This window comes from Corynebacterium sp. 401_CJEI (genome assembly GCF_001076435.1).
Lineage (GTDB): Bacteria > Actinomycetota > Actinomycetes > Mycobacteriales > Mycobacteriaceae > Corynebacterium > Corynebacterium jeikeium_D.
In genome coordinates, this window is the sequence record NZ_JVIP01000026.1 from 1 (window position 1) to 89,524 (window position 89,524).

Consider the following 89,524-nt stretch of genomic DNA (forward strand, 5'->3'; position numbering starts at 1 on the left):
TACACCGTGGTTGTGCACACCCCAGCCTGCGCGGCAATCTCGGCAACACTATATGAGCCGGCCATAAGCATCTCGTAGATCACGCGATGCTTATGCATCATCGAGACCTTCGGGTAGTGCGATTGGTGCTGGATCTCAATTCCGGCTTGTCGCGCCCACCGCCTGACAGTTGGTGAGGGTATCCCTAACTCACGTCCAACTGCGCTTGCTGATGCCCCGTTGGCGATGTGTTGAAGCGCAATCGGTTTGATGGCACTGTATTTCGTTCGGCGGGTTTGCTTCACTACTTCTCCTGGTCGAAAGTGGTGATGCATTCACCGCCTGAACCTACCAGGCCATTTTTGTCATAAACGTAGTCAGTAACTCGCATCGCCCCACCGCCGCCAGCCATAAACGCAGCCACTAACTCGCGTTGGGGTTAAATAATAAAAACCGCCTCCCGCCACATCCGAAAAGAAATCGGAAAATAGCAGGAAGCGGTTAATTTCACGGCACAAGCGCGGCAAAAGCAGCGCTAGCACGGCGCAAGCGCAGCGCAGAATCAGCACAGCGCCGAAAGGGGAATTAGCCCTCCAGCTTGTTGAAAGCCTTAGCCATACCGGACTTCTTGTTAGCCGCAGTGTTGCGGTGGAAGACGCCCTTGGTGACAGCCTTGTCCAGCTTGCGGGAAGCAACGCGCAGCTGAGCCTCAGCAGCAGCCTTGTCGCCAGCCTCAACAGCAGCCTGGAACTTGCGGATCTCGGTGCGGACTGCAGAGCGGATAGCCTGGTTACGCAGGCGAGCCTTCTCGTTGGTCTTGTTGCGCTTGATCTGGGACTTGATGTTTGCCATCGTGAATACCTCTTGTATCCGTAGTAGTTGGAATTGCTACCGTCCGCCACCAAGAAAAGTCCTGATCACAGTGCAAATTTCGGGTCGAACCTCTGCTGGTCAAACTAATTAACCAGCGAGTTAAAACCACCCACTGCGCTTATACGACGATGAAAACGCGAACCCAAGGTCCTGCCCGCGCTCGCCGAAAAGGAACGCAACGGTAAACAACTTGCAGAATCTTAGCAAACAGCGCTGCCTAATACCAGCCGCTGCCTAATTCCAGCTTCGGCTAATTCCAGCCATAGTCACCGCGAAGTCGGGCGGCGATGAGCTCGAAGCGCCTGCGGGGCATCATTGCGCCTGCGCGGCGAATGCCCGATTCCGGGATGAGCAAGATGCGGTCCATGCGAACCCACGATGGCTTGGGGTCTTCATTCCAGAATCCGCTGCCAATAAATAGCCACTCCGGGTGCTCACTGTGCTCGGTGCGGGTGGAGATGAGCATGCCCAGAAGATACTGGTCGTGGCGACCAACCACGACCACAGCGCGCTCACGCAAAGCGGCATTTTCACCTTCGAGCTGCAGCGGAATCCATACCACTTCGCCGGGGTCGGCCTGACCATCCATGTCGGGACTGTAGACGATTGTACGGGCCAGCTCCGCGGTCGGACGCGCGATGGTCACCGAATCTCGCAGTCGAAGTAGGGCCTCCTTGGACTCGTCGGAAAGCGAGGTGTCCTGGGCGAGTCCTAGCTGCATGTTGAGCTTAAACAGCGCCTCGTCGAGTGTGTCGGGGCCACGGAACCACTCGGTACCGGCGAAAAGACGCGCGCTGATGCGATTACGCAGGCGGCGTGGCCAGCTTTCGCGTTCATTTTGATCGGTGGACGAAGTGGAGCTCATGGAATCTAAGTCTAGAGGTTTAGTGCGGAGGGAATCGATAGGTAAGATTGTGCGTGATTGTATTTAAGCCCGGCTGGTCGGTTTTCGAGGCCGGCGCATATGGGTCGGCCAACGCCGCGCCCCAATGCCCATAACGTCTTTATTTTTCGGAGTAGACCCAACGTGACCAAGAATTTTGCGGAGCAGACTTTTACGGACCCCTCACGGATTCGAAATTTCTGCATTATTGCGCACATTGACCACGGTAAGTCCACCCTGGCGGACCGAATTCTGCAGCTCTCGGGCGTTGTTGAAGCACGCGATATGCGCGATCAGTACCTCGACAACATGGATATTGAGCGCGAACGAGGCATCACCATTAAGGCTCAGAACGTGCGCCTGCCGTGGGTTCCGCGCACAGGTAAGCACGCGGGCGAAGAGATTGTCCTGCACCTGATTGATACGCCTGGTCACGTTGACTTCACCTACGAAGTCTCGCGTGCGCTAGAGGCGTGTGAAGGCGCAATTCTGCTTGTCGACGCTGCTCAGGGCATCGAAGCGCAGACGCTGGCCAACCTCTACCTGGCCATGGAAAATGACCTGGAGATCATTCCGGTTCTGAACAAGATTGACCTGCCGGCCGCGGATCCGGATAAGTACGCGGAGGAAATCGCGCACATCATCGGCTGTGAGCCGGAGGATGTCATGCGTGTGTCGGGCAAGACCGGTGAGGGCGTTGCGGAAATGCTCGACCGAGTCTGTGAGCTCGTCCCGGCACCGGTCGGCGACCCGGAGGCACCTGCCCGTGCGCTGATTTTTGACTCGGTCTACGACACCTACCGCGGTGTGGTCACGTACATCCGTGTTGTTGATGGGCAGCTCAAGCCGCGTGAAGTCATTCAGATGATGTCCACCGGCACCAAGCACGAGCTGCTGGAAATCGGCATTGTCTCGCCGCAGCCGAAGAAATGTAAGGGCCTTGGCGTCGGCGAGGTCGGTTACCTCATCACCGGTGTGAAGGACGTTCGTCAGTCCAAGGTCGGTGACACCGTCACGCTGAACGCCACACCGGCGGAGGAGCCGCTGGAAGGCTACGCAGAGCCAAAGCCGATGGTCTACTCCGGTCTGTTCCCAATCTCTCAGCAGGACTATCCTGACCTGCGTGATGCGTTGGAAAAGCTCCAGCTTAACGACGCTTCGTTGACATTCGAACCTGAGACTTCGGTGGCCCTCGGATTCGGTTTCCGCGGGGGCTTCCTGGGCCTATTGCACATGGAGATCACCCGCGCCCGACTGGAGCGCGAATTCGACCTGGATCTCATTTCGACGGCGCCGAACGTTGTCTACCGCGTGGTCACTGAGGATGGCACCGAGGTCACTGTTCACAATCCGAGTGACTGGCCGGAGGGGAAGCTCCGCGAGATTTACGAGCCGATGGTTAAGTGCACCATCGTCGTGCCAAGCGAGTTCGTTGGCCCCACCATGGAGCTGTGCCAGCAGAAGCGCGGTGAGATGGGTGGTATGGACTACCTGTCTGAGGACCGCGTGGAACTGCGCTACAAGATGCCGCTGGGCGAGATTATCTTCGACTTCTTCGACATGCTGAAGTCCCGCACCAGGGGTTATGCTTCGCTGAACTACGAAGATGCCGGCGAGCAGATTGCCGACCTGGTCAAGGTGGACATCCTCCTGCAGGGCGAGGCCGTCGATGCATTCTCCGCTATCGTCCACCGCGATAACGCGCAGTGGTACGGCAACAAGATGACCAAGAAGCTGCGCGAGCTAATTCCTCGCCAGCAGTTCGAAGTCCCAGTTCAGGCTGCAATCGGTTCGAAGATTATCGCCCGCGAGAACATCCGTGCACTGCGCAAGGACGTCCTTGCTAAGTGCTACGGCGGTGACATCTCCCGTAAGCGCAAGCTGTTGGAGAAGCAGAAGGCCGGTAAGAAGCGCATGAAGAACATCGGTTCGGTCTCGGTGCCGCAGGAGGCATTCGTGGCTGCGCTGTCCACTGACGAGGGCGGTAAGTAAAGGGGAAACTGCATGCCACGGAAGCGGAAGAAACTGGTCGAAGATTTCGAAGAGCTGCTTGAAGCCGGTGACATGGATGCGCTGAAGGCCGTCTATGACACTTGCGCTCTCGACGCGGTTTTCGGATACAGCAAGGACACTGCACTAGCGCTCCGTGGCAGCCCGCCAGAGCTCATGCGCTGGCTGATCGACCAGGGGATCAACGTCAACACTGAGAACCGCTTCGGTAAGACCGCGCTGGCAGAGCATGCGAATCGGGGCGACATCGAGAGGATGAAGCTCCTGCTCGAATGCGGTGCGGACACTGAAGCCGGTAAGTATCCTCCGCTTTTCATGGCAGCGAAGAGCCATCAGCCCAAGGCGATTGCGTTGCTGTTGGAAAATGGCGCTGACCTCCATAGAGAGAACCGTCTCGGTCACAGCCGCACAGCGTTCAAAGAGGCAATCGCTACCGCCGATACCGATGCAGTCCGGCGAGTCCTAGAGAGTATCGAGGTTCTCCTGGACGCCGGTTCGGTCATCGACGACGAAGTCCGCGAAGAGTTCACTAAGTTTGGCCGCCGCTACAACCGCATGTCCGACAAGGCGCGCGACGAGTACCAGCCGGTCATGGATCGTCTCTACGAACGCATCGGTGCGGAACGTCCGGACGTGATTACGCCTCACGACGGCCACAGCGACATCATTGTCCCCGAAGACAAGTCGACCAATGGCCAGTTTAAATACCTCTGGAATTACCTTGTACCTGGTGGCGGTACAGCCGCGACTGTGCAGGGCGAAGTTATTCGCATCGTCGGTCGGCTCGGGTACGAGGCCCTGGAGATGGGCTACGTCAACTGGGACGAAGACTTTGTCCAGATGACCGACTTCTGGTTGGAGACGGTTGGGGCTGCCGAGGAAGCGATGACCGTCGTGAAGCAGCGCAAAGCCGGGGAGGCGGACATTGATGCGTTGACTGAAGCGGCAGTCGCGTGGGTTGCAGACCACCCGCAGCCGATTACGTTGGGCGAGGTCCCGTATCGGCGCTAGCCCCCAATTGGGTGACTAAAAAACTGTTAATGGCAAGCCCTACATAAATCGGCGGTGCCAGCCGTATCTTTGATGGGTGGAATCTGTCTACCTAACAGCAATACTGTTTTCGATTATCGGCGGACTCGGTGCTTCGTTGCTTCGGCTGCCGCCGCTGATTGGTTTCCTTGGGGCCGGTTTTGCCGTTCATGCAATGGGGCTTGAGGAAATCCCGTTTATTGATTCGCTGGCCGAGCTTGGTGTTACCACCTTGCTGTTCACTATTGGTCTGAAGCTGAATCCGAAGGATATCGTGGCGCCGCGAGTGGTCTTTTCGGGGCTGGGGCACGCGCTTTTGAACACGGTAGTTTTTGCCGTGCTGTTCGGTGTCGCGAGTTTCCTGCCGCTGCGTGAGCTCACGGGGCTGTCGGTGACCTCACTGATTTACATCGGCATCGCAACCTCGTTTTCCTCGACAGTGTTTGTGATGAGCCACCTGGAGGAGCAGAACCGCGGTGCTTCGGCCATCGGACGCATCGCGATTGGTGTGCTCATTCTGCAGGACATCATTGCGGTTGGTGTGCTGGTGGCATCGTCGGGTAAGACCCCGGAGCTGTGGGCGCTGGCTCTACCACTGTTGTTCTTCATCCGTCCGCTGGCGGCGCGTCTTCCCAACCGCATGTTCCGCACTGAGCTGCTGGTTCTCACCGGTATCGGCATCGCAGTGGCCGCGTACTCGGCTTTCGAGCTGGCAGGGCTGTCCGGCTCGCTGGGCTCCTTGGTTGCCGGTATTCTGCTGTCCTCGCACCCAATTTCTGACCGTCTGTCGGAAGCTCTGATTAGTATCCGCGAGCTGCTGCTGGTCGCGTTCTTTATCCAAATTGGCCTCGGCGGTCTGCCAAGTGCTGGCGGCTACGTTATCGCCGCGATTATGGTCCTGTTCCTGGTGTTCAAGGTCACTATCTTCATCGGGATCCTCAAGCGCACCGGACTGTCCCTGCGCACTAGCGCGTTGGCGGGCCTGACGCTGAGTAACTACTCGGAGTTCGGTCTCATTGTCATGGCTGCGGCGACGCAACAGGACATTCTGCCCGATGAGTGGACCTCGATCATGGCGGTCGCCGTGGCGGGTAGCTTCATTGCCAGCTCGCTGATGGTCCCGCATGAGGACAAGCTGGTCAGCTTCCTGCAGAAGTTCGTCCCAGAAACCCCAGAGGACCGCCTGGTCCCAGAAGAGGCAACGGTCATTATTGATAACGCTGATGCCCTCATCATGGGTATGGGGCGCGTCGGCGTCGGTGTCTACGGCAGGTTGGTTAATGAGTACGGCATGAACGTCTTCGGCGTTGACTTCGATGAGGATCGCATCGAAGAGCTGCGTGAGCAGGGCTACCAGGTTATCTCGGGTGATGTGACAGACCCAGAGCTGTGGCACCACATCGAGTTGGAGAAGAAACCAGCGCTGTACGTGTTGGCGCTGTCTGAGCACGCTGAGACCTACGCGATGATTCAGAACATCCGTAAGCAGGACACCGAAGCCGTGGTTGCTACCACCACTAAGGTGCAGAGGTTTAAGGATCAGCTTCTCAACGTTGGTGCCGACATGGCCGTCTACCTTTATGACGGTGCTGGCGAGGAGCTTGCCGACCGCGCAGTGGAAACACTTAAGCAGCGTTCGTAGCCGGATCCGTGACCCCGTGATGGGCTAGCAGGGCTGCCGCGGCTAACCGCACTTTCAGATAAGCCTAAGCTGGAACTATGACTGATTTATATCTCGTGCGGCACGGCGAAACTGAGTGGTCGCGCACTGGACAGCACACATCGGTAACTGATCTTCCTCTGACTGACAACGGTCGGGAAGAAGCCGAGGCCCTGAACGGCTGGCTGGATCCGAAGGACTTTGGGCTAGTGCTGGCATCACCCCGCCAGCGTGCCCAAGAGACCGCTCGATTGGCAGGATTCCACGACTTCGAAGTCGAAGAGGATCTCGCGGAATGGTTCTACGGCGACTACGAGGGGATTACCTCGAAGGAAGTGCAGAAGACTGTTCCCGACTGGCAGATTTGGACTCACGGTGTGCCCAATGGCGAAACCGCGGAAGAAGTCCGCAAGCGCGTTGAACGTGTAGTCAAAAGGGTTCGTGAATCGGGTGAAGACAAGGCGATTCTATTCGCCCACGGTCACTCGCTGCGTGCGCTCACTACGGCCTGGTTGGAACTGCCCATTGAACTTGGCCAGTCCTTCCCATTGAATACTGCGTCCCTGTCAGTGCTTGGTCGCTACCATGACCGGCCTGCGGTTCTGCGCTGGAACCTCTCGCGGGGGCTGTAGCGGCGTTGTGGCCAGTGTCTCGGTGAATTCGCCGACACCGTTCAAGCTCTGTAGTGGGCGCCCGTGAATCACAATTCCGGTGCCTTCGATATCGGGGAGACCACCACGGCGGTGTTGTTACGGCGCGCGCCGAACCCTTCACCAGGTTTTGGTGCATATTCGCAGGATAGGACCCAATTGCACGCTCGCCGCTCACGTCGACTCTCCTTTGTTTACTTGTCTCTTTTAGTTAACTTCTTTTCCCGACCAGCTGTCGTATACAAGTAAGCAGTGCGACGTTAGGGGACTCGGTGAGTCCAGCCCTCCGTGCCGTATTTGGTGTCAATAAGATGCTGCGCCGCAGCGAAGTCCTCGTCGGAAAGCGATGCCTCGGTGGCACCGTAGCGGTTGATGAATGTCTGCTTCATCGTGTCAATGACTTCCGCGCGGCTGGCGCCAGTCTGACGGCGGAGCGGATCGACGCGCTTCTTCGCGCTGCGCAGGCCCTTATCGGCAATCTTGGCCTTGCCAATGCGCAGAACCTCCATCATTTTGTCGGCATCGATGTCATAACTCATGGTGACGTGGTGAAGCACTGTCGAACCACGGCGCTTCTGTGCGGCACCACCAATCTTGCCGCCATCGGAGGTGATGTCATTGATGGGGACGCACCACGCATTGACGCCGAGCTGCGCGAGCGCGGCGATGACCCAGCGGTCGAGGAACTCATAGGATTCGACGTAGCTGAGGCCGGCGACCAGCTTCTCCGGAACATAGATCGAGTAGGTGACGCAGTTGCCACCCTCCATGAACATCGCGCCACCGCCGGAGAGACGACGCACCACTTGCACATCGTGCTTCTCTACGCCCTCGGGTTCGAGTTCATTAACATAGGACTGGTAGGAACCGATGACGGTGGCACGATCATCCCAATCCCAGAAGCGCAGAGTTGGTCCGCGCTGTCCGGAATTGACTTGGTCAAGGAGGAGTTCGTCGAGAGCAACATTCATCACCGTCGGCAGGACTCCCGGCTGCAAAACCTCCCACTCCAAATCAGTGAAGTCGACAGCCTGTGTCAGTGCACGTCGAACGACCTGCGCAATGATGTGGGTATCAAAACCGTGCAGTCGCACCTCGCGACCAGACTGATCCTCAAAATCCTTCAGCGCCGCATCGAGGCGAACCTGTAAACGCTCCGTATGGTCTCCCGCAGGTGCACCGAGCAGAGCGTCATTAATAATGTCGTAGGCTTCATCGGGCTCGAGGAAAAAATCGCCCGAAATGCTTATCGACGAAATCGTGTCACCGGTGGTCTCACAATCGGCAACAACCAATTTGCCGCCGGGAACCTTCATTTCTGAGTGGAACTTCTGCGGGTGCGTCATAGGATTCGATGGTACTCGCGCCGAGCGTTACGATGTCCCCCGTGTTTACGTCATCAACCTGCTAGTTCTCACCGCATTGGGTTGGTCGCTGGCGAGCCGTCGTAAAGCGAGTATCGGCCTTGCCGGGCTGATTCTGATCCCGGCGATTGCAGCGTTCGGCACCGCCATCTGGAAGATGATTAGCGGTGAGCCGCCAGAGCCACTAACGCTGTCGGTGACGGCAATTATCGCGATGGTCATCAACCTGGTCTGTGCGATTTTGCTGATGAACCTGCGCAAGGCCGACAGTGCGCTCATGCGCGGCGCGTGGTTGGCGGCGCGTAACGACGTCCTGGCGAACCTGCTCATTCTCGCCGCCGGAGTGGTCACCATTTTCTGGTTCAGCGCATGGCCGGACATCGTCGTGGGACTTGTCATCGGCGTCATTAATCTCACGGCAGCGAAGGAAGTTTACGAGCAGGCGCGTGCCGAAGACCCCGAGCTGGAGATGGATGATGACGACTAGCGCTGACTAGTCCGGGGGTGGGAGCGAAGGTTGGGAAGGGGCCGGGGAGGGCCGGGGCCTACTTCCACATATCCTTCTGCCACTGCGGCTTATGGGCGTAGGTGAACTCGTAGTATTCCTTGTTCTTCAGCTCACTGGCTGCGGCCTGGTCAATGACAACCGTGGCCCGTGGGTGCAGCTGCAATACGGACGCAGGCATCGACGCGCTCAGTGGGCCCTCGATGGATGCGGCAATAGCGTGCGCCTTTGCGGTGCCGGTGGCCAGCAGCAGGAGGTGCCCCGCACGTGAAATGGTGCCAAGCCCCTGGGTGACCACGTGGTACGGCACATCGTCCGCGGAGTCGAAGAAGCGGGCGTTATCCAGCACGGTCTGCGGGTGCAGCGTCTTAATGCGAGTCAGAGAGCCAAAAGAGCTGGCGGGCTCGTTAAAACCAACATGCCCATTGGTGCCGATGCCCAGCAACTGAATGTCAATGCCGCCGGCCTCGATAATCTTTCGCTCGTAATCCTCGCAGGCCGCGCCGATATCGTCCGCGAGGCCATCGGGAATATGGACCCTCGCCGGGTCAACATCCACGTGATCGGAAAACTCATTGTGAATCACGTGGTAGTAGCTCTGCTCATGCTCGATGGGCAGTCCCACGTATTCGTCGAGTGCGAAGAAACTGCAGTCCTTAAAAGTGACTTCACCAGCCCGATGGCGACGAATCAGTTCCCGATACGTCGCAAGCGGAGTCGATCCTGTCGCTACACCGAGGTTTCCACCTTTGTTGGCGTAGTGAGCGAGGTAGTCCGAAGCGATGCTCGCGACTTCGGCCTCAGAATCGACGATGATGATTTCCATGGTGGAACACTCCTGAAAACGAGGGCTCGTGGCAGAAATTGCAAAAGGTGCGAGACAGAGTACCAGTGACTCCACAACGCTAAGCGCTATAGCCCTATTCAGATGAGGTTAATCTGCCACGGGGTGAGACCTGTAATTGAGCCCTGTTTTTCCTGCGTAGGCTACTTCACCCAGAAGTTGCCGTCTTCATCCTTGTAGATGATGTCGCCAGCGTGAGCGACCTGGGTGTCGTTAACCTGAAGCTCAACCAAATCCAGCGTTTCGACGATTGGTTCAATGTAGACGCCACCGTTAAACCAAACCTTGAAAGCATCTGCTGAAGTCGAAGAACCGGAGAAACGGTGTTCTTCATACTTGTGCACTGGTGCAAAGGGGCAACCAATAGCCTGTGCGACAGCTGGAGAGGCAGCAACAGCGCCCAGCACAGTAGCGGCACCGATGGCGACAGCGGCGATAGAGCGAGAGAATTTCATGGTTAATTCCTTCCCGAGTCGGGGATATGACGGAGTTATGGAGATGCCGAAGTGTGCACTGTCAGCTGCTGTTGCTGTGGGCTAGACTGAGCCTTCTTTTTCAATGACAAGCATGCGCGCCTCGCCCTGCGGGTGCGCGACATGTTCGTCGCCGGCTTCTGCGAAACAGATAGTGCCAGGCGTTAATGTGCGTACGCATTCCTCTCCCGCATCGCGGTAGTGCATATCGACGGCTCCGTCGACAACCACAAAGACCTCTTCGCCATCATTGATGTGCCACTTGTATGGCTGATCGCTCCAGTGGAGCCGAACGCTTGTGGCTCCAGTCATAGTGACCACATCCAGTGCGCCCCACGGGCGATCAGCGGTGAAGTCTGCGGCTTCGATGAATTTCATGAGGCAATTCTATGCCGATTCAGTCCCGGATGGGAAGGCCGGGCTGAACGGCTGCTTCCCTGTATTTACCGCCACTCGGCAGTTGCCGGGTCAATGCCTTCCTTACGGGCCTGAGCTTCAATCAGCTCCAGCAGGTAGCCAGCATTGCCGCGGTAGTACCGATCAAACCGGGAATCAGCGACGTACATGCGAGCCAACAGAATCTGCTTTTCTCGACCAGCCTCGTAGAAGCGAGTAATAGAGGCCAAGTGACGGTCAACTAGCTCGGCCGCCTCAGCGGAACCGGGCTCGACGTGGCGCTCGGCGGCGTCGGCAAGCGCATCGGCAAAATCCTTAGCCTCTGCTTCAAGCTCGGCCCAGTCGCTGTCCTTCATCTTTTCCTGAGCCTGCTGAGACTGCTCCCACTCAGTGGTGTCGCCCCAGCGCTCCTCAGCTTCGGCTTCTAGATTCTGCCAGTCGCGGCCCAAGAGCTCCGCTTTCGTCTTTGCTTTCATGGTATTTCCTTCCTCAATCAGTTTGTCCAAGGACTGCACCATGTGGTGCAGGTCAGCGATCTTCTCGGTGAGAACAGTTCGCTGTGCGAGTAAACGATCTTTCCGACTTCTCGGGGAGGAATCGCCGTGGATGAACTCCTCGATAGTCTTCAACGGCACACCGGCGGCGCGGTAGACCAGAATCTCCAGCGCGGTGTCGATGTCCTCATCGGTGTAGAGGCGGTAATCGGACCACGTGCGATACTGCGGGCTGAGTAGTCCGATGGCATCCCAATGCCTCAGCGTGCGCGTGGTAACGCCCAGGAGCTCGGCTGCCTCGCCGATGGTGTACTCGTTGTCGTTGTTGCTCACGGGAATCATCTTTCTGTTTGACGCCGCGTCAAGGTCAAGACCTGACGCCGAAATCCGTCGAGGAAGTTAGCTGGGGCAGCCGCAGGGGAGGGAGCGGGGCCGGGGTCCGCCAATCTTCGAGGCTCTACCGCAAGAGCCGAAGCCGATTGATTGCCGCTGCGACCTCCTGGACGCGAGGCTCGGCCAGATGACCAGAGTTGGTGAACTCAGCTGTCACATCGAAGAGTGAATGACAAAAGTTGTCGTACTCGCGCTGGATTAGGTCGGTGAGGTCAGTACGCCCATCGAGCTGCTTTACGACGGCGCCCAGAATCCGGGCAATTGCTTCTGTTTGGGAGGAGTCCATCAATTGGCTGACAGCGCGCAAATCAAGATTGTCCTTGCCCACCTGAATCAGCTCTAGACCACGAGCACGCGGTGGCTTAGGTGGTTTCGCACCGCCACCGCGCCCACCGCGACCGCCGCCGCGGCCGCCATGCCCACCACGGCCACCACCGGCGGGGAAGTCAGCCTGCAGAAAACGCTCACCGATCTGCGCAAAAGCAGGCGAAGGCTCGGCCGGAGTAGCCGATTCGCGGAGCTCACGGGCGCGCTTGGTGACGTCGTAAGGCGTGTACGCATCCATAGCAATCACGGTGTCCGCGACATCGATGAATGCACCAGAACCACCAGCGACGATGACCGTGGAGATTCCGTGGTTTTCCCAGAGCTCGCGGACCCGTGCGACCAGTGGAGTAATCGGCTCGCGGTCATCGGGGATGAGGCGGCGCATGCGCTCATCGCGAATCATAAAGTTGGTCGCGGAGGTGTCCTCATCGATGAGCAGCACTCGCGCACCGGAACCTAGCGCCTCCATCAGGCCCGCAGCTTGCGACGTCGACCCCGATGCATTCGCGGTGGAAAATCGAGTCGTGTCATCACCGGAGGGAAGGCCGTTGATAAACGGCGAGATATCCACACCAGTGATGGCTCGGCCGTCCTCGGCACGCAGCGCAACCGCAGTCTCGTCGGCGACTACAAACTCGCGGCCATCGCCAGCGACATGGTTATAAACACCCGTGACCAGGGAAGACAACAACGTGGACTTGCCGTGATAACCGCCACCAACAATCAACGTCACGCCCCGCGGAATACCCATGCCGTGCACGGTTTTGCCCGACGGCAGCTGAAAACTGTGCTGCAGCGATTCCGGCGAGGTAAACGCAGTCGCGCCGGGCTTCGGAAGCTGGCTATTGCCCGCCTGACGAGGCAACACCGCACTGTCTGCCACAAACCCAATCAGGTCCGCGTCCGCCACTGCACGGCGCAAAAAGAGCTGGTCATACTCCAATTCCGCGGCTGCCTCGAGCGCATCGATGGGTGCGTTCACGATGGCGTCGTCAAGCGCGTCAAACAGATCCTCACAGATCAAGCGCGCCGCCTCACGCCCGAGAATGCGTCGGCCGCGGGCGGGCAGTTGGATTTCTAGGCTGATCTGTAGGGCATCGCCATGCTTATCGACGTCGTGCGCATCCGCACGGAGCTCAGCGACAGCTGCTCGGCGCAAGACCTGCTGACCTGGAGAATCAATGAATAGCCCGCGACCATACTTCTTCAAAGCGCGCACGAGACGGCGGTTCAGCAAATCGAGCTCCGCCGTGCTTAACCTGCCGGGCTGTGACCGGGAGGCGCCGCGATAGTCCAGTACGGACAGCGGAATATGGACGCGTGCCCGTGATGCCGGGGCATAGGGGTCGGATTGGACCTTGTCGATAAACAGCGTCGCGTCCAGATCCGGCAGGTCGTGGGAGCCACGCAAAGATTTGTATGCACCGTAGCTCTTGCCATCGAGGTTGGAGAGACGCCGATAAAGGTCAGCGGGCATATTTCTACTTTCGTTGAAGATGTTAGATGTTCTTCCCGCGAGTGTAATGGCAGAAGGGGCAAGCGCGTTTCGTGCTTCGACTGGCCTGAGCAGACAGTCGCGTGCGTCAGCGCCGTTGCTGCGGACAGGTAGCGTGAAAGGTATGACGGATAGCTCGGTAGCTGACAAACCTGTAGGGGACAACCCAGAGTCGGTGCAAAAACACGCCAGCACCAACGCCAAGCGCTATGTTTGGGCGCACGGCCTGCAGAATATTGGCGATCAAATCGTCGCGGCAAAGACGTTGTTGCCATGGTTGCTGCATTCGGCTGGCGCGCCGGGCTTCTTCATCGCCATGCTTGTGCCAGTGCGTGAGTCCGGCTCTATGCTGCCGCAGGCTGCGCTGACACCGTGGGTGAAATCTCGCCCGCGCCGCACGACCGTCTGGATTGCCGGGGCGTTGGGGCAAGCGGTCGCTGCAGCGCTGATTGGTCTGGCGGCGTTGTTCCTGGAAGGTACCGCGCTCGGTGTTGCTGTAATCCTCGCACTTGCAGGCTTTGCGACGGCCCGAGCACTGTGCTCGATGGCCTCCAAGGATGTTCAAGGACGCACGATTCCGAAGGGGCAGCGCGGGCAGATCAGCGGCCGAGCTGCGATGTTGGGCGGTGTCGCCGCAATTATTGTTGGTGCGGTGTTGTGGATCATCCGCGATAACGTCACCAAACCGATCGTGGCGGGGCTCATCTTTGCTGCAGCTCTGTCATGGGTGGCAGCGGTTTTGATTTTCCGCGGAATTGTCGAGCCCACCAATGAAGATGACAAGGAAGAGCCGAATAAAACCTGGTGGCAGGACACCTGGCGGCTATTTGCGGAGGATAAGAACTTCCGTGACTTCGTGATTGTCCGTAGCTTGTTGCTGGTCACAGCACTATCTACGTCGTTCATCGTGACCTTGAGTGCGCAGGTGGGTGCTGATCTGGAAGCTTCAGACGGTAGCGGCGGGGGAGTGAACGCAAACGTCGGCATCTTCATGCTCGCTGCGGGTTTCGCTTCTCTGATTGGTGGAAAAGTCGCCGGAATCTGGTCGGATAAATCCTCAAAGAAGGTCCTGACCTACTCTTCGCTCGTCGGCTCGATCGTGCTTTTCCTGCTGGTCGCAAGTGCGCACTGGCTTTCCACCAGCGCCAATGCCTGGATTTTCCCACTCGGTTTCTTCGCAATGTCCGTCGTTCACGCCGGTGTTCGTGTGGCTCGTTCGACCTATGTTGTTGACATGGCAGAAGGCGACAAGCGCACCGAGTACGTCGGAGCGGCCAACACCATCATGGGTGTTGTCCTGCTCATCGTCGGTGCGCTGTCGGGTGTTATCGCTAGCTTCGGCCCTGCGGCGGCTCTAATCTTCCTGGCGCTGATGGGACTGGTTGGTGTCGCTATGTCCAGCAGGCTGAAGGAAGTCTCGGCTCCGCGCAGGGCAGTTCTTTAGTTCGTTAGAACTCTACGACCATCTTGCCGGTGTTGCCTCCGCTAAACAGCTCGAGGAATGCAGCTGGCATGTTCTCGATACCGTGGCGAGTGGTGACATCGTAAGCGACCTTACCGCTGACGACCAGCGGAGCCATTCGCTCCTGGAATTCACCTGCCAGGTGCAGGTACTTGCCCAATACGAAGCCGCGCAACGTAATGCACTTGCCAATGGCCAGAGCTAGGTTGCGTGGTCCGGTCGGAGCTCCGGTGTTGTTGTACTGGGAGATTGCGCCACACATAGCGACACGGCCAAAGGTGCGCATCGCGCCGATGGCTGCCTCCAGGTGGTCTCCACCAACGTTGTCGAAGTAGAAGTCAATGCCCTCTGGTGCCGCCTTTGCTAGCTGCTCTGCAACCGGGCCGTCGTTGTAGTTAAAAGCGGCATCAAAGCCGAGTTCGAGCAGGCGCTTAACCTTCTCGTCCGAGCCGGCGGAGCCAATGACGCGGGAAGCGCCCATCTGCTTGGCGAACTGACCAGCAGCCGAGCCAACTGCGCCAGCAGCGCCAGAGATAAAGACGACGTCGCCTTCCTTCATCTCTCCGACGGCACTCAGACCAACGTAAGCAGTAAGGCCAGTAAGACCAAGGATGCCCAGGTAGGCAGCAGCTGGAGCAACGTTGAGGTCAACCGGAGTTGCTTCGGAATCGGCAATAACAGCGTTGGTCTGCCAGCCGTAAGAGTGGCGGACAGCGTCGCCAACCTGGAACTTATCCGACTTGGACGCAAGGACGGTGCCTACAGCACCGCCAGTCATTGGCTGGTCGAGCTGGAATGGTGGGATGTACGACTTGGTGTCGTTCATGCGGCCGCGCATATAGGGATCAACGGTAGCGACCGAGTTGGCTACCAAAATGTCGCCGTCGTTAAGCTCAGGCAAATCGACGGTCTCGAGGCGGAAATTCTCGTCAGTTGGCAGGCCGGACGGACGAGACGCTAAAACCCATTGCTGAGTGGTGGTGGGCAGTTCGGCTGTGGACGAAGCATTAACCGAAGTCACTATTATTCTCCTGTCGTGTATTCCTGGATTAATTGTCGGTTTAATTGTTGACTCGCAGGTTACGCCTCTTGTACCCAGGAATCGAGGCGCTCAATAAGAACGCTCAGGTCCGCTAGCAAAGGCATGTCGGGCAGTCGTTCGGCAATCACGTTGCGGACGCTTGTGTACCACCACAGTTGCTGGCTCGGAGTAGACCGAAAGCGGTCCCACAGAGCGTGACCATCGCGGTCTAAATCCTCCAGAGTCTGGCTGAGATTGTGGAACTTATCCGCAGCGGCCACGATGAGGGACTCCTCGCTGCCATGAGAAAGCTGCTCCAGGTAGGCATCGGCACGCTCCTGCCACGAGGGCAGGGAAGAGTCTTTGGTGACGCCCTCGACGATCTCAACCACGCGAGGCCCGAACTCATCTTCCATCTCGGCACGTGAGTAGTTTTCCGGCACGTCTTCCAAAATGTCGTGGAAGAGGGCTGCCAACAGCACGTCTTCGTCGTTAGTCACGCTCGCCGCAATCAACATCACTGACATCGGATGGCTGATATAGGGAAGGCCAGAGCCCTTTCGGTAGTGCCCATCGTGTGCGCGGGAAGCAGTTGCGATGCCGCGCATGAGCCTGCTGCTGGGGCGTGCTGAAGCAAAGGTGTCAGCGTTTTGCATGGGTATCCCGACCTTTCGTTGATGCTTGAAAAATAGCAGCGTCTAAGCTTGAACATCATGAACGTCGCAGAAGTAGATCCGCTCATCGAGTCGATGTACCGGTGGTCCGATGTCAGTGGTGTCCTGCTCATGGGCATCATCGGTGGCACCATCGCCCGGCAACGAGGCTACGACATCATCGGGTTCTTCTTTATTGCGCTGTTCTCCGCACTGGGGGGCGGCATGATTCGCGATGTTCTGATTAACCAGGGCACCGTCGCCGCAATGAGCCAGCCGGAGTACCTAATCCTGGCGTTTACTGGTGCGCTCATTGCGCGATTTTTCTATTTCAAAGGAAAGACCTGGGAATACGTTCAGGTCCACGGTGACGCTGTGGTCTCGGGACTCTGGGCAGCTACGGGAACGGTCAAAGGCGTCACGTATGGTCTGCCCATTCTGCCGTGCATCATGATGGGCGTTTTCACCGCCACTGGTGGTTCCATGATCCGCGACATTGTGACCGGGCGAGTACCCGCTGTTTTCGGCGGCAACCAGCCCACGGTCATCCCGGCCGTGGCTTGCGCGGTCATTGTCATCGGAGGCCACCATTTGGGATTTATGGCCGTGTCCATGGTCATTGGTCCTATCGTCAGCATCCTGCTTTCGCTGCTGGGGTACTGGGGTAATTGGCGAGTGTCGGCACACTCGGAGTGGGCGCCACTGAACGACACCGCGGCGCAGATTGCGGTCCTCGCACGTCGAGCAGAGGGCAAGAGCCGCGAGGTTGGTCGACGTTTCGAGCCCGCACGCCTCCGCAGCTGGCGTCACCGACAGATGGAAAAAGCGCTGCAGCGTCGCATTCAGGCTGAGGTTGATAGGGGAGTGTCGCGTTCCGACGCCGAGGCCAACGCGGAGGAATTCCTGGAGGAGTTCAATGCGGACTTCCCAGCGGATCTGCACATGCCGACGGCGCAGCAGGAGACAGTGCAGGATGACAGCGACGAATCCGATTTCGGTGTGGACCTATCCGGTGATTCCTATGATGACTACGGAGAAGATACGGCACTGCGGCAGCGGGAATACCGGGAGATGTTGGATCAAATTCTTGCGGACGATGAGGCGACCGATTTACTCGTCGCAAAGCTGATGAAGAAATACGAGCAGCGGGATTAGAGGAGCGGCAGAGACATGGCATCGACGAGTACTGCAAGCAGGCATTTTGGGTACATTATTAAGGAACACACCGTTGAGGTGCCCTGGGATCCTTTTACCGAAGCTGCGAATGCCGCGACATTTGAGCTTTTCGCCAGGGAAATCTATGCGCCAGGAAATGAGGATGCGCCGGCAATTGTCTATTTGCAGGGCGGCCCGGGATTTCCGGCACCGCGTCCGGTAGGTGCCAGCGGAGTAATCGGTGAGGCGCTGAAGGAATTCCGCGTCATCCTGCTGGATCAGCGCGGCACTGGGCGCTCGCATCGAATTGATGCGGCCAATATTGCAGATGTTCCGGCCGAGCGGCTTGCCCAATTGCGTCAGGAATACATCGTCGAAGACGCGGAAGCATTGCGAAAGCATTTGGGCATTGCCAAATGGTCACTGTATGGCCAGTCCTTTGGCGGGTTTTGTATTACTTCGTATCTCAGCCGCTATCCGGAATCCGTGGAGCACGCTTATCTCACAGGCGGTTTACCTGTTCTGGACCGTGGTGCTGACGACCTTTATCGCACGACGTATGCGAAGCTGCGCACCCGTCACGAGCGTTTTTATCGCGAGTATCCGTGGGCCGAAAACCGAATTCGAGAAATCTGCGCGCACCTCGAGCAATCTGCAGAAACTCTCCCCACCGGTGAGCGACTGAGTTCTCGCCGATTCCGCACCATCGGAATTGAATTAGGCCGCGGAGATGGATTCCACAATCTGGCGTATTTGTTGGAAGAGCCATTCCACATTCGCAATGGCGAAAAGCAATTGCGCACCGATTTTCTGGCCGATGTAGGGACCCGCGTGAGTTTCGCCGACGGTCCGCTATACGCCGCGATTCATGAATCCATTTATGGTGGCGTCGGGAACCAGCCCACAACTAATTGGGCAGCTCACCGTATTCGCGAGGAAATCCCAGGTTTTGAAGAAAAGGCCAATCCTGCAGGAGACGAGCCGTTTTATCTCACCGGTGAGCACGTTTTCCCCTGGCAATTCGACGAGGACCCCGCGCTCGTTCCTTTCAAGGAAAAGGCGGAAGCATTTGCGCAGCACACCTGGGAAAGCTCGCCGTATGATTCCGCACGCTTGCTTGCCGACGCCCCGACCTCGGCAGCCGCGGTTTACCTCGACGATATTTTCGTGCCGTTCGAGTACTCCATGGAGACAGCCAACTGCTACCGGGACCTGCGGCCACATGTGACCAATGCATTCCAGCATGACGGCATTCGCCACGATGGTGCGGCAATCTTTGCCCGGCTCCGCGAGCTCGTCGAGGATCACTAGGATGCCAGTTTGCCGGTGGAGATTCTCTCCCCGTAGAACTTCAAACCTCCGCAGAACCTCATGTAGTCCAGCATTGCCTCTCGGTGCCGTCTATCCTGGTGAGCATGTCGACAGCAGAGTTCTGGGATGGGAAATTCACCGCAGATCGCGAGGCCGCAAGTGACGGTTCGCGCTCTTTCTTTGGCGGCGAACCGAATCCGACAATCGCGCAGCATGTTGAGGTAATCTGGAAAGGTTTCTCCGACCCCTCACGTGCGCTCGACCTAGGCTGTGGCCGTGGCCGTTACACGGTGTGGTTAGCCAGCCAGGGCTGGGATGTCACCGGCATGGATTTCTCCAGCGTCGGGCTCGAACATACTGGAGCCGCGTTGGCAGCTGAAGGGCTCTCTGCGAACCTGGTCCAGCAAGACTTAACAGACTGGCAGCCGGAAGCAGGAAGCTTTGAGCTGGTAGTCGCCGCATTTATTCACCTGCCGCGCAGGGACAGGGAGAACCTCTGGCGAGCCGTCGCTGAGGCTCTCACTCCGGGTGGCTACTTTGTCTCAGTCTCACACCATCCGGACAACGAAGTCCACGGCCCGGGAGACCCCGAGCTGCTCTACAGCGCGGATGAGGTCACTGATTTCTTTGCGCACGAGCCGCAGAGTCTCGAAGCGGTGGTGGCGCAGCGTGACGTCGTCAAGCAAATCGATGGCAAGAACGTTGTCGACACCGTGGTGGTGCTGCGGAAGACCTGCGCGGAGAGCTAGAAGGAGCCTAGACCTCGGCGCGCGCAAGTCGAGCAAATGCGCCGTCTGCGTTGAGGAGGTTGTCATACGTGCCGCGTTCGATGAGCTGGCCGTTTTCGATGACCAGGATGTCATCGGCCTCGGCCAGTGTCTGAAGTCGGTGCGCAATAAAGATGCAGGTCGCTCCACATGCGCGGGCATTGTCTACGATACGAGCCTGCGTCAGTGGATCCTGGTGGCTGGTGGCTTCGTCGAAAATAACAATCTTTCCGGCGAGGTGTGCAGCGAGGTCATTGGGCTTAGTGCCGTCGGCTAGTACCGCGCGTAAGTAGGTGCGGGCCAGCGCCAGACGTTGACGCTGACCACCGCTGAGCCGCTGCGCGCGGCGGCCAATGGGCCTGTCCAACGGCATCTCAGCAGGGTTGATGGCGGCGAGTTCGAGCGCCCAGTGCATCAGTGATTCGGGAACCTCGCAGCCATCAGGCGTGCCGAGACATAGATTCTCAGCGATGGTGGCCTCCATGAGAAAGGGATTCTGATCTGCGACAACAACCGTTCGGCAGACATTGGTTGAGCCGAGGTCACGGGCATTGTGGCCATTGATGATGACCTCGCCGACATCCGGATCGACATGCCGCTGGATTAGCCGGGAGAGTGTGGACTTGCCCGAACCAGTTGGGCCGACCACACCGATGAACTGGCCTGAGGCAATACGCAGATTGATATTGGTCAGTGCAGGGTTATCGGCGCCAGGGTAGCGGTAGCTGACATCGCTCAGTTCGAGGGCAGGGACTGAGTCGCCGGAGTTGGCCCTCGCGGTCTGCGCGTGGTGCAGGTCCAGCGACTCCGGCTGCTTCGGCTCTTCCACAGTCGGCGGCTGCGCGGCCAGCTCCCTGATCCGAGTGACTGCATTGAGTCCTGCTGGCAGAGAAGATGCCAGGCGCTCGATCGAATCCATTGATGAAGCAGTTCCCGCCACCAGGGACGTCGTCACCAAAACAGCAGGGAGCATACGGTAGTCGGCTGAAAGCGCCGGGATACCAGCACAAAAGACGGCAATGCTGCCACCCCAAATCCGAAGTCCGGTCGCGCCAGAGCGCAGTCCAGCCCGCTTGCCACCTGCACGCATTTTCTGAGCAAGCTGTTCATCGAGCTCACGCAATCCCCGCAGCCGCTGCTCGGCTGCGCCGTAGATGAGGATTTCCTCCCGAAGGCGCAGCGTATCGGCAATGTACTGTGCAATGTCCGTGCGTGTGGAGTTCGTTGCGGAAGCCTCCGCAGTCGCCTTCTTAGAGCCCGCGAGTGCAATCACAAAGCCAACCGCGAAGGTCAGCGTCAGAGCAATCGCAGGCAGGGCTCCAGCAGTCAATGCCGCTGTCATGACCGCCATAAGCGGAATTAGTACGGCCGTCACCGCGGGCGCAATTGTGTGCGCGAAGAAGACTTCCACACGGTCAACATCACGAATCGCAATCGTGTGGATTCTGGCAGTACCCAGCCCATCGGTTACCGCGGGCGCCTGCGGGATAAGACGCTCGACGATCCACAGCCGCAGCTCGCCGAGCAGCCGAAATGCAGCCAGATGCCCGAGGTACTGCTCGACATACCGCAGAATCGCTTTCAACAGCGCCAGCCCTGCAACCACGCCAATGACCGCCCACGTCCACTGCATGCTCAAGCTTTGCGACGAGTCGGTTGCGTCCCACTTCGACAGCGCAATTGTGGCAATTGCCCAGGCGGGCACAGCCAGCATCAATGCACCCAGAATGTGCCCAGCCACGCGTGCGAGGATAGATGCACTGAGCGCTCCGCGAGCCTGTGCGGAAAAGCGCAGCAACCAGATGATGTTGTTCATGTCAGCTCTCCTCGGTCAGCGCTCGTGCGTAATACTCATTGCTTGTGCTCAGTTGGTCGGGTTTGCCCGCAGCCACGATCCGGCCTTCGGCGACGACAATGACCAGATCAACGTCCGATAGCGCTTCCATGCGGTGAGCGACCATGATGCTCGTTCGTCCTTCAGCAAGGCGGGTCAAGGACTCCTTGATGAGACCTTCCGTCCGACGATCGATGTCCGCTGTCGGCTCGTCGAGAAGCACAATCGGAGCGGCGCCGAGCAGACCACGCGCAATGGCCAGGCGGCGTCGTTGCCCGCCTGAGAGCCAATTGCCCTGATCGCCGACCTCCGAATCGAGACCACCAGGGCGCTGCTCGATTTCGGTGAGTAAGTGCACGTCGCGAAGTGCTTTTCGCATATCGACGGCCGTTGCGTCCGAGCATGCGATGCGAAGATTGTCCGCGACGGTGGTGCCGAAGATGGCTGGTTGCTGGGAGATGAGCAGCGAGTTGGCGAGCAACTCCGGGGTTGAAAGCGCGTGGCTGTCAAGGCAGACTTCCCCGGAATGCGGCTGTAGGCCTGCGAGTACACGCAGGAGTGTGCTCTTTCCGGAACCGCTGGGGCCAACGATGCCGACTCTGCTGCCGGCTGGAATTGTCAGGTTGATATCGGAGAGAATGCGCTTTTCGCCGATGTCAACGCTCACATCGCGGAGGGAAATCTCCGGTGCGTGCGGTGCGGAGGCTTTGGCGGAATGCGCTGTTCCGGTTGTGAACGCTTTAGCGGCAGGCTCACCGAATACCTCCACTATTCCGTTTCGATGCGTGCGCCCGCCGAGTCCGATGTAGAAAGTGCGGCCGACGCGATTGACGGGCTCGTAGAGCAGAACGGATAGGAAAACGCCTGCGAGAGCTGTGCCAACGCTGATTGCATCTGCCTGCAAACGCAGCAAGACAAGACCGATTGCGGTCGTCGACATTGCAATACCAAAAACCGCGTCGTTGACAATAATCATCAGCTGATTGCGGGCGAGTAGGGCGGTGAGCTCAGACATCGCAGTGCGAGTTTGGCTGGCAAAACGTGCCATGACTCGATCAATTGCTCCAAGAACTTTGAATGTTCCCAGCCCTTCGAGCATCTCCAAGTAGGCATGCGTGGCCTTCGCTTGCTTTCGACGATACGTCGCATTGGATTTCCGCAGAATCTTTCCCGCACCAATAATGATCAGCGGCGTGGAAATGAAAAATAGTGCCAGCCACAAGGCGGTTTTCGTATCCACCCACAAAGCCCAGACCGCCAAAATGATCAGTGGAGCACTAAACGAGGCCAACGTGGGAGCGAGAAATGTCGCTCGGTAGTTCGCGGTCTGTTCGACGCTTGTGGTCGCGGCATCGAAGAGTAGGCCTTCGCCAGTGTTGGACGCGCTTCGGTGTGAGTGACCGGATTTCCCGCCACCGTGCCCTCTTCCATGCGCGTGCTTCGGGGCTTGTTCAGGAGCGGAAAACTCCGGCTTCAGCACACTGCCAACCACATGTGAGCGCCACAGCTTTTCCTGCTCGCCAGCAAGCCGTGGTGGCAATGCCTCGGTGACATAAGCACAGAGGCTTCCCAGAATGACCGCCACAATTGCAGCGGACAGGGATTCATGAAGTCCCCACTGCCCAAACCAGTTGCCGCCACTGGTGTCTGCGACACCGCCGTACAAACTGCTTAGAGCATCGAGCGCGTGTCCAAGAGACACGGCACTGAGAGCGAAGAAAAAGCTGCGCCCCCAGCTGGATAACAAAACCCAGTGCATTCGGCGGGGTGGGGAAGTCAGTGCTTCATGAATCCACATAGCGACGTGAAAACCTATTTTCTATTTAGCCAGTGCGTCAGCGATCTCACGCAGTCCATCGGGCATGTGCATTCCGGCGGTGCCAGAGGTCGTCTTCGCATCAATCAGTTGCACTCGATCATTCTTGACCGCAGCGACGTCGGCAAGCGCCGGATTATCCAGCAACTCCTGGAATGGAGCCTTGCCCTGGCCGTGGAAATCCTGAATCAAAATGACATCCGGATTCAGCTGCACAATTGTTTCCGGATCAGCGGGAACGGCACCCGGGCGCTTGCCCTTTGGCGAAATCGGCTCGCCACCGGCCAGCTCAACGAGATTCGTCGTCGCCGACTGCATGCCCATAATCATCTTCTGACCACCGCGGGCAAACAGGACCAGCGTCTTTGGCTTAGTTGTGGAGTCAATTTCCGAGAGAATCTCTTCGGTTTCCGATTCAATCTTGGCAACCATTTCAGCCGCCTTATCTTCGGCTCCGAGCAACTTGCCGAGTTTGGTCACCGACTCTGCCAGCGCCTTCGGCGAGGCGAAATCACTGCTGGCAAACGCCGCGGTCGGAACATCGCTGGCACCCAGCAGCTCACTTGCCGACTGCTCCTGATCATGGCGGCTGGTCATCAACACCATGTCCGGCTCATAGGACAGAATCTGCTCCGGATCCGGCTTCGTGGAGTTGGCAATCGCGTTAGGCACCTGACGCGCCAGCTCAACCTGATTACCCGAGCTCTCATCGAGCGCATTCTTCGTCACGGCTACGACACGCTCTGGCCCAACCAGTTCCAACGCCAGATCCGCAACCTCAGTCGACAGTGCAACGATGCGCTTCGGCTGACTCTGCACCGTAACGTCGTGGTCGCCGACGGTAACAGTACGCGGCCACTGCGCCTGCTGGCTCGTCGCAGTTTCGCTTGACGACGGCTGCTGCGCCGTCTCCTCCGAGGAAGAACAAGCGACCACCGCAGCGAGCGGGAGAGCTGCAATCAACGGCAGAGTGACGGCCTTTTTAGAGTTTCGCTTCAAGGCAGAGATAGGAGAAGTTGGTGAAAACACGAAAGTACTTCCTTGAATGTTGAGTTTTGATTGTTGGGAAAGTTTTCGGTTGCGTTATCGCTAGCTGGAATCAGTTAGCCGCAATCAGTCAGCCGGGCGAGCCCGAGCCAACGCCGTCACTCGCACCGAACCGGTATGCGGATCCGTATCGACAGCGCTGGAGATGCGATAAATCGCATCTATTCGGGGAGGCGTCAGCACTTCTTCGGCGGAACCAGTGACTTCCAATCCGCCGTTGTGAATCACACTGAGCCGGTGGCAGCTGCGGGCCGCGAGGTTGAGGTCATGAAGGACGACTCCGATACCGTGGCCTTCGTCGGCAAGCTCGCCGAGGAGCTCGAGGATTTCCAGCTGAAACCCGATGTCCAAGGCCGCAGTGGGTTCGTCGAAAAGCATGACCTTGGCCTGTTGTGCCAATAGCTTTGCGATGAACACCAATTGCCGCTGCCCGCCGGACAGAGCTGTGATAGGGCGGTCGGCGAGTGCGGTGACACCGACGCGGTCGAGAGCGTAGGCGACGATGTCGTGGTCCGTGGAGTTTAGTGAGCTGCGGAAACGGTCACGCCGACGGTGGTGCGCGTACCTGCCGAGTGCCACGACAGTTCGAACGTCAATAGCAGTATCGGCCGGTGTGTGCTGCGGCAGGTACGCCAATCGAGTGGCGCGTTCGTGGGCACGAAGCTTCGTCAGCGGCGCGCCGAGGAGCTCAACCTGCCCCGAACTCGGTGTCACAATGCCAGCCATAGCACGGAGCAAGGAGGATTTTCCGGTGCCGTTGGAGCCGATGATGCCTTGGACTTCGCCAGGTCGAATAGCAAGGTTCACGCCACTTACGACGGTCCGATTGCGGTAACCGACACTGAGATCGGTAGCCCGCAGCAGCGCGGTGCTGTCGGTGTCTGGCTTAGTGACGTGGTCGGTGAGATTTTGCGTCTGCTGACTCATGACTGGCGACCACCTTGCCGAAGAATCAACGCGAGTAGCGCAGGTGCGCCAAGGAACGCGGTGACTGTGCCAGTTTGCAGAGCAACTGGGGAAAAGAGACTGCGGGCGACGAGGTCGGCGAGAATGAGAAATACTGCGCCGAGGCACATAGAAATGGGCAGCAGGCTGCGGTGATCGGGGCCGATGGCAAGGCGAATCAGGTGCGGGACGACCAATCCGACAAAGGAAATAACGCCAGTGACAGCGACGCCCGCTGCCGTGACTAAAGCAGCCAGGGCGAGTAGCAGTTGCCGGATCCAGACTGTGCGCATACCAGTGGCAGCGGCCTGTTCTTCGCCGAGGAGGAGCAGGTTGAGTTCGGGAATGAGCATCATCAGGATAACCGTGCCGACGGTAATGGGGCCGACTGCCAGCGCAATGTCCTGCCAATTGGCAGCAGTTAAATCGCCGTTGAGCCAGAACATGGCCTGTTGTGCGTCATCGCTGTGTGGCGCGTTCGCGATGGTGGCGGCGATGACTGCGCCGAGGAACGCATTGAGCGCAATGCCGACGAGCAACAGGGTGGCTCCACTGCCGCCATTGAGACCGGCGACGATCTGGACAAATATGACAGCCAGCAACGCGCCTATGAATGCGCCTGCCGAGAGGACCCACGGCGCTTTCGCGGCCACGCCAGTGACGATGAGAATAACGGCTACCACTGCTGCACCGGAGGAGACACCGGTAACACCGGGTTCCGCCAGTGGATTGCGAAAGACTGCCTGCATGGTTGCGCCTGCGACAGCGAGCGAGGCACCGACCAGCCCCGCCAACAGGACACGGGGCAGCCGGATGCTCCAGACAAGTGATTGCGTGGCAGGGGATATCTCTGGCAGGAGGTGGTTGAGAGCTGAGAGGTCGTCGGAAAGCGTATTGATGAGCGGGGTGAGCAGTGCGACGATGCCGTTGCTGAAACCTGTTCCCGCGGGGCCGATGGAGATTGCCAAGAGGATTGTGGCGGGGACGGCCAGGAAAAACAGAAAGCCGAAGAGCCGGGCTCGAAGTTTTTGGTTTCGAGTACGCGGAAGAGAAGCTCTATCGACAATAGTTTTCACGTGGCTAATGATGGACAATGTGAAAATAATTGTCAATAAAGGCGTGTCAGCGGTCCTGTGGGATCTCCTAAGGACAGCAAAACCCCGCACCAGCTCCCCTGTGAAAGTGGGGTGCTAATGCGGGGTGAAAAGCTCTGTAGCTTACTTCTCGTCGCCCAGGCGCTCGTCTGCCATGTCGCGAGCCTTCTTGATCTGGTCGGCCTTGTCCTCGCCGAGCTTCTCCTTGCCCAGCTGCTCAGCCTTGTCCAGAACCTTATCGGTGTTCTCTTCGTTGCTCAGTGCTTCCTTGGCCTTGTCCATAAGTCCCATGGTGAAGTCTCCTTCCATTCGTAATGTCTACTCGCGTTTTTTCGTTTGTGACATAGAGTGTACCGATGAATTGGCGACCTTGCGACCGTATTGGCCCCACGGAGTGAAGTTGAGATTCGACTAGCTACACCGTGGCCGACAGTTATTGAGCTGTTTTGGTGCGGGCTTCATCTGCCTTGTGCATGACATCGCGCTCGTACTTGCCGACGAACATCATGAGGACAAACGCTATAGCGACAACGCCAATGAGGGTTGCGAATGTAACATTCCAGCCTGCGAAGTCGATCAAGAGGCCGACACCAGTCGAGGCGAGTGTTGCGCCGAGAAGGTATCCAAACAATCCAGTGAAACCAGCTGCGGTTCCCGCAACATACTTAGGCGAGAGGTCGATGGCCTGCAGTCCGATGAGCATGATTGGACCGTAAATGAGTGCGCCGATCAGAGAGATGAGCACGTAGAACATCCACAATGGTGCCGTAGCGGGTAGCTGCCAGTACGCGAAAATGGTGATGCCGGTGCCGACCAGGAAGAGCATGCCGGCGCCTGAGCGCCAACCCTTGAAGACCTTGTCGGAGACCCATCCGCACAGCAAGGTGCCCACAATTGCTGCGCCCTCGTAGAGCATGAATCCGATGATTCCGCCCGTGACGTTGGTCTTGTGCAATTCGTTTGTCAAGTAAATCGGAATCCAGTTAAGAACTCCGTAACGGAGTGCGTAGACGAACACATTGGCCAGCGCCAGCATGACGATAACCGGATTGGTAAGAACATGGTTCTTGACGATTGTGAACCAGGGTTCTTGTGCCTCGTCATTAGTTCCTTCGACCTTGTCCGGGTCGTTCCGGTATTCCTCTACCGGAGGCAGACCCATGGATTGCGGGTTATCTCGAATCAGCAGGAATGCGATGGCGGCAATCACGAGCGCGACAATTGCCGGTAGCCAGAATGCGGGAGTCCAGTCGGCGTCGGAAGTGGCGAACGAATGCAAGCCCCAGGCTGCCAGAGCACCGCCGACGGCGGCGCCGACATTGTGGGCAGTGTTCCAGATCGACATCAAGGTGCCACGCTCGGATGTCGAGAACCAGTGGACGACAACGCGTCCAGAAGGAGGCCAGCCCATGCCTTGGAACCAGCCATTGATGAACATGACTGTCGCGAAAATTGCAACAGAGGCACTGATTGCTGGGACGAATGCAACAAAGAGGTTTACGACCGCGGACAGTGCTAGGCCAAGTGGGAGGAAGTACCTGGCATTGGCCCTGTCGGAGAGCATGGCCATGAAGAATTTGGATAGGCCGTAGGAGAACAGAACTGCATTGGCTACGATGCCGATTCCGGCTGCGCCAAGTAGGTCGTGCTTTTCCAGTACGGCGGACACCAGGGGGATGTTATTTCTGATGAGGTAGAAGCCCGCGTAGCCGATGAAGATGCCCATGAACACGTTGAATCGCCAGGTTCGGTAGGTCGGGGCAATTTTTTCCTCGGGGAGGGGAGCTGCTGGGCCGGGTGCGCTGAGCCAGCCGAGCCTCTGACTGCTCATAATGACAGTCCTTTCGCTGAAGGCCGCCGTTGCCTCTAATGCAACCTGTGCGGGTGGTTAGGGCAGCAGGCGGGGAGCTTTATCGTTTCAGCGTTGAGTTTACAGAGACTTCAGTCTCTATTAACGGGGCATTAACCTCCCGGCCTTGGAGGTCTTTGAGAGGGGTTGGCGTAAAAGCAATTAATGCTTGTCACTGCCTAGAGAATGTCATTAATGGCCTCGGTGGGGCGAGCCATCCTTACCCCCTTATTGGTGACGACAAATGGGCGCTCAATCAGGCGTGGGTGTGTGACCATTGCGTCCAGCAGTTCCTCGTCGCTGGAGTCCTTGGAGAGTCCCAGTTCCTTGAACTCTGCTTCCTTGGTGCGCACGGCATCGATGACGCTCAGGCCGGCCGCCTCGATTAGCGAGCGCAGCTCGGTCTTGGTTGGAGGAGTGTCTAGGTACTTGATGATCTCCGGCTCGATTCCGGCCTCGCGTAGTACGGCGAGAGCTTGGCGGGACTTTGAGCAGCGGGGGTTGTGGTAAATCTTCGCTTCCATGTCTCCATCATGGCTGATGTTGTGGTGTGGCGGTTGATGGAGCGGTGTAACTGTATGGGGTGAGACCTTGTTCATTATTTATCCTGAAAGGCTGTAAAGCCAACAACACTTAAGTTCAATAGGTTGAAAATAGTTGTCGTTAGGTTTACTCTCACACGTGATAGATGAACGGCGAAGTGCGCTCCAACCGCCCCTAAGGTGACCAGATTTACTGAAGCGGCCGGTCAGCGTAGCCGTCGTAAAGCAATAACAAACAATCAAGAGCGGACACCAACATGACAATTTCCGGAAAACTTTCGCGATCAGCTAAGTCCATGTGTGCGGGCCTTTCGATCTTGCTAGCGGGCGCTGGCCTTGCAGCGTGTGGCGATGGCAGTGAGGGAGCCAGCGGCGAGAACCCAATCAACGTCGTGGCTTCCACGACGCAGATTTGTGATTACGTGAAGCAGCTGGACATCGATGAAGTTGATTTGACCTGCCTGTTGGCGCCGAATGCAACAGCACATGAGCTCGAAATGACCCATGAGCAGCTGACCAAGACTGGTAACGCCGATCTCTTGTTCGTCAACGGAGTCGATTTGGAGCACTTCCTGGACCAGGCGATTGAGTCCTCGGGCTTTTCCGGAACGATGGCAGTAACCAGTGGCGTTCTCACTGCAGGTGACGTAGATGCCATGAAGGCAGCCAAGGACACGGACAAAACCAAGCCGCTGCCACCAGAGAAGGCGAAGAATGGTAACTACACCATCGACCGAGGGGTGGAAAAGATTGATGTCGCCCCATGGCCATTCCCGCCGGAAGAACCCGGTGAGGAGGCGGAATTCCGCTTCGATCCGCATGTATGGACCTCACCGAAGAACGCCAAGATCCAGGTTGCCAATATCGGCTATGCCCTGGAACAGGTCGCTGAGGAACGTGGCGACAATGAGCTGAAGTCCACCATCGCCGACCACGTTGCGGCCTACCAGGAGAAGCTGAATCAGCTGGATGAGTGGGCAAATAAGTCCATCGCCACCGTGTCGGACCCTGTGCTGTTTACCAGCCACGATGCCTTTGGATACTTCTCCCACGAGTTCAATATCAACTTCATCGGCGCAGCGCTGTCTGATTTCAACGAGCAGCAGGATGCCACGGCCGCGCATATCGCCGAGGCGGCAAAGACCGTGAAGGACTCGGGTGCAACCGCGCTGTTTGCGGAGAACTCGAACAACTCGAAATCAATTGAGGCGATCGCCAAGGCCGCAGGTGTCAAGGCCATCGTTGGTGAGGACGCACTCTACGGCGACTCCCTTGGTCCGGCTGGCAGTGATGGCGAGACCTACATCGGTTCCATCATCCACAACGTCACTCAGGTTGTGACGGCATGGGACGGAACTGTCGCGCCCCTGCCAGAGGGCATCAAATGAGCCGTAACCACTTAGCCAACCCCATGTCTGCCGAGCCCATAGTCACGCTCCGCGATGCCTCATTCGGCTACACGGCGGTACCCATCGTCAATCACATCACCGCCAATGTCGCGCCGGGTACCGGGCTTGCACTCATCGGCGCCAATGGCTCTGGAAAAACGACTGTGCTGCGCGGAATCCTGGGTGGGACTCGTCTTCTCGCTGGTGAGATGCACAACAACGCGAAGATTGTGTCCTACGTCCCGCAGTCGGCAGACCTCGATCGCACTTTTCCGGTCACGGCGTTCGATGTCGTCGCCATGGGGGTGCTGCACGAACTGCGCCCCTTCCAACCGCTTGGACACCGCAAAGAACGCATCCACGCAGCGCTAGCCAAAGTCGGGCTTGCCGACCGCACCAGTGAACGTTTCGGCAACCTCTCCGGTGGTCAGCAGCAACGCGTCCTGTTGGCGCGCGCCATCGTCGCACGTCCGCAACTTGTGCTTCTCGACGAGCCGTTCAACGGCCTCGACACTGAAAATCGGGCGATGCTGCTGAATCTCCTCAACGAACTGAAGGAAAATGGCACGGCAATTATCGCGGCCACCCATGATCTTGTTCTTGCTGAGGAGACCTGCGAAAACACATTAATTGTGGCGGAGCAGCCGGCTTTTGGTGCGACCTCGAAGTTGGTGCCAGCCTATGTGGACTGAGCTTGCGAATGAGCTTGGGGTAGCGCCTTTCATGTTCAGGCCACTAGTGCTGCTGATTGCCCTCGGGGCGGTCTCTGGCCTGGTCGGTGTCATCGTGAACCTGCGTGGCCTCGAGTTCAATGCCGAGGCCATGGTGCATTCGATTTTTCCCGGAATTGTGGCCGGTGCCGTATTCGGCGGCATCGACATGATTATCCCGGTGGCTGCAGCATTTGCGGTGGTAGTGGCAGTAGCACTGACCTTGGTATCGCGCTCGCACATGTCGGAAGCCGGAGTGGCAGTTGTACTGACCAGCTTCTTTTCCATCGGTGTGATTCTCTCGCTGAAGAAAGGTGACCAGTCAGGACAGCTGGAAGCGCTCATGTTCGGGCGACTGCTGGAAGTCACTGACTCCCGTCTCACCAGCGCCCTGATTGTCTGTGCCATCGCCTTGGTTCTTATCGCAGTGACCTGGCGCCGGCAGGTGTTTGTTGCCTTTGATCGCTTCGGTGCCAAAGCCGCAGGCGTCAATGTGTGGGGCATCGACCTCACCATTAACGCGGCGATTGCTGCGGTCGTGGTGTCGTCGGCAAGCGCTGTGGGCGTGCTTCTGGTAGTCGGATATCTGGTCGTGCCGGGAGCGGCGGCGAGACTGCTGACTCGCCGAGTTCATGTGATGGTGCCGATTGCGATTGCAGTGGGCTGCCTCAGCGGAATCGTTGGTTTGGCACTGGTGCCTTTGGGGCCGGTGTCGCCTCAGGCAGTCGTCGCGCTGACCTCGGTGGGACTGTATTTCATGGCACTGGGGCTGCGCGTCGTGCTGGGAGGAGACCGTGTCTAGCATCCTGATTTTGCCCATTATCGAACTGATACTGGTAGGAGCCCTGGCTGGAGTAGTTGGGGTGCTCGCGGTGCTGGGAAAACAAGTGTTCTTCGCAGAAGCGATTACACATGCGACTTTTCCCGGCGCGGTTGTGGGCGTTGTTATTGCGGCAGCGCTCGGCCTGAGCCACTCGTGGATTTCGGTGTTCCTCTTTATCGGAGCATTTCTGATGTGTATTCCGATTGGGGCACTGTTCGGTCTGTCAAAGGTGGGAACGACGTCCTCGGCGGCAGGAATTGTGCTGACATTTGGGTTCGCACTGGGCTACTTCCTGAACAAGTGGTTCGCCCCGTTGCCGGTGAAGGTAGAAAGCTTCCTGGTCGGCAGCGTACTTAACGTGAACAAGATTGATATTGTGCTGTCCGGTGGCCTCTTGCTGCTGGTGGCGTTGGTGCTGGTGGCTCGGTGGCGCCAGCTGATTTACTTCACATTCGATCCGGAGTCTTTCGGGGTCGCGCATTCGAGGAGAAGAGCACAGTTGGTCATCAGCGGGCTGATTGTGTTGACTCTGGTGGCGCTGATTCCGGCTGTCGGCACGATTTTATCCATCGCGCTGTTGGCTGCCCCGGCAGCTGCGCTGGTTGGGGTAGTGAACGATACCCGTTTGCTATTCGTGTTAGCACCATTGATGGGTATCGCGATTGGCCTGGTGGGGCTATTCATTGCGGTGGCGGCGAACTTGTCAGTTGGTGGCTGTATTGGCGTGTGCGCCGGTTGTTTCTATGTCCCCCTCAAGATTGCGGCAACACGCAATAACGCTAGAGTTTAAAGAATGCACGTGGAGGATTTACCAGCAAAGACCCAGGACTACCTCAAGGTCATTTGGGATTTGCACGAGCGCACCGGTGAAAAAGTGGCACTAGGCGACGTCGCTGAGCGGATGGGTGAAAAGAAGCCCACCGCCAGCGAAGCTGTGAAGAAGCTAGCTGCACGTGGGCTTGTCAACCACGAGCCGTACCGGGGCATTAGCCTGTCGGACCGTGGGCGGGATATTGCGCTGATCATGGTGCGTCGCCACCGGCTTATTGAAAGCTTCTTGGTCTCGACTCTGGGATACACCTGGGATGAGGTTCACGAGGAAGCTGAAAAGCTTGAGCATGCGGTCTCGGATGATTTCATTAGTCGCATTGATGCAATGCTGGGATTCCCTGAGCGCGATCCGCATGGCGATCCAATTCCCAGCGCCAGCGGTACCATCGCCAGCGCAGTGCGCACTGACCTGACGGATATCGAAGCTGGCGCGATGGTGGTAGTCGATCGTATTAACGACTCCGATCCTGAATTGCTGCGCTATTTGGCTACATCAGGGGTAGGCCCGGGGACCGTGCTCCGAGCCGAAGCCGCACCATATGCAGGTATGCATGTCTTCGCCATCATCGATGAGGTGGGCGATAACGAGCCAAAGAAAATTCATGTGGCAGACTCGGCACTATGGGCAATCAAGGCGACTCCAACAACCAACTGACGAGAGCCGCAGCGCGCTCTTACTATAAGGTGTCGCGGAATCTCACTGGGCCGACGAAAGTGCCACCCGCACCGTCAGTGTCGTTCGACAGCGTGAAGAGTGCTCGTCGGCAGGCATATGCCAGTGTCGAGAGTGTTGATGTGCCGTTGAATGCCATCGCTATCTCACGCGCCGAGCAGCAGGAACACATGGTTGACCTCGAACGTCGATTGAATGCCTCGACCAAAGACATGCGTGCCCTGGTTGACTACGAAGAGCAGCGCATTGCGGTTACTAGCACTGTCAAAGAGGCAATCGTCTATACGCTGCTGGCAATACTCCTTCTGGCAGCAGCCATTGGACTTGGCTACGCCAGCCACCTGGGGGCCGATGCGATTTTGAATGCTGCGGCGGAGGTGACGCCGCGATGAGTAAACGCTCAGGCTCCGACAACGGGTGCGCGACGGTCATTGTCGTATTTTTCTTCTTCGGCCTGATTGTTCAGCTCTTCGGTGTCACGCTGTGGATTCTGCAATATGCATTGCCAGTTGCGGGCTTGGTGCTTGCGATTCTCATTGCATACCAGGCGTGGGTCGGTGTGCGCCGCAGCGCTGAGGCGCACGAGCTCGCCGAGCGTAATCACGCTGAGCTGCAACAGATTGCCATGGACACCGAGTACCAGCTCACCGCAATCCTCTCTGCCTGGGACAACGTGAACACCACAATGGGTGTCGGCACCATCTACAAAGATGTATTTGCCTCCGGTGAGGCTACGCCGGAGCTCATCGAGCTACGCGGTGAGCTCTCTCGTGCTCGGAAGCTAAACAACCGACTGCGCGAGCAGCGTGAAACTATGACCAACCGGGAGCTGGTGGAAGCCATCTCTGATGCCGACGCGCTGTGGTGCTCGCTGACGAAGACGTATCAGAACGCTCGTCGCGAGCTGTAGTAACGCACCTGGTTTACTCGACGGTCATCACAATCTTGCCGTCAGCGTGCCCGTCTTCCAATACTCGGTGGACCTCCGCGACCTCGGTGAGATTCTTAGTCAGTCCGATAGGAAGTGAAATCTCACCGGCAACCACGCGGTCGGCCAGGTCGGCGTAAATAGTCGTGTCATTCGAAATAGCCGGAATGTGCGCCTCAATGCCACGTTCCTTCGCCGGTGCCAGATCGGCCAGTGAAGGTAGCGCCACGATCCGACCATCCGATGGCAACACATCCAGCGAGGGCAGGAAGGTGTCGAAGTACACGCCATCGAGCACAACATCTACGCCCTCGGGGAACCGTCGACGCACAACCTCGAATACATCTTCCGCTGTGTAATCAAGATGCTGCGCGCCAAAGCCCACTAGTTTTTCATGATGGCGTGACGACGCACTGGCCAACACAGTTGCGCCACGGGCAACTGCCAGCTGCGTCATCAGCTGGCCAACGCCGCCGCCGGCACCATGAATGAGTACGGTGTCACCGCTTTTTACCTTCGCTAGCTGATCGACAGCCACGGTCGCCGTGATTCCCACTAGGGCAAGGCCCGCAGCGGTTACGTCGTCAAGCGAATCGGGTGTTCGAACCACACCGTCGGCGGGGAAGACGTTGTGCGTTGCGTAGGTGCCGCGGAAGTCATCGAAGCCGCGCATGCCGAAGACTCGGTCGCCGGGGTGGAAGTTGTCCACACCTTCGCCGACGGCAACGACTTCGCCAGCGGCTTCGCGTCCGAGGACGGCGGGAGGGGTGAACTTTGCGCACAGACCGGAAGAGCCATCGCGCATCTTGTAATCCAGCGGATTCGCGCCGATGGCTGTGGTTTTGACCAGGATTTCGCCGGGACCGGGCTGAGCATGATCGATAAGTGTCCTGGTGAAAATGTCAGCGGGGCCGAACTCCGGAATGGTCATTGCGTATGCGTTGCCTGAATTTGCTGCCATGTCCATCACTTTAGTCCTAGCAGCTAATTATCAACGGTCGGCAAGCGGGAGGGCAGCGGTGACGGCACTGAACGACTCATTGAGGTAGGCGCTGAGGAGGTCGGCGGCGTGGTTTGGGGTGTCCTCGATGAGAACTTTGGCGATACTGATGTGGCGATCGGCGTATCGGGCATGGAGTTCGATGCTTTGGGGGTAGGAGAGGAAGCAAAGACGGAGTTGGGCCTGAATTGATTCGGCGGTGGCTAACAGGTCGGGGGACCCGGAAGCTCTGACGATGGCGAGGTGAAAGGCATTATTCCGTTCGGGAAGGTTCAATGATGACTGTGAACCACAAATAGAAAGAATCTCTTCGCCGAGGAGCTTTGCCTGGCTCTTGCTTAGCGATCGCAGTGTTCCGCATTCGACGACATGGCGAAAGGCATACAGTTCGCGGATGCGTTGTTTGTCGAAGGAAGCGATAAACACGCCGTGATGAGGGATGTGAGTAAGTAGCCCCTCAGATTCCAGCTTGCGGTAGACCTGTCGGATGGTGTTGCGACTGACCTGCAGTCGCGCAGCAAGTTGGGTTTCACGGAGCTGCTCGCCACTGTAGTGCTTTCCGGCGAGAATCTCTCGGCGCAGGACAGTTGCGGTGACATCCGCTACTGAAACGTCTTGTTGTTTTTCCCCAGAGGACGTGTGGGGCTGATCGTCGAGGATGCTTCCGGGGGTAGTCATGTAATACAGACTACTAAAGCACTTTTGTGTGGCGGCCATCACCAATTAACATACGAGACATTGTTCAACAATCTCTGTGCAGGCGATCTTCAACGTGGGAATCCTTCAACGTGGGAATCGTCAGACTTGTAGGGAAAGGCCTTACGCTATGGACGCTTCAACATCTGCCCATAAGGCGCGGCGAACGGCACTCCTCGGCGCCGTATTCCTGATGGCGACCAGTGCTATCGGGCCGGGCTTCCTCACCCAGACCGCAACCTTTACGGCCAAGCTTGGCGCGGCTTTCGCCTTTGCCATTGTGATCTCGGTGCTTCTTGATATCGCGATTCAGCTCAACGTGTGGCGAGTGATTGCTGTCTCTGGACGCCGCGCGCAGGAGCTCGGCAACGCCGTGCTTCCGGGGCTGGGCTGGTTAATGTCAATTCTCATTGTCATCGGTGGTGTGGTCTTCAATATTGGCAACGTCGGCGGTGCTGGACTTGGTGCGAACGCGATGTTGGGCGTGGACGCAAAGATTGGCGGCATTGTTACTGCAATCCTCGCCATTGGCTTCTTCCTCTCCCGTCGGGCGGGTATGGCGCTGGACAAGGCACTCGTTGTGCTCGGTGTCGTGATGATTCTGGTCACTGGAATTGTGGCGTTCAGTTCTAACCCGCCAGTAGGGGAAGCACTGAAGAACACGGTCATGCCCGACACGATTGACTTGTTGGCAATCATCACGCTCGTCGGTGGCACTGTTGGCGGGTACATTACTTACGCTGGCGCTCACCGCATGCTTGATGCTGGCGCCGGCGGTGTAGAGAACCTCGCACAGACCACTCGCTCATCTGTTACGAGCATCATCGTCACAGCCATCATGCGTTTCCTCCTTTTCCTAGCTGTCTTGGGAGTGGTTGCGGGTGGCGTGGTCCTCAATACGGATGGAAACCCCGCTGCAGAGGCATTCCAAGCTGCGGCAGGAGATTGGGGTATGCGCTTCTTTGGCGTTGTCCTGTGGGCTGCGGGAATCTCGTCGATTGTGGGTGCCAGCTACACCTCAGCAACATTTCTGACTCGTTCCTCGGGTGCTGGAGCCAAGACTCAAAACACGATCACCATTGTCCTAATTGCAATCTCCACGCTGCTCTTCGGTGTCATCGGTACGGCTCCAGCGACGCTGTTGGTTTTCGCCGGAGCCTTCAATGGTTTGGTTCTTCCAATTGGCGTTACTGTGCTGATTTACATCGCGCTGTTCCGTGCGGATCTCATGAATGGTTACAAGTACCCGAAGTGGTTGGCGGCTATCGGAATCTTGGGTGTCGCAGTCGCCTGGTTCTTGGCGTGGCGCTCATTCGGCGGTGTGTTTGAAATGCTCGGCTAATCCCCCCCGGTTTCTCGCACAGCTCAGATGAGAACCAACATAACAACGGTACAAAGACCAGCATTATTACTTGGAAGGAGCGGTGACGTTTATGGGCGCCACTATCGATCTCAACTCTGACCTTGGGGAAGCGTTCGGCTCGTGGAAGATGGGTGATGATATCGCTCTGCTGAACATTGCGACCAGTGCCAATATTGCCTGCGGGTATCACGCGGGTGACGCTAGCGTCATGATGGAGACCTGTGAGGCAGCTGCCGTGCGCGGAATTCGCATCGGCGCGCACGTCGCCTACCGCGATCTCGCCGGATTCGGACGACGACGCATGGATTACTCACATCGAGAATTGCGAGCCGAAACCGTCTACCAGATTGGTGCACTTTCGGCATGTGCACGGGCGGTGGGTACCGAAGTTTCCTACGTCAAGCCCCACGGTGCCCTCTACAACCGCATCGCAGTGGATGAAAATCAGGCCGCTGCAGTGGTGGAGGCGCTCCTGCTCGCTCGCTCCACCTGCGGAGATGAGCTTGCCATTATGGCGCAGCCGGGGTCGGTCATCGAACGGCTCAGCCTCGACGCGGACCTCCCTGTGATTAGGGAAGCTTTTGCAGATCGCGCTTACAACTCCGATGGAACTCTGGTGTCCCGAGTACTCGAGGGGTCGGTCATTGTAGAACCCGATGCCGTCGTCAAACGCGTCATTGCAATGGCTAGCGGGGAACCAATCGTCGCCTACGACGGTTCACCGTTGACCGTGCAGGCTGACTCTATTTGTTTGCACGGAGACACCCCTGGTGCGGTCGAACTCTCCCGTATGATTCGCCAAGGGCTCGTCGACGCCGGAGTCACCGTCGCTGCCCACGTATAGCGCGGACTCGCACACCGGTCTTATCAACCGCAGTTTTTCAACCCCGCAAGAAAGAAAGGATCAGCACCGCCATGGCCGAGATTCGCCCTATGGGAACAAATGCGCTGCTTATCGACTATTCATCATCGGCCAATCCGTTGGCGAAGGTACTTCGTGCACACTCTGCTGCGGCCGAGATCGAGGGACTCGTTGACAGGGTACCTGCAGCCCAAACGCTCCTTCTTCGCTTTCGCGGACCGGCTCGTCGTTACCTCGGCGCAGTAGAAACCGCGCTGCGGGGCAACAATGCGCAGAGGCAGACCGTCGACAAGCGAAAAACAATGACGATTCCCGTTCACTATGACGGCGCGGACCTTGAGTCCTTGGCACAAAGCCTTGGGATGAGCCCCCAAGCGTTAATTGATTGGCACTGCGAACGCCCTTGGACGGCCGCGTTCGGTGGATTCGCGCCGGGCTTTTATTACATGGTGCGCGGGAGCGGTCAGGGGTGGCCAGAGCCGCTTGATATTCCCCGCCTTACGACGCCGCGCACTCGAGTTCCCAAGGGCTCCGTCGGACTTGCGGGCCAATTCGCAGGTGTATATCCCATCGATTCGCCCGGTGGCTGGCAGCTCTTGGGACATACAGATGTGGAGATGTGGGACTTGAATCGGCCTAATCCGGCGCTGCTTGAGCCCGGGGTTGAGGTGCAATTTGAAGCGACTTCTACGGTGAGTGCGGCGTAGAAAAAGGGGGCGGAAGAGATGAAGAATTCTATCGAGATTATTCGACCCGGCATATTGACGACGATTCAGGATTTGGGCCGTGCAGGGCAAGGCAGCCTGGGCGTGAGTACTTCCGGTGCGTTCGACCACGAGTCCGCGGCAGCTGCTAACCGGATGGTTGTCAACGAAGAAAGCCTGGCGGTGCTTGAGTGCGTCGTCGGCGGGTTGGAGTTCCAAGTAGCGGAGGGAGCAATCATATCCTTCGCAGGAGCCCACGGTGAGGTGACTGTCGAGCAGGATGGCAAGGTCATCAAGACCTCGATGAATAGTCGAATTGTGGTCGGGGCGAAGGCAATTGTGCGGCTTGGTACCTTCGATGCAGGTCTTCGCGGGTACGTCGCGATTCGAGGGGGCATCGATGTCGCGGAAGTGCTGGGCTCGCGGTCATACGATACGCTCGGCAAGCTCGGCCCAGCGCCTTTGCAGGCCGGTCAGGTCTTGCAGGTCGGCGACCCGGAGTATTCGACGGGGTCGTCAATCGCAATTTATCCCGCGCCTCATTGGTCGAGCGAGGCTGCGCGCTTAGATGTTGTTCCTGGCCCTCGGGCGGACTGGTTTACGCGGGAAAGCGTCAGTGATTTCTTTCACGAGACATGGACCGTGACGCAAGAGGCCAACCGCGTCGGACTTCGGCTGAATGGGACTACTCTTGAGCGCCAGGTCACCCATGAGTTGGCAAGCGAGGGAATGGTCCCCGGTGCGATACAAGTGCCCGCATCGGGGCAGCCGATTATTTTCGGTCCTGATCATCCGGCGACGGGTGGATATCCGGTCATTGGTGTGTTGACGGAGCCGTCATTGTCGAGGGCCGGGCAATTGGTGCCCGGCGCGAAGGTACAATTCCGCCGGGTGCGGGCGGTATAGGTCTGCGGCTTCATTCTGCGCGATGGTGCGCCACTACGTTTGCCAGCTATGAGCGTCACACCGTTCTTCGCAGTAAAATCAGCCACCATGATTGAACACGCCTCCTTTTCTCAACTCAGCGCGACGGATGTTTATGCCATCTCGGCACTGCGCACCGATGTGTTCTATCTTGAGCAGTCCTGTACAGAGCCGGAAATGGATTGGCGCGACCTGGAAGATACCGCAGAGCACTATTTCATCCGCGACGACAATGACTCCCGCAAGATTATTGCGTACTTGCGTGTAATTGACACGCTCGATGAGTTCTCGACGAGCTACCCGCGCACCATCGGCCGAGTTGTCGTCGATGCTGCGAGCCGGGGTAGGGGGTTGTCCTCGAAACTGCTGCAGCAGGTCATCGCTGACCACCCAGATACGGGGCTGATTCTGCATGCCCAGACGCAGGCGAAGGCTGTGTACGCAAAAGCCGGCTTCCATGAGATCGGGGAGACCTTCATAGAAGCCGGCATTGAGCACATCACGATGGTTCGTGATGCAGCCCGTGGCGAAGCCTAGGAATTAATCGCCTAGGCTCCGATTTGTACGGCGTTGCTTACCTGAAGTTTTAAGCGTTGACCTTCGAACTCGCCAGGATGCGGTTCAGAGAGTCGACGCTGGCCTTCGCATCGCCGATAAGCATGTCGGTGTTTTCGTTGAAGAACAACGGGTTCTGCACGCCCGAGTAACCCGAACCCATCGAACGCTTGAGAACAATCACGCGCTCAGATTCCCACACCTTCAGCACCGGCATACCCGCAATCGGGGAGCCCGGCTGCTCTGCCATCGGGTTGACGGTGTCATTTGCACCGATGACCAGGGTGACATCCACATCAGCGAAGTCATCGTTGACCTCGTCCAGCTCCAGCACGATGTCGTAGGGAACCTTGGCCTCAGCCAGCAGCACGTTCATGTGACCCGGCAGGCGGCCAGCGACTGGGTGGATACCGAAGACCACTTCCTTGCCGGCCTCACGCAGGTTACGGACCAGGTCAGCAACAGCGTACTGAGCCTGTGCCACAGCCATACCGTAGCCCGGAGCGATGAGGATCTTGTCTGCGTCACGCAGAATCTCGGAGGTGTCCTCGTGGCTGACCTCGGTGTGGGAGCCTTCCACGGCGCTTCCCGACGAAGCCTCGGAGCCAAAGCCACCCAGAATAACGTTGGCAAAGGAGCGGTTCATGGCCTCACACATGATGTACGACAGGTAGGCGCCGGAGGAACCAACCAGCGCACCAGTGATGATGAGCAGCGGGTTGCCAAGCATGAGACCGGTGAAAGCGGCGGCCCAACCGGAATACGAGTTCATGATGGACACGACAACCGGCATGTCGCCGCCACCGATGGCGATGACCAGGTGCCAGCCCAAGAACAGGCCCAAAGCAGTCACTGCAACCATGCATGCCCATGCGATGGCGCCGCCCTCGGTGCCGGTTGCGATGAAGACAGCCAGGAGAACCAGAGTGACCACCAGAATGGCAATGTTCAGAGCGTTGCGGCCCGGCAGCAGAAGCGGCGAGCCCTTGATCTTCTCAGACAGCTTCAGGCCTGCGACGATGGAGCCAGTGAAGGTCACAGCGCCGATGAAGACGCCAATGTAGACCTCACCGAAGTGGAACTTCAGGGCATCGGGGGCGACATCTTCGGCGAAGATGTAGGAGTTGAATCCGATGAAGATAGCGCCGAGTCCGACCAGACCATTGAACAGTGCAATCAGCTGCGGCATGCCAGTCATGGCAACGCGGCGTGCGCGACTGATACCGATGACACCACCGATGCCGATAGCGACGGCGATGAGAATCAGGGTAATCAGCGGCGAGAAGTGAGTATCCGGCTTGGTGTCTGCGGTGACGAGTGCCTGGAAGATGGCAATGACAACGGCTACAGCCATACCAGCAATACCGAAGGAGTTACCGCGGCGAGCGGTCTCCGGCTTGGACAGGCTCGAGAGGGCAGCGAGGAACAGGACAGCGGCGACAATGTAGCCGACGTTGGACAGGCGGTAGGTCCAGTCCAGAAGCGAAGCAGTATCAATGCTAGCCATTAGACTTTATGCCTCCTCTTTCACAAACATGCCAAGCATGCGGTCGGTGACGGCGAAACCGCCGAAGATATTGATGGAGCTGACCACAATGGCCGCGAACGCGAGACCGGAAACCAGCAGGTTGGAGCTTCCCACCTGGAGAATCGCACCCACCAGAACAATGCCGGAGATCGCGTTGGTCTCAGACATCAGTGGTGTGTGCAGGCGCGGCGTGACCGCGGAGATCACGTAGAAGCCGAGCACGATAGCCAAGGTGAGAACCATGAAGTTGGCGCTCACGCTGTGCGGTGCGCTGAGCATAACCACAATGGCCAGCAGTGCCGTCAGGCCCAGAGCAACCTTCGAGCCCAGGCCCGATCCCATGAAGGAAACCTTCTCCGGCGCATTCTCTTCTAATGCGGCCTGGTGAGCCTGCTGCTCCTGCAGTGGGGCAGCAGGGGTGACAGCGACCTTGATTGGCGGTGGTGGCCAGAGAATCTCAGCTCCGGTAGCGCCGGCGCCATTTTGTGAGCGAGCCTTTGTCACCGTGATGCCACGGATAATCTCGTCCTCGAGATTGAGAACTGGAGAGCCATCCTTTTCCGGCGTGATCAGCTTGAACAGGTTGAAAATGTTCTGTCCGTACAGCGACGATGCCTGCGCGGGCAGACGTCCTGCAAGGTCGGTGTAACCGATGATGGTCACACCGTTGTCAGTGACAATGGTCTTGCCTGGAACGGTCATCTCGCAGTTGCCGCCACCTGCGGCAGCCATGTCGACGATGACGCTGCCTGGCTTCATAGCTGCAACATCGGCAGCAGTCAGCAGCAGTGGAGAGCGACGGCCAGGGATATTCGCGGTGGTAATGACAATGTCAGCCTGCGCGGACTGCTCGGAGTAGAGCTTCGCGGCAGCGGCAGCCTGATCATTGGTCATTTCCTTGGCGTAGCCATCCTCGGACTTCTCGGCGGCGGCCGGAATCGGGATGAACTCTGCACCCATCGATTCGACCTGCTCACCGGCTTCAGGGCGCAGGTCTGTTGCCTTGACAATCGCGCCCATCGAGTTGGCCGTACCGATCGCCGCAAGTCCGCCGACACCAGCGCCGATGACGTAAACGGTAGCTGGTGGCATCTTGCCTGCGGCAGTCACCTGACCAGTGAAAAGGCGACCATATGCAGAAGCCGCTTCGACTACTGCGCGGTAGCCGCCGATGTTGGCCATCGACGACAGCACGTCCATCGACTGTGCCCTGGAAATGCGGGGAACTGCGTCCATAGCAAGGGCAGTGATGTTGCGTTGCGCGAGTTCTTCGACCAGTTCTTCGTTTCGGCCTGGCGCAAGTCGGCTGATCAGCATGGCACCGTCGTTAAGCAGTGCACGGAACTGCTCCGGCGGAGTGTCGAGCGTTACGACGATATCGCTGTGCCAGACAGACTCGTCGACAATGGTGGCACCGGCGGATTCGTAGTCCGCGTCGGTGAACTTAGCAGCCAGGCCGGCGTCAGCCTGCACGGCGACCTCGTAGCCAAGCTTGACGAGTTTGCCGACGGTCTCCGGGGTCGCAGCCACAATTGTTTGCTGGGGATCGGGTTCTAAAGGGATGCCGATTCTCATTGTGGGAGTTCTTTTCTGTTCGGGGTTTTATTAAGGGCCATGCGCACTCGGTTGTCGGTTAACAGTGAGTGTGGGCGTGGCCACTTTGTCCTTGGTGTCAATAAGGTATGCGCTGGTAGGGAGGCAGCGGAGGCGTTTATGGAAAAAGGTAATAAAAATATGTGGGTAACGGTGGTGAGGTGGGTTTTCTGAATTTGTGCACTCGTGGAAAGGGGGTAGGAAATGGGGGTGGTGGTGTTAATTTTGGGCGAGAGTGAACATTTTCAGCGCTCTGAATGATTGTTTGAGGGGTGAAAGATGGGGGAGGCTATTTCTTTCTTTACGTATGTATTTACGTATTAGGTAAATTCGTATTCCTAGGTTCTTGGCAAGAGTTAAGGAAAACGATGATTGGTTCACTAAGGGCGGCCGGAAAGACCGTGTCGGCATCCCGTCAAGGGCAGGGGCGTAAGTTCTCGAAGGTGGTTGCTCTTTCGCTCGCAGCTGGTGTAGTTCTCGGCGGGCAGGTGCCAGCGCAGGCGGCACCGCGCATTGGTCAGCTGCCGGACATCACTGCACGTGAAAGCACTGTTGACTACCAGAACTCGGAAACCGTGGAGAAAATTGGCGGTGGTCTGGTGGATGTCATGGGTGGCGTAAACCGCGCCATCTCCGGTGGTGAAAGTGGCCATATCACCGAGCCGTTCGCCCCAGAGGCGGGGCACCTGCGCAAGGAGTTCGGAGCGATGGGCTCCCACCCAGTTGCCGCAACCCGTGAAGCAATGCCATGTGACGGTGTCGTCTACACCATCTACAACCGCGTACTGCGGGACCTCCACGGTCTCCACGGCACCACCGGCTGCTATGACGTGTTGCCGGAATCGGCCAACGCCTCCCCAGTTGGCGCGCAGCTCATTTACCCGGCGGATATCGACTCCATGGAGTCCGCGCCGCTGATGGTTCTGAGCCCTGGCATTGGTACTGAGCCAGGTATGTACGACGCGCAAGCACGACTCTATGCAAGCCACGGATATGTCGTGGCTCTTGGCTACAACTTCACCAACTGGTTCGCGCCACAGATGGTGCTGGCAGCTTCAGTTGCCGCAGCGGCCAATGAGGACGAGTCCACGCCACTTGCAGGCAAGATCGATTTCTCCCGCACGATGCTGGTCGGGCACTCTGCAGGTGGCGGCTCCGCAATCTTCCTGAACAACAGGATGGATAAGGCGTTCCAGGCTGCGGGCATCGATATGGTCACCCGCGGGCTGGTCGCCATCAACCCAGGGCCTTCCGACGCTGGACTGATCTCCACCCCACCGGAGATTCCGAGCCTGGTGGCCATTGCTGAGCACGAGGACATCGTTCCTTTTGATGCCGATCGACGTGGTTACCGCGATGCTGCAGGGCCCGCCTGGGAAGCGGTAGTCACCGGTTCCTACCACGGCACCTACCTGGATGATCCGTCCAAGAATGTGCTCGGCTCGATGGTGCTGTCCTTTAGCGAGTATGTGCTCGACGGAACGAGTCGAGCAAAGGCTGTCTATGAGGGTGCCAACTATGGCCTGGCCACTGACTCCGAGCTCAAGGACGTTCAGCGCAAGGGCGTCTAGAGCTGGCTACTCCATCGACTCTGGAATCAGCTTTGCCGCAGCCTCGGCGATTGCCTTGCGCTGCGCTTTCGTGAGCTGATTGCCATTGAGGTAGTCGTTAGCCCAGAGTCCATCGGAAATCATTTGGACAACGTAGGCCATGCAGGCATCCTGGTCGGTGGCAATCCGTTCTACCGGCGGATTCCACCGGCGCAAAAGGCGCGTCCAAATCTCGCGCAGCTCCGGGTCGGCGGCAGAGTCGATGGACATGAGTAGCTCGGCCCTCGTTGCCGTATCCAGCGAGACCTGGAGGTTTGCGCGTAGGCGGTTGGCGGGGGATACCTCCTCTGCGGGCCCACCTGCGGCTTCGATAAGCTCCTCCTCCCATAACTGCGCCATGTGCTCATGGACGCTGCGGATCATGTCTTCGCGGGAGGGGAAGTGGTAAATCAATCCTGATTTACTCATTCCGCATTGAGTTGCAACATTTTCGTAGGTGACCTCGGAAAAACCGCTTGTCTCGATAATCTCAACGATTGTGTCGAGGATGGCAGTGCGCTTACTCGTGCGCATATTCAGTCTCCTTCGGGTTGCCGCGGAATGCCACCGCAGTCGCAATCGCTGCAATGACAGCAACGACAGCCAGGATAATCAAAATGGCCAGGTAGGAACTGTCGAGGCCGGCGCGGGCGCCGTCGTTAAGCGCTGGCGTGTGAAGTGCATCGGTGAGTGAGATGCTGGCGTCGACAGGCGTAAACAGGGTGTAGAACATAGGCAGGAGACTGCCTGTGATTGCGACGGTAATCAGTGTGCCGAATTCGTAGGACACGGATTCCATCGCCGCCGCCATACCTGCCTTTGACCTCGGCGCTGAGCCGATTATCGCAGTCGACGACACCGACATCACAGAACCTGCGCCCGCGCCGAGCAGTATCAATCCCGCGATCATGAGCGAGAAATTGCCCGAGGAAACGCCGTAGTACATGCCTGCCAGTCCGACGGCGTTGAGGAGGAAGCCGCCGGTGATGAGTGTGCGGAAACCCACTCGATGGAGCACCATGCCGCCGATGACACCAACTGGCAAGGATGCCAGTGCCGCGGTGGCAACTAGCAAGCCCGCGTCGAGTGGTGTGTATCCGACGGAAATCTGGAAGCGCTGCGTCGTCATCAATTCGGCGCCTGCCAGGACAAACATGGCAAGCGCTGCTGCCAGCACGCCACCGGAAAACATCGGCGAACGGAAGACCGAAAAGTCGATGAGGGGTTCGGTAAGACGTGCCTGACGACGCTGAAACAGTGCCGCGCCCACTAGCCCACAGGCGATAGCTGCGACGATGACGGTGGAGGAGCGATGGCCGGCGAGTTCCTTGATGAGTGAAACCAGGCCCAGCATGGCCAGCATCGCGTAGAGGCTGGTGAGGAAGTCCCAGTGTTTGGCTGGGTTGGGCTGATTTGGTGGAGCGAAAATCAGCGTGCCAATGATTGCGAAAACTACGACAGGGATGTTGATAAGGAAGATTGAGCCCCACCAAAAGTGCTCCAACAGGAAACCGCCGACGACGGGGCCAGCAGCGGCACCCAGTGTTGCTGTGGCTGACCAAATGCCAATAGCCGTGGCAAGTTCACGAGGGTGGTGGAAGGTCTCACGTAGCAAAGCGAGGGTTGCCGGCATCATGGTCGCGGCGCCCAGTCCTAGACAGCCGCGAGCGATGACCAGCGCCCAGGCGTGCGGCGCAAAGGCTGCGGCCAGGGAAGAGAAGCCAAAAATTGTCAGGCCCACAAGAAACATCTTGCGGTGACCGATGCGGTCGCCCAGAGTGCCTGTGCCGAGGAGGAGCGCGGAGATCACCAGTGGGTAGGCGTTGATGATCCACAGGCCCTCCAACTCGGTTGTGTGGAGCTGCTCCCGCAAAACTGGCAGGGCAGTGTAGAGCACCGAGTTATCTATGCCGATGAGTAGTAGGCCGGCGCTGATGATAGCGAGGAAGACCCACCTGTGGGTGACTGGAGTGGGCGGATTAGCCCCCGTGGAAGTGGCGTGATCGGTACTTGTCATTCCAGTAACTGTAACGAACGTTCGGTTTAGTTACAACTTCTGGAGAGCGACGATTTAGGCCTAAAAATTCAAGAGATGTACGCCAATCCCGACCAAGGAGCCGGTGAAAAAGTGTCTAAGTTGAAGGCGTTGTTGAGGTATGAATTCACGGACGCCGTTCGATCCCCCGTGGCGCCCGAGCGGGTAAAGATCAGCTTGGACGCGCTGACTTTACGCTCGGAGCTTTACGCTCGGACGTTGTGGCCTATCACCGCCGGGATAGTGATTGGCGCATCCCCGAAAAGCTCCTTCTGGTATTCGTTCTGCTCGAAAGCGCCGGCATCGTTATCCCTGATGGTGGCCACATTTGTCAGTTTGCGTGCCGACGGTGCGGAGTCCTTTTGGAGCAGTCCGCCACGGTTGCCCGCAGTGGTGGCCGCGAAAGTCCCTGCACCACGGTTTCCAGCAGCGGTACCCGCGATTCCGCCAGCAGCACCCGTAGCTCCGGTAGTAGCACTGTTGCGCGCACTGATTAGGGAATTCATCAATCCACTTCCGCGCTGTGCAGGGCTATTCGAGGCGTTTGGCAAGGCAGGCCCAGCGACCCCGGCACCCAAGCCGGTTCCCATCACGCGACCCGCTGTTGGCGCTGGCATACGTCCAAGACTTGAAGTCGGAAGTCCCGAGGCCGGTGGACGGGGGCTTGCGTTTCCAGAAGACGGCAGTGCCGGGATATTGCCCGCTGGTGTGAGCCCCGCAGTGCGTCCTGCGCCGAGGGAGCCGGCCGGTCGGTTGCCGTGAACTCCGTAAGACGAAACGCCTTGCGGTGATGTGCGTTGAAGTGGGCCGCTCGCGCCCGAAGGAGCGACCATGGCTGGATTCGCCGCGTTCGGCTGAGCCATGGCTGATGTACCGGTCGGGGAAGTTGGCGAGATTGTGGAGCTCGTTGGGCTGCTAGGTGATGTGGGGTGTATAGGGGCCGCAGACGGATTAGTAGGGTTCGACAAAGTCGAAGTGCTCGGTTGAACCTGCGAAGGAGCGGAAGTGCTCGCGGCTGTGGATGGCGGTGTTGGAGAATCCGGAACAGTTGAGGTGGCGCCAACTGGTGCGCTGGCGGCCTGCATGCTTCCAGTCATCCCCGCAGGCGAAAGGCCGAACTGGCTAGTTCCAGAACGCCCGGCGACTGTGGCTCCAACGGAAACCTCGGCAGTCACGCCACTTCCCGCATCGGCAGAAACCAGGTTAGGAATTCGAGGAATAGCGATCTGTAGCTGTGCGGTATACGGGCCAGAGAGAAAGGCTGCTACCTCGGCCTGTTCAAAAGCTTTCTGCGCGCCGGGGTTTGGGAGTGCCTTGGACTCGGCCTCAATCGCAGATAGTGCATTGACGGCCATCGCCTTCACGGACGGCAAAACGGCAAGGTGTCCGGCCATGACCTCAGATGCGGTGGCGATGCTGGTTGCGCGCGCGGCCAGACCTTTCATTGTCGTATCCGCAGCAGAGAAAACAGCACCGCTGTTGCTCGACACCAAGCCAGATGAGATAGAGGTTAGATTGCTGGCCAACGTGGTCATAGTTTCAGCGAAGTTGTTCCAGTAGGCGATTGCCTCGGCTACGGCACCATCGTTTGTCGAGGAAAACATAGACAGTAGGGTCTTCGCATCGAGACAGAGTTCCGCAGAAAGAGTCACTGGCGCGAAAGTGAGACTTCCAGCTTCAAACATTGGCCGACGCTGAAATACACCGCTTGTTCGCGCTACTTCAGCAATGGAAGCACCGTCACCATTGAACGGGTTAATGCTTCGAAGGATCCGATTCATGGTGGATTCGTGCTCAGTAATCACACGACGGAAGTCAGCGAGATTTGTTTGTGCCCACGTGAGCTGTTTGCCCATCGCCAAATGGATGGAACTGGCGCTACCAGGACTGCCTGTTATTGCGAGAGAATGCTCATTCGCGACCAGCTGCAAAGACGGTACCTGTGAATAACCGCCCAACGTTGGGTAGGCAGCTGAGGACAAACCCGCCGAAACAGAAGATTTACTTAGTTGTGAAATGGCGTTGTCAATAGACGGGATGAAAGCATTAATCATTACAGGTCCCCCAAATACTTCGTAAGCAGATTGTCCACGGGTTTACATAGTTCTTCGGTCAAATCGGAATCATCTTGGCCAGTGATATCGACTGCAAACCCCAACGATCCGCGTTCAGTTTCAACGGACGCAATACAGTATGAGAGACCAATTGGGGTTGTCATTGTGTATGTAACCCCGTCGTGGACTCCGTTTTGCCGGTCAATTGGAAGCCCACCGTAACTGGCGAGGTCGGGATGTGCGATCGAAGCTTGCCAAATTCCGAAAACCTCAGACAATGCTGAACTTTCGGAACCTATGATGCATCCGAGTTGCCTTGTTCCTTTTACGCGTTGAGAAACCTCAGACTGCTCCCGGAACCCCAGCCTGTCTAAGCGCCCCATAATCTCAGGGTCGTCACACGGATTGGTCAGGACGAATTCGGGTGCGTCGTAGTTGTAGTGCCCATCGGGGCCAAGTGGAGCATCACCGGGCTCCGGCGGATTGTTGGGTGGAAGCACACCCGCAGGTAACGTCACGCCCGAGTCAGTAGTGATGGTTGTCGCATTGTCGCCGACAGGTTGAACGTCCTCGCCGGAAGCCTTGGTCGATGCGCAACTAGTCCCCGTTACTCCCCATAGAAGTGCTGACACTAGGGCGGCAGTAGTCGCCTTTTTCAATTTTCCCTCCCCAAAGAATTTGTGTGAGAAAGATATAACACCGCGTTCACAATTGCGCTTGCTGAGAAGCCGAAAAAATAGACCGACTGTGGATAACTTTTTAGGGGTGTGGACAACGCGGTCGCCGCGAAAAACAGCGCCGCTGCACAGCCACAACCTGCACCTTTAGGGTGTGTTCTCCGTGCCGTCGTTAAGCATTGGCGGCAAACGTGGGTGTAATGACCGAAGTAATCCGAACGATTGGTTAGACTATGAGGCGCATTACAAAACCACGGGAGTGCCAACCGAAATTCCGGCACTGAGAGGACGCTAGGAATCGAGCGTCGACCGGACGAACCTGAATCTGGGTAATACCAGCGTAGGAAAGGGATGTGTTGCTTCATGGCCGCACGTGTATCTGTATCCGCTCCGCCGAAAGAGGGCGAGGTTACAACTGGCCCGATTTACCGCAGTAACAAGCATTACGACGAGGTTGCGTTTAGCAACGATTTCGGTGAGGCGAACCTGCGGATTCCAGTTCGTCGAATCAATCTGACGGACGGTACTCACTTCGATGCTTACGACACCTCGGGTATCTACACCGAGGAAAACCCGAAGCTGAACCTGAAGGAGGGTTTGGCTAAGACTCGTGACTCGTGGCCGAAGGCTCCGGCAGTGCCGGCGGTTGCGGGCTCTGAGGATGCACCGAAGGTCAAGACGCAGCTGGCATGGGCGCGTGCGGGAATTGTCACCCCGGAGATGGCTTTCATCGCCGCTCGTGAAGGTGTGGATCCGGAAGTTGTGCGCGAAGAGGTCGCTGCGGGTCGTGCCGTGATTCCGGCCAACCACAAGCACCCGGAGACTGAGCCGATGATTATCGGCAAGCGTTTTGCCACCAAGATCAACGCAAATATCGGCAACTCGGCCGTGACTTCGTCCATCTCTGAAGAGGTGGAGAAGATGGTGTGGGCAACCCGTTGGGGCGCGGACACCATCATGGACCTGTCCACTGGCAAGGACATTCACGAAACCCGCGAGTGGATTCTGCGTAACTCCCCGGTGCCGGTTGGTACGGTGCCGATTTACCAGGCGCTGGAGAAGGTCAAGGGTGACCCGGCCAAGCTGACCTGGGAAATCTACCGCGAAACCATCATTGAGCAGTGTGAACAGGGCGTGGACTACATGACCGTTCACGCGGGTGTGCTGCTGCGCTATGTGCCTCTGGCCGCCAACCGCGTGACAGGCATTGTTTCCCGCGGTGGCTCGATTATGGCCGCATGGTGCCTCGCGCATCACCAGGAGAGCTTCCTCTACACCCGCTTCGCTGAGCTGTGCGACATTCTGGCGCAGTACGATGTCACGTTCTCCCTCGGTGATGGCCTGCGTCCGGGCTCCATTGCCGACGCTAACGATGAAGCCCAGCTGGCTGAGCTGCGCACCCTCGGCGAGCTGACCAAGATCGCTAAGTCCCGCGGCTGTCAGGTCATGATTGAAGGTCCAGGCCACGTTCCGATGCACAAGATCGCCGACAACGTGAAGTGGGAAGAGGAGTGGTGTGAGGAAGCTCCGTTCTACACCCTCGGCCCGCTGGCAACCGATATCGCGCCGGGCTATGACCACATCACCTCGGCTATCGGTGCGGCAATCATTGCGCAGGCTGGCACCGCCATGCTTTGCTACGTCACGCCGAAGGAGCACCTGGGGCTGCCGAACCGCGACGACGTCAAGGTCGGCGTGATTACTTACAAGATTTCCGCGCACGCCGCCGACTTGGCGAAGGGGCTGCCGCGCGCTCAGGAGCGTGACGACGCGCTGTCGAAGGCCCGCTTCGAGTTCCGTTGGCATGACCAGTTTGCACTGGCTCTGGATCCGGACACTGCGCTGGATTACCACGATGAGACTCTGCCTGCAGAGCCGGCAAAGACTGCGCATTTCTGTTCCATGTGTGGTCCGAAGTTCTGCTCCATGCGTATTTCCAAGGATGTACAGGACTACGCGAAGGAACACGGCCTGGACTCCGTTGAAGCGATCGAGGCCGGCATGGCTGAGAAGTCCCAGGAGTTCGCTGATCAGGGGAGCCGCGTCTACCTGCCGATTACCGCGGAGTAGCTGGTTGTCTTAGAAGCTGCTGAAGTAAGCCGTGGTCGAGCTCTATTGGGCTTGGCCGCGGTTTTCTTTTGTTTTCAGCTATTTCTGCCGGCCTCAGTGTTGAGCCTCAAACGGGGGAGGGTAAGGCGCACCTTCATAAAGGCGTTAGGTAAACCTAACTAGTGGGGTGTACATTGCTTATATGCACAGCCTGAGATTCCTGACTTTCGATAATTCCCACCGCCATCTCGCAGGTGCTCGCAACACTCGCAACACTCGCCGTTCATTCAGCTCTGAATCATCCACGGTTGGAGAAGACGTGCGTCGACCGGTGGGGCGGGGTGCGCGCAGAGCTGCGACTGCGGTTTCGCTGTCCGGCGCCATGGTTCTTTCGGCGTTTGTGTCCCCGGCAATGGCTGAAACTGCGAAGCCAATCGTGCCGGACAATTTTCCCAATGTGATTAATCCAGCGGAGAACTTCCAGCCGCAGGATTCACAGTATGTCGAATCCCCGGAAGTTACTGTCACTTTTGAGGACGGCACACCAGCTGAAGGTGCCACGGTTCATCGCGGCGATGTTCTTATTGTTCGCGGCAGTGGTTTCAATCCGTCGGCCAACCGTGGTGGTTACCCGCTTCCAATTCCTCCGGGTGTGCCCAATGGTGTTTACGTTCTCTACAGTGCGTTCCCAGACTCGTGGAAGCCAAGTGAAGGTGCTCCGTCTTCGGCGCGGAAACATCCACACGACAACATTGCCTGGGTCACGCCGGCCGGAACTCTCGAGGCCATACCGAACCAGGGCGTCGATATGCGGCGTTCTATCGCTCGTCAGGCTACCCCGATGACAGATGACGGCAGTTTTGAAGCCCGCATTGTTGTTGACCCGCCAGAGACCCCAGCTGGTGAAAACTGGGGTATTTACGTCTACCCGGCAGCCGGCTCTATTAATGAGGCCGAGGAAATCTATATTCCGTTGAATTATTCGGATGCTCCGGGCAAGAATGCCCCGGCTCCCTCCAGCGAGGATTTAGTAATTTCTGTATCTGCGCTGGAGAAGGTATTCGGCGCACTGGGTGGCGGAGTCACTGCTAAGAACGGTGCTCTAGAGCCTGAGGACGGTGTTGTCTCATTCACCCGCGACAATGACAACAGCGATGCCGAAGGGGAGAGCTACCGCGGAGAAGTTCACTTCACCGCGAAGTTCAGTCTGGTTCATGTGGTCGTTCGTAATCCGCGCATTGAGGACGGCCCGACCGGAAAGATTATTACGGCAGAGGTCTCGCAGGGCTACGATGTCGGCCCGGATGAGATGGAGCGTATGCCCATAGCCGCCGTGGTCGACAGCGATGGAGATCAGCTGATTACGACCATCGGCACTATTTCGCAGTTCCGGTAGTCCCTCCGACCATCACAGCCGCCAACTGTCGTCTACCTGGCACTTCGTTCAAAGTAAGCCGTCATACCTTGCGGGTTCCTGCGGGTTGTAACCACTGCTGTAGTGGAATCACTACATTAGATAGAGGCGCTTACCAGCGATGAGGAGGAACGTGGGACGGCATAGTCGGGCAGAAGGACCGGTGTCACAGGATGGGGCATCGTCACAGGTTGCGGAGTCGCAACGTGCTGTTGCGGAGTCTCCGTCGCGGGCCTCGCGAAAAATATGGGTTCGCAAACCCAATCAGGCCCCTGCGCTGACGCAATCGCCTGTGATGAGCTGGCCTCTTATGCTGGTCTCGCTGCTCGGTGGTCTTGCCTCGCTGCTGGCCTGGAATGGCCGCACCCAGCCGGACGATTGGGCGTCGCTCTGGGTGGGCGGGCTACTGATGGACAGGGGACTTGAGTCCCATCTCTATGATGCCGATCCAATCGATTTCACCGCCATGAGCGGAGAGGTCTGGCCACGCCTGGCGCAGGAAGTGTCTGCGCCATTTACGCATCCCTTTGTGCAAAACCCTTTGTTTGCAAAGGCTCTGGGAGCGATATCCCACGTCATGAGCTTTGAAACCTCGGTTGCTTGGTTGCTGTTTCTTTCCGGAATGGCCGTCGTGGTCCTGGTCGCAGCTTCCTACCACCTGTGGTTTCGGTCGACCATGCCCTGGGGCATCGCAGCGCTGGTTACCGCATGCGTATTCGCCCTGCCGACCACTCTCAATTCGTTCTGGATTGGTCAGACGACACCGCTGATTGTCGCGGGCGTCGCCTATGGGCTTGCTGCCTCGCGCACTCGTCCTTGGCTCGCGGGCATCGTCCTCGGCATTGTCGCATCCATTAAATTGACTCCGTATGCGCTCATCGCCGTGATGCTCTTTTTCGCTTATCGACGGCGCGCAGCCCTCTGGTCGCTGGCCACCACGGCGGTACTGGCGGTCTGGATGTTTATCCGCATTGACATGCCGGTTATTTCGGACTGGATTGACCGAATCGACGACATTGGTGCGTCGGTCTTGGTCGGTGGTGCGAATCAGTCGTTGGCGTCGACTTTAGCCACAGACCTGGGCAATCCTGATTTATTAGTAACAGTGGTTCGTGATTATCCGAGTCACGTGAAAACGATTCCACTGTGTATTGCGCTCGGCGTGGTGTTGATGGTCACGGCAGTTGCGTGGTTGAACCCGGTCTACCGGTTTGAGTTTCTAATCACCGGCGCGTGGCTTATTGCAGCCACATTCTCATCGATTCTTTGGACCCACTACATGTTGATGCTGGTCACGCCTGTGTTCGGTTTGGCCGCCATGGCGCGGAACCGATTGACCAGACAGTGGCCGTATATCGGTATTGCGTTGCTAGTGGTCCTGCTGACGTTCCCTGTGACAAACCCGATTGCTGCTACGCCGTATACCGGCGGATTTGTGTACTCGGGGATTACTGCGATGCTCTTGACGCTGGCATTGATGCTAGTTGTTGGTGGCTGCCACGCGTTTGCGGTACATCGGTACGGCGATGGTGATGCAGGCGAGGTTGGAGCTGGTTTTGGCAGTGAATTAGCTGCCGCGGAGACATTAAAATTTCCTCAGCCAGAGCCAATGGTCTTATTCGACTTGAGGAAGCGCTAGATTTAGCGGCTCAGCATAGAGACGATGTCACGGGCAGACATGTCGCTGTAAATCTCGTTCCGGGCGCTCTTAACCTGGTGGCCGAAGTGGACTGCGTTAGCGTCACTGCTGGTGTCGCGGGTAAGAGCTTCGCGCAGCGGCTGAGAGAAGAAGGCGCGCTTGGTAGTGAAAGAACGGGGGAACAGGTTTTCAAGGCTCACGGTATAAACCCTTTCTGTGGTCGGAATCCGGTCAGGATTCCGGTTTGAGAGTTTCTGTATTCAAATGGTTTTCTTTGATGCGGTTGCCACTATATGTCTGAATATGCCCGATATCGAGTTAAAACGGGCAAAAGTGACTAAGTGGATACCGTTCCCAACATGAAAGCTGCATCACACTGTGGACCGGCTCAATGCTCGGTCACGGTCAGTTGTGGGCTCCAATACAATGAAATCCGGAATCAAATGTGAAGTAGGAGTTTGGTTATGGCTATTTCTTCGGCACCCACCCCTGAGTCCCCGGATTCGGCGGATACCTCGGACGCGGCATCGCGCAGCGTTCCGGCGGCAGCGCTCAGTCACGTTGAGGATTTAATAGATTTTGTGGCTGCGTCGCCAAGCTCATTTCATGCGGCACAACAGGTCGTTGACCGTCTGAGTGCAGCCGGTGCCACGGTCGTCGACGAGCACGAGCAGTGGCCAAGCGAGCCCGGTGCCTACGTCCTGCGTCGCGATGGCGCTGCCGTTGCTTGGGTCGTCCCGGAGACGCCGGCTGCCGATTTCACCGGTTTCCGTATTGTGGGTTCTCACACGGATTCGCCCGGTTTTCGTATGAAGCCCAACGCGCGCACCTCCGCCGCAGGCTATGCGCAGGTCGCTGTAGAGGTCTATGGCGGCGCGTTGTTGGGAAGCTGGACCGACCGTGAAATCGAGTTCGCTGGTCGGGTAATTGATAAAAACGGCCATGAGCACCTTGCTCGCACTGGCCCGGTCGCGCGTATCCCGCAGTTGGCTATCCACCTCAATCGTGCAGTTAACGAAGAGGGATTGAAGCTCCACAAGCAGAATCACACTGCACCGATCATCGGACTGGAGACCTTCGGTACCGATGTGCACCAGGTCATCGCCGATGCTGCGGGACTGTCTATCGACGACATCGTCGCCTGGGACCTCATTTCCTTCGACACCCAGCAGCCGCGCACCTTTGGTGCTCACGATGAGTTCCTGGCTTCAGGTCGACTCGACAACCTGCTCAGCGTCCACTCCTCCCTGGTCGCCTTCGAGACCTTGCTCCGTCAAAACTGGAGCACGTCAACCACCATCCCTGTCATGGTCGCTTTCGACCACGAGGAAGTTGGGTCCGCCTCCACCACGGGCGCTGCAGGGCCACTGCTTGCCGACGTTCTGTCCCGCATCGCAGCGGACACAGGCGCAGACCTGGAACGCACCCAGCAGCTCTACCGCGGTTCCATCTGTCTCTCGGCCGACGGCGCACACGGTGTGCACCCGAACTATGCAGGCGAACACGAGCCGGGGCACCAGCCGGAACTCAATGCTGGCCCAGTGGTGAAGATAAATGCCAACCAGCGCTACGCCACCACGGCGGCCGGTCAGGCGGAGGTTGTCCGAATCGCAGCGGGAACCTCCAAGCGCATTGGCCAGGAAGTGCCGGTGCAGTATTTTGTCTCTGCGAACCACAAGCCATGTGGCTCCACTATCGGCCCGATCACTGCAACGCGACTGGGTATCGACACCATTGATATCGGAGCTGCGATGGTTTCCATGCACTCGGCGCGTGAGATGTGCGGCACGATTGATCCATGGTGGTTGGCCGAACTCACCGTGGATTTCTGGGGTGCCGGAAACTAGCAGCTCGCTGGCAGCGCTGAAGTCACCTCTAGCAGGGGAGATGTCGGGGCGCTGTGGCCGTCGTGAAGCGAAAATGGGTGAGGGAGTTTCCGTAGCTGCTCGTCGTGGAGCCTATTTTCTGTCATGCTATGAACCATGACTGATGCTAACGACACCCTGCCGTCGCACCGCCTTGAAGTACCTATCGAAGAGGCGGTGGCATGGCGTCGCCAACTGCACCAGAATCCGGAGCTGAGCTTCCGGGAGTACAGGACCTCGGACATGATTGAGGATTTGCTCAATCAGTGGGACATCCCGACGTACCGGTTGACCCCGACGTCCGTAATTGGCGTCATCGAGGGAACAGCGGGCGACCCCAGCACTGGCCGTGTGATTGGCTACCGCGCGGATATTGACGCCCTGCCGATTCAGGAGGAAACGGGACTGCCGTACGCCTCGCGCACGCCGGGTGTGATGCACGCCTGTGGTCATGATGTTCACACGGCGATGCTGCTGGGCACTGCGAAGGTGCTTTCCGGAATGCGCGATCAGCTGCACGGCAAGGTGCTGTGCATCTTCCAGCACGCCGAAGAAATGCTGCCGGGCGGGGCTCGTGAGCTGGTCGACAAGGGCGCCGCCGATGACTTAGATGAGGTCTATGCCTTCCACGTCGCGCCGCATCCGGTGGGGCATGTGGGGATTTGCGCTGGGCGAGTGACAACCATGTCGGGCATTGTCTCCATCGCGATTCGTGGCCGTGGCGGACACTCCTCGAACCCGCAGCTGTCGATTGACCCGGTGCTCATCGCCAGCGAGGCGACTCTCATGCTGAACACGATTGTCTCCCGCGATGTGGATCCGAAGCACATGAACATTGTCAATGTCGGCTCACTGCATTCAGGTGAGGCCGGCAACGTGATTCCGGATACGGCCAACCTGGAAGTGTCCATCCGCTCGGTGGATGAGGCCGACTGGGAGATTGTCTGCCAGCGTATCGAGGCCGTCGTCAACGGCGTCTGCCAGGCTCACGGTGCACAGGCGACTTTCGACTGGCAGATTCCGTACCCGATGGTGGTCAACGCCGACATTGCGGTCAATCGTGCGTGGCATGCGGCGACGAAGGCGGTTGGCAAGTCCAAGGTGTTCGCTGCCGATCCGTGGGCTCCTTCGGATGATTTCTCGTATTTTTCCCGTGAAGCGCCGGGTTGTTACATGTTCCTCGGCACCGGTGGCCCGGAAGCGGGTAATCCCTTCTTTCTTCACAACTCCAAGTTTAAAATTGTGGAGAGAGCCATGGTCAGCGGCATGCGCACGGAAATTCAAATCGCGCTGGATGCACTGAACCCGTCGAAGAGCCAACCGCCGGAGCGCCCTGTCGCATCTCCGACCATGCCCGCAGCAGGTTCCGTGCCTCCACGGCCGCGGAATGCAGGCCTTGGCACGCCGAAGTCGCATGCGGGCCAGGCGCGGGCGTCGTCAAGCGAATCGGCGGGGGAGACCTCACCGACCCCTGAGGCTGCGACGGCACCAGATAATTCCAATCAGCCTCAGGCACCTAGAGAGGATGCATAGGACAATGTCCACTACCCCCAACGCCCCTGATAAGACGCTCGCTGGCGCCGCACCTGAGTGGACGAAGTGGGCGATTGGATGGCACGTCTATCCACTGGGGTTTGTGGGAGCGCCCATCCGTGAGAAGGATCGAGGCGCCGCGCCGGTCAATCGAATTCGCAAACTGATTGACTGGCTTCCGTACGTCCAGGAGCTCGGGCTCAACGTCCTGCAGCTGGCGCCAGTATTCGAGTCGACTAGCCACGGCTACGATACCGAGGACTACTACCGCATCGACTCGCGCCTGGGCACCGAAGAGGACATGAAGGCCGTCATCGAAGCTGCCCATGAGCGCGGCATCAAAGTGCTTTTCGACGGTGTCTTCAACCACATCGGGTCAGAGGCGCCCGCGCTGAAGACCGCGAAGGAAAACCCTGACTCTGAAGAAGCGCAGCTCTTTGCGTTTACGCACTCAGATGGCGACATGACCGCGCCGGTGTTTGAGGGACATGAGAGTTTGGTCGAATTCGATCACACCAGTGACGCGACTGTTGATTTTGTCGTGAACGTCATGAATTACTGGCTGGCGCGGGGGATTGATGGCTGGCGCCTGGATGCGGCCTACGCAGTGGATCCACAGTTCTGGCACAAGGTTTTGCCGCGAGTGCGTGCTGAGCACCCGCATGCTTTTATCTACGGGGAGGTCATCCACGGCGACTATGCGGAGATTGTGTCGGTGTCCGGCATGGACTCGGTGACGGAATACGAGCTGTGGAAAGCGACCTGGTCGGCGCTGAAGGAGGAAAACTTCTTCGAGTTGGACTGGACTCTGAAGCGCCATAACACCTTCGCGGAGTCTTTTGTGCCGGTGACGTTTGTGGGAAACCACGATGTTTCACGCATTGCGACACAGGTAGGGGCCGACAAGGCCGTGCTGGCGGCAGCGGTGCTGTTTACCGTGGCCGGTGTGCCACTGGTCTACTACGGTGACGAACAGGGCTATACCGGTCTCAAAGAGGAACGCATCGGCGGTGACGACCAGGTCCGTCCAGTGTTCCCGGATAGCCCGGAGGAACTCTCTACGCTCGGCGAGGCTCTCTACCGCTCCTATCAGCAGCTCGTTGCGTTGCGCCGCCGCTTCCCATGGCTGCACTCCGCTCGCGTGGAGACTGATGAATTGCGCAATGGTTTCCTTCGCTACCGCGTGATCGCGACCGATGCGGCGCTCGTGGACGATGCTGCCGGGGCCTCGGGTGAGGCTGGAGCTTCCGGCGAGATGCCCTCGCTCGTTGTCGAGCTGAACCTGGAAAACGGCGCAACCAGCGCGGTGATCCGTGATGGTGACCACGTGGAATTTGAGTTTTCCTAGGCTCTCTAGGCGGCTCTAGGCTGCCCCGGAGAACCAAAACCGCCCGGACACAATGTCCAGGCGGTAATTCTTTCGTGCCCCATCGATGAGTGGGCACAAGGGGTAGTGACTGCGTTTATGTTTGCTGGCTACCCCTGTTTTCGCAGATGCAGTGATTACATCTCTGCGGTCTCAGCAGGGGTCATCTCGTCGGAGGATGCCGGAGTGGTGGCCTTCTGCTCGAAGGTCTCCGACGGGTTGGCCTGGTCGCCGACCTTCACGTCCGAGTCAACCTGATTCGGGGGAGAGCAAGCGACCAGGGCTGCTGCGGCAATGGCGGATGCGGCGATAGCGCCGGCGATGCGGTTACGCATGGATGTGGCTCCTCTGTCGGAAAAACAATAGCTGCAAGGGGCTAATAAACTTTTCTCACATTATCTTAAAGCAATATCTTAGAGGATTCTTAACGGCTTGCGGGAACCAAGGGGCCAATCGCCCCCGCGCCGATGCATAGGGTTGCCCCCGGAGTCGCCTTTTCCACATCGACATGGAGAGTATTTCCGCCACCGTTGAGGTACACATAGCGCGGTCGCAGATCGTTGTTCATCTTCACGACTGTGGAACCACCGCGGGTTTGCTCTTCAGTCTCGAAAGGATTGGGGAGCGACAGGCGCACATCCATGTCCTCGGAGGCGGTGGCCGGGAACTCAAGCACCCAGTCACCGAGCTTGATGATGTTCTCCAACTTGATGTCCTCCGACGCGGTGCCGTCCTCGCCAACTGTGATGCGATGGCCACACTGCTCGACAGGGCCGTCAGTGACACGGGTGACCTCGGAGACCTTGGCGTCGATAAGCGAACCGTCTGTATTGAACATGCGCGGGTGACCGGTGACGCGCTCAAACGGCGGGCGATCGGAGACCGCATCAAACACCCGCGAGTACATGTTCATCGGAGCGGCGACGGGCACGAGAACTTCGAAGGGGACGGGCTGGTCGATGAGATTGTAGTCGATCGCCTTGTCGGGGCCAGCGGCATCGGCTTCCTCGCGCAGCGCGGACAGCGACGCCTTGGTGTTGCCGATCCACTCCATTGCGATGTCATCAGACCAGGCATTGCGGTAAGTGACCACGGAAATCGTGGAGGTGACAGCCAGCGCGATGCCCAGCGACCAAATCAGAATGTGCGTACGAGCCGGTAGCAGCGCTGGCGCCTCGTCCTTCGGTGGGAGTCCAGCCAGGGAGATCGCGACGCAGATTACGATCACGAGCGCGACATCAGAGTAGTAGTGCAAAGTGTGCGCCAGCACGCCAGAGGTGTTCTCTCCCGAGCGGAACAGGGTGATGGCGAACAAGGTGGTGAACATGTACGCCACCGATAGCGTCCACGGAGCCCAGCCACGGTAATCGCGGCCGATGAGGGTGGCGGACAGAATCAACAGGATAATGCCGCCGAGAGTAATCAGCTGAGACGAAGCGGAGGCAAACGGCTGTCCCGGAGCCCAGCGTTCCCAGCTTGTTGGTCCGCCGATGATGCCGGCAAAAATCTGGCCGAGGCCGTTGAAGAACAGTTCGGGCTGTAGCTTGTCGGAAATGAAGCCAGTGGTTTCGGCGGGGCCGAAGTAGTACCACAGTGCCCAGGCGCCGGTCAGCAGCATCGATGGGATCCAGATGACGAGGCCACGGCGGAGAACCTGCAGGATATTTCTGCGCTCCATGTAAGCCAAAGTGACGACAACCAGCATGGAGATCGGTGCGATAGCCAGGGACTTCTCAAAGAATCCCAGCGCCACTGCCAGCAGCACGAACAGGCCTACGGCTTCCCACGGGCGGGGGCCGAAGGAACGACGCATAGTGGTGCGAATGGCGACAATCATGAAAACCACGAATGCTAGGTGGAACGGCTGGGAATTGGCCGCGGCCGACCACCAGGTGTCGCCCGGAAGCATCAGCGGAGTCCAGGCGACGACCGTGATGAGGAAGAGCGATACCAGCGTGCGGCCGGTGAGAAGCTCAAAGAGTTTAGCTGTGGCGTATGTCAGCACTACCGACATCACGGCCATGGTGATAGCCGGTAGCCACCAGTTCCACGGCGCGATGAGGTGATAGAGGCCTTGCACCAAGAAGGCCAGTGGTGCAAGGTGCCCGTCGTGATCCTGAAGCAGGTAGTCCTTGCTCAGCAGTGGGGTGTCGTAAAGGTGGCCAACAATGATGAAGTCATCCCAGTAAAAACCATGGCTAGTCAGCACCAGAATGCGAGCGACAAGCTGTATCGCAATAACAACTCCGATGAGAGGCCACCATTGCTTCGCAGACAGGTCAAGTCTCTCGCCCCACGTCAATGTGGGCATGTAGTATGGGCGAGAACTTTCCTGCTCAGCGGTGTTGTCAGCACCAGGGGCCTCGGCAGTTTTCACTGCGGAATCCGCGACTGTCCCCTCATCGCCCACTGTCGGCGTATGAGGGGTTTGGGCAGTTGGGGTATCTCCTGTAGATGACCGCTCGGCTTTAGTCATGGTTCCTTATGTTATCTAGGCCATCTGCTGGGCGCGGTAGGGTAGGCAAAAGTTAGTGCTTAGGGCGTGTCGACACAGGCTTCATACGCCGCTAATGAATACATCAATAATGTTTGAGCAATGCCGCTCGAGTTAAAGAAAAATAGGAGCAAGTGGGATGACGCAATCGGCGAGTGCAGCGCGCACTAACTTCTCGTGGCGAAATATTGACATCATCATTGCAGCTGTTATCGGCGTGGCCGTTGGCCTGATTTTTGTTATCTGGAACATCATCGGCGGTGCGGGCTATGAAGCAGTCAACGCGCTTACTCCTGGTCTTGGCGGTTTGGTCGCTGGTATGTGGTTCCTCGGTGGTCCGCTCGGCGCGTACATCATTCGCAAGCCGGGTGCCGCTATCTTCGTCGAGGTAATCGCAGCGACGGTTTCAGCACTGATCGGTAACCAGTGGGGTATCTCCACCCTGTACTCAGGTTTGGCGCAGGGGCTCGGCGCGGAGCTGGTGTTCCTCATTTTGGCGTATAAGAGCTACAACCTGGTCACCGTGGTTATCTCGGGTCTCATGGCAGGTGTCGGCGCGTGGACTTTTGAGCTTTTCACCGGCAACCTGGCCAAGACTTTCGAATTCAACGTCATCTACCTGATCTCCACGGCGCTGTCGGGTGCCGTCCTCGCCGGTCTGCTGGCTTACTTCCTGGCTAAGGCACTGGCGGCAACTGGAGCGCTGGATCGTTTTGCCATCGGGCGAGAGCGGCACGACGACGTCTAGGAAAATCGATGACAGATGAGGCGTTGACGCGGGGGCCGTCGTCAAGCGGAAATGTCCCTGCGGTGAGCGCGCGGGGGTTCGGATATCGGCACGCGGGGCGCAAAGCTGCGGTACTGAACGACATCACGCTGGACATCGAGCGCGGTGAAAAGGTGCTGTTGCTCGGCGCGTCGGGGATGGGGAAGTCGACGCTGCTCGCCGCTATTGCTGGCGTGCTTGGCGACGACTCCGATGGCGAAGCCACCGGAAAGCTCCTGATTGAAGGTCGTACTCCTGCTTCCGCACGGGGTTCGGTGGGCTTGGTGCTGCAAGACCCTGACTCGCAGACGATTAGTGCTCGCGTTGGCGACGATGTTGCCTTTGGTGCGGAAAACCTGGGCGTTGCCCCAGCTGAGATTGGCAACCGAGTGCGCGCCAGCCTGGATTTGGTGGGGCTGGATTTGCCGCTGGATCATCCCACGCACAGACTTTCGGGTGGGCAGAAGCAGCGCCTCGCATTGGCAGGTGTGCTGGCAATGGGCGCACGGGTCATTTGTTTGGACGAGCCGACGGCCAACATCGACCCGGCCGGTGTGCCGGTACTACGCGATGCTGCGATTACCGCGGCGGAGAGGACCGGTGCGGCACTGATTGTGGTCGAGCATCGAGTGGATGCGTGGGTCGATGTGGTCGACCGCATCATCGTGCTGGGCCGCGGAGGTGTGATTGCCGATGGTGCACCGCATCGGGTCTTGGAAGACCACGGGCAAGCTCTGACGGATGCTGGGGTGTGGATTCCGGGAGCTCCGCCTGCGCTGCCGGACGCGCGTTCAGTTGCCCGCGACCAGGACGGGCACCCTAGCGGTGACATCGCGATCGAAACCCGTGGGCTGGACATCGGCTATGGCGCGAAGAAGTCGTGGTTCCGCGGTGGCGAAAATGTTGATCCGATTGCTCGCGATGTATCCGTTTCTATTCCATCTGAAGCTTCCACCTGCATTGTTGGTCACAATGGCAGCGGGAAGTCCACGTTAGCGCTGACGCTCGGCGGCCTGCTTGAGCCGATGGCGGGCACGGTCCAAGTGGCCGGCAGCGGTAGTGCGCCGTGGAAATGGCCGTCGAAGAAGTTGGCTACTCGGATTGGCACGGTGTTCCAGGACCCCGAGCATCAATTTGTCACTGGCACAGTGCTGGAAGAGTTGCAGCTTGGCCCCAAGCTTGTCGGTGTCAACGCTGATCAGCGCATCGAGGAATTACTTGAGCGGCTGCGGCTAACGGCTCTGACCAAGGCGAATCCGTTCTCGCTGTCCGGCGGTGAGAAGCGACGTCTGTCGGTGGCGACAATGCTGGCGACAGCGCCGGATATTGTGCTTCTCGACGAACCGACGTTCGGCCAAGACCGCCGGACATTCACCGAGCTGCTCACTTTGCTTCGCCAGCTTGCTGACGACGGCCGAACTGTTATCTCGATTACCCACGATCCATTGGTGGTACAAGCGATGGGGGACTACGTCATCGACATGGATTCGTTTCATCCGGAGCGGTCAGGCCGTGCGGCGCCGGGACAGCGTGGTTCAGGGGAGCAGGCCGGTCCGAGCCGCACTAGCGGTGCGCGCGGCCAGGGCGAAGCAGGAGGGAAATCGTGACTGAAGTCGGTTCCGCCGGTACGGCTGAAGGTACGCAGAGCGCCATTTCGAGTAAGCAGCCTTTCCTCGCGACGGTCAACCCGGTGGCGAGAGTACTGGGCCTATTCTTGCTCACCACACCGCTGCTGATTTCCATCGACTGGGTCTCCGCAGTGGTTGCGCTTGTCTGCACGCTTTTCTTGGTGCCGCTGTCGGGTTTGGGTTTTCGTCGTTTTCTAGGACGCAGCCTGCCACTTCTTATCGCCGCGCCCATCTCGGGCATCTCGATGGCGCTCTACGGCAACCCGGAGGGCAAAGAGTATTTCTCCTTCCTGCTTGCGCATGTGACGGATAATTCCATTTCCCTGGCCATCGCGATCATGTTGCGTGTGCTGGCTATCGGTACTCCAGTTGTCGTGTTGACAGCCAATATCGACCCCACCGATCTGGGCAATGGGCTGGCGCAGATTCTCAAGCTGCCCAGCCGGTTTGTGCTGGCAACGGTGGCGAGTTTGCGGCTCGTCGGCCTATTCATCAGCGATTGGCAGGCGCTGACCCGAGCCCGTCGAGCACGCGGTTTGGGTGACCACGGCGCAATCCGCCGCACTATTTCCCAGGTGTTCGCTCTGCTGGTGTTCGCGCTGCGCCGCGGCACCAAACTGGCTACAGCCATGGAAGCCCGCGGCTTTGGCGCACCGATTAAGCGTACGTGGTGGCACACCTCGACATTGGCCGCGCGTGACTATGTCACCATGGCCGCCTGCCTTGCCATCGCCGTCGCAGCAATCGGTATTTCCGTGTGGGCCGGGGAGTTCCGCTTCCTGGGTGTGGCGTAGCAAAGGCGTTTCGATCACGATGATTCTGCTTATCGATGGCCGTTCCGGCAGTGGCAAAACCACCTTTTCGGCAAAGTTGCACAGTATCCTCGGTTGGCCAGTTATCCACTTGGAGGATGTATATCCGGGCTGGTCCGGTCTGCAGAAAGCATCGGCCGCAGTTGCGGAGACCATTTTGAACCCCGCTCTACCGGCCGATGAGCGCGGGTATCGCCGGTGGGACTGGTACGCCAGTGAATTCGCCGAGTGGGTCCCCACGCCACCGGACTCCTCGCTCATCGTCGAAGGCTGCGGCGCTGTCACTGAAGCTAACCTTGCCGCTGCCCGCGCCATCGGCGACGGCAACGCCTGGGGAGTCTGGGTAGAGCTGGACACACAGACTCGATTTGCCCGTGCCATGGCTCGCGACGACCACTTCGAGGAACACTGGGACATGTGGGCCGAGCAGGAATCCCAGCATATGGCGAAGCACAATCCGCAACAGCTCGTCGACTGGACCATCAACGTCCCAGAACAGTTAACGTGGAAGCTCTGATGAGAAAAACACTCGCGTGCCTCGGTGCAGGCTTCGGTTCCATGCTCCTCGTCGGCGGACTACGCGTCGCCGCTAATTCGGAGCTACGCCCACCACGCCTGCCCAATCGCAGACCTCCGCGGTGGGTTCTTCCCACAGTAGGTGCCGCGTGGACACTGGCCAGCTGCCGCGCCTACTACGCTCGCGCATCGCATCGCTTGACGACGCCCCTGCTCGCCGGCCTCGCAGTACCAGGAGCCGCAGCGATCGTTTTCGAGGCCGTTCGCCTTCGATGTGCAGCCCAAAAACCAACTCTGCCGCCACACACCGTGGTTGTACTGGGATGCGGATTGAAGAACAATCGGCCCTCGGCCCTGCTGGCCAGAAGATTACAGCGAGCAGTCTCAGCGTGTGATGAGCGTACCGAGCGAATCATCTGCTCCGGTGGGGTCGGCAGTGAAGCGGTGACAGATGCCACCTGCTCCGAAGCGGACGCCATGGTGGAGTGGTTGGAGGCGAACGCTGGGGACGTCGTAAAGCGCGGCGACATCGAGTTGATCCCCGAGGACCAATCGACGAATACGTCGGAAAACATTGACTATGCGTGCGAATTGATGCGCGGCATGGACGGTGCGTTGAGCGCTGGAACGGTTGTTGTGACCAGTGATTTTCATGCGCCACGGGTAGCGAAGCTCATGCGCGAACGGGGGCTGGAACCCTGGTGTGTCGTCGGCGCCTATACGCCGTTGAGGTACTGGGCGACATCGCTGCTGCGGGAATTCCTCGCGCAGTTTATTCTGTGGGCGCCGAGCGGCAACGCGAGAATTTTACGAATTTCGCGGGTAGGGCGAAGCGTTAGCCACTAGTATCGAACGAAGATAAATACGTCGTGCGGTGATAGTGCTGCGTAGAAATGCGTAGAGCGCGATATCGAACACGACATCGGAATCATTAAATCGGGAGGAACACCCACATGGCTTTGACCCCAGGATTCGACCTGTTCCAGCTGCCAGAGGAGCACCAGGAGCTCCGCGCCGTTATCCGTGATCTGGCGGAGAAGCAGATTGCTCCGTACGCAGCGGACGTCGATGAGAACGAGCGTTTCCCGGAGGAGGCCCTGAAGGCTCTCAACGAGGCTGGATTCAACGCCGTCCACGTGCCGGAGCAGTTCGGTGGTCAGGGTGCGGACTCGGTTGCGGCCTGCATTGTCATTGAGGAAGTTGCTCGTGTCTGTGGCTCGGCTTCTCTTATCCCGGCTGTGAACAAGCTGGGCACCATGGGCTTGATCCTCAAGGGCTCCGACGAGCTGAAGAGCAAGGTCCTGCCGGACATCGCCAACGGTGAAATGGCTTCCTACGCACTGACTGAGCGTGAGGCCGGTTCGGATGCCGGTTCCATGAAGACCCGCGCGGTCCGTGAGGGCGATGAGTGGGTCCTCAACGGCTCCAAGTGCTTCATCACTAACGGTGGCCGCTCCACCTGGTACACCGTCATGGCTGTCACCGACCCGGAGAAGGGTGCCAACGGCATCTCTGCATTCATGGTCCACAAGGACGACGAGGGTTTCCGCGTCGGTGGCCTGGAGCACAAGCTGGGTATCAAGGGTTCCCCGACCGCGGAGCTGTACTTCGAAAACTGCCGCATCCCGGCTGACCGCATCATCGGCGAAGAGGGCACCGGTTTCAAGACTGCCCTGGAGACCCTGGACCACACTCGCCCGACTATTGGTGCACAGGCACTGGGCATCGCGCAGGGTGCATACGACTACGCCGTTGGTTACGTGCAGGAGCGCCAGCAGTTCGGCAAGCCGATTGCTGCTTTCCAGAACACCCAGTTCATGCTGGCTGACATGCGTATGAAGATTGACGCTGCTCGTCTCATGGTCTACACCGCAGCCGCTAACGCTGAGCGCGGCACTGCTGAGGGCGGCGCTCGCCTGGGTCTGATGGCCGCAAACGCCAAGACCTTCGCCTCTGACGTTGCTATGCAGGTCACCACTGATGCCGTGCAGCTGCTCGGCGGTTACGGCTTCACCCGTGACTTCCCGGTTGAGCGCATGATGCGTGACGCCAAGATCACCCAGATCTACGAGGGCACTAACCAGATTTGCCGCATGGTCGCAGGTCGCCAGATTCTCGCAGACGCACAAAAGCGCTAATCACCAGCGCAAACGCTAAGCCCTCGCTACCAAGGCGGGGGCTTTTTCATGCTGCCACATCACCCAGAATTTGTCTCTTAACCCCAACGCGCGCTAGTGACTGCGTTTATGGTCGGCGGCGGTGGGGCGATGCGAGTTACTGACTGCGTTTATGACAGAAATGGCCCGAAAAACGGCTTCAAAGTGTCATAAACTCATACAGTTTCACATTTGCAGCCCGTAAGTTTTTGGGTTAAGTAGCAAGAAGCATGTCCGGTCGGCGTGCGCCGGGGCCTACTTGTTCGCTTAACCCCCGGTTTTTTCGGCCGTCCCGCACGAGTCCCGCACGAGTCCCGCACGAGTCCGGCACTACACCATCCACCAGCTCGCCAGCAGCCGCACGCATCAGCCTCGCTAATCACACCCTCATTTCGCCAACCAAGCACAGGCAGCTACAACGATTGCCTCTGCTCCCCGGTCAAGAGTGGGTTGGAGGTCAGGGGCGAAAGCTGGGTTGTGGTTGCCAACGGCGCTGCTCTCATCTGCGAAACCGCCGAGCCCCCAGTACGTATATGGCACTCCAAGCGCATCGGGGATGATTGAGAAATCTTCAGAGGCGGGCACTGCGTCCAAGTCGGAGACTTCTTCACCGAAGTACGCGTCGAATGCCTCGCGCACAGTATTCGTGGCATCCCCGTCATTATTCGTGAGGGGATAGCGGTCGTAGTAAGTGAACTCCGGGTCTTGAGGGCAGCGGGCAGCAACGCATTCTGCTCGTACAATGCGCTCGATTGCCTCTTTGAGGTGTTCGGTCACGGCGCTGTTGTAGGCACGAGTGTTGATGAGCAGCTCTGCGGAGTCAGGGATGATGTTGGACTTAGTTCCCGCCTGAATCGCGCCAACGGTCACCACTGCGGTCTCGGTGGCTGCTACCTCACGCGAGACAATCGTCTGAAGACGCATCACAATGGTGGATGCCAAGACAACGGGATCGACACTGAGCTCCGGCATGGATCCATGGGAGCCATTACCGTACACAGTGACTTTGACCGAGAATGCAGAGGAGAGAACTGGCCCGCGGCGAGTGCCCACATAGCCGCCGGGCAAGCTAGCTAGTACGTGTTGACCGAGATAAACATCGGGACGCGGAATAGCCTTCTCCAGATCTGCCGCCAGCATTGCGCGTGCACCTTCGGCGGTTTCTTCAGCGGGTTGGAAAATACCGATGAATGTGCCAGACCACTGATCAAGGTTTTCGTTGAAAGCCTGCAGCGCTGTGAGCAAAGACATCAGGTGGAAGTCGTGCCCACAAGCGTGGGCGACGGGGACCTCTGTGCCGGTCTTTTCATCAATCTGCGTTGCTGTGGAGGCGTAGTCTTTGCCGGAAGTCTCCTTCACCGGTAGCGCATCAATGTCTGCGCGCATAGCTACAATCGGCCCGGCACCGTTCTCAATAATGGCAACGATGCCGGTGTCTCCGATGCGATGTGTGGAAATACCTGAAGCTTCGAGCTCCTGAATAATCCGGTCTGCAGTGCTGTGCTCCTGCATGGAAAGCTCAGGGTGCTGGTGGAAATATTTGTACAGTTCCTCGCGCTGGGATTGGGTGGACGCGAGACCATTCAAAATGTTTCTGGTGCTCTCAGTATTAGTGGGCATACCTAAAATGTACGCCGACCTAAAGCGGACGGTGGAGGCCCTGGAAGGCATCCCCGCCCCGCCCCAAATCTCTAAGAGCTGCCTACGTCGTCACAAAGAACTTCTGGTTTCGCTCGCCGCGGTAGGACTGGGCGGTTGCAGTTGCGGCGATGATAGAGGCAACGATCAGCAGGCCAGCTGTAATCAAACCGAGCACCGACGAGTCTCCGGAGCGTATCTGGGAAATCGTTCCGACCAGAGTCATTGATGCATTAATGACAAAAACTGCCGCCGCCACGGACAGCACCGTGCGCGCTGCAGTCGATCCTTCAAGGAGTTTGCCGGCAAGCCACCAGCACGCAATCGCCGTTGCCGTCTGCGCGATAATCGCGAACGCGAAGCTCACGGCCAAGCTGGTCTGAGCAGCAGAAATCTCGATGTTGTTGGCCTTTGCCGCTTCCGTAACAGTCGCGTCCCATTTCAATAGGGAACTGACCACGGTGAGGATTAGCGCTGGGACGTAAACATATACCGCCAGCCGCCACCACCGAAAGGACTGCGCTGCATGGAAAGGAACGTCTTTAGCCGAATTGACTGCCATAACTCCACACTCTAAACCACGCTGTCGCGGCGCGAAACGTCACTGCTAGGTTGCACTTATCGCTTGCCGACGAGCAGAAAACCGGCAACCACTACAAAAGCTAACTTCTATACAGCGCTGGTGCGGTGCGGGTCGGTGAAGTCGACACCTTGGGTTTCCCACACGCGACGCAGTTCGTCAACGCCCTTAGCCCGAGCAAGGGCAAATTCGTTGGTCGTGGCCGGGACCGGCTGGAAGATTGTGACTTCGGTTTCCTCCACCGCGACCGGCGGGATTTCTGCCTTGAGCAGCACAAAACCGGTGAAGCGCGACTGATCCCACAGTGGCTGGCCGAAGTCAATAAGTGCCCCCTCGGTCAGGACGAGGCCTTCGATGCTTGGGGAAGCGGCAAGAATACCCAGCGGGCGGATGACTTCGTCCAGTCCACCACGAATAGGCAAGATGAGTTCGGCACGCGGGCCAGAGTTGGTGTCCACCACCATTGCGGACGGATCTTGCATCGCCTCGGCACTGCAACCCAGTGTTGCATAGGTGGCAATCCGGTCTGTGTCAGGTCCGAAGCGCAGCATCTTCAGTGGCGCAGAGCCAAGGAAGGTCAGCTGGGCTTCGCCGGGGTTGGACTCTTCAAAGTAGGAGGTAAATGCTGCTCGGACGGCTTTGATGATCGCATTGCTATCAGGGCCGGCGGGAGGAATGGGGCCGGTTAAGTTATCGAACACGGGCGGTACTCCTTGTTGAGGTGGTCATTTTAGGCTGCGGGCGAAAGCTCAACAGCATCAGCCCACGTCGCATCGAGGTTCAAAGTCTGCATCCACGTATCAATGTTGTCACCGTGTGCAGCGATTGCGGCGCGTGCAGTCAGCGTGGTCTCGATAGCGAATTCGGTGAGTTCATCGCTAATCAGCCCTTGGGTGTGGGCCGCGACGAGCTCGTCGACATCTTCAACGCGAATCTGTGTGGTCGCATCGACAGGTAGGGGAGCTATGGCCTCAGGATCGGTCGGTGCCTGCAGGATGTCGAGGTACAAATCGGTCATACGCCAGCACTGCGGATCAGTCCGGTCGATGCTGACAATATCGACGTAGCGTTGGTGTTCCACCTTCACGCCCGGGCGGAAGTGATAAATGCTGATGCGCAACCCCTCGTCGGCAAGCAGGAATGACTCTAGATATCCAAACTTTGGATGATCCATCCCACGGCGCATATAAAGGCGGCTGGGTGTGAGAGTTCGGAACTCGTCGACATTGCGCTGAAAGCCCTTGGGGTCGGTGTTGACCATTTCACGTAGGTCAAAGGTCTCGACTTTCGGAGGATGTGTGTCCTGACTCGAGCGAATTGGGGAGAGTGCAGGAGCTGCCGCGGTCGAAGCCGAAGTGGCCGGTGAAGTGGACATGCGAATACCTTAACGTGTAGGGGTTGCCTTTTTGGGCATAGAAAAGCCCTTTCTGCATACGTGATGCAAAAAGGGCTAGGGGGAGAACTAGAAAAACTTAGTTCAGTCCGACCGGGAAGACGCCGGCGGTCGGGGTGTAGTTGCAGTTGGTCGGACCAGGCTCTTCCTGAGTGGTGATACCGCCCTGCATGACAGCGATGACGACGCCCTTGCCCGTGTCAGCGGTGCCGTTGACAGCGCCCGGGCCCTTCTCGGCGTTGATGCCGTTGTTCTCCAGGGTGGTCTTGCCGTACTTGCCGTTAGCAACGTTGACCCAGTAGACATTCATCTCTGTGTCCTGCTGCTTAGCCAGCTGCTTGGTGCCCAGGCCAGTGAAAATGAAGCCAAGCTGGTTTTCTGGAACACCTGGCAGAGGCAGGTCTGCCGGGCCCGGAACGGTAGTGGCCAGGCCGAAGGAACGACCTTCGCCGCCGATGCACTTGTCGGCAACAGTAGGCAGCAGGAACTGGTTGGTCTTCGGGGCACCTTCCGGAACCTTGAAGCCCGGCTCGCCCTCGCCCTCACCAGTCAGGAAGTCAATTCCCTTGTTCAGTGCGCTGGAAATTTCCTCAGGAACGCCTGGGGAGTTAATGATGTCGCGCGCGTTGCCGTAGAGATTCGGCGAAGCGATGTTCAGGGAGTCCAGCGACGGGGAAGCAGAAGCGGCGGGAGTCATGCCCGCAGTGAGAATTGCAGCTGCACCCAAGGTCGCTGCGGCACGGCGCAGGAAGGAGCGTCCAGTCGAAACCACGGTGAAGAACCTCTCATTCGTGGGCTATTGGAGTCGGAATCAAATTTTCGGAATCGTTGCTCATCTTAGAACGACTCCAACGTGAATTGGAAAGATTTGAAAAAGAAATGTTCAGAATCTTCTCAGGGGATTAACGCACGGATTCCCGCGTGTCGCAAGTTAATTAGAGTGATTTTTGGTGTAGAACGAGATGATTGTGAAAATTGGGACTTCATGTATGCGTGTGGGGTTAATGGTGTTTCGCAGCGCGTAAGCGGGTGAAGTCAAGTCTTATCCCGTGGGGTTACAACTATGGCATTTGGTCACATGTGTCACATGGCGGGCTGAGAGATTGCCGTCGTGAAGCGTTGTGGCGTTGGCGGATATGCCGTTATGGCTGTCGGTAAAGCGGGGGTGCAGTAAGGGGGTAATTTATCCCTAAGGGTGGCGTGGCAGTGCCACTTTGCATGACGGATAGGTGCTCGGGGTTGTGAGAATCTCTGCCAGATGTGCAGGGCCATTAAGAAGGAGTACACTGTAGAACGCTTTATTACGCGTTGATGCGGGGCGTTAAAGGCAGTCGTAAAGACAGTTCTTTAGAGCAAGGCCGTATCTTTTTTCTTTTAGTCCTCTTAGCTTGTTAGGAGCTATCCGCCTGTGAGCGATACCGAGTTCCGTAATGTCGCCATTGTCGCACACGTCGACCATGGCAAGACCACTCTCGTGAACGCCATGCTGGAGCAGTCCGGCGTTTTCAGCGACCACGAAGAAGTTGCAGACCGAGTGATGGACTCTGGTGACCTTGAAAAGGAAAAGGGCATCACCATCTTGGCGAAGAACACCGCTATTCGCCGAAAAGGTGAGGGCAAGAACGGCGAAGACCTCATCATCAACGTCATTGACACCCCTGGTCACGCCGACTTTGGTGGCGAGGTGGAGCGCGCACTGTCCATGGTTGACGGCGTCGTGCTGTTGATCGACTCCTCTGAAGGTCCGCTGCCGCAGACCCGCTTCGTCCTGGGCAAGGCGCTTGCTGCCTGCATGCCGGTGATTATTGTGGTCAATAAGACTGACCGTCCAGATGCACGTATCGACGAGGTTGTCGAGGAAGCACAGGATCTTCTGCTAGAGCTAGCCTCCACCCTGGAAGACCCGCAAGCTGCAGAGGTCGCTGAGCGCAACCTTGAGCTGCCGGTTCTCTATGCCTCCGGTCGTGCCGGTAAGGCTTCGACCGAGAACCCGGGTAACGGCAACCTGCCGGAGTCCGAGAACCTGCAGCCGCTGTTCGGCGTCATCACCGAGGTGCTCCCGGAGCCGTCCGCTGAGATCGATGCCCCGCTGCAGGCGCAGGTGACCAACCTGGACTCCAGCTCCTTCCTTGGTCGAATTGGTCTGATTCGTATCCACAAGGGCCGTATCCGCAAGGGACAGCAGATTTCGTGGATTCACTACGATTCCGAGGGCAATGAGCATGTCAAGAACGCGAAGGTTGCAGAGCTGCTGCGTACCGTCGGCGTGACCCGCGTACCTGCTGAAGAGGCCATTGCAGGTGACATCGCCGCTATCTCCGGTATCGACGAGGTCATGATCGGTGACTCTCTCTGTGATGTCGAGCACCCGGACCCGCTGCCGCGCATCCTGGTCGATGAGCCGGCTATTTCCATGACCATCGGTGTGAACACCTCGCCACTGGCAGGCCAGGGTGGTGGCGATAAGCTGACTGCTCGTATGGTCAAGGCCCGCCTGGACCAGGAGCTGATTGGTAACGTCTCGCTGCGCGTGCTGCCGACCGAGCGCCCGGATGCCTGGGAGGTGCAGGGCCGTGGTGAAATGGCGCTGTCCGTTCTGGTTGAAACTATGCGTCGTGAGGGCTTTGAGCTGACCGTCGGTAAGCCGCAGGTTGTTACCAAGACCGTCGACGGCAAGGTTCAGGAGCCGTACGAGCACCTGACCATTGATGTTCCTGAAGAGCACCTGGGTGCTGTCACTCAGCTGATGGCGGCTCGTAAGGGGCGCATGGAGCAGATGGGTAACCAGGGCACCGGTTGGGTGCGCATGGAGTTCCTCATTCCGTCCCGCGGTCTGATTGGCTTCCGCACTACTTTCATGACGGAGACCAAGGGCACCGGTATCGCCAATCACTACTCGGCCGGCTACGGCGAGTGGGCAGGCGAGATTAAGGACCGTCCGACGGGATCGTTGGTCGCTGACCGTACTGGTCAGATCACCGCTTACGCGCTAATCCAGCTTTCTGACCGCGGCACCTTCTTCGTCGAGCCGGGTGACCAGGCTTACGAGGGCATGGTCGTTGGCCAGAATCCGCGTGATGAGGACATGGACATCAACATCACCAAGGAAAAGAAGCTGACCAATATGCGCGCAGCCTCGGCTGATGCGACCGTGACTCTGGAGAAGGCGCACAAGCTTTCCCTCGATGAGGCTATGGAGTTCTGTGGCGCTGACGAATGTGTTGAGGTCACCCCGGAGGGTATCCGCGTACGCAAGCAGATCCTCAGCGCTACCGATCGCGCTCGCGCTCGTTCCCGCGCGAAGGCCATGAATAAGAAGTAATTCGGGTTGCTAGGGGACTGGACCACCTGAAAAACCAGTCTCGGGGTAACTGACTCGACCAGGTGTCGAGTAATCTCGTGAATATGTTTATTCGCAGCCGTCGTCACGCAGCTTCTCGTCGATTTTTCGTAGCATCGACACTCTGCGTGACGGCGGCTTTGGCGTCTTCGTGCATGGCTCGCCCGTCGGACGCTCCGACTGTGCCCGGGCAGCAGGAAGCGCCGGTGCAACAGGAAGACACCGCTGACCAGGCCAAAAAGATGCGTGAAGTCACGGTCGGTGTCGACGAGTTTGTCGAAGGCTTCAATCCGCATTTGCTTGCCGACGTCTCCCCGGTGACCAGCCTGGTAGCGCGACTGACACTGCCTAGTGTTTTCACCCCTGCGCCGGTAGAGGGCGAGGCTGGTGACGCTAGTGCCTCCGCGCAAGCTCCCGGAGTGGTGGATAACGCTGCCAATGCTCGCTCGGCAGGAGCTCCCCAGTGGCTGCTCAACTCCGACTTGCTGGATTCCGTGCAGGTCATCGAGAGTGATGACAGCAAAGACGGTGACGCCAGAAACGGAGCTGGAAACGGGAAAGCGGCCGATGTTGACATCACGGATCCGACGGTAGCGGCAGAGCATGTCCGCTACCGCATTCGAAAAGGGGCGCAGTGGAGCGATGGTACGCCAATCAGTGGCGAGGACTTCCGCTACCTGTTTTCCCAAGTCACGTCCACGCCAGGATCGCTGGATACGGCGACTTATGAGCTGATTAAATCCATTGATGTCTCCGACGGTGGCCGTCAGATTGATGTGACGTTCACTCAGCCGATTACGCATTGGCAGCGCCTGTTTGCACATCTCTTGCCAGCGCATTTGATGCGGTCGAACACTGATGGTTTTTCCGAGGGGCTGGCCAGCCGTTTCCCGGCCTCCGGTGGGCAGTACACCGTCGAGTCGATGGATGTCGGCCGCAACATCATTCGACTGGTTCGAAATGACCGCTACTGGGGTGAGCAGCCAGCAGCCTCGGAGGTTATTACGCTGCGTGCCATGCGTAGTGCCATCGATGGTGCGGAGCAACTGCGGTCGAGGCAGATCCAGGCCGTGCAGGTCCGTCCGACGGAGACCTCTGAGCTGACGTACGGTCTGGTCCCCGGTGTTGCTGAGTTCTTCCATGAGCCCAACCGGGAACTGGTTTTCAGTACCAACCTCGCGTCGAGCAGGCTTGCCGACGAGTCCGTCCGCCGGGCCATTCTGCGCACCATCAACGTTGCACAGGTCTCAGAGGTGGCCACCGGACGCCGAATCGCGGGTGGTTCTGGTGACGGTGGTGAACAGGAGAAATCCGAGGCGCCACAGGCCGGTTTTACTGAGGACAATCCGCTACGAATCGGCATCATTAGCGACGGTATAGCGGCACGCGCTGCGGCTTTTGCGGTCGCTGACCAGTTGACTGCAGCTGGTATCCCCGCCACCGTTGTTTCGTATTCTCCGGCGGACATGCTGCGGTCTTCGTTGCCCTACGGAACCGTCGATGCCGTGGTGGCATGGGCAGAGCAGCCCAATTCCGTCCAGGCGGCCCGGGAACGCTATGCGTGTACGGAAGGCTCGATCAGTTCGCTACCGCCGAAGGACTTGGATGAAGCAGGCGCAGAGTCGGCTACCGAGTCTGAGTCAGAATCCGAGTCTGAGTCTGAGGGCGTTGACAGTTCGACAAAGCCCGCGCCAAGTGGAGATCGGGAAAAGAGTGCTGAAGAGGAGAGCTCGCTGGACGGGACAACACCGTCTGAACGGTCCAAATCTTCTACCTCAGCGGAGCCGGCTGACCTAAATGGAGTACCTGTCGCTCCGAAATCGGCTGCTCGGAGCGAGAATCTTTCCGGCCTTTGTGACTCGCAGGTTGATGAGCTGCTCGCTCCCGACAGTTCTGCGTTGCCCGCTGAACTCGCCGATATCATTGCTGGCCACAGTATCGAGCTGACCTTGGTGAAAGACGGCTTGCTGACGGTCGTCAGCCCGGAAATTACAATTACCGGGCGGAAGGACTCTTCGCAGTGGACTGATGACCCAGTGTTGGGCCGCCTCGGTGTTCTGGGTGAGATTCGCCGAGTCGCGACGCAAAGCGGGACTCGAGAATCGTCGGAGAATTCTCAACCGGGAGATAATCCGCGCGAAGATACTGAGCAGGACGGTTCGGGTCAGAACCAAGAAGTCCGCGATAACGCCGGCCAGGAGAACAAGGGGAAGTAAGAAAGCCCGTGAAGTTACTTTTTGTTCACGCACATCCAGATGACGAGTCCATTTGGACAGGTGGTTTGATTGCGGCTGCCGCGCGCTCCGGAGCGTCGGTAAGCGTAGTGACCTGCACGATGGGCGAGCTGGGAGAGGTCATCGGCGCGCCGTACCAGGGGCTAGTTGCTGATGAAGCTGACCAGTTGGGCGGTTTCCGCGTCGCCGAGTTGCGCTCGGCGCTGCGTGCGCTGGGGGCCAATAGCCCAGACAATGCGCCACGTTTCCTCGGTGGTGCCGGGCGTTGGCGTGATTCCGGTATGGCAGGGGACAAGGGTAATGAGCATCCCCGTGCGTTCATGAACTCAGGTGATGAGGCGGTAGCCCAGCTTCGCACCATCCTCGATGAGCTGCAGCCAGACCTGGTCATTACCTACGATGCCGATGGTGGCTATGGGCACCCGGACCACATTCGCGCACACGATATCACTGTCGCGGCGTGCGGAAATCGCTTTCCGACGCTGTGGGCGGTCACCGATCGTGAGGCAATGGTGGCGGGGCTGGATGCCATTACCGTGGTGCCGGAGAGCTGGCAGGCATGCGATGTCGACGACTTCGCTACCGTGACCGGCCGTTTCGAGGTTCAGCTGGATGATGCCGCTGTGGCTGCCAAGGTTGAGGCCATGCGCGCGCATGCGACACAAGTGTGGTTCGCCGATGGTTCCGTTAGCGAGGTCAATCCTGATGCTGTCTATGGGCAGACCGACGGCTCTGGTCGTGCGCGAGCCGTCTGGGCGTTTTCCAATTTGCTGTGTCAGCCGGTGACACCGACTGAGGCATACCGTTTTGGTACGGCGACCGCTGCGTCCCTGGAAGAGCTGGGGGAGCTGGTGAATATCCAATTACTGCCAGAGCCGGTAGCGAGCGTCGACTCTGTACCGAGCGTGGATCTGGAAGCGGAGGGGAGTGCGGACGATGAGTAACCCTCAGCCTCACGAAAGCGAAGACTTGATTAACGCTGCTGGCGGAAAGTTGAAGAACGAGCGCTTGAGTATTGAAAAGCGCACATTCGGGGATGAGCGCTATTGGGGTGACCCGGAACGTTCGCAGCCACGCGAGAACTTCCATCAGGGGGAGGTCACAGTAGCGCTAGTCTGGCTGTCGCTGGCTGCGTTGGCAGCGTTGGTGATTGAAGTAGTTTTCCTCGGAGCGTGGATTACCATCGGCTCGGTTGCTATTCCGTTGCCGTGGACCATTCCGCTGGCCTATATTGCCAATCTGATTATCACCAACACAGCGTTGCTGTGGACACGCGATCGCTCCAAAGCTGCAATTCCGACTGTCATCTGGGTGCTGGGCTTTGCAGGCATTCTGCTGTGGGCAGTGCTGCCCTTCGGTGGGGACTTGGCAATGGGGCAGTGGTTGCGAACAGTGCTGCTGCTTGTTTGCGGTGTGCTGGGCGGTGCCTGGCCACTGCGCCATCTGCGGGCACTCTAGCGAAAACTGCAGCGGATACTGCAGGAGACGGTGAGGAATTGCTGCAGGGCAGGCCCGCATCAATGTGGCCCTTTCTGGAGCCAGTTGAAAACAACACCTACGTTAGGTGTAGACTCCAATCTGAATATACCGCTCTGTCTATTTTGCTCTGTTTCTCGTCGGAACGGCATAATCGACAGATAGCGAAAGCCTCATCCCATATCTTGTGAGAAAGGTTCTTAAACCTAAAACCATGACTTACATCATTGCCCAGCCATGTGTTGACGTCCTCGACCGTGCCTGTGTTGAAGAGTGCCCGGTTGACTGTATTTACGAGGGCAAGCGCATGCTCTACATTCATCCTGATGAGTGCGTGGACTGCGGCGCTTGTGAACCGGTCTGCCCAGTCGAGGCCATCTTCTACGAGGACGATGTTCCGGATGAGTGGGTTGAATTCATCGATGCCAATGTCGACTGGTTCGATGAGCTGGGTTCCCCGGGCGGTGCCGCCAAGCTCGGCCCCCAGGACTTCGATGTGCCATTCGTGGCAGCTCTGCCGCCGCAGGCAGAAGACTAAAACCACAGAGGACTAAACCTATTTCTTTTCCCGGGAAGGATTTCATCACCGCCCATGTCAGCTGCCCGTAAGCGCGTAACTCCCGGTTCTCTTTTGCCTCAGTTTCCGTGGGATTCTCTCACGCAGGCGAAAGCCACTGCGGCTGCGCATGAAGAGGGCATGGTCAATCTCTCGGTCGGCACACCAGTCGATGAAGTCGCTCCGATAATCCGGAAGGGCCTTACCGAAGGTGCTGCCGCACCGGGTTACCCTCAGACCGTCGGCACGCCTGAGCTACGCGCTGCGATTGTTGCAGCGATGGCGCGGCGCTACGGCGTGACGGGACTGGAGTCAGCGGTCAACGGCGGCAATGTGCTTCCGGTCATCGGCACCAAGGAAGCGATTGGCTGGCTTCCCTTCCTCCTCGGCGTAGGCGCGGGGCATACCGTCGTCATCCCCGAGCTGGCATATCCCACCTACGAGGTCGGCGTTCGCATCGCAGGCGCTGAGCTGCTGCGTGCGGACTCGCTGACGCAAATCGGTCCCGCCTCGCCGACGCTGATGTTCATCAATTCCCCGGGCAACCCCAACGGCAAGGTCCTCGGTATTGAACACCTGCGCAAGGTGGTTGAGTGGGCTCGTGCTCGGGACGTCATCGTCGCTTCTGACGAGTGCTACCTGGGGCTCGGCTGGACTGAACAGCCAGTCAGTATTCTCGACCCGCGAGTGTGCGACGGTGATTTCACCAACCTGCTGGCTATCCACTCGCTGTCCAAGACGTCGAACATGGCGTCGTACCGCACCGGCTGGTTCGCCGGCGACGCGGACCTCATTGCCGAGCTGGTTTCCGTGCGCCGTCACATGGGGCTGATGATGCCGGGACCCATCCAGCACGCCACGATCGCCGCGCTTAACGACGACTCCCACGAGGCTGAACAAAAGCAGCGCTACAGTGACCGCCGTGAGATTCTGCATGATGCACTGGTAGCCGCAGGTTTTCGTATCGATGACTCCGAGGGCGGGCTCTATCTGTGGGCTACTCGCGGGGAAGACTGCTGGCAGACGGTTGATTGGCTGGCTGAACGCGGCATCCTGGTCGCACCGGGTAGCTTCTACGGGCCCAAGGGTGCGCAGCACGTACGGGTGGGGCTCACAGCGACGCTCAGCGACATCGAAGTGGCGGCGGCGCGTATTCGCGGCTAGCCCCGGCCAGATGTGCTGGCTCTAGCAGGCCGAATGCTGCAAACGGTGCCGACATCGGCATAGACCAAATCATAAAAAAGGGAGTGTGCCGTGGGACGTGCCGCAGGCAACCGAGATGCGTGGTGGGGCCTCGAGAAGAACCGTAAGACTGCGCAAGTCGATGCCGCCGCTCACGAGTGCGAGGAGTACATCCCCTTTGAGCCGGCAATTGTGGCCGACACCGATGAGTTTCTGGTCGTAGACAAGCCACCTTTTCTGCCGGCGACTCCCAACGGCCGCATCGTGGCCAATACCGTGCAGGAGCGACTGCGACGTAGTCTCGAGGAACCGGAGATAGTGGCCGTTCACCGCCTGGATTTTCTGACCAGTGGGCTGCTGTTGCTTTCCCGGAATCCGGCTACCCGTGCGCGCTACCAGCAGCTTTTCCAAAACCAGGAAATCACCAAAGAATACGAATGCCTCACCGTGATGCCCGATGATTGGCATGTGGGGGAAACCAGGGATGTCACGCTTCTGCTCGATCCCAACCCGGCGGGGCGCGGAGTAAAAGTCGTGGAGACCGACGATTTCGCTCGCGCTGCCGCGAAGAATCCCAAGTTCAAGCTCGCACGCACAACCGTGACCTTCCTCGGCCGAGTAGCCGCGGACATCGGCGATGTGCTGGCGAACAGCCATGGCGGTGGTGCGACCAGCACCAGCATTCCGCTGCACGCAGTCGGCTGTGGTTGTGGGCATTGCGGGAGTCGCATGCAGGTGGGGCGCTGGCGGCTACAGCCCCATACGGGCCGCACGCATCAGCTGCGGGCGACGATGGACTGGCTAGGCTATCCCATTCTCGGTGAGGACACCTATGGCCGGAAAGCGGGGGCGCAGGGGCCGTCGGCAAGCGCGGGCAGCGCGCCAAAGTACACGCCGCAGCTGCGATTGACGGCAACCGCGCTGGCCTTTGTCGACCCCGTCACTGGTGAGCGACGTACCTACCGGAGCGCGCGGAATATCGCGGCCCCGGCAGACGTGCCGACCACCCCTTAGTTAGCGTGCAGCTCCGCGCTGAGCTTCACCTTTTCGGCAGCCCACGGCACAACCTCGACTGCACCAGAGAGCGAGTTGCGGCGGAAGAGCATATTCGATCCGCCCGAGAGCTCGCGGGCCTTGAGCGTCTTCTTCACACCGTCTAGGGCAACGAGGCACTTGGTGCCGGCAGTGATGTAGAGCCCGGCTTCGAGTACGCAGTCATCGCCGAGCGAGATTCCGAGTCCAGCGTTCGCACCGAGTAGGCATCGCTTGCCGACGGACACAACTTCCTTACCTCCACCGGATAGTGTGCCCATGATGGACGCACCACCGCCGATATCGGAGCCGTCGTCGACGACGACCCCCTGAGAGATACGGCCTTCCACCATGGAGTGTCCAAGCGTGCCTGCGTTGAAGTTGACGAAGCCCTCGTGCATGACTGTGGTGCCCTCTGCGAGATGGGCTCCAAGGCGCACGCGGTCAGCGTCACCGATGCGGACTCCGGTGGGAGTGACGTAGTCGACCATGCGGGGGAATTTATCGATGGAGTAGACGGTGACAGGCCCGCGGCGCGACAGCTTGGCTCGGGTTACCTCGAAGCCTTCGACAGCACAGGGGCCAAAATTCGTCCACACCACATTGTTGAGCTTGCCGAAGATGCCGTCCAGGTTGATGCTGTTGGGGGCGGCCAGGCGGTGGGACAGCAGATGGAGACGCAGGTAGGCATCGATGGTGTCGACTGGTGCGTCATCGAGTGAAGCGATGGTAGCTGTGACCAGACGGCGGGTGGTGCCGCGGTCCGCATCGGCTACGGCCAGATCTGCGAGGTAGGTGAAATCTTCGGGCAGTGCGTCGGCGTCGATGGTTCCGGTCGTGGTGGAGGTTGCCACGCCCTCTTCGATGAGCTTGGGGGCGGGGAACCAGACGTCGAGAACAGTATCGTTGTTAAAAGTGGCAATGCCGGTAGCTTGTGCTCCAAATTTCATGGAAAACAGGCTACCGGCATATCCCTATCTATGAAAAGTGCTCCGCAAATGTGTAGCAAGGAAGTGTTCGGATAGGGGTAGCAGGGTGGTTAGACCCTGCAATTAATTGTCATGGGCTAGTTGCTTTCGCTGGACTCGAGAGCCTCGCGGGCCGCGGTGCGGCTCTTCTTAGTCAGTGCAGCGAGCACGGCAAGGAACGCAGTGACACACACAACGGCGATAACCTGCTGGCGAGCACCAGGATCGGTGAGCATGCCAACAGCGAGGCCCAGGATCAGGATGACCGCTACCCAGGACAGTGCCGGGTAGGCCCACATGCGAACGGAAAGCTCGTTGTTGGCCTCCATCTGCGGGCGCAGCTTAATCTCGGACAGGGCGATGACCAGCCAGATCACCAGCAAGCAGCCGCCGACAGCGTTCAGCAGGAAGACCAGGACACTCGAGCCGTCGAAGACAACCTGCAGGCCAACGGAGACGAAGGCGAAGACCATCGACATGATGACCGCACGGTTCGGAACTGCGCCCTCATTGGTGTGGGCGAAGAAGCGCGGTGCCTCACCGCGGGTGGACATCGAGTAGACCAGGCGAGAGGTTGCGTAAATCTGAGCGTTGAACGCGGACAGCAGCGCCAGAACGATAATGGCCTCCATGAAGCCAACGGCACCCGGAATGTTCGCCTGCTTCAGAACCTGGGTGAACGGCGACTCAGCTGCGGAGTCAGCGCCGTCAATCTGGGAGTACGGCAACAGCAGGATGATGACGGTCACGCAGCCCAGGTAGAACACAGAGATGCGGAAGATTACCGAGCGGACAGCAGCAGCGATGGAGCGCTGCGGATCTTCAGCCTCAGCAGCGGCAATTGTGACAATCTCGATACCGCCGAAGGCGAAGGCCACGGCCAACAGACCAGCGGCAATGCCGGACACGCCATTCGGGAGGAATCCGGACTCGGCAATATGCGTCGTACCGACGAAGCTGGTGCCTGGCAGCAGACCGAAGAAAAGAAGAACGCCAATGACCAGGAACGCGATAATCACCGCGACCTTGATGAACGCGAACCAGAACTCGAACTCGCCGAAACCGCGCACATTCGCCAAATTCACTACAGCGAAGAAGACAACACAGATCAGGCCTGGAATCCAGCCCGGAATACCGAACCACGCACCCATGATGGCACCGGCACCGGTAATTTCAGCGCCGAGCACCATGATGAGCATGAACCAGTAGAGCCAGCCGAGGACAAAGCCAGCCGAGGAACCAAAGGCCATCTCGGCATAGGTGGAGAAGCTACCCGGTGTCGGGCGGGCAGCGGCCATCTCGCCGAGCATCTGCATGACGAGGACGACAATGAAGCCAGCGATGACATAGGAAACTAGAACACCCGGGCCAGCTGCCTTAATGCCGACGCCCGTACCAAGGAAAAGACCGGCACCGATTGCGGAGCCAAGACCCATCATGGTCAGGTGTCGAACCTGCAGCCCCTTGCCCAGCTGAGCTGTCTCGCCGGAGGTGGAGGTAATTTGCGATTCGGTCATGTCGCAAACATTACCTCGCTGATAACAGGGGCAATAACCGTATTACGGGTTTACCCCCATTCACCGTTTTGGGGTCAACTAATGTGCCTTCACGAGCACCGAAAGTAGGTTATCCGGCCAGCTCATCCGGCACGTCGGCAAGCTGAGCGAAAGCAGCGGCACCTTCGTCATTGCCCGGGCGTTCCGTGCGGCGGACGCACACCGCCGAGTGGTCCGGGTGATGGTAGAAGTGCATGTTGTCGCGGCCCGAAATTTCCCATGCCTGAATACGGCGGTTCTCCGCGGGGACATCGATGGGCGTATCGGGGGCAATGAGGATGCTTCGGTCAATAATGCAGTCATTACCGAGGCTGACGCCGACGGTGCCGGCCGCGATATCGATGTGGCAGCGCTCGCCAACCGTGAGCGGCTTACGCTGACCGGAATCGTCATGAGCGGCAATGATGGAGGCCGACAGCCCCACCTTTGTGTGCGCGCCAATGACGACACCGGAGGATAGACGTCCCTCAATCTTGCATGGGCCCAGAGTGCCCGAATTCAGCGAGACAAATCCCTCGCGCAGTACGGACGTACCCGGTGCAAGATAAGCGCCCAACCGCACGCGCTCGGCCTCTGCAATGCGGACACCGGCGGGCAGCACATAGTCGACCATGCGCGGCATGCGGTCGATGGCGTAGACGTGAATCAGGCCACGGACGCGCAAGTGGGTACGCAGTTGCTCGAAGTTGTCCGGCAGACATGGCCCCTTGTTGGTCCACGCCACAACATGGAGCAACTCGTAGAGGCCCTTGGTGTTTAGCTGGTGCGGCTTAACCAGGCGGTGGGAGAGCAAATGCAGGCGCAGGTAGGCATCGTGCGGGTCGACAGCCGGCTTGGACAAATCCTCAATAGACGTGCGCACTGCCACCTGCTCCACGCGGCGATCCTCGTCCAAAATCACCTGACGAAGCAGCTGCGGGGTCAAATCAGCGGCGCCGAGCCGGTGAGTGCTCGACTCTACGACCTCATCGCTTAACTGAGGTGCGGGAAACCAAGTATCGAGAACTGTACCGTCCATTGCGATGTTGGCGATTCCCGTAGCGACAGCACCAGATGTAATCATGATTCTTAATATTAGTATCCCTTTAAGGAATCTTCGCGGAAGGATGAACTATGCCCCTAGCTGGCCTTGAAAGCACACAGAAAATGAAGCAGTGGTTCTTAGTTAGCCTCATCATTGCTGTCAGTGTGCTCGGACTCGGCTTCGTCCTGGCCCTGCCGGTGGTCTTCTACGTGGGATTCGCACTGCTGAGTGCTTGGATTCTCGCCGTAGCCAGCTTCTTTGGTTTCGTTTTGCCGCCGCGAGCAATGCCAATTGGCGCAGTCGGTGTGGCTATCGCCGCAGTGGTTGCGCTCATCGCGCCGAACCGTCTTGTGCTGGTTATCGCAGTTGCCATCGCAGTGGGGCTCGGTGGTGGCATGATCGCCCGTCTTCTGCTGGAGCGCAAGAACCGCGATCAGCAGGCACGCATCGACGCCCTGCCGATGTGGGAGCGCGATGAGCTGGGCGATGTCGCCGAAACACTTCGTCCTGCTTATCGACGAGACATCGATCCCACTCCAGTGCAGCTGCCACATGCAACGGCCAAGATTGTCGCGGCCGTCTGCAAGCCGTTGGCCGGTTCTACAGTGATTGTCAGCACGAATGAGCTGCGTCCGGTGATTGCGGTCTATGGCTCCCGTGTGGCTGTGGTCTATGGACCCGGCGCGGGGGTTGTCGAGGAAGAAAGCGGCAACGGAGAGGTGACCGATAATGCGGGGGAGGAGCGGGCGCTGGGGTCGTCGGCAAGCGAAACTCCGGAGGAAATCATTGCTCAAACTCTCCCGGAAGGAGCGAAAACCCTGGTCTTTGAGGTGGCTGATGGGCTTAAGCGTCCGGCGGAGGGGAGAATTGGTGTGACCTCCGCCGAACCGCATGAGCTGGCGCTGTTCCTCGGCGGTGGCGCGCCTGCCAATGGGGATGCGATCAATGGTCGTGCGGCGCATATTCATCACAAAATTCTGGTTTCGCTGGCGCACAATGGTTTGTACGCTTAATTGATGTGAAATCGAAGTTAAATCTGCTCCAAGATCCTGTAGACCTCACGGCGGCACTGGTGGACATCGAATCGGTGTCCCACAATGAGACCGCGATTGCGGATGCCGTCGAGGTGGCATTGCGTGAGGTCGCGCAGGCAGATGAGTCGATTGAGGTCCTGCGCATCGATAACAACGTGATTGCACGGACTCATCGTGGATTGCCGCAGCGTGTGATTCTGGCCGGACACCTGGATACGGTGCCGACTGCGGACAATGTGCCTTCGACGCGTGGGGTAGACGCGCAGGGAAGAGACACGCTCTTTGGCTGCGGAACTGTGGATATGAAAAGCGGGGACGCGGTCTATCTGCATGCTTTTGCGACGCTAGCGGCAAGCCAGGAGCTGCAGCGCGACCTGACGCTCATCATGTACGAATGCGAAGAGATCGCCGCGGAGTTCAACGGGTTGCGGCACTTGAGTGAGTCGCATCCGGAGCTTCTGACTGGCGATGTCGCTCTGCTGGGCGAGCCCAGCGGCAATGTCATCGAAGCCGGTTGCCAGGGCTCTATTCGCCTGCGTTTGACCGCTCACGGCACACGTGCGCACTCGGCTCGGGCGTGGCTCGGCGACAATGCCGTGCACAAGTTAGCGCCGGTGCTGTCACGCATTGCCGCCTATGAACCGCAGACTGTGGACATTGACGGGTTGGCCTACCGCGAAGGGCTCAACGTCGTCTGGCTGGAAGCCGGGGTTGCTACCAATACGCTTCCCGACGAGGCGGTGCTGCGAGTCAACTTCCGATTCGCGCCCAACCGCAGCGCCGATGAGGCCATGGCGCACTTCCGAGAGGTGCTGGGACTCGACGAGTTTGCGGCCGAGGACCTCACCGTCAATGTCGAGGATGTGAGCCCTGGGGCGCTGCCTGGACTGCATGCGGCGGCTGCGAAGGAGCTGGTTGCGGTCGCAGGCGACGTCGTAAAGCCCAAGTTTGGGTGGACCGATGTGGCGCGTTTTTCGGCGCTCGGCATCCCTGCGGTGAACTTTGGCCCGGGTGACCCGGCGTACTGCCACAAGAAGGATGAGCAGATTCCGGTCGAGTGCATAACGGCACTGTGGGAGGATTTGCGGCGGTACTTGACCACCGCGCCGGTGGCTGAGTGAGCCTAGAATCACACCCCGCCCTCGCCGAGCGGGTGCGCGTATGTCATTGCTGGCATACATTGTGAGGTTATGAAACCTGTACGTACTCCGTCCCCAGCTAAGCGCCGTGCACTCCGCGGCCCAATCGCGATCCGACAGGCGGGCGAACCGCAGGCGTCTACGACCGACCGCAGGCTGTTGTCACACAATCCGAACACGGACTGGCTGCACAACGATACCTGGCGTGTGCTGCGCATTCAGTCGGAGTTCGTTGACGGCTTTGGTGCGTTGGCGGAAATCCCGCCGGCGGTGACGGTATATGGTTCGGCACGTCTGCCAGAGGACAGCCCTTACTACCAGTGGGGCTTCGACCTGGGCAAGGCGCTGGCGGAGGCGGGTTACGCGACCATCACTGGTGGCGGCCCGGGCATCATGGAAGCCGCCAACCGCGGCTGCTACGACGCCGACGGCCTGTCCATTGGGCTGGGCATTGAGCTGCCGCACGAGCAGCACTTGAATGACTGGGTCGACCTGGGCATGAACTTCCGCTACTTCTTCGTGCGCAAGACCATGTTCCTGAAGTACTCGCAGGCGTTTATTTGTCTGCCGGGTGGTTTCGGCACGCTCGATGAACTCTTTGAGTCACTGGTGATGGTGCAGACCGAGAAGGTGGAAAATCACCCAATCGTGCTGCTGGGCACCGAGTTCTGGTCGGGGCTGGTTGATTGGATGCGCGAGAAACTGGTGGCCATGGAGCTGATTTCTCCGACTGATATGGACCTTTTCCTGGTCACCGACTCCATTGAAGAAGCGGTCGAGTACATCGAGGCCGCGCACGAAAAGCTGATGGAAGAGTGTGAGCCGACCCCCGACGTTCCCGAAAAGCTCCGCCGAGTCCGTCGCTTCAGCGAGAGGTAAGACGCTGTGCGGAGTTTTTATCAGGACTCCGCGGTGCCGACGGTGATGGCTATCGTCAATCGCACCCCGGATTCCTTCTATGACCGTGGCGCAACGGCTGCGGAGGAGGCCGCGCTTGCTCGCGTGGACGAAGTTGTTGCGGCAGGCGCAGGCATTGTTGACATCGGCGGCGTCAAGGCCGGTATCGGTGCGGAAGTAACTGTTGCCGAGGAAATTGAGCGCGTGGTGCCGACCATCGCGAAGGTTCGCGAGCGCTATCCTGACCTGCACATTAGCGTCGACACCTGGCGCGCCGAAGTCGGGGAAGCCGCCATCAAAGCTGGCGCCAACCTCATCAACGACACTTGGGCAGGCCATGACCCGGAGCTGCTGGAAGTCGCTGGCGCCCACGGGATGGGTTACGTCTGCTCGCACACCGGTGGAGCACTGCCACGCACCAATCCGGTTCGCGTGCGTTACGACGACGTCGTGGACGATGTCATCTCAGAAACCGGCAAGCTCGCCCAGAGGGCAGTGGACGCTGGCGTGCCGGAGGACCGCATCCTCATCGATCCCACCCACGACTTTGGCAAGAACACCTACCACGGCCTCGAGCTTCTGCGGCGCTGCAATGAGCTCGTGGCTACAGGCTGGCCGGTGCTCATGGCGCTGTCGAATAAGGACTTCGTCGGTGAGACTTTGGACCGCCCGGTCGAGCAGCGTGTGCCCGGCACCTTGGCTGCGACCGCCCATGCGGCAGCTGCCGGTGTTGCGGTGTTCCGTTCGCATCAGGTGTCCGAAACTCTTGATGTTTGCCGTATGACTCTGGCTATTTCCGGTGATTTTGCGCCACTGCATCCGGTGCGTGGGCTGGTGTAAGGGGCGTAGTTTGAGGCGCTTCACCCATGCCGCTGCGTGAAACAAAGGACTATGATGAAGAGAAGTAGTCGAAAATGCCGACAGGGATTCTAAACCGGGATCTTGAGCCGGGGTCTTAGACCGAGGTCTTGAACCGGGATTGTCAATCTCCTGGCTACCACAGCCGAGCTGGGGTGGCTGGTCGTCTCCTGCATCGACATTGTCTTAGAACGAAGGAGTTCACATGGCAGCAATGAAGCCGCGTACCGGTGATGGTCCGCTGGAGGCAGTTAAAGAGGGCAAGAAGATTGTAATGCGCGTCCCCGCAGATGGTGGTGGGCGCCTGGTGGTGGAACTGTCCCCGGAGGAAGCCAAGGAGCTCGGTGCAGAGCTCGTGGCAGTAGTGGAGTAGTGAAGTAGCGGACTAGCGGGGTAGTGGCCGGGTCTGACCGGTTTTGACCTAGCGGCGACCTACACCAGTGGTGTAGGTCGCCTTTTCTTCTTCAGGTGATAACGGTTCGAATGAGGGGTTATGAACAAAAAGTACAGGCTGCAAATGTGAAACTGTGCGAGTTTATGACACTTTCAAGCCGGTAGGGTCAGGCGGTCATTGC

General features: G+C 58.5%; 84 protein-coding genes and 1 riboswitch. Of the genes, 46 read left to right on the forward strand and 38 right to left on the reverse strand.

Annotation, left to right across the window (positions count from 1 at the left end):
* The 3 genes from ADM64_RS06440 to ADM64_RS06450 form a co-directional block, all read right to left on the reverse strand.
* On the reverse strand, positions 1-314 hold a 314-nt coding region (locus tag ADM64_RS06440; protein WP_241486319.1), incomplete at its 3' end, for a helix-turn-helix domain-containing protein.
* Positions 315-564: 250 nt separating this feature from the next.
* Positions 565-831 (reverse strand): 30S ribosomal protein S20, encoded by a 267-nt coding sequence (gene rpsT / locus ADM64_RS06445; RefSeq protein ID WP_016422323.1) that lies wholly within the window; start codon positions 829-831, stop codon positions 565-567.
* A gap of 271 nt (positions 832-1,102) precedes the next feature.
* On the reverse strand, positions 1,103-1,717 hold the full coding sequence (locus tag ADM64_RS06450; RefSeq protein ID WP_049189284.1) for a type II toxin-antitoxin system PemK/MazF family toxin: 615 nt from the start codon (positions 1,715-1,717) through the stop codon (positions 1,103-1,105).
* Positions 1,718-1,879: 162 nt separating this feature from the next.
* On the opposite strand from ADM64_RS06450, the gene lepA reads away from it, so the two are divergent.
* The 4 genes from lepA (at position 1,880) to ADM64_RS06470 (ending at position 7,066) form a co-directional block, all read left to right on the forward strand.
* Positions 1,880-3,727, forward strand: a complete 1,848-nt coding sequence (gene lepA, locus ADM64_RS06455) for a translation elongation factor 4 (protein WP_049193599.1) — start codon at positions 1,880-1,882, stop codon at positions 3,725-3,727.
* A gap of 12 nt (positions 3,728-3,739) precedes the next feature.
* Entirely contained in the window at positions 3,740-4,756 is a 1,017-nt protein-coding gene (locus ADM64_RS06460) for an ankyrin repeat domain-containing protein (RefSeq protein WP_049193601.1), read from the forward strand.
* A gap of 76 nt (positions 4,757-4,832) precedes the next feature.
* Positions 4,833-6,416: a cation:proton antiporter family protein gene (locus ADM64_RS06465; protein ID WP_049193602.1), complete on the forward strand. Its 1,584-nt coding sequence runs from the start codon at positions 4,833-4,835 to the stop codon at positions 6,414-6,416.
* A 77-nt stretch (positions 6,417-6,493) separates the two neighbouring features.
* Positions 6,494-7,066 carry a histidine phosphatase family protein gene (locus tag ADM64_RS06470; RefSeq protein WP_049172631.1) on the forward strand — a complete coding sequence of 191 codons (573 nt, stop codon included), beginning with the start codon at positions 6,494-6,496 and terminating at the stop codon, positions 7,064-7,066.
* 278 nt (positions 7,067-7,344) lie between these two features.
* Here ADM64_RS06470 and ADM64_RS06475 read toward each other — a convergent pair whose 3' ends face one another.
* Positions 7,345-8,430 carry a lipoate--protein ligase family protein gene (locus ADM64_RS06475; RefSeq protein ID WP_049193604.1) on the reverse strand — a complete coding sequence of 362 codons (1,086 nt, stop codon included), beginning with the start codon at positions 8,428-8,430 and terminating at the stop codon, positions 7,345-7,347.
* On the opposite strand from ADM64_RS06475, the gene ADM64_RS11140 reads away from it, so the two are divergent.
* Complete coding sequence (locus ADM64_RS11140) at positions 8,354-8,935, forward strand: cation transporter (protein ID WP_241486346.1); 582 nt, start codon at positions 8,354-8,356, stop codon at positions 8,933-8,935. The genes ADM64_RS06475 and ADM64_RS11140 overlap by 77 nt on opposite strands.
* Positions 8,936-8,993: 58 nt before the next feature.
* Here ADM64_RS11140 and nagB read toward each other — a convergent pair whose 3' ends face one another.
* The 5 genes from nagB to ADM64_RS06505 all read right to left on the reverse strand — a co-directional run bounded on the left by nagB (position 8,994) and on the right by ADM64_RS06505 (position 13,357).
* Positions 8,994-9,779: a glucosamine-6-phosphate deaminase gene (gene nagB / locus ADM64_RS06485; RefSeq protein ID WP_049172635.1), complete on the reverse strand. Its 786-nt coding sequence runs from the start codon at positions 9,777-9,779 to the stop codon at positions 8,994-8,996.
* Positions 9,780-9,940: 161 nt separating this feature from the next.
* On the reverse strand, positions 9,941-10,252 hold the full coding sequence (locus ADM64_RS06490; protein ID WP_049172637.1) for a hypothetical protein: 312 nt from the start codon (positions 10,250-10,252) through the stop codon (positions 9,941-9,943).
* A gap of 81 nt (positions 10,253-10,333) precedes the next feature.
* Positions 10,334-10,648 carry a cupin domain-containing protein gene (locus ADM64_RS06495; protein WP_049193606.1) on the reverse strand — a complete coding sequence of 105 codons (315 nt, stop codon included), beginning with the start codon at positions 10,646-10,648 and terminating at the stop codon, positions 10,334-10,336.
* 65 nt (positions 10,649-10,713) lie between these two features.
* The gene (locus ADM64_RS06500) at positions 10,714-11,502 is read right to left on the reverse strand and encodes a MerR family transcriptional regulator (RefSeq protein ID WP_049172640.1); all 789 of its coding nucleotides are present in this window, start codon (positions 11,500-11,502) and stop codon (positions 10,714-10,716) included.
* Positions 11,503-11,617: 115 nt separating this feature from the next.
* Positions 11,618-13,357 carry an ABC-ATPase domain-containing protein gene (locus tag ADM64_RS06505; RefSeq protein ID WP_049193608.1) on the reverse strand — a complete coding sequence of 580 codons (1,740 nt, stop codon included), beginning with the start codon at positions 13,355-13,357 and terminating at the stop codon, positions 11,618-11,620.
* A gap of 142 nt (positions 13,358-13,499) precedes the next feature.
* Between ADM64_RS06505 and ADM64_RS06510 the strand changes: the two genes are divergently transcribed.
* Positions 13,500-14,819 (forward strand): MFS transporter, encoded by a 1,320-nt coding sequence (locus ADM64_RS06510; protein ID WP_224784251.1) that lies wholly within the window; start codon positions 13,500-13,502, stop codon positions 14,817-14,819.
* Between the two features lie 4 nt (positions 14,820-14,823).
* On the opposite strand, the gene ADM64_RS06515 is transcribed toward ADM64_RS06510, so the two are convergent.
* Positions 14,824-15,858, reverse strand: a complete 1,035-nt coding sequence (locus ADM64_RS06515) for an NADP-dependent oxidoreductase (protein ID WP_187400067.1) — start codon at positions 15,856-15,858, stop codon at positions 14,824-14,826.
* Positions 15,859-15,917: 59 nt separating this feature from the next.
* A complete protein-coding gene (locus ADM64_RS06520; RefSeq protein ID WP_016422339.1) occupies positions 15,918-16,514 on the reverse strand; it encodes an HD domain-containing protein in 597 nt (198 codons plus the stop codon).
* Between the two features lie 57 nt (positions 16,515-16,571).
* Here ADM64_RS06520 and ADM64_RS06525 point away from each other — a divergent pair, with 57 nt between their 5' ends.
* The 3 genes from ADM64_RS06525 (at position 16,572) to ADM64_RS06535 (ending at position 19,726) form a co-directional block, all read left to right on the forward strand.
* Positions 16,572-17,666: a trimeric intracellular cation channel family protein gene (locus tag ADM64_RS06525; RefSeq protein ID WP_016422340.1), complete on the forward strand. Its 1,095-nt coding sequence runs from the start codon at positions 16,572-16,574 to the stop codon at positions 17,664-17,666.
* Positions 17,667-17,681: 15 nt separating this feature from the next.
* Positions 17,682-18,977 (forward strand): alpha/beta fold hydrolase, encoded by a 1,296-nt coding sequence (locus ADM64_RS06530; protein ID WP_049193610.1) that lies wholly within the window; start codon positions 17,682-17,684, stop codon positions 18,975-18,977.
* Between the two features lie 104 nt (positions 18,978-19,081).
* A complete protein-coding gene (locus ADM64_RS06535; RefSeq protein WP_049193612.1) occupies positions 19,082-19,726 on the forward strand; it encodes a class I SAM-dependent methyltransferase in 645 nt (214 codons plus the stop codon).
* A gap of 7 nt (positions 19,727-19,733) precedes the next feature.
* Here ADM64_RS06535 and ADM64_RS06540 read toward each other — a convergent pair whose 3' ends face one another.
* From ADM64_RS06540 to arsC, 8 genes are all read right to left on the reverse strand, one after another.
* On the reverse strand, positions 19,734-21,560 hold the full coding sequence (locus ADM64_RS06540) for an amino acid ABC transporter ATP-binding/permease protein (RefSeq protein WP_049193613.1): 1,827 nt from the start codon (positions 21,558-21,560) through the stop codon (positions 19,734-19,736).
* Between the two features lies 1 nt (position 21,561).
* The gene (locus ADM64_RS06545; protein ID WP_224784252.1) at positions 21,562-23,280 is read right to left on the reverse strand and encodes an ABC transporter ATP-binding protein; all 1,719 of its coding nucleotides are present in this window, start codon (positions 23,278-23,280) and stop codon (positions 21,562-21,564) included.
* A 117-nt stretch (positions 23,281-23,397) separates the two neighbouring features.
* On the reverse strand, positions 23,398-24,423 hold the full coding sequence (locus ADM64_RS06550; RefSeq protein WP_049172654.1) for an ABC transporter substrate-binding protein: 1,026 nt from the start codon (positions 24,421-24,423) through the stop codon (positions 23,398-23,400).
* Positions 24,424-24,507: 84 nt separating this feature from the next.
* Positions 24,508-25,368 carry an ABC transporter ATP-binding protein gene (locus tag ADM64_RS06555; protein ID WP_049193616.1) on the reverse strand — a complete coding sequence of 287 codons (861 nt, stop codon included), beginning with the start codon at positions 25,366-25,368 and terminating at the stop codon, positions 24,508-24,510.
* Positions 25,365-26,462, reverse strand: coding sequence for a FecCD family ABC transporter permease (locus ADM64_RS06560; protein ID WP_224784253.1), 1,098 nt, complete (start codon positions 26,460-26,462; stop codon positions 25,365-25,367). Before ADM64_RS06560 ends, ADM64_RS06555 begins: the two co-directional genes overlap by 4 nt.
* Positions 26,463-26,603: 141 nt before the next feature.
* Positions 26,604-26,771 (reverse strand): antitoxin, encoded by a 168-nt coding sequence (locus ADM64_RS06565; protein WP_080969535.1) that lies wholly within the window; start codon positions 26,769-26,771, stop codon positions 26,604-26,606.
* 142 nt (positions 26,772-26,913) lie between these two features.
* Entirely contained in the window at positions 26,914-28,311 is a 1,398-nt protein-coding gene (locus tag ADM64_RS06570) for an MFS transporter (RefSeq protein WP_049189323.1), read from the reverse strand.
* A gap of 197 nt (positions 28,312-28,508) precedes the next feature.
* Positions 28,509-28,853 (reverse strand): arsenate reductase (glutaredoxin), encoded by a 345-nt coding sequence (gene arsC / locus ADM64_RS06575; protein ID WP_049189324.1) that lies wholly within the window; start codon positions 28,851-28,853, stop codon positions 28,509-28,511.
* 275 nt (positions 28,854-29,128) lie between these two features.
* On the opposite strand from arsC, the gene ADM64_RS06580 reads away from it, so the two are divergent.
* The 7 genes from ADM64_RS06580 to ADM64_RS06610 all read left to right on the forward strand — a co-directional run bounded on the left by ADM64_RS06580 (position 29,129) and on the right by ADM64_RS06610 (position 34,206).
* On the forward strand, positions 29,129-30,259 hold the full coding sequence (locus tag ADM64_RS06580) for a metal ABC transporter substrate-binding protein (RefSeq protein ID WP_049193620.1): 1,131 nt from the start codon (positions 29,129-29,131) through the stop codon (positions 30,257-30,259).
* The gene (locus ADM64_RS06585) at positions 30,256-30,951 is read left to right on the forward strand and encodes a metal ABC transporter ATP-binding protein (RefSeq protein ID WP_049193622.1); all 696 of its coding nucleotides are present in this window, start codon (positions 30,256-30,258) and stop codon (positions 30,949-30,951) included. The genes ADM64_RS06580 and ADM64_RS06585 overlap by 4 nt, the downstream gene beginning before the upstream one ends.
* On the forward strand, positions 30,941-31,771 hold the full coding sequence (locus ADM64_RS06590) for a metal ABC transporter permease (RefSeq protein ID WP_016422353.1): 831 nt from the start codon (positions 30,941-30,943) through the stop codon (positions 31,769-31,771). The genes ADM64_RS06585 and ADM64_RS06590 overlap by 11 nt, the downstream gene beginning before the upstream one ends.
* Positions 31,764-32,582, forward strand: coding sequence for a metal ABC transporter permease (locus ADM64_RS06595; RefSeq protein ID WP_016422354.1), 819 nt, complete (start codon positions 31,764-31,766; stop codon positions 32,580-32,582). Before ADM64_RS06590 ends, ADM64_RS06595 begins: the two co-directional genes overlap by 8 nt.
* Before the next feature lie 3 nt (positions 32,583-32,585).
* On the forward strand, positions 32,586-33,278 hold the full coding sequence (locus ADM64_RS06600; protein WP_049172669.1) for a metal-dependent transcriptional regulator: 693 nt from the start codon (positions 32,586-32,588) through the stop codon (positions 33,276-33,278).
* Positions 33,279-33,370: 92 nt separating this feature from the next.
* Complete coding sequence (locus ADM64_RS06605) at positions 33,371-33,688, forward strand: hypothetical protein (RefSeq protein WP_126107947.1); 318 nt, start codon at positions 33,371-33,373, stop codon at positions 33,686-33,688.
* On the forward strand, positions 33,685-34,206 hold the full coding sequence (locus ADM64_RS06610; protein WP_049193626.1) for a hypothetical protein: 522 nt from the start codon (positions 33,685-33,687) through the stop codon (positions 34,204-34,206). Before ADM64_RS06605 ends, ADM64_RS06610 begins: the two co-directional genes overlap by 4 nt.
* 13 nt (positions 34,207-34,219) lie before the next feature.
* Here the strand turns inward: ADM64_RS06610 and ADM64_RS06615 are convergent, their stop codons facing one another.
* A complete protein-coding gene (locus tag ADM64_RS06615; protein WP_224784254.1) occupies positions 34,220-35,185 on the reverse strand; it encodes an NADP-dependent oxidoreductase in 966 nt (321 codons plus the stop codon).
* 30 nt (positions 35,186-35,215) lie between these two features.
* Complete coding sequence (locus tag ADM64_RS06620) at positions 35,216-35,902, reverse strand: GntR family transcriptional regulator (protein ID WP_049189356.1); 687 nt, start codon at positions 35,900-35,902, stop codon at positions 35,216-35,218.
* Positions 35,903-36,050: 148 nt separating this feature from the next.
* Between ADM64_RS06620 and ADM64_RS06625 the strand changes: the two genes are divergently transcribed.
* The 5 genes from ADM64_RS06625 (at position 36,051) to ADM64_RS06645 (ending at position 40,310) form a co-directional block, all read left to right on the forward strand.
* Positions 36,051-37,262, forward strand: a complete 1,212-nt coding sequence (locus ADM64_RS06625; protein ID WP_049193630.1) for an NRAMP family divalent metal transporter — start codon at positions 36,051-36,053, stop codon at positions 37,260-37,262.
* Positions 37,263-37,353: 91 nt separating this feature from the next.
* Entirely contained in the window at positions 37,354-38,127 is a 774-nt protein-coding gene (locus tag ADM64_RS06630; RefSeq protein WP_049193632.1) for a LamB/YcsF family protein, read from the forward strand.
* Positions 38,128-38,198: 71 nt separating this feature from the next.
* A complete protein-coding gene (locus ADM64_RS06635; RefSeq protein WP_049172678.1) occupies positions 38,199-38,852 on the forward strand; it encodes a 5-oxoprolinase subunit B family protein in 654 nt (217 codons plus the stop codon).
* Between the two features lie 18 nt (positions 38,853-38,870).
* The gene (locus tag ADM64_RS06640) at positions 38,871-39,755 is read left to right on the forward strand and encodes a biotin-dependent carboxyltransferase family protein (RefSeq protein ID WP_049172680.1); all 885 of its coding nucleotides are present in this window, start codon (positions 38,871-38,873) and stop codon (positions 39,753-39,755) included.
* A gap of 87 nt (positions 39,756-39,842) precedes the next feature.
* Positions 39,843-40,310: a GNAT family N-acetyltransferase gene (locus ADM64_RS06645; protein ID WP_049193633.1), complete on the forward strand. Its 468-nt coding sequence runs from the start codon at positions 39,843-39,845 to the stop codon at positions 40,308-40,310.
* Positions 40,311-40,359: 49 nt separating this feature from the next.
* Here ADM64_RS06645 and ADM64_RS10930 read toward each other — a convergent pair whose 3' ends face one another.
* Both ADM64_RS10930 and ADM64_RS10935 read right to left on the reverse strand, forming a co-directional pair.
* A complete protein-coding gene (locus tag ADM64_RS10930; RefSeq protein WP_048734918.1) occupies positions 40,360-41,835 on the reverse strand; it encodes an NAD(P)(+) transhydrogenase (Re/Si-specific) subunit beta in 1,476 nt (491 codons plus the stop codon).
* A gap of 6 nt (positions 41,836-41,841) precedes the next feature.
* Positions 41,842-43,431 (reverse strand): Re/Si-specific NAD(P)(+) transhydrogenase subunit alpha, encoded by a 1,590-nt coding sequence (locus ADM64_RS10935; RefSeq protein ID WP_049193634.1) that lies wholly within the window; start codon positions 43,429-43,431, stop codon positions 41,842-41,844.
* A 386-nt stretch (positions 43,432-43,817) separates the two neighbouring features.
* On the opposite strand from ADM64_RS10935, the gene ADM64_RS06660 reads away from it, so the two are divergent.
* The gene (locus tag ADM64_RS06660) at positions 43,818-45,020 is read left to right on the forward strand and encodes an alpha/beta hydrolase (RefSeq protein WP_049193635.1); all 1,203 of its coding nucleotides are present in this window, start codon (positions 43,818-43,820) and stop codon (positions 45,018-45,020) included.
* A 6-nt stretch (positions 45,021-45,026) separates the two neighbouring features.
* Here ADM64_RS06660 and ADM64_RS06665 read toward each other — a convergent pair whose 3' ends face one another.
* The 4 genes from ADM64_RS06665 to ADM64_RS06680 form a co-directional block, all read right to left on the reverse strand.
* Positions 45,027-45,572 (reverse strand): TetR/AcrR family transcriptional regulator, encoded by a 546-nt coding sequence (locus ADM64_RS06665; RefSeq protein ID WP_049189337.1) that lies wholly within the window; start codon positions 45,570-45,572, stop codon positions 45,027-45,029.
* Positions 45,559-47,055: an MFS transporter gene (locus tag ADM64_RS06670; protein ID WP_049193636.1), complete on the reverse strand. Its 1,497-nt coding sequence runs from the start codon at positions 47,053-47,055 to the stop codon at positions 45,559-45,561. Before ADM64_RS06670 ends, ADM64_RS06665 begins: the two co-directional genes overlap by 14 nt.
* A gap of 224 nt (positions 47,056-47,279) precedes the next feature.
* A complete protein-coding gene (locus ADM64_RS06675) occupies positions 47,280-48,929 on the reverse strand; it encodes a hypothetical protein (RefSeq protein ID WP_224783801.1) in 1,650 nt (549 codons plus the stop codon).
* 197 nt (positions 48,930-49,126) lie between these two features.
* A complete protein-coding gene (locus ADM64_RS06680) occupies positions 49,127-49,759 on the reverse strand; it encodes a hypothetical protein (RefSeq protein ID WP_241486347.1) in 633 nt (210 codons plus the stop codon).
* A gap of 288 nt (positions 49,760-50,047) precedes the next feature.
* A riboswitch (TPP riboswitch) is annotated at positions 50,048-50,169 on the forward strand.
* Between ADM64_RS06680 and thiC the strand changes: the two genes are divergently transcribed.
* From thiC to ADM64_RS06695, 3 genes are all read left to right on the forward strand, one after another.
* Positions 50,168-51,874, forward strand: coding sequence for a phosphomethylpyrimidine synthase ThiC (gene thiC / locus ADM64_RS06685; RefSeq protein ID WP_049193640.1), 1,707 nt, complete (start codon positions 50,168-50,170; stop codon positions 51,872-51,874). It overlaps the preceding riboswitch by 2 nt.
* Before the next feature lie 181 nt (positions 51,875-52,055).
* Positions 52,056-53,249 (forward strand): HtaA domain-containing protein, encoded by a 1,194-nt coding sequence (locus tag ADM64_RS06690; protein WP_241486348.1) that lies wholly within the window; start codon positions 52,056-52,058, stop codon positions 53,247-53,249.
* A 313-nt stretch (positions 53,250-53,562) separates the two neighbouring features.
* Positions 53,563-54,906, forward strand: a complete 1,344-nt coding sequence (locus ADM64_RS06695; RefSeq protein ID WP_224784043.1) for a glycosyltransferase family 87 protein — start codon at positions 53,563-53,565, stop codon at positions 54,904-54,906.
* Positions 54,907-54,908: 2 nt separating this feature from the next.
* Here the strand turns inward: ADM64_RS06695 and ADM64_RS06700 are convergent, their stop codons facing one another.
* Entirely contained in the window at positions 54,909-55,106 is a 198-nt protein-coding gene (locus ADM64_RS06700) for a hypothetical protein (protein ID WP_048732933.1), read from the reverse strand.
* Between the two features lie 264 nt (positions 55,107-55,370).
* On the opposite strand from ADM64_RS06700, the gene ADM64_RS06705 reads away from it, so the two are divergent.
* The 3 genes from ADM64_RS06705 (at position 55,371) to ADM64_RS06715 (ending at position 59,652) form a co-directional block, all read left to right on the forward strand.
* On the forward strand, positions 55,371-56,753 hold the full coding sequence (locus ADM64_RS06705) for a M18 family aminopeptidase (protein WP_049193641.1): 1,383 nt from the start codon (positions 55,371-55,373) through the stop codon (positions 56,751-56,753).
* Between the two features lie 135 nt (positions 56,754-56,888).
* Entirely contained in the window at positions 56,889-58,304 is a 1,416-nt protein-coding gene (locus tag ADM64_RS06710) for a M20 metallopeptidase family protein (RefSeq protein WP_049193643.1), read from the forward strand.
* Positions 58,305-58,308: 4 nt separating this feature from the next.
* Positions 58,309-59,652 (forward strand): alpha-amylase family protein, encoded by a 1,344-nt coding sequence (locus tag ADM64_RS06715; RefSeq protein ID WP_049193644.1) that lies wholly within the window; start codon positions 58,309-58,311, stop codon positions 59,650-59,652.
* Between the two features lie 155 nt (positions 59,653-59,807).
* Here the strand turns inward: ADM64_RS06715 and ADM64_RS06720 are convergent, their stop codons facing one another.
* The gene (locus ADM64_RS06720; protein ID WP_049172707.1) at positions 59,808-60,005 is read right to left on the reverse strand and encodes a hypothetical protein; all 198 of its coding nucleotides are present in this window, start codon (positions 60,003-60,005) and stop codon (positions 59,808-59,810) included.
* Positions 60,006-60,094: 89 nt separating this feature from the next.
* On the reverse strand, positions 60,095-62,146 hold the full coding sequence (locus ADM64_RS06725) for a hypothetical protein (RefSeq protein ID WP_049193645.1): 2,052 nt from the start codon (positions 62,144-62,146) through the stop codon (positions 60,095-60,097).
* 157 nt (positions 62,147-62,303) lie between these two features.
* On the opposite strand from ADM64_RS06725, the gene ADM64_RS06730 reads away from it, so the two are divergent.
* The 6 genes from ADM64_RS06730 (at position 62,304) to ADM64_RS06755 (ending at position 68,024) form a co-directional block, all read left to right on the forward strand.
* A complete protein-coding gene (locus tag ADM64_RS06730) occupies positions 62,304-62,912 on the forward strand; it encodes an ECF transporter S component (protein ID WP_049193647.1) in 609 nt (202 codons plus the stop codon).
* Between the two features lie 8 nt (positions 62,913-62,920).
* The gene (locus ADM64_RS06735) at positions 62,921-64,537 is read left to right on the forward strand and encodes an ABC transporter ATP-binding protein (RefSeq protein WP_049193648.1); all 1,617 of its coding nucleotides are present in this window, start codon (positions 62,921-62,923) and stop codon (positions 64,535-64,537) included.
* A gap of 44 nt (positions 64,538-64,581) precedes the next feature.
* Positions 64,582-65,352: an energy-coupling factor transporter transmembrane component T family protein gene (locus ADM64_RS06740; protein WP_049172749.1), complete on the forward strand. Its 771-nt coding sequence runs from the start codon at positions 64,582-64,584 to the stop codon at positions 65,350-65,352.
* A gap of 19 nt (positions 65,353-65,371) precedes the next feature.
* Entirely contained in the window at positions 65,372-65,887 is a 516-nt protein-coding gene (locus ADM64_RS06745; RefSeq protein WP_049193649.1) for a para-aminobenzoate synthase, read from the forward strand.
* Positions 65,887-66,732, forward strand: coding sequence for a YdcF family protein (locus ADM64_RS06750; protein WP_049193650.1), 846 nt, complete (start codon positions 65,887-65,889; stop codon positions 66,730-66,732). The genes ADM64_RS06745 and ADM64_RS06750 overlap by 1 nt, the downstream gene beginning before the upstream one ends.
* A 107-nt stretch (positions 66,733-66,839) precedes the next feature.
* Complete coding sequence (locus ADM64_RS06755) at positions 66,840-68,024, forward strand: acyl-CoA dehydrogenase family protein (RefSeq protein ID WP_016422383.1); 1,185 nt, start codon at positions 66,840-66,842, stop codon at positions 68,022-68,024.
* Positions 68,025-68,429: 405 nt separating this feature from the next.
* Here the strand turns inward: ADM64_RS06755 and ADM64_RS06760 are convergent, their stop codons facing one another.
* From ADM64_RS06760 to ADM64_RS06780, 5 genes are all read right to left on the reverse strand, one after another.
* Positions 68,430-69,662, reverse strand: coding sequence for an amidohydrolase (locus tag ADM64_RS06760; protein ID WP_049193652.1), 1,233 nt, complete (start codon positions 69,660-69,662; stop codon positions 68,430-68,432).
* Positions 69,663-69,744: 82 nt separating this feature from the next.
* Positions 69,745-70,242, reverse strand: coding sequence for a hypothetical protein (locus ADM64_RS06765; RefSeq protein WP_016422385.1), 498 nt, complete (start codon positions 70,240-70,242; stop codon positions 69,745-69,747).
* Positions 70,243-70,349: 107 nt separating this feature from the next.
* Complete coding sequence (locus tag ADM64_RS06770) at positions 70,350-70,961, reverse strand: suppressor of fused domain protein (RefSeq protein WP_049193654.1); 612 nt, start codon at positions 70,959-70,961, stop codon at positions 70,350-70,352.
* Positions 70,962-70,990: 29 nt separating this feature from the next.
* Positions 70,991-71,635, reverse strand: a complete 645-nt coding sequence (locus ADM64_RS06775; protein ID WP_049172719.1) for a DUF402 domain-containing protein — start codon at positions 71,633-71,635, stop codon at positions 70,991-70,993.
* 97 nt (positions 71,636-71,732) lie between these two features.
* Entirely contained in the window at positions 71,733-72,425 is a 693-nt protein-coding gene (locus tag ADM64_RS06780; RefSeq protein WP_049193655.1) for a hypothetical protein, read from the reverse strand.
* Between the two features lie 636 nt (positions 72,426-73,061).
* Between ADM64_RS06780 and typA the strand changes: the two genes are divergently transcribed.
* The 7 genes from typA (at position 73,062) to ADM64_RS06815 (ending at position 81,455) form a co-directional block, all read left to right on the forward strand.
* Positions 73,062-74,975: a translational GTPase TypA gene (typA, locus tag ADM64_RS06785; RefSeq protein WP_049193656.1), complete on the forward strand. Its 1,914-nt coding sequence runs from the start codon at positions 73,062-73,064 to the stop codon at positions 74,973-74,975.
* A gap of 83 nt (positions 74,976-75,058) precedes the next feature.
* Complete coding sequence (locus ADM64_RS06790; protein WP_049193658.1) at positions 75,059-77,209, forward strand: ABC transporter family substrate-binding protein; 2,151 nt, start codon at positions 75,059-75,061, stop codon at positions 77,207-77,209.
* 8 nt (positions 77,210-77,217) lie between these two features.
* Complete coding sequence (gene mshB / locus ADM64_RS06795) at positions 77,218-78,171, forward strand: N-acetyl-1-D-myo-inositol-2-amino-2-deoxy-alpha-D-glucopyranoside deacetylase (protein WP_049193660.1); 954 nt, start codon at positions 77,218-77,220, stop codon at positions 78,169-78,171.
* Positions 78,164-78,685 carry a hypothetical protein gene (locus ADM64_RS06800; RefSeq protein ID WP_016422392.1) on the forward strand — a complete coding sequence of 174 codons (522 nt, stop codon included), beginning with the start codon at positions 78,164-78,166 and terminating at the stop codon, positions 78,683-78,685. Before mshB ends, ADM64_RS06800 begins: the two co-directional genes overlap by 8 nt.
* Positions 78,686-78,917: 232 nt before the next feature.
* Positions 78,918-79,241: a ferredoxin gene (gene fdxA / locus ADM64_RS06805; RefSeq protein WP_005509435.1), complete on the forward strand. Its 324-nt coding sequence runs from the start codon at positions 78,918-78,920 to the stop codon at positions 79,239-79,241.
* Between the two features lie 54 nt (positions 79,242-79,295).
* Positions 79,296-80,423, forward strand: a complete 1,128-nt coding sequence (gene dapC / locus ADM64_RS06810) for a succinyldiaminopimelate transaminase (protein WP_049193662.1) — start codon at positions 79,296-79,298, stop codon at positions 80,421-80,423.
* Positions 80,424-80,513: 90 nt separating this feature from the next.
* Positions 80,514-81,455, forward strand: coding sequence for a pseudouridine synthase (locus tag ADM64_RS06815; RefSeq protein WP_049193663.1), 942 nt, complete (start codon positions 80,514-80,516; stop codon positions 81,453-81,455).
* On the opposite strand, the gene dapD is transcribed toward ADM64_RS06815, so the two are convergent.
* From dapD to ADM64_RS06830, 3 genes are all read right to left on the reverse strand, one after another.
* Positions 81,452-82,423 carry a 2,3,4,5-tetrahydropyridine-2,6-dicarboxylate N-succinyltransferase gene (gene dapD / locus ADM64_RS06820; RefSeq protein WP_049193664.1) on the reverse strand — a complete coding sequence of 324 codons (972 nt, stop codon included), beginning with the start codon at positions 82,421-82,423 and terminating at the stop codon, positions 81,452-81,454. The genes ADM64_RS06815 and dapD overlap by 4 nt on opposite strands.
* 116 nt (positions 82,424-82,539) lie before the next feature.
* Positions 82,540-83,943: an amino acid permease gene (locus ADM64_RS06825; RefSeq protein WP_275043520.1), complete on the reverse strand. Its 1,404-nt coding sequence runs from the start codon at positions 83,941-83,943 to the stop codon at positions 82,540-82,542.
* A 124-nt stretch (positions 83,944-84,067) separates the two neighbouring features.
* Complete coding sequence (locus tag ADM64_RS06830; protein ID WP_049193666.1) at positions 84,068-85,060, reverse strand: succinyltransferase; 993 nt, start codon at positions 85,058-85,060, stop codon at positions 84,068-84,070.
* An 83-nt stretch (positions 85,061-85,143) separates the two neighbouring features.
* Here ADM64_RS06830 and ADM64_RS06835 point away from each other — a divergent pair, with 83 nt between their 5' ends.
* The 5 genes from ADM64_RS06835 to ADM64_RS10690 all read left to right on the forward strand — a co-directional run bounded on the left by ADM64_RS06835 (position 85,144) and on the right by ADM64_RS10690 (position 89,322).
* Complete coding sequence (locus ADM64_RS06835) at positions 85,144-86,034, forward strand: hypothetical protein (RefSeq protein ID WP_241486349.1); 891 nt, start codon at positions 85,144-85,146, stop codon at positions 86,032-86,034.
* A 5-nt stretch (positions 86,035-86,039) separates the two neighbouring features.
* Complete coding sequence (gene dapE, locus ADM64_RS06840; RefSeq protein WP_049193668.1) at positions 86,040-87,176, forward strand: succinyl-diaminopimelate desuccinylase; 1,137 nt, start codon at positions 86,040-86,042, stop codon at positions 87,174-87,176.
* A gap of 69 nt (positions 87,177-87,245) precedes the next feature.
* Positions 87,246-88,073 (forward strand): TIGR00730 family Rossman fold protein, encoded by an 828-nt coding sequence (locus ADM64_RS06845; protein WP_049193669.1) that lies wholly within the window; start codon positions 87,246-87,248, stop codon positions 88,071-88,073.
* Between the two features lie 45 nt (positions 88,074-88,118).
* Complete coding sequence (folP, locus tag ADM64_RS06850) at positions 88,119-88,931, forward strand: dihydropteroate synthase (RefSeq protein WP_048732864.1); 813 nt, start codon at positions 88,119-88,121, stop codon at positions 88,929-88,931.
* Between the two features lie 223 nt (positions 88,932-89,154).
* Positions 89,155-89,322 (forward strand): DUF3117 domain-containing protein, encoded by a 168-nt coding sequence (locus ADM64_RS10690; protein WP_005509573.1) that lies wholly within the window; start codon positions 89,155-89,157, stop codon positions 89,320-89,322.
* Positions 89,323-89,524 lie beyond the last annotated feature (202 nt).

Bases quoted from the DNA above. Each gene is read 5' to 3' on its own strand.
- rpsT (WP_016422323.1), bottom strand. From the start codon at position 831: ATGGCAAACATCAAGTCCCAGATCAAGCGCAACAAGACCAACGAGAAG.
- ADM64_RS06450 (WP_049189284.1), bottom strand. From the start codon at position 1,717: ATGAGCTCCACTTCGTCCACCGATCAAAATGAACGCGAAAGCTGGCCA.
- ADM64_RS06460 (WP_049193601.1), top strand. From the start codon at position 3,740: ATGCCACGGAAGCGGAAGAAACTGGTCGAAGATTTCGAAGAGCTGCTT.
- ADM64_RS06470 (WP_049172631.1), top strand. From the start codon at position 6,494: ATGACTGATTTATATCTCGTGCGGCACGGCGAAACTGAGTGGTCGCGC.
- ADM64_RS06475 (WP_049193604.1), bottom strand. From the start codon at position 8,430: ATGACGCACCCGCAGAAGTTCCACTCAGAAATGAAGGTTCCCGGCGGC.
- nagB (WP_049172635.1), bottom strand. From the start codon at position 9,779: ATGGAAATCATCATCGTCGATTCTGAGGCCGAAGTCGCGAGCATCGCT.
- ADM64_RS06490 (WP_049172637.1), bottom strand. From the start codon at position 10,252: ATGAAATTCTCTCGCTCTATCGCCGCTGTCGCCATCGGTGCCGCTACT.
- ADM64_RS06495 (WP_049193606.1), bottom strand. From the start codon at position 10,648: ATGAAATTCATCGAAGCCGCAGACTTCACCGCTGATCGCCCGTGGGGC.
- ADM64_RS06500 (WP_049172640.1), bottom strand. From the start codon at position 11,502: ATGATTCCCGTGAGCAACAACGACAACGAGTACACCATCGGCGAGGCA.
- ADM64_RS06505 (WP_049193608.1), bottom strand. From the start codon at position 13,357: ATGCCCGCTGACCTTTATCGGCGTCTCTCCAACCTCGATGGCAAGAGC.
- ADM64_RS06510 (WP_224784251.1), top strand. From the start codon at position 13,500: ATGACGGATAGCTCGGTAGCTGACAAACCTGTAGGGGACAACCCAGAG.
- ADM64_RS06520 (WP_016422339.1), bottom strand. From the start codon at position 16,514: ATGCAAAACGCTGACACCTTTGCTTCAGCACGCCCCAGCAGCAGGCTC.
- ADM64_RS06525 (WP_016422340.1), top strand. From the start codon at position 16,572: ATGAACGTCGCAGAAGTAGATCCGCTCATCGAGTCGATGTACCGGTGG.
- ADM64_RS06530 (WP_049193610.1), top strand. From the start codon at position 17,682: ATGGCATCGACGAGTACTGCAAGCAGGCATTTTGGGTACATTATTAAG.
- ADM64_RS06535 (WP_049193612.1), top strand. From the start codon at position 19,082: ATGTCGACAGCAGAGTTCTGGGATGGGAAATTCACCGCAGATCGCGAG.
- ADM64_RS06540 (WP_049193613.1), bottom strand. From the start codon at position 21,560: ATGAACAACATCATCTGGTTGCTGCGCTTTTCCGCACAGGCTCGCGGA.
- ADM64_RS06555 (WP_049193616.1), bottom strand. From the start codon at position 25,368: ATGAGTCAGCAGACGCAAAATCTCACCGACCACGTCACTAAGCCAGAC.
- ADM64_RS06565 (WP_080969535.1), bottom strand. From the start codon at position 26,771: ATGGGACTTATGGACAAGGCCAAGGAAGCACTGAGCAACGAAGAGAAC.
- ADM64_RS06570 (WP_049189323.1), bottom strand. From the start codon at position 28,311: ATGAGCAGTCAGAGGCTCGGCTGGCTCAGCGCACCCGGCCCAGCAGCT.
- arsC (WP_049189324.1), bottom strand. From the start codon at position 28,853: ATGGAAGCGAAGATTTACCACAACCCCCGCTGCTCAAAGTCCCGCCAA.
- ADM64_RS06580 (WP_049193620.1), top strand. From the start codon at position 29,129: ATGACAATTTCCGGAAAACTTTCGCGATCAGCTAAGTCCATGTGTGCG.
- ADM64_RS06585 (WP_049193622.1), top strand. From the start codon at position 30,256: ATGAGCCGTAACCACTTAGCCAACCCCATGTCTGCCGAGCCCATAGTC.
- ADM64_RS06590 (WP_016422353.1), top strand. From the start codon at position 30,941: ATGTGGACTGAGCTTGCGAATGAGCTTGGGGTAGCGCCTTTCATGTTC.
- ADM64_RS06600 (WP_049172669.1), top strand. From the start codon at position 32,586: ATGCACGTGGAGGATTTACCAGCAAAGACCCAGGACTACCTCAAGGTC.
- ADM64_RS06610 (WP_049193626.1), top strand. From the start codon at position 33,685: ATGAGTAAACGCTCAGGCTCCGACAACGGGTGCGCGACGGTCATTGTC.
- ADM64_RS06615 (WP_224784254.1), bottom strand. From the start codon at position 35,185: ATGGCAGCAAATTCAGGCAACGCATACGCAATGACCATTCCGGAGTTC.
- ADM64_RS06620 (WP_049189356.1), bottom strand. From the start codon at position 35,902: ATGACTACCCCCGGAAGCATCCTCGACGATCAGCCCCACACGTCCTCT.
- ADM64_RS06625 (WP_049193630.1), top strand. From the start codon at position 36,051: ATGGACGCTTCAACATCTGCCCATAAGGCGCGGCGAACGGCACTCCTC.
- ADM64_RS06630 (WP_049193632.1), top strand. From the start codon at position 37,354: ATGGGCGCCACTATCGATCTCAACTCTGACCTTGGGGAAGCGTTCGGC.
- ADM64_RS06635 (WP_049172678.1), top strand. From the start codon at position 38,199: ATGGCCGAGATTCGCCCTATGGGAACAAATGCGCTGCTTATCGACTAT.
- ADM64_RS06640 (WP_049172680.1), top strand. From the start codon at position 38,871: ATGAAGAATTCTATCGAGATTATTCGACCCGGCATATTGACGACGATT.
- ADM64_RS06645 (WP_049193633.1), top strand. From the start codon at position 39,843: ATGATTGAACACGCCTCCTTTTCTCAACTCAGCGCGACGGATGTTTAT.
- ADM64_RS10930 (WP_048734918.1), bottom strand. From the start codon at position 41,835: ATGGCTAGCATTGATACTGCTTCGCTTCTGGACTGGACCTACCGCCTG.
- ADM64_RS10935 (WP_049193634.1), bottom strand. From the start codon at position 43,431: ATGAGAATCGGCATCCCTTTAGAACCCGATCCCCAGCAAACAATTGTG.
- ADM64_RS06660 (WP_049193635.1), top strand. From the start codon at position 43,818: ATGATTGGTTCACTAAGGGCGGCCGGAAAGACCGTGTCGGCATCCCGT.
- ADM64_RS06665 (WP_049189337.1), bottom strand. From the start codon at position 45,572: ATGCGCACGAGTAAGCGCACTGCCATCCTCGACACAATCGTTGAGATT.
- ADM64_RS06670 (WP_049193636.1), bottom strand. From the start codon at position 47,055: ATGACAAGTACCGATCACGCCACTTCCACGGGGGCTAATCCGCCCACT.
- ADM64_RS06675 (WP_224783801.1), bottom strand. From the start codon at position 48,929: ATGGGCAAACAGCTCACGTGGGCACAAACAAATCTCGCTGACTTCCGT.
- thiC (WP_049193640.1), top strand. From the start codon at position 50,168: ATGGCCGCACGTGTATCTGTATCCGCTCCGCCGAAAGAGGGCGAGGTT.
- ADM64_RS06690 (WP_241486348.1), top strand. From the start codon at position 52,056: ATGCACAGCCTGAGATTCCTGACTTTCGATAATTCCCACCGCCATCTC.
- ADM64_RS06695 (WP_224784043.1), top strand. From the start codon at position 53,563: ATGAGCTGGCCTCTTATGCTGGTCTCGCTGCTCGGTGGTCTTGCCTCG.
- ADM64_RS06705 (WP_049193641.1), top strand. From the start codon at position 55,371: ATGGCTATTTCTTCGGCACCCACCCCTGAGTCCCCGGATTCGGCGGAT.
- ADM64_RS06710 (WP_049193643.1), top strand. From the start codon at position 56,889: ATGACTGATGCTAACGACACCCTGCCGTCGCACCGCCTTGAAGTACCT.
- ADM64_RS06715 (WP_049193644.1), top strand. From the start codon at position 58,309: ATGTCCACTACCCCCAACGCCCCTGATAAGACGCTCGCTGGCGCCGCA.
- ADM64_RS06720 (WP_049172707.1), bottom strand. From the start codon at position 60,005: ATGCGTAACCGCATCGCCGGCGCTATCGCCGCATCCGCCATTGCCGCA.
- ADM64_RS06725 (WP_049193645.1), bottom strand. From the start codon at position 62,146: ATGACTAAAGCCGAGCGGTCATCTACAGGAGATACCCCAACTGCCCAA.
- ADM64_RS06730 (WP_049193647.1), top strand. From the start codon at position 62,304: ATGACGCAATCGGCGAGTGCAGCGCGCACTAACTTCTCGTGGCGAAAT.
- ADM64_RS06735 (WP_049193648.1), top strand. From the start codon at position 62,921: ATGACAGATGAGGCGTTGACGCGGGGGCCGTCGTCAAGCGGAAATGTC.
- ADM64_RS06745 (WP_049193649.1), top strand. From the start codon at position 65,372: ATGATTCTGCTTATCGATGGCCGTTCCGGCAGTGGCAAAACCACCTTT.
- ADM64_RS06750 (WP_049193650.1), top strand. From the start codon at position 65,887: ATGAGAAAAACACTCGCGTGCCTCGGTGCAGGCTTCGGTTCCATGCTC.
- ADM64_RS06755 (WP_016422383.1), top strand. From the start codon at position 66,840: ATGGCTTTGACCCCAGGATTCGACCTGTTCCAGCTGCCAGAGGAGCAC.
- ADM64_RS06760 (WP_049193652.1), bottom strand. From the start codon at position 69,662: ATGCCCACTAATACTGAGAGCACCAGAAACATTTTGAATGGTCTCGCG.
- ADM64_RS06765 (WP_016422385.1), bottom strand. From the start codon at position 70,242: ATGGCAGTCAATTCGGCTAAAGACGTTCCTTTCCATGCAGCGCAGTCC.
- ADM64_RS06775 (WP_049172719.1), bottom strand. From the start codon at position 71,635: ATGTCCACTTCACCGGCCACTTCGGCTTCGACCGCGGCAGCTCCTGCA.
- ADM64_RS06790 (WP_049193658.1), top strand. From the start codon at position 75,059: ATGTTTATTCGCAGCCGTCGTCACGCAGCTTCTCGTCGATTTTTCGTA.
- ADM64_RS06800 (WP_016422392.1), top strand. From the start codon at position 78,164: ATGAGTAACCCTCAGCCTCACGAAAGCGAAGACTTGATTAACGCTGCT.
- fdxA (WP_005509435.1), top strand. From the start codon at position 78,918: ATGACTTACATCATTGCCCAGCCATGTGTTGACGTCCTCGACCGTGCC.
- dapC (WP_049193662.1), top strand. From the start codon at position 79,296: ATGTCAGCTGCCCGTAAGCGCGTAACTCCCGGTTCTCTTTTGCCTCAG.
- dapD (WP_049193664.1), bottom strand. From the start codon at position 82,423: ATGAAATTTGGAGCACAAGCTACCGGCATTGCCACTTTTAACAACGAT.
- ADM64_RS06830 (WP_049193666.1), bottom strand. From the start codon at position 85,060: ATGATTACATCTGGTGCTGTCGCTACGGGAATCGCCAACATCGCAATG.
- ADM64_RS06835 (WP_241486349.1), top strand. From the start codon at position 85,144: ATGAAGCAGTGGTTCTTAGTTAGCCTCATCATTGCTGTCAGTGTGCTC.
- ADM64_RS06845 (WP_049193669.1), top strand. From the start codon at position 87,246: ATGAAACCTGTACGTACTCCGTCCCCAGCTAAGCGCCGTGCACTCCGC.
- folP (WP_048732864.1), top strand. From the start codon at position 88,119: ATGGCTATCGTCAATCGCACCCCGGATTCCTTCTATGACCGTGGCGCA.
- ADM64_RS10690 (WP_005509573.1), top strand. From the start codon at position 89,155: ATGGCAGCAATGAAGCCGCGTACCGGTGATGGTCCGCTGGAGGCAGTT.